The sequence below is a fragment of the Shewanella salipaludis genome, assembly GCF_012911865.1.
GTDB classification, from domain to species: Bacteria; Pseudomonadota; Gammaproteobacteria; order Enterobacterales; family Shewanellaceae; genus Shewanella; species Shewanella salipaludis.
The window spans coordinates 57,672-168,271 of sequence record NZ_JAAXYH010000009.1 but is presented as its reverse complement, the minus strand read 5'-3'; the positions used below and the strand labels follow the sequence as shown (position 1 = coordinate 168,271).

91 protein-coding genes, 1 rRNA gene and 1 other annotated feature (1 of these 93 only partly in view) are annotated in these 110,600 nt (G+C 57.3%); of the genes, 35 read left to right on the top strand and 57 right to left on the bottom strand.

Going from position 1 to position 110,600, the window contains the following annotated elements:
• From HC757_RS13315 to HC757_RS13300, 4 genes are all read right to left on the bottom strand, one after another.
• A 16S ribosomal RNA gene (locus HC757_RS13315) occupies positions 1 to 75 on the bottom strand; the annotation flags it as partial.
• A gap of 609 nt (positions 76 to 684) precedes the next feature.
• Positions 685 to 1,239 carry a D-glycero-beta-D-manno-heptose 1,7-bisphosphate 7-phosphatase gene (gmhB, locus tag HC757_RS13310; protein WP_169564861.1) on the bottom strand — a complete coding sequence of 185 codons (555 nt, stop codon included), beginning with the start codon at positions 1,237 to 1,239 and terminating at the stop codon, positions 685 to 687.
• A 116-nt stretch (positions 1,240 to 1,355) separates the two neighbouring features.
• On the bottom strand, positions 1,356 to 2,618 hold the full coding sequence (locus HC757_RS13305) for an NAD(P)/FAD-dependent oxidoreductase (protein WP_169564860.1): 1,263 nt from the start codon (positions 2,616 to 2,618) through the stop codon (positions 1,356 to 1,358).
• Positions 2,619 to 2,643: 25 nt separating this feature from the next.
• Positions 2,644 to 3,687, bottom strand: a complete 1,044-nt coding sequence (locus tag HC757_RS13300; protein WP_169564859.1) for a proline racemase family protein — start codon at positions 3,685 to 3,687, stop codon at positions 2,644 to 2,646.
• Between the two features lie 230 nt (positions 3,688 to 3,917).
• On the opposite strand from HC757_RS13300, the gene HC757_RS13295 reads away from it, so the two are divergent.
• The 5 genes from HC757_RS13295 to HC757_RS13275 all read left to right on the top strand — a co-directional run bounded on the left by HC757_RS13295 (position 3,918) and on the right by HC757_RS13275 (position 9,393).
• Positions 3,918 to 4,832, top strand: coding sequence for a dihydrodipicolinate synthase family protein (locus tag HC757_RS13295; RefSeq protein ID WP_169564858.1), 915 nt, complete (start codon positions 3,918 to 3,920; stop codon positions 4,830 to 4,832).
• A gap of 23 nt (positions 4,833 to 4,855) precedes the next feature.
• Positions 4,856 to 5,857, top strand: coding sequence for a 4-hydroxyproline epimerase (locus HC757_RS13290; RefSeq protein WP_169564857.1), 1,002 nt, complete (start codon positions 4,856 to 4,858; stop codon positions 5,855 to 5,857).
• 9 nt (positions 5,858 to 5,866) lie between these two features.
• Positions 5,867 to 7,465, top strand: coding sequence for an aldehyde dehydrogenase (NADP(+)) (locus HC757_RS13285; RefSeq protein WP_169564856.1), 1,599 nt, complete (start codon positions 5,867 to 5,869; stop codon positions 7,463 to 7,465).
• A 110-nt stretch (positions 7,466 to 7,575) separates the two neighbouring features.
• Complete coding sequence (locus HC757_RS13280) at positions 7,576 to 8,247, top strand: GntR family transcriptional regulator (protein ID WP_169564855.1); 672 nt, start codon at positions 7,576 to 7,578, stop codon at positions 8,245 to 8,247.
• Positions 8,248 to 8,325: 78 nt separating this feature from the next.
• The gene (locus HC757_RS13275; RefSeq protein WP_169564854.1) at positions 8,326 to 9,393 is read left to right on the top strand and encodes a ketoacyl-ACP synthase III; all 1,068 of its coding nucleotides are present in this window, start codon (positions 8,326 to 8,328) and stop codon (positions 9,391 to 9,393) included.
• Positions 9,394 to 9,479: 86 nt separating this feature from the next.
• Here HC757_RS13275 and HC757_RS13270 read toward each other — a convergent pair whose 3' ends face one another.
• Complete coding sequence (locus HC757_RS13270) at positions 9,480 to 9,935, bottom strand: GNAT family N-acetyltransferase (RefSeq protein ID WP_169564853.1); 456 nt, start codon at positions 9,933 to 9,935, stop codon at positions 9,480 to 9,482.
• Between the two features lie 98 nt (positions 9,936 to 10,033).
• Between HC757_RS13270 and HC757_RS13265 the strand changes: the two genes are divergently transcribed.
• Positions 10,034 to 10,354: a hypothetical protein gene (locus HC757_RS13265; protein ID WP_169564852.1), complete on the top strand. Its 321-nt coding sequence runs from the start codon at positions 10,034 to 10,036 to the stop codon at positions 10,352 to 10,354.
• 35 nt (positions 10,355 to 10,389) lie between these two features.
• Here HC757_RS13265 and HC757_RS13260 read toward each other — a convergent pair whose 3' ends face one another.
• The 12 genes from HC757_RS13260 to HC757_RS13205 all read right to left on the bottom strand — a co-directional run bounded on the left by HC757_RS13260 (position 10,390) and on the right by HC757_RS13205 (position 27,870).
• The gene (locus HC757_RS13260) at positions 10,390 to 12,270 is read right to left on the bottom strand and encodes an SLC13 family permease (protein WP_169564851.1); all 1,881 of its coding nucleotides are present in this window, start codon (positions 12,268 to 12,270) and stop codon (positions 10,390 to 10,392) included.
• Positions 12,271 to 12,521: 251 nt separating this feature from the next.
• Positions 12,522 to 13,217, bottom strand: coding sequence for an exonuclease domain-containing protein (locus HC757_RS13255; protein ID WP_169564873.1), 696 nt, complete (start codon positions 13,215 to 13,217; stop codon positions 12,522 to 12,524).
• 115 nt (positions 13,218 to 13,332) lie between these two features.
• On the bottom strand, positions 13,333 to 15,177 hold the full coding sequence (locus HC757_RS13250) for a DUF294 nucleotidyltransferase-like domain-containing protein (RefSeq protein ID WP_169564872.1): 1,845 nt from the start codon (positions 15,175 to 15,177) through the stop codon (positions 13,333 to 13,335).
• Between the two features lie 162 nt (positions 15,178 to 15,339).
• The gene (locus HC757_RS13245) at positions 15,340 to 17,058 is read right to left on the bottom strand and encodes a sodium:solute symporter family protein (RefSeq protein ID WP_169564850.1); all 1,719 of its coding nucleotides are present in this window, start codon (positions 17,056 to 17,058) and stop codon (positions 15,340 to 15,342) included.
• Between the two features lie 11 nt (positions 17,059 to 17,069).
• Positions 17,070 to 17,336, bottom strand: a complete 267-nt coding sequence (locus tag HC757_RS13240; protein WP_169564849.1) for a DUF4212 domain-containing protein — start codon at positions 17,334 to 17,336, stop codon at positions 17,070 to 17,072.
• Between the two features lie 365 nt (positions 17,337 to 17,701).
• Positions 17,702 to 18,313, bottom strand: coding sequence for a thiol:disulfide interchange protein DsbA/DsbL (locus HC757_RS13235; protein ID WP_244623527.1), 612 nt, complete (start codon positions 18,311 to 18,313; stop codon positions 17,702 to 17,704).
• A 59-nt stretch (positions 18,314 to 18,372) separates the two neighbouring features.
• On the bottom strand, positions 18,373 to 19,218 hold the full coding sequence (locus HC757_RS13230) for an SDR family oxidoreductase (RefSeq protein WP_169564847.1): 846 nt from the start codon (positions 19,216 to 19,218) through the stop codon (positions 18,373 to 18,375).
• An 86-nt stretch (positions 19,219 to 19,304) separates the two neighbouring features.
• Positions 19,305 to 20,507: a cyclic di-GMP phosphodiesterase gene (locus tag HC757_RS13225; RefSeq protein WP_425313968.1), complete on the bottom strand. Its 1,203-nt coding sequence runs from the start codon at positions 20,505 to 20,507 to the stop codon at positions 19,305 to 19,307.
• A 233-nt stretch (positions 20,508 to 20,740) separates the two neighbouring features.
• Positions 20,741 to 21,208, bottom strand: a complete 468-nt coding sequence (locus tag HC757_RS13220) for a DUF2919 domain-containing protein (RefSeq protein WP_169564846.1) — start codon at positions 21,206 to 21,208, stop codon at positions 20,741 to 20,743.
• A 146-nt stretch (positions 21,209 to 21,354) separates the two neighbouring features.
• Positions 21,355 to 23,361 carry an NAD-dependent DNA ligase LigA gene (gene ligA, locus HC757_RS13215; RefSeq protein ID WP_169564845.1) on the bottom strand — a complete coding sequence of 669 codons (2,007 nt, stop codon included), beginning with the start codon at positions 23,359 to 23,361 and terminating at the stop codon, positions 21,355 to 21,357.
• A gap of 113 nt (positions 23,362 to 23,474) precedes the next feature.
• A complete protein-coding gene (gene zipA / locus HC757_RS13210) occupies positions 23,475 to 24,422 on the bottom strand; it encodes a cell division protein ZipA (protein WP_169564844.1) in 948 nt (315 codons plus the stop codon).
• A 22-nt stretch (positions 24,423 to 24,444) separates the two neighbouring features.
• Positions 24,445 to 27,870 carry a chromosome segregation protein SMC gene (locus HC757_RS13205; RefSeq protein WP_169564843.1) on the bottom strand — a complete coding sequence of 1,142 codons (3,426 nt, stop codon included), beginning with the start codon at positions 27,868 to 27,870 and terminating at the stop codon, positions 24,445 to 24,447.
• A gap of 197 nt (positions 27,871 to 28,067) precedes the next feature.
• Between HC757_RS13205 and cysZ the strand changes: the two genes are divergently transcribed.
• On the top strand, positions 28,068 to 28,853 hold the full coding sequence (gene cysZ / locus HC757_RS13200; RefSeq protein ID WP_169564842.1) for a sulfate transporter CysZ: 786 nt from the start codon (positions 28,068 to 28,070) through the stop codon (positions 28,851 to 28,853).
• A 63-nt stretch (positions 28,854 to 28,916) separates the two neighbouring features.
• Here cysZ and HC757_RS13195 read toward each other — a convergent pair whose 3' ends face one another.
• Entirely contained in the window at positions 28,917 to 30,038 is a 1,122-nt protein-coding gene (locus tag HC757_RS13195) for a beta-ketoacyl-ACP synthase III (protein WP_169564841.1), read from the bottom strand.
• A 128-nt stretch (positions 30,039 to 30,166) separates the two neighbouring features.
• Positions 30,167 to 31,261 (bottom strand): RDD family protein, encoded by a 1,095-nt coding sequence (locus tag HC757_RS13190; protein WP_244623525.1) that lies wholly within the window; start codon positions 31,259 to 31,261, stop codon positions 30,167 to 30,169.
• A 237-nt stretch (positions 31,262 to 31,498) separates the two neighbouring features.
• Between HC757_RS13190 and cysK the strand changes: the two genes are divergently transcribed.
• Entirely contained in the window at positions 31,499 to 32,467 is a 969-nt protein-coding gene (gene cysK, locus HC757_RS13185) for a cysteine synthase A (RefSeq protein ID WP_169564840.1), read from the top strand.
• A 912-nt stretch (positions 32,468 to 33,379) separates the two neighbouring features.
• On the top strand, positions 33,380 to 36,277 hold the full coding sequence (locus HC757_RS13180) for a TonB-dependent receptor domain-containing protein (protein WP_169564839.1): 2,898 nt from the start codon (positions 33,380 to 33,382) through the stop codon (positions 36,275 to 36,277).
• Positions 36,278 to 36,619: 342 nt separating this feature from the next.
• Here HC757_RS13180 and yfbV read toward each other — a convergent pair whose 3' ends face one another.
• Complete coding sequence (yfbV, locus tag HC757_RS13175) at positions 36,620 to 37,063, bottom strand: terminus macrodomain insulation protein YfbV (protein WP_169564838.1); 444 nt, start codon at positions 37,061 to 37,063, stop codon at positions 36,620 to 36,622.
• Between the two features lie 191 nt (positions 37,064 to 37,254).
• Between yfbV and ackA the strand changes: the two genes are divergently transcribed.
• The 4 genes from ackA to HC757_RS13155 all read left to right on the top strand — a co-directional run bounded on the left by ackA (position 37,255) and on the right by HC757_RS13155 (position 42,275).
• Entirely contained in the window at positions 37,255 to 38,454 is a 1,200-nt protein-coding gene (ackA, locus tag HC757_RS13170) for an acetate kinase (RefSeq protein WP_169564837.1), read from the top strand.
• Between the two features lie 77 nt (positions 38,455 to 38,531).
• Positions 38,532 to 40,673: a phosphate acetyltransferase gene (pta, locus tag HC757_RS13165; RefSeq protein WP_169564836.1), complete on the top strand. Its 2,142-nt coding sequence runs from the start codon at positions 38,532 to 38,534 to the stop codon at positions 40,671 to 40,673.
• Between the two features lie 444 nt (positions 40,674 to 41,117).
• Positions 41,118 to 41,552, top strand: coding sequence for a nuclear transport factor 2 family protein (locus tag HC757_RS13160; RefSeq protein WP_169564835.1), 435 nt, complete (start codon positions 41,118 to 41,120; stop codon positions 41,550 to 41,552).
• 498 nt (positions 41,553 to 42,050) lie between these two features.
• Positions 42,051 to 42,275 (top strand): hypothetical protein, encoded by a 225-nt coding sequence (locus HC757_RS13155; RefSeq protein WP_169564870.1) that lies wholly within the window; start codon positions 42,051 to 42,053, stop codon positions 42,273 to 42,275.
• Positions 42,276 to 42,417: 142 nt separating this feature from the next.
• Here the strand turns inward: HC757_RS13155 and HC757_RS13150 are convergent, their stop codons facing one another.
• Together HC757_RS13150 and HC757_RS13145 are read right to left on the bottom strand one after the other, a co-directional pair.
• Positions 42,418 to 43,341: a class I SAM-dependent methyltransferase gene (locus tag HC757_RS13150; protein WP_169564869.1), complete on the bottom strand. Its 924-nt coding sequence runs from the start codon at positions 43,339 to 43,341 to the stop codon at positions 42,418 to 42,420.
• Between the two features lie 133 nt (positions 43,342 to 43,474).
• Positions 43,475 to 44,626, bottom strand: a complete 1,152-nt coding sequence (locus HC757_RS13145; protein ID WP_169564834.1) for an AI-2E family transporter — start codon at positions 44,624 to 44,626, stop codon at positions 43,475 to 43,477.
• A gap of 109 nt (positions 44,627 to 44,735) precedes the next feature.
• Here HC757_RS13145 and folX point away from each other — a divergent pair, with 109 nt between their 5' ends.
• Positions 44,736 to 45,098 (top strand): dihydroneopterin triphosphate 2'-epimerase, encoded by a 363-nt coding sequence (folX, locus tag HC757_RS13140; RefSeq protein ID WP_169564833.1) that lies wholly within the window; start codon positions 44,736 to 44,738, stop codon positions 45,096 to 45,098.
• Positions 45,099 to 45,166: 68 nt separating this feature from the next.
• The gene (locus HC757_RS13135) at positions 45,167 to 46,057 is read left to right on the top strand and encodes a TIGR01777 family oxidoreductase (protein WP_169564832.1); all 891 of its coding nucleotides are present in this window, start codon (positions 45,167 to 45,169) and stop codon (positions 46,055 to 46,057) included.
• A gap of 101 nt (positions 46,058 to 46,158) precedes the next feature.
• Here the strand turns inward: HC757_RS13135 and HC757_RS13130 are convergent, their stop codons facing one another.
• From HC757_RS13130 to HC757_RS13115, 4 genes are all read right to left on the bottom strand, one after another.
• Entirely contained in the window at positions 46,159 to 46,563 is a 405-nt protein-coding gene (locus HC757_RS13130; RefSeq protein ID WP_169564831.1) for a VOC family protein, read from the bottom strand.
• Between the two features lie 167 nt (positions 46,564 to 46,730).
• Positions 46,731 to 47,426, bottom strand: a complete 696-nt coding sequence (lepB, locus tag HC757_RS13125; RefSeq protein WP_425313967.1) for a signal peptidase I — start codon at positions 47,424 to 47,426, stop codon at positions 46,731 to 46,733.
• Between the two features lie 86 nt (positions 47,427 to 47,512).
• Entirely contained in the window at positions 47,513 to 49,963 is a 2,451-nt protein-coding gene (locus HC757_RS13120; protein WP_169564830.1) for an ABC transporter permease, read from the bottom strand.
• Positions 49,954 to 50,805: an ABC transporter ATP-binding protein gene (locus HC757_RS13115; RefSeq protein WP_244623520.1), complete on the bottom strand. Its 852-nt coding sequence runs from the start codon at positions 50,803 to 50,805 to the stop codon at positions 49,954 to 49,956. Before HC757_RS13115 ends, HC757_RS13120 begins: the two co-directional genes overlap by 10 nt.
• A gap of 55 nt (positions 50,806 to 50,860) precedes the next feature.
• Here HC757_RS13115 and HC757_RS13110 point away from each other — a divergent pair, with 55 nt between their 5' ends.
• The 4 genes from HC757_RS13110 to HC757_RS13095 all read left to right on the top strand — a co-directional run bounded on the left by HC757_RS13110 (position 50,861) and on the right by HC757_RS13095 (position 53,815).
• Positions 50,861 to 51,466, top strand: coding sequence for an arylesterase (locus tag HC757_RS13110; protein WP_169564829.1), 606 nt, complete (start codon positions 50,861 to 50,863; stop codon positions 51,464 to 51,466).
• 107 nt (positions 51,467 to 51,573) lie between these two features.
• Entirely contained in the window at positions 51,574 to 52,641 is a 1,068-nt protein-coding gene (locus tag HC757_RS13105) for a DUF3083 family protein (protein WP_169564828.1), read from the top strand.
• A gap of 288 nt (positions 52,642 to 52,929) precedes the next feature.
• Positions 52,930 to 53,391: a hypothetical protein gene (locus tag HC757_RS13100; protein ID WP_244623518.1), complete on the top strand. Its 462-nt coding sequence runs from the start codon at positions 52,930 to 52,932 to the stop codon at positions 53,389 to 53,391.
• 10 nt (positions 53,392 to 53,401) lie between these two features.
• Positions 53,402 to 53,815, top strand: a complete 414-nt coding sequence (locus HC757_RS13095) for a hypothetical protein (protein ID WP_169564827.1) — start codon at positions 53,402 to 53,404, stop codon at positions 53,813 to 53,815.
• A gap of 115 nt (positions 53,816 to 53,930) precedes the next feature.
• Here HC757_RS13095 and HC757_RS13090 read toward each other — a convergent pair whose 3' ends face one another.
• A complete protein-coding gene (locus HC757_RS13090; RefSeq protein ID WP_169564826.1) occupies positions 53,931 to 54,590 on the bottom strand; it encodes a hypothetical protein in 660 nt (219 codons plus the stop codon).
• A gap of 476 nt (positions 54,591 to 55,066) precedes the next feature.
• Between HC757_RS13090 and HC757_RS13085 the strand changes: the two genes are divergently transcribed.
• A complete protein-coding gene (locus tag HC757_RS13085; protein WP_169564825.1) occupies positions 55,067 to 55,462 on the top strand; it encodes a hypothetical protein in 396 nt (131 codons plus the stop codon).
• Between the two features lie 368 nt (positions 55,463 to 55,830).
• Here the strand turns inward: HC757_RS13085 and sohB are convergent, their stop codons facing one another.
• On the bottom strand, positions 55,831 to 56,847 hold the full coding sequence (gene sohB, locus HC757_RS13080) for a protease SohB (protein WP_169564824.1): 1,017 nt from the start codon (positions 56,845 to 56,847) through the stop codon (positions 55,831 to 55,833).
• Between the two features lie 116 nt (positions 56,848 to 56,963).
• Positions 56,964 to 59,480: a VolA/Pla-1 family phospholipase gene (locus HC757_RS13075; RefSeq protein WP_169564823.1), complete on the bottom strand. Its 2,517-nt coding sequence runs from the start codon at positions 59,478 to 59,480 to the stop codon at positions 56,964 to 56,966.
• 261 nt (positions 59,481 to 59,741) lie between these two features.
• Between HC757_RS13075 and HC757_RS13070 the strand changes: the two genes are divergently transcribed.
• Positions 59,742 to 60,479 carry a YciK family oxidoreductase gene (locus HC757_RS13070; RefSeq protein ID WP_169564822.1) on the top strand — a complete coding sequence of 246 codons (738 nt, stop codon included), beginning with the start codon at positions 59,742 to 59,744 and terminating at the stop codon, positions 60,477 to 60,479.
• 86 nt (positions 60,480 to 60,565) lie between these two features.
• On the opposite strand, the gene rluB is transcribed toward HC757_RS13070, so the two are convergent.
• From rluB to rnm, 5 genes are all read right to left on the bottom strand, one after another.
• Positions 60,566 to 61,438 (bottom strand): 23S rRNA pseudouridine(2605) synthase RluB, encoded by an 873-nt coding sequence (rluB, locus tag HC757_RS13065; RefSeq protein WP_169564821.1) that lies wholly within the window; start codon positions 61,436 to 61,438, stop codon positions 60,566 to 60,568.
• Entirely contained in the window at positions 61,431 to 62,027 is a 597-nt protein-coding gene (gene scpB / locus HC757_RS13060) for an SMC-Scp complex subunit ScpB (RefSeq protein ID WP_169564820.1), read from the bottom strand. The genes rluB and scpB overlap by 8 nt, the downstream gene beginning before the upstream one ends.
• Positions 62,028 to 62,030: 3 nt before the next feature.
• Positions 62,031 to 62,819, bottom strand: coding sequence for a segregation and condensation protein A (locus HC757_RS13055; protein WP_169564819.1), 789 nt, complete (start codon positions 62,817 to 62,819; stop codon positions 62,031 to 62,033).
• A gap of 156 nt (positions 62,820 to 62,975) precedes the next feature.
• A complete protein-coding gene (locus HC757_RS13050; RefSeq protein WP_169564818.1) occupies positions 62,976 to 63,596 on the bottom strand; it encodes an L-threonylcarbamoyladenylate synthase in 621 nt (206 codons plus the stop codon).
• Positions 63,593 to 64,453, bottom strand: a complete 861-nt coding sequence (rnm, locus tag HC757_RS13045; protein WP_169564817.1) for an RNase RNM — start codon at positions 64,451 to 64,453, stop codon at positions 63,593 to 63,595. The genes HC757_RS13050 and rnm overlap by 4 nt, the downstream gene beginning before the upstream one ends.
• A gap of 199 nt (positions 64,454 to 64,652) precedes the next feature.
• Positions 64,653 to 64,762, top strand: a sequence feature (Trp leader region).
• 113 nt (positions 64,763 to 64,875) lie between these two features.
• On the opposite strand from rnm, the gene HC757_RS13040 reads away from it, so the two are divergent.
• The 6 genes from HC757_RS13040 (at position 64,876) to trpA (ending at position 71,743) form a co-directional block, all read left to right on the top strand.
• Complete coding sequence (locus tag HC757_RS13040; protein WP_169564816.1) at positions 64,876 to 66,447, top strand: anthranilate synthase component 1; 1,572 nt, start codon at positions 64,876 to 64,878, stop codon at positions 66,445 to 66,447.
• On the top strand, positions 66,444 to 67,046 hold the full coding sequence (locus tag HC757_RS13035) for an aminodeoxychorismate/anthranilate synthase component II (RefSeq protein WP_169564815.1): 603 nt from the start codon (positions 66,444 to 66,446) through the stop codon (positions 67,044 to 67,046). Before HC757_RS13040 ends, HC757_RS13035 begins: the two co-directional genes overlap by 4 nt.
• Positions 67,043 to 68,152: an anthranilate phosphoribosyltransferase gene (gene trpD / locus HC757_RS13030; RefSeq protein WP_169564814.1), complete on the top strand. Its 1,110-nt coding sequence runs from the start codon at positions 67,043 to 67,045 to the stop codon at positions 68,150 to 68,152. Before HC757_RS13035 ends, trpD begins: the two co-directional genes overlap by 4 nt.
• 3 nt (positions 68,153 to 68,155) lie before the next feature.
• Positions 68,156 to 69,598, top strand: a complete 1,443-nt coding sequence (trpCF, locus tag HC757_RS13025) for a bifunctional indole-3-glycerol-phosphate synthase TrpC/phosphoribosylanthranilate isomerase TrpF (RefSeq protein ID WP_169564813.1) — start codon at positions 68,156 to 68,158, stop codon at positions 69,596 to 69,598.
• A 118-nt stretch (positions 69,599 to 69,716) separates the two neighbouring features.
• Positions 69,717 to 70,925, top strand: a complete 1,209-nt coding sequence (trpB, locus tag HC757_RS13020) for a tryptophan synthase subunit beta (protein WP_169564812.1) — start codon at positions 69,717 to 69,719, stop codon at positions 70,923 to 70,925.
• Positions 70,922 to 71,743, top strand: a complete 822-nt coding sequence (gene trpA / locus HC757_RS13015) for a tryptophan synthase subunit alpha (protein ID WP_169564811.1) — start codon at positions 70,922 to 70,924, stop codon at positions 71,741 to 71,743. Before trpB ends, trpA begins: the two co-directional genes overlap by 4 nt.
• A gap of 98 nt (positions 71,744 to 71,841) precedes the next feature.
• Here the strand turns inward: trpA and HC757_RS13010 are convergent, their stop codons facing one another.
• Genes HC757_RS13010 through HC757_RS12990 form a run of 5 tightly spaced genes read right to left on the bottom strand, consistent with a single transcriptional unit; the run spans position 71,842 to position 79,246 of the window.
• Positions 71,842 to 73,101 carry a type III PLP-dependent enzyme gene (locus tag HC757_RS13010; RefSeq protein WP_211164410.1) on the bottom strand — a complete coding sequence of 420 codons (1,260 nt, stop codon included), beginning with the start codon at positions 73,099 to 73,101 and terminating at the stop codon, positions 71,842 to 71,844.
• Positions 73,098 to 74,990 carry an IucA/IucC family protein gene (locus tag HC757_RS13005; protein WP_169564810.1) on the bottom strand — a complete coding sequence of 631 codons (1,893 nt, stop codon included), beginning with the start codon at positions 74,988 to 74,990 and terminating at the stop codon, positions 73,098 to 73,100. The genes HC757_RS13010 and HC757_RS13005 overlap by 4 nt, the downstream gene beginning before the upstream one ends.
• On the bottom strand, positions 74,971 to 76,167 hold the full coding sequence (locus tag HC757_RS13000) for an MFS transporter (protein WP_169564809.1): 1,197 nt from the start codon (positions 76,165 to 76,167) through the stop codon (positions 74,971 to 74,973). The genes HC757_RS13005 and HC757_RS13000 overlap by 20 nt, the downstream gene beginning before the upstream one ends.
• Entirely contained in the window at positions 76,158 to 78,065 is a 1,908-nt protein-coding gene (locus HC757_RS12995) for an IucA/IucC family protein (protein ID WP_169564808.1), read from the bottom strand. Before HC757_RS12995 ends, HC757_RS13000 begins: the two co-directional genes overlap by 10 nt.
• Positions 78,065 to 79,246 (bottom strand): ATP-grasp domain-containing protein, encoded by a 1,182-nt coding sequence (locus tag HC757_RS12990; RefSeq protein WP_169564807.1) that lies wholly within the window; start codon positions 79,244 to 79,246, stop codon positions 78,065 to 78,067. Before HC757_RS12990 ends, HC757_RS12995 begins: the two co-directional genes overlap by 1 nt.
• Positions 79,247 to 79,533: 287 nt before the next feature.
• On the opposite strand from HC757_RS12990, the gene HC757_RS12985 reads away from it, so the two are divergent.
• The 6 genes from HC757_RS12985 (at position 79,534) to HC757_RS12960 (ending at position 87,001) form a co-directional block, all read left to right on the top strand.
• A complete protein-coding gene (locus HC757_RS12985) occupies positions 79,534 to 80,304 on the top strand; it encodes an HpcH/HpaI aldolase family protein (protein ID WP_169564806.1) in 771 nt (256 codons plus the stop codon).
• Positions 80,305 to 80,319: 15 nt separating this feature from the next.
• Positions 80,320 to 82,440, top strand: coding sequence for a TonB-dependent receptor family protein (locus HC757_RS12980; RefSeq protein WP_169564805.1), 2,121 nt, complete (start codon positions 80,320 to 80,322; stop codon positions 82,438 to 82,440).
• 248 nt (positions 82,441 to 82,688) lie between these two features.
• On the top strand, positions 82,689 to 83,234 hold the full coding sequence (locus HC757_RS12975) for a septation protein A (RefSeq protein ID WP_169564804.1): 546 nt from the start codon (positions 82,689 to 82,691) through the stop codon (positions 83,232 to 83,234).
• A complete protein-coding gene (locus tag HC757_RS12970; RefSeq protein WP_169564803.1) occupies positions 83,234 to 83,533 on the top strand; it encodes a YciI family protein in 300 nt (99 codons plus the stop codon). The genes HC757_RS12975 and HC757_RS12970 overlap by 1 nt, the downstream gene beginning before the upstream one ends.
• Positions 83,533 to 84,339, top strand: a complete 807-nt coding sequence (gene xthA / locus HC757_RS12965; protein ID WP_169564802.1) for an exodeoxyribonuclease III — start codon at positions 83,533 to 83,535, stop codon at positions 84,337 to 84,339. The genes HC757_RS12970 and xthA overlap by 1 nt, the downstream gene beginning before the upstream one ends.
• A gap of 487 nt (positions 84,340 to 84,826) precedes the next feature.
• Positions 84,827 to 87,001, top strand: a complete 2,175-nt coding sequence (locus HC757_RS12960; protein WP_169564801.1) for a M4 family metallopeptidase — start codon at positions 84,827 to 84,829, stop codon at positions 86,999 to 87,001.
• A 74-nt stretch (positions 87,002 to 87,075) separates the two neighbouring features.
• Here HC757_RS12960 and HC757_RS12955 read toward each other — a convergent pair whose 3' ends face one another.
• The 3 genes from HC757_RS12955 to HC757_RS12945 all read right to left on the bottom strand — a co-directional run bounded on the left by HC757_RS12955 (position 87,076) and on the right by HC757_RS12945 (position 89,543).
• A complete protein-coding gene (locus HC757_RS12955; protein ID WP_169564800.1) occupies positions 87,076 to 88,524 on the bottom strand; it encodes a methyl-accepting chemotaxis protein in 1,449 nt (482 codons plus the stop codon).
• 76 nt (positions 88,525 to 88,600) lie between these two features.
• Positions 88,601 to 89,065 carry a DUF1097 domain-containing protein gene (locus HC757_RS12950; RefSeq protein ID WP_169564799.1) on the bottom strand — a complete coding sequence of 155 codons (465 nt, stop codon included), beginning with the start codon at positions 89,063 to 89,065 and terminating at the stop codon, positions 88,601 to 88,603.
• A 229-nt stretch (positions 89,066 to 89,294) separates the two neighbouring features.
• On the bottom strand, positions 89,295 to 89,543 hold the full coding sequence (locus HC757_RS12945) for a glycosyltransferase family protein (RefSeq protein ID WP_169564798.1): 249 nt from the start codon (positions 89,541 to 89,543) through the stop codon (positions 89,295 to 89,297).
• A 219-nt stretch (positions 89,544 to 89,762) separates the two neighbouring features.
• Here HC757_RS12945 and HC757_RS12940 point away from each other — a divergent pair, with 219 nt between their 5' ends.
• Positions 89,763 to 91,073, top strand: coding sequence for an alpha/beta fold hydrolase (locus tag HC757_RS12940; protein WP_169564797.1), 1,311 nt, complete (start codon positions 89,763 to 89,765; stop codon positions 91,071 to 91,073).
• A 28-nt stretch (positions 91,074 to 91,101) separates the two neighbouring features.
• Here the strand turns inward: HC757_RS12940 and HC757_RS12935 are convergent, their stop codons facing one another.
• The 11 genes from HC757_RS12935 to fabB form a co-directional block, all read right to left on the bottom strand.
• The gene (locus HC757_RS12935; protein ID WP_169564864.1) at positions 91,102 to 93,171 is read right to left on the bottom strand and encodes a DNA topoisomerase III; all 2,070 of its coding nucleotides are present in this window, start codon (positions 93,169 to 93,171) and stop codon (positions 91,102 to 91,104) included.
• Positions 93,172 to 93,381: 210 nt separating this feature from the next.
• Positions 93,382 to 93,630, bottom strand: coding sequence for a GlsB/YeaQ/YmgE family stress response membrane protein (locus tag HC757_RS12930; RefSeq protein ID WP_169564796.1), 249 nt, complete (start codon positions 93,628 to 93,630; stop codon positions 93,382 to 93,384).
• Between the two features lie 249 nt (positions 93,631 to 93,879).
• Positions 93,880 to 95,394 (bottom strand): amidophosphoribosyltransferase, encoded by a 1,515-nt coding sequence (gene purF / locus HC757_RS12925; RefSeq protein ID WP_169564795.1) that lies wholly within the window; start codon positions 95,392 to 95,394, stop codon positions 93,880 to 93,882.
• 158 nt (positions 95,395 to 95,552) lie between these two features.
• The gene (locus HC757_RS12920) at positions 95,553 to 96,041 is read right to left on the bottom strand and encodes a CvpA family protein (protein WP_169564794.1); all 489 of its coding nucleotides are present in this window, start codon (positions 96,039 to 96,041) and stop codon (positions 95,553 to 95,555) included.
• A 115-nt stretch (positions 96,042 to 96,156) separates the two neighbouring features.
• Positions 96,157 to 96,759 carry an SPOR domain-containing protein gene (locus tag HC757_RS12915; RefSeq protein WP_169564793.1) on the bottom strand — a complete coding sequence of 201 codons (603 nt, stop codon included), beginning with the start codon at positions 96,757 to 96,759 and terminating at the stop codon, positions 96,157 to 96,159.
• Positions 96,760 to 96,762: 3 nt separating this feature from the next.
• Complete coding sequence (gene folC / locus HC757_RS12910; RefSeq protein WP_169564792.1) at positions 96,763 to 98,034, bottom strand: bifunctional tetrahydrofolate synthase/dihydrofolate synthase; 1,272 nt, start codon at positions 98,032 to 98,034, stop codon at positions 96,763 to 96,765.
• Between the two features lie 105 nt (positions 98,035 to 98,139).
• A complete protein-coding gene (gene truA / locus HC757_RS12905; protein ID WP_169564791.1) occupies positions 98,140 to 98,925 on the bottom strand; it encodes a tRNA pseudouridine(38-40) synthase TruA in 786 nt (261 codons plus the stop codon).
• 210 nt (positions 98,926 to 99,135) lie between these two features.
• Positions 99,136 to 102,051 carry a FimV/HubP family polar landmark protein gene (locus tag HC757_RS12900; RefSeq protein ID WP_169564790.1) on the bottom strand — a complete coding sequence of 972 codons (2,916 nt, stop codon included), beginning with the start codon at positions 102,049 to 102,051 and terminating at the stop codon, positions 99,136 to 99,138.
• Between the two features lie 178 nt (positions 102,052 to 102,229).
• Complete coding sequence (locus HC757_RS12895) at positions 102,230 to 103,246, bottom strand: aspartate-semialdehyde dehydrogenase (protein WP_169564789.1); 1,017 nt, start codon at positions 103,244 to 103,246, stop codon at positions 102,230 to 102,232.
• A 14-nt stretch (positions 103,247 to 103,260) separates the two neighbouring features.
• Positions 103,261 to 104,391, bottom strand: a complete 1,131-nt coding sequence (locus tag HC757_RS12890) for a 4-phosphoerythronate dehydrogenase (RefSeq protein ID WP_169564788.1) — start codon at positions 104,389 to 104,391, stop codon at positions 103,261 to 103,263.
• A gap of 167 nt (positions 104,392 to 104,558) precedes the next feature.
• Entirely contained in the window at positions 104,559 to 105,770 is a 1,212-nt protein-coding gene (fabB, locus tag HC757_RS12885) for a beta-ketoacyl-ACP synthase I (RefSeq protein ID WP_169564787.1), read from the bottom strand.
• A 135-nt stretch (positions 105,771 to 105,905) separates the two neighbouring features.
• Here fabB and mnmC1 point away from each other — a divergent pair, with 135 nt between their 5' ends.
• Complete coding sequence (gene mnmC1, locus HC757_RS12880) at positions 105,906 to 108,038, top strand: FAD-dependent 5-carboxymethylaminomethyl-2-thiouridine(34) oxidoreductase MnmC1 (RefSeq protein ID WP_425313966.1); 2,133 nt, start codon at positions 105,906 to 105,908, stop codon at positions 108,036 to 108,038.
• 14 nt (positions 108,039 to 108,052) lie between these two features.
• On the opposite strand, the gene HC757_RS12875 is transcribed toward mnmC1, so the two are convergent.
• The 4 genes from HC757_RS12875 to HC757_RS12860 all read right to left on the bottom strand — a co-directional run.
• Positions 108,053 to 108,586: an RNA methyltransferase gene (locus HC757_RS12875; protein WP_211164409.1), complete on the bottom strand. Its 534-nt coding sequence runs from the start codon at positions 108,584 to 108,586 to the stop codon at positions 108,053 to 108,055.
• Between the two features lie 37 nt (positions 108,587 to 108,623).
• A complete protein-coding gene (locus tag HC757_RS12870) occupies positions 108,624 to 108,893 on the bottom strand; it encodes a YfcL family protein (protein WP_169564785.1) in 270 nt (89 codons plus the stop codon).
• Complete coding sequence (locus HC757_RS12865) at positions 108,887 to 110,047, bottom strand: ATP-NAD kinase family protein (RefSeq protein WP_169564784.1); 1,161 nt, start codon at positions 110,045 to 110,047, stop codon at positions 108,887 to 108,889. Before HC757_RS12865 ends, HC757_RS12870 begins: the two co-directional genes overlap by 7 nt.
• 65 nt (positions 110,048 to 110,112) lie before the next feature.
• A protein-coding gene (locus tag HC757_RS12860; protein ID WP_169564783.1) for an MFS transporter crosses the window boundary here: on the bottom strand, positions 110,113 to 110,600 show its final stretch. The gene runs 679 nt beyond the window's last position; the window shows 488 of its 1,167 coding nt (coding positions 680–1,167); its start codon lies beyond the right edge, outside the window — the gene reads right to left on this strand; its stop codon occupies positions 110,113 to 110,115.

The following is a 110,600-nucleotide window of genomic DNA, read 5'->3' as shown; positions in this document are numbered from 1 at the left end:
CCGCTGCCGCTCGACTTGCATGTGTTAGGCCTGCCGCCAGCGTTCAATCTGAGCCATGATCAAACTCTTCAATTAAAGTTTTTTGAACCACTCTTTGTTACAAGAGAAGTTCGGCTCAACGAATTCTACTGTTTTGATTCGCTTTGCTCACTAAGAAGCATTGCGTTTCAATACTTACATTACTGTATGTACATATTGCTATGAACACTCAACTGCCTAAGCAGCTTGAAAACATTGATTTAAATTTTGATTGCCTCGTGAGAGACAATTTCGATTAACTCAACACCTGTGAGTGTCCACACAGATTTGCTTGATAAATTGTTAAAGAGCATGGCTAGCGGCTTATTCAGCTTTTAACCTCGACCCCGTTGGGTCAGTGGATGCGCATTATAGGCAAGACAGACTTTACCGCAACCCCTAAAACACAGATTTTCGCAAAACCGAGTTCGGATGCGCATCTTTTAACCAAAAAGAGTGATTTGCAGCCGAATAGTCGCCGATGATCACTCAGTCCCGGTATTCAGCCTAACAAATCCCTCTATGCCTGATGTCCGGTCCGCACCAGGCAGTGCTGCTTAAGTTAGGCTCGGCTATTCTTCTTAGCGCAGACTCGGCTATCTTTCGAGCCTGCCCTTTAAGCTAGCCCTTTAAGCTAAGCTCAAGCCAGTCCTTTAAGCCAGCCCTTTAAGCCAGCCCTTTGAGATAGGCAGGCACATCGGTGATGCTGTCGAGCACCACAGTCGCTTCGGCGATGCCGGCTTCATCAACGACTTTGCCACTGCGTACCAGTATCCGCGTTTCTATGCCCGCGGCCTTGGCGGCCAGCATATCATCCCGCTTATCACCCACCATGACAGAGTCGCTTAAATCCAGCTTGAGGAACCCGGCGGCCGAGTTCAGCATACCGGGTTTAGGCTTACGGCAGTCACAGTCTAGTTTGTATTCGCCCAAGCCTTTTTCGGCATGGTGCGGGCAATAGTAGATACCATCGAGCTCCACGCCCTTGTCGGCAAAGTTCCAATCCATCCATTCGGTCAGGCTGTGGAATTGATCTTCGGTGTACATACCACGGGCGATACCCGACTGATTAGTCACCACCACAAGTTTATAACCCAAACTCTTGAGCGCCCTACAGGCATCGAACACACCTTCTATGTACTCGAAGTCGTCCACAGTATGGACATAACCCAGATCTTTGTTGATAACGCCATCTCTGTCTAAAAATACGGCTCGGCTCACTGTAATGCTCCCTAATCGCTATTGCCCGCCATTATCCCATTCCTCCGGGTAAATTGCACCGCGAACTTAAAGCCGGGTTTATCTGCATCCACAGGTCGTCAGCTGATGCCGTCAGCTCAATCAAATCTTTGCACCCTGTAAGGTGCCATATCTATCTCGGGCTGCTTACCCAGAATGACCTGCTCCAGCAGATTGGCGCTGATCGCCGCCCAAGTCAGTCCAAGATGCTGATGACCGAAGGAAAAGTACACCCTATCCACATTACTCTTGCCTATGACGGGCAGGCTATCGGGTAAGGAAGGACGAAAGCCCATCCAGCGCTCGCCATCGCTAACCCTGGCAGTCGCGAAGATCTGCGGCAGCAATACTCTGGCATGCTCGAACAGACAATCTGCTCTGGCGGGCGACATGGGCGCCTTCAGCCCGCCAAATTCTACCGTACCCGCGAGCCGGGTACCCTGTGTCATGGGGGTGATGATGAACTTGCGCTCGAAAGAGGCCACGGGCCGCGACAGACCACTGTGTTGCGGCATCATAAGATGATAGCCGCGTTCGGTTTCCAGTGGCACCTTATGACCTATTTGTCTGGCGAACGGCGTCGACCAGGCGCCGGCGGCGAGCAATAGATGTTCGGTCTGCCACATATTGCCCTCGGTCGTTCTCAGGCTCAAGCCGCCTTGGGTCTGGATCTGCGCCAGCTCGCCGATGACCAGCTCGCCTCCCAGGGAGACAAATTTGCGCGCCATCGCCTCACATAGCCCCTGAGGATCCGGGGTATGACCCACCAGGGTGAAATACAGGCCATGGCGGATGTCTCGACTCAATGTCGGCTCCAATGCCCGCACTGCGTCGCCGTCCAGCAAGCGCACGGCCACCCCGGCAGCGGCATAACGCCGATATTCCGCCTCCACCTCGGCCCTTGGGGTCGTTTCAAACACCAACAAGCTGCCATTGAGCACCAACAGGGATTCGCAATCGCAGAAGCTGACCAATTGCTGCATGGCGCCAATGGCCTTCTGGTTCAATGCCCTGATGGCCTGGGTGTTATGTGCCCGCCTGGCGGGCAACATGTTCAGCATGAAGTGCATGAACCAGGGCAAGGCCTTGAAGAAATATTGGGGCCGGATCCTGAAGGGCCCAAGAGGATCGAGCAGCATGCCGGGCAGTTTGAGCAATAAGGCGGGATCCGCCAGTGGAAATACCTGCTCAGTGCCGAAATGACCGGCATTGCCCTTGGAAGCGCCGGCAGCGACGCCTGTCTTATCCAGGATCCGCACCTTGAAACCAGCGCGCTGCAAGGCAAGCGCACTCGCCAGCCCCACTATGCCGGCCCCCACTATCGTCAGGGTCTGCGCCCCTGGTGTTGATTCAATACTCATACTCTGTCCTGACACTGAGCCGGCATTAGCGCGCCAGCATGAAACCCGTTTGAAACACATCCTGGGGATCGAGCAGAAATTGCTGTCGCCCTGTGATGAAGGCCCGGCCCGAGACGCGGGCGATCACCGCATCCTTGGTCTGATAGCCGACCTGCTCCACCCCTGTGACCGTCATTCTGCCATCCACTATGCTTTCTATGGTCAAGGCTTGGCCCAGCTGCGCCTCGTTTCTGGCCATCAACAGGGCGATACGACCGGCAACCCCTGTGCCTGTGGGGGATCTGTCGAGCTCACCGTCGGCAAAGATACACACATGGCGGGAGTGGGCCCCGGGATCTGTGACCTCTCTGGAGGTAAATATAGTGCCATAGAGGAAACCCAAGTCGGCTTCCAGGGGATGCGTCAGCGGGTGGACCGCCATCACAGCCTGCTTGATGCTTTGGCCAAGCGCTATCAGCCGGGCCTGATTGTCGGCCCGGCAGCTGATGCCATACCTGTCGGCATCCACGTAGGCATAATAGGCGCCGCCAAAGCCGATATCATAGGCTATGACTCCCAGTTCAGGCACCTTGACGCTGCAATCGAGCGCCTCGGCCCAGGAAGGCACATTCAAGAAACTGGCGTGGAGCGACCCGTCGTTCAGACGCTCGACGCTGGCCCTCACCAATCCCGCCGGCGTATCTATGCCTATGGATCTTGGCCCCTTTGCGAGTGTGATGACCCCAGTCTCGCAGGCGGCCTTGAGCAGCCCCAAAATGCCATGACCACACATGCTGCTGTAGCCTTGATTATGCATGAAGAGCACGCCGAAGTCCGCCTCGGGCGTCACCGCCTCGGTGATCAGGGCACCATACATGTCGGCATGGCCCCTGGGTTCATGCATCAGCAAGCTGCGATAACTATCCAAGTGCGCCGTCAAATACTGGCGCTTGGCGAGCATGGTGTCGCCGGGGATCTCTGGGTAACCCGAAGTGATGATCCTTAACGGCTCGCCTTCGGTGTGGACATCCAGGCAGGTAAATTGGCGATAGCGCGCCAACCCCTCTTCGCTGAGGTCGAACTGATGCATGGTCGATTCCTTCTGTTATCTTCATATTTGTGCCGCATGCTTGAGTCTGTAGCTTCATGCAACCGCGAGGCAAGATGCCGGCTCCTGGCTATGCCTGAGCCGGTATCTTGCCAGTTTTCACGCCTGGGAATATTTTTAAGCAATTATTGTATACAATATATCTTCATTATGGAAGAATCCACCCTATACCGAAAGCAATACCCCACTATGAGACATGAAGAGGTCCACAGATGAAAGTAAACTGGCAAGGTGTTTTTCCGGCAATTTCCACCCAATTCAATCAGGATGGCAGCATCGACTATGCGTCAAATGCCCGTATGTTGGAAGCCCTGATCGCCGATGGCATAGATGGCATCATAGCCCTGGGCACTATCGGCGAAAATGCCTCCCTGAGCCCGCAGGAGAAGCGCGACTTCATCCGTCACACCCTGGATACCGTCCGTGGCCGTATCCTGGTCATCTCGGGCTGCACCGAAAATACCGCAGACTTAGCGGCGGGCTATGCCAGGGATGTGGAGCAACTTGGGATCGATGGCCTGATGCTGTTGCCCGCCATGGTGTACCGGGGCACAGACAGAGAAGTCATAGCCCACTACCAGACGGTCGCCCGGGCAACCCGCCTGCCCATCATGATCTACAACAACCCAGTGAGCTACGGCGTCGATATCAACCTGGAGATGACCGGGATACTGGCCAACGAGCCCAACATAGTGGCCATCAAGGAGTCCACCACAGACACCCGCCGCCTGACAGAACTCCAGAGTCGTTTCGGCGAGCGCTTCGCCATCCTCTGCGGGGTCGACGATATCGCACTTGAGAGCTTGCTCTTAGGCGCCTGCGGCTGGATCTCAGGCCTGACCAATGTGTTCCCGCGCGAGTCTGTGACCCTGTTCAAGCTGGCCCGCGCCGGCCGCATCCAGGAGGCCAGAGAACTCTATCGCTGGTTCATGCCGCTGCTGCGCCTGGATACTATCCCGACCTTGGTGCAATGTATTAAGCTGGCGGAGCAACTGGTCGGCCGCGGCAGTGAAAATGTGCGCATGCCACGCCTGCCACTGATAGGCGAAGAGCGCGCCTATGTCGAGCGCCTCATTGCCGAGGCCCTGGCGACCCGGATAGATCTCGACAAGTACAACCTCAATTAACAGGCTGAAGGAGCAAGGCTGAGATGATCAAAGGCACTTTTTTTTGCGTCGATGCGCACACCTGCGGCAACCCAGTCCGCCTGGTCACCAGTGGCCATCCGGATCTTCAGGGTCGCAACATGAGCGAAAAACGCCAGGATTTCCTCGAACACCACGACTGGATCCGTCAGGCGCTGATGTTCGAGCCCAGGGGCCACGACATGATGTCGGGCGCCTTTCTCTATCCGCCCTGCTCGGATAACGCCGATGCGGCAGTGCTATTCATAGAAACCAGCGGCTGCCTGCCCATGTGTGGCCACGGCACCATAGGCACGGTCACAGCCGCCATAGAATCCGGGCTGCTGCAGCCCAGAGAACCGGGCAAGCTGACCCTGGATGTGCCGGCCGGGCAGATCCGCATCGACTACCAACAGACAGGCGCCAGGGTCGACTGGGTCAGGATCTACAATGTGCCCGCCTACCTGGCACACAGGGATGCCATCCTGGCAGTGCCGGGGCTGGGTGAGCTCAGGGTCGATGTGGCCTATGGCGGCAACTACTATGTGATAGTCGATCCCCAGGAAAACTTCCCCGGGCTGCGCCATTGGAGCGCGGCGGAGATCCTGCGCTGGAGTCCAATAGTGCGTCAGATTGCCAGGGAGCAGCTCAGCTGCGTTCACCCGGACGACGCCACAGTACAGGGGGTGTCTCACGTGCTCTGGACAGGTGACACCATCACCCCAGGCTCGGATGGCGCCAACGCCGTGTTCTACGGTGACAAGGCCATAGACAGATCGCCCTGCGGCACAGGCACCAGCGCCCGCCTGGCTCAGCTGCATGCCAGGGGACGACTGCAAGTCGGTGAGCAATACACCCATGAGAGCATCATAGGCAGTCAGTTTATCGGCCGGATAGAGTCGGTCACCCGGGTCGGTGAATTTGACGCCATCTGCCCCAGCATCCAGGGCTGGGCGCGGATCACGGGCCACAACAGCATCACTGTCGATGACAGCGATCCCTACGCCTTAGGTTTCCAGGTGATATAAGGAGGATTCATGCAACAACCCATTCAAGGACTCAAGCCAGAGCCGAATCAAGGGCAAGACACCCGCTTTAGCGGCCAGCACTTCATCCATGGTCAATGGTGCGGAGAAGCCAGCGGCTTTCAGCGTTTCGATCCCGTCGCCAACCAGCCGCTGCCCGAGTGGTTCGCCAATGCCGGCATGGCCGAGGTAGAGCTGGCCGCCAACGCCGCGGCAGGGGCCTTCGTGGCCTACCGACGCACCTCGCCGCGCCAGCGGGCCGAGTTTCTCGACGCCATAGCCGCCGAGATACAGGCAGACAGGGATGAGATAGTCCTCACAGCCCAGCAGGAAAGCGGCCTGCCGTCCGCCAGGCTGGAAGGCGAGCTGGCCCGCACCTGCAGTCAATTCAAACTGTTCGCCGGCCAATTGCGTCAGCCGCTGGAGACAGTGTATGTGGATCTCCCCCAGGCGGATCGTACCCCTTTGCCCAAACCCGATATCCGCCTGGGCAGCTTACCACTTGGCCCCGTCGCCGTCTTCGGTGCTTCCAATTTCCCGCTGGCCTTCTCGACTGCGGGCGGCGACACCGCCTCGGCGCTGGCCGCGGGTTGCCCCGTCATCATCAAGGGCCACCCTGCCCATCCGGGCACCAGCGAAAGGGTGAGTCTGGCGCTGGCACGCGCCATCGCCAGATGTGCCATGCCGGACGGAGTATTCAATCTGTTGCAGAGCGACAGGGCCGAGATTGCCGCGGCGCTGGTACGCCACGACGCCATCAAGGCCGTCGGCTTCACCGGCTCGCTGAGGGTCGGTCGCCTGCTGGCCGACATCTGTGCCGCGCGCCCCGAGCCCATCCCCTTCTACGGTGAGCTGGGGTCGACCAATCCACAATTCCTGTTGCCCGCCATCCTGGAAGCCCAGGCCGAGACCCTGGCCAACAGCCAAGTTCAGTCCATGATGATGGGCCATGGTCAATTCTGTACCAGCCCGGGATTGGTGATCCTGGCACCCGGCGAGGCCCAGCAAGGCTATCTCGCCACCTTGGCGCAACAACTGGCGAACCAGGACGCCGCCGCCATGTTGACCCCTGGCATAGCGGCCGGCTTCCAACGGGAATTCGCCGCCTTGTTGCAGCGTCCCGGCATAGAACTGCTGGCCCAGGGCAAGGCGGCAACGGCGAAACACCATACCCGCCCGGCGGCACTGCGCATTTCGGCAACGGCCTTCCTCGGCCGCCCGGAATTACAGCAGGAAGTCTTCGGCCCCTATGCCTTGGTGGTATGCTGCGCCAGTAAAGATGAGATGTATGCCATCGCCGAGGCTCTGGACGGCCAGCTCACCGCCACCCTGCATGGACTGGAAGCGGAACTGCTGGCCGAACCCGAGTTGGTCGACATCCTCAGCCACAGGGTCGGGCGGCTGATCTTCAATCAGATGCCTACCGGAGTCGAAGTCTGTCACGCCATGAACCACGGCGGCCCCTATCCTGCCAGCACAGATGTACGTTCGACCTCGGTCGGGGTCAGGGCCATGCAGCGTTTCCTGCGGCCTATCTGCTACCAGAATATGCCCGCGCCCCTCTGTCCCCCCGAGCTGACGAGCGACAAGTCCAACGTCGTTTCACGCTAGTTCACCCCTGGGTTAAATGAAGGGAACCCGGGGGTTTCCCTTTATTTATCGACTCGTTAACGGTAATCTTGGTCGGACAAGATAAAATCGCGACTAAATAGACGGAATCTATGAGTAGAACAACCCCTATCGTTCATAAGACTCGCACTCAGGTTGTGGTGGAAGTGCTGAGAGAAAGAATTCTTTCGGGCGAAATTGCAGCGGGTGAGCCACTACGTCAGAGTGCCTTGGCCGAACAACTCAATGTCAGCCGCATTCCGGTGCGTGAAGCCCTGTTGCAGCTGGAAGCCGAAGGTCTGGTCAAGTTTGAGGCCCACAAAGGTGCCACGGCAACCGTCCTCTCGGTCGAGCAAGTCACCGAATTATTCGAACTGCGGGCCATGATAGAGACAGATCTACTTGCCAAAGCCATCCCAAATCTGCAAGATGCAGACCTGCAACAGGCCGAGAAGGTACTGGAGCAGATGGAATCCGCCTTCAAGCAGGAAGATGCCGTTGCCAGTTGGAGCGATCTCAATACCCGTTTCCACACCTGTTTATATCGGGCCGCCAATCGACCTCATACGCTGGAGGTCGTACACGGACTGAACACCAATTGCGACAGATATATACGTCTGCAATTGTTGCTGGCGGGCGGGATCCCCCAGGCAGAGCAAGATCACAGGGATTTGCTTCGTCATTGTCGGAATAAAGACATAGAGAAAGCGACGACACTATTGCGTCAGCACATATTACATGCCGCCACGGCTATCCGCGAACTCGTCGCGCAGCAGGTGAACTAGATCTGGCAAACGCAGTCATGTTTAGCCACCACAGGCGCCCGAGCAGAGGCTCGCCTTTTTGATTTGAGAGAATAACAAATGCAGTACGCCACTATCACAGGTTGGGGAAAATGCGTCCCACCTGCGACGCTAACAAACCAAGATCTCAGCACCTTCATCGAAACCTCAGATGAATGGATCAAGTCACGCACAGGGATCAGCCAGCGTCACATCAGCCACGTCAACACTTCCGAGTTGGCCTCGCTCGCCGCCAAGCGCGCCCTGGCCGCTGCCGGCATAGATGGCAGCGAACTGGACATGATCATCCTGGCCACCGCCAGCCCTGATACCCTGATCCCCAACATAGCCTCGACGGTACAGGCCAACATAGGTGCCACCTGCGCCGCCTTCGACATCAATGCCGCCTGCAGTGGCTTCCTCTACGGTCTGGGGCTCGCCAGCTCGCAGATCAAGAGTGGCCAGAGTCGCAAGGTCTTGGTGATAGGTGCCGAACGTCTGTCTTTCTACCTCGACTGGTCACGCCGGGAAACCGCAGTGCTGTTCGGCGATGGTGCCGGTGCCGTCGTGGTCGAAGCCAGCGAAATTCAGGGTGGAGTGTTAGGTTACGAGCTGAGCAACGATCCCGAAGGCCGTGACATTCTCAAGGCCAACTTCGGCAGCGCGATGGACAGATTCAGCGCCGACTCACTGGACTTTTTCATCCAGTTCGAAGGTCAGGAAATTTTCAAGCGTGCCATCAATGGCATGAACAAGCTGAGCGTCAAGGTGCTGGACAAGTGTGGCATAGACAAGGATGCAGTGGATCTGGTGATCCCGCATCAGGCCAACGAGCGCATCATAGACACCTTAGTCAGCAAAATGAAGATCCCGAAAGAAAAGGCCTTCGTCAATATCGCTAACTATGGCAACACTTCGGCGGCCACCATTCCCATCGCCATCTGCGATGCGCTGGAAAAAGGCCTGATCAAACCGGGACAGACGATACTCTCCTGCGCCTTCGGTGCCGGCCTGACCTCGGCGGCCCTGCTGTTCAAATGGGGCGAGCGTGTCACCCCTATCGCCAGCTGCGATGCCGAGCTGCCTCCCTGCGAGCAGACGGGCATAGAGCTGGTTAAAGATGCGGTCAACTATTTCTGCAATAGATAGTTCTTGTTATCAGCGCTTGACCCGCCAACAAAAAAGCCACCTTCGGGTGGCTTTTTTGTTTATGGAAACAGCGACAAGAGCCGACATCAGAGCCTCAGCTCCATGGGAATGTCGCGGATCCCCGCCCTTTCTCTGACGCCGGCCAAGGGAACAAACCCCAGCCTGAGATAAACGTCCTTGGCATTGAGTGCCGAATTGACGGTGAACACGCCTTCATTGCCGGCCGCCAACGCCACCTCCCTGGCCAGCTCCCACAGACGCCTGGATAACCCCTGGCCCTGGTGCGAGTCTGCAACGAAGAGATGGTACAGATGGGCATTATCCCTGATGCCGACAAGCCCCACTATCGCTCCGGCTATGTCGGCGACATGATACCTGTAGCCCGCGGCCAAGTACCCCTCGAAGGCCTCGGGTGTCATGGCATTCAGGAGTAACTCTGCGCCTTCTGGCGTACAGTCTGGCGCTATATACTTGGTCACCAGCTCGGTCACCAACGCGCTGATCTGCCCTATGTCGGCTGACGTGGCCTGTCTCAACTCCATACCCTATCTCCTGTACTGCCGGCGATGCCATTGGTCATACCAACAGCCATGCGGTTGTAATAGCTATGTACTTGACTTGGCTATCAATTATAAATCCCATGATGCCATGCCCCGCCAAGATAAACAATCCGCCTTCGCTGCAGCTAAGCAACGAGAAACGCGGCAATGATGTCCGCCAATCCACGGTAGCCCGCTTCCCTGACTTTCCCTCATGCTCAACGGGCACTCGCCAGCACTGGTGTAAGATGCTGGCGCTGCTCAACGTCAGCGCTCACCTGATTTGGATCAGTGCCGGTGAGCTCATCACCAAGCTGGTCGCCAAGCGCAGCAATCAAAAGTTGCAGGCCTATGTCTATTTCCTCAGCCTGCTGACGGTAGCCGGCTGGCTGTGCATGGCTAACCCTTACTGGAACCAATAGCGGCTCCGGGCCGGACTCTGATGCATGGGATGGCATCACAGTGGCCAGACCCACAACAGCATGGGCACGCTGACGGCCACCACTATGATCTCCAACATGAGTCCCATGCGCCAATAGTCACCGAACCTGAAACCGCCGGGGCCGAGGATCAACGTGTTGTTCTGGTGGCCTATGGGCGTCAGGAAGGCACACGAGGCCCCGACGGCGATGGCCATCAGGAAGGCATCGGCACTGACACCGAGCTGCATCGCAGTGCTTATGCCTATGGGGCACATGACAGCCGCCGTGGCGGCGTTGTTCATCAGGTCCGACAGGAACATGGTCAACACCAGCAGCAACACCAAGCCGGCGATGGCGTGATCCTGAGCGACCTGCTGCAACAACAGCTGCGCTATCATGTCGGCCATCCCTGTCGTCTCCATGGCATCGGCAATCGGCAGCATGGCCGCCAGCAGCACCACCACGGGCCAATCGACCGAGGTGTAGATGGATCTCAGTGGCACTATGCCGAGGATGACGAAGGCGAGCGCACCGGCGGCGAAGGCGACGGCCGTGGGCAAGATGCCTAAGGCCGCCAGCAACACCGCCAGCGCCATGATCAGCGACGCCGGCAGCGCATGGCTCATCTGCGGCACCCGTATGTCGCGCTCCGCCAACGGCAGACAACCAAATTGGGAGGCGAAACCGCCGAGCGCCTCGGGCGTGCCTTGCACCAACAACACGTCGCCCGCCTGGATCTGGGTGGTACGCAGACGCCGGATGCTGCGTTGTCCCTGACGGGAGATGGCCAGCAGGTTGATGCCATAACGGCTGCGCAGATCTATGTTCGTCGCCGAGCGATTAACCAGGGCGGCGTTGGGCATCACCACCAGCTCCTGGAGCGCGACTTCGTCCTGCTTGGCTTTCGTCTCCTGGCCGTCCTCCAGCTCTTGCTCCTGCTCTTTCCTTGCCTTGGCCGCCTCGGCTTTGACTCCGGCGGGCGTTGCGGCCCCGGCCAGCTTCTCCGGCGCTTCCTTACCGGCCGCGGCCACCTCGGCTTCGAACTTGAGTCCCAGGCTGGAAAATGCCGCCGGCAGGGAGCCGGGCTCGACCTCGAGCACCAGGATATCGCCGGCGCGCAGCACCAGCCTGGGACTGGGGGCCGAGATGCGCACCTCGCGCCTCACCAGCGCTACTATCTGGGCATCCGCCTCATCGAGCAAGCGCTCGGCATCCTGCAGGCTCATCTTTTCCGCCTTGCTGCCCTCGACTATCCGCACCTCGCTCAGGTAAGTCCCGGTATCGAAACTGGCGCTGCCCGTTTGCTTACGCGTCGGCACCAGACGCCAGCCGAGCAGCCCGATGAAGAGCACGCCGGCGAAGGCGACGGTGAAGCCTACGGGGGAAAAGTCGAACATGGTGAAGCCATGCAGGCCTTCTGCCTGCCTGAAGCTGGAGACGATCAGATTGGGCGGGGTGCCTATCAGGGTCGTCATGCCCCCGAGCACGGAGCCGAAGGCCAGCGGCATCAACACCTTACCCGCCGGCAGTTGCAACTTGGCCGCCATCTGAATGGCGATCGGCATCAAGAGCGCCAGCGCCCCCACGTTATTCATGAAGGCCGACAGCAGGGCCGCCAACCCCAGCAGCAAGAGGATGCTCAGGGTCGGCCCCGCCTTGGTGGGCAACAGGCGTTTCGCCACCAGGTTCATGGCGCCGGATTGCTGCAGCCCATGACCCAGCACCAGCACACAGGCGACGGTGATCACCGCCGGGTGGGCGAAACCGCCGAAGGCGTCCTCCGCAGGCACCACCCCGGTAAAAATGCAGCTCAACAGCGCTGCCATGGCGACCACATCGTGGCGCCAGCGGCCCCAGAGAAACATGCCCATGGCGGCGATGAGCACTGAGATAAGGATTAATTGGGCAGCTGACATGGCAATCCATCCGTATCGAAGGCGTCGCCGGCACTGGGCGCCGGCATAACGGGCATCTGGCATTTCAAAGACGCTATTTCACTGAGGCAATGCATTAAAGACTATGCATTAAACCAATAGGCATTAAAGACAATGCATTAAACCAACAGGCATTAAATCAATGGGCACTAAATCAATAGTGCAGAGCCTCAGATCCAGTATTGCAGCATATTGGCATCGAAGGCGGCTTTTCTGCCTGCTCCAGGCTAGCCCTAGGATGAGAGTCGCAGCAGCTCGGCGACCGTCAGGCCGTCGCCCATGGCGCTGAGCTGTGCCAGCAGCAATTCGCCGCAGGCCAGGGCATCGCCGAGGGCATGATGACCGGCATAGCCTGGCAGGCCATAACGGCCGCGGCAAGCCCCGAGCCTGAGACTGCCCTGGGTCAGGTCCTGCGCTTGGCGCAGCAGGCGGCGCCGCTCCAGTCTCAGGGTATCGACCGCCGGCAGGGTGAGCCCCAAGCCATGGTCCAGCTGCATGCGCCGGCGGATAAAGCTCAGATCCAAAGGCGCATTATGGGCCACCAGCAAGCGTCCCCGGGTCTGGGTTAACAACCAGTCCATGGCCTGGCTCTGGGTCATGGCCTGCGCCAGTTCGCTATCGACTATACCATGGAGGGTGGCGCTATGGCCGACACCGGCATCGATGCGCACCAAGACTTGCCTGGCACCGGCGAGGACCAGTTCGCCGGCCTCTATCGGCACCAGGCCTATGCTGAGGAGTTGATCCCTGCGTGGGTCGAGTCCTGTCATCTCCAGATCCAGCGCCATCATGGGTGCCCGCGCCACCGCCATGCCGAGCAGGGGCTCCAGCGCCCTTAAGTAGGCCGCCAGCGGCGTCTGCCTGGCCCTGTTGGCGTTGAGGCGCAGCCAGGGCTTGAGCAGGCGCCCCGGCAGCAAGCGATGCACCATGGGCGACAGGAGCAAATCCGCCAAGCCTGTCATCTTCATCCTGTCATCTTCATCCTGTCATACATAAGGTCATATATAAGGTCATATATAAGGTCATACTCACTGCCGCAGCATGTTAAAAGCGCCGCAGGAAGGTCATGCGCAGACCGTCCTGCGCCTCATGCACCACCCTGAAGGCGTCCCTGAGCTGGTGCCGCACCAGGCTGGAGACATCCGCCGGCCTGAGGTAATTTGACATAGGTTGGCCTGCGGTGAATTGTGCCCCCTGATTGGCCAGGCGCCTATGGGCGATAAACTCCTGGGCATCGGCCAGATTGAGCGCATCCTGACGGTTGAGCTCACCCAGCGCCATGACGGCGCGGATCCGCTGGGCAGTGTTGGCTTCCTTGATACCGGCGGCCAGGGCATACACCCTGGCAATGTCGTTGATCAAGGCGTTGCCCCTATGTTTCAAGTCTATCCCTTTGATCTCGCGGCCATCCCGTTCCAGCACCCAAGTGCGGAAGAAGCCCAGCGGCGCCGAGGTCTGTAACGCATTGCCCGCCAGGGCGGCAAGAAACAGTGCATTCTTGCGGGTATCGGCCAACACCTTGTCCTGCAGGGCGGCAAACAGGCTGGCGGGGCCGAACACAGAGCGCATGTCGAAGAAGATACTGGCATGCAGCAGCGCCCTGGGTTCGGGTGTCGCCACCCACTGGGCGAACTGCTGCTGCCACCGGGTCAGCGACAGACACCAGTCGGGGTTTTGCGCCATGATGTTGCCTGGGCATAGGGGAAAGCCGCAGAGACTCAGGCCCTCGCATACCGCCCGGCTCAGAGCGGAAAAATAACCGAGTGCCTCGGCATCCGGCTCTTCGGCGAGCAGCAAGCCATTATCCTGATCCGAGCAGGCCGCCTGGTCCTGGCGCCCCTGGGAGCCAAATGCCAGCCAGCAATAGGCCATGGGCGGCTCTCCCAGCAGGGCTTGGTTGAGCAGCAGCAGGCGCCGGGTCAAGGCATCTGTGACCGAGGTCAGGATACGTCCGACTTCTTCGGCCCGGGTATCTGCGCCTATGAGGTTTTGCAGCAACAAGGGCAGCTGCTTACTCACCTGCACCAGGCCGGGGAGAGCCGTCTGGCGTTCTATCTCGCCGATCAGCAGCAGCGGCTGGCAGCCCTGGCGGCGCAGCAGATCCGTGCTGGTCACTATGCCCACGGGCCTGCCCTGCTCCAACAGCGGCAGATGATGAATGTTATGCTCGCTCATCAGCTGCATGGCCTCGAACACCGAGGCATTGGCCTGGAGGCTGACGGGCCTGGGTGTCATCACCCTGTGCACCGCGACCCCGCCATCGAGCCCGGCAGCCAGGACGCGATTGCGTAAGTCCCTGTCGGTCAATATGCCGCTCAGCGCCTGGCCGTCGGTCACCAGCAAGGAGGAGATCCTGTGTTGTTGCATCAGCTGCGCCGCCGCGGTCACGCTTGCCTGGCCGTCTATGCTCATGGGGGTGGCCGTCATCAAGGCACAGATGCGGCTGGTGGCGAGATCTTTGGCCCGATAACGCCCCTGGTTGCGCAGGCGCTGGGCGAACATGCGGTTGAAGAAGCGATCGAATTCGCGGCTCTGGCGTCGCAGCGCATCGAAGGTATCGGCATCCAGATGATATACCAGCCCATCTTCCAATATGGCCACCCGGTTGACTATCTCTTCGCCGCTGAGCATGGATGAGAAACCGAAACAATCGCCCTCCCCCAGGCGATCTATCAGCTCCCCCTCAGGGGTACGGACCTCGAAGGCGCCGCTGCGCACCAGGTGCAGCCTGGGGCGACGGGCGTCCATGGCCACATAGCCGGAGGCCTTGGCGTAATAGCCTATCACCAGGGAACGACAACAAAGCGCCAGTGCCTCACGGCTCAGGGCATCGAACGGCACCTGTCGCCCGAGAAACTCGAGCACGGGTTGCAGCTCGGTCGCATCCATCTTGCCTGTTTCCATCGCATTCTCCGTGTCTTGGCCTTAGCCGTTACTATAGCCCGGCGCCAACGGGCAAGACTATTCGACTAAAGCCACAAACAAGAAGGACGCCGCGGCGCCCTTCCTCATTTCAGCTCTTGCCGGCCAAGCCGTTTTCAGCCAGGCCCACTAGTGGCCACTGGCCTCACCCGACCCTCGGGGGAAGCGGATCGACTCGACCATATCCACCACATTCTGTGGCACGGCCCGGGTCACCTTGCTGACCATGAAGGCCACCGCAAAGTTAATCATCATGCCCAGCATGCCGATACCTTCAGGCGAGATCTCCAGGAACCAGTTGGCCGGATTGTTGTCGGCCGGGTTCACAAACTTGAAGTAGATGATGTAGGCCGCGGTAAACAGGAGACCCGTTACCATGCCGGCAATCGCGCCCTCTTTATTCATGGTGCGGGAGAAGATCCCCATGATGATCGCAGGGAACAGCGAGGCGGCCGCCAGTCCGAAGGCGATGGCCACCACGGCCGCCACGAAACCCGGAGGGTGAATACCGAAGTAACCGGCCAGGACTATGCCCAGCGCCGCCGCGATACGCGCAAACAGCAGCTCTTTCTTGTCGGAAATGTCCGGCATCAGGTTCTTCTTCAGCAGATCGTGCGATACGGAAGTAGAGATAACCAACAGCAAACCGGCGGAGGTCGACAGCGCCGCGGCCAGACCACCGGCAGCCACCAGGGCTATCACCCAGGCCGGCAGATTGGCTATTTCAGGGGTCGCCAGCACCATGATGTCGCGGTCGATCTTCATCTCGTTGTGCTCGCCCTTGGCATAATAGAGCTTGCCATCGGCGTTCTTGTCGTCCCAGGCAATGAGGCCCGTCTTCTCCCAGTTCTTGATCCACTCGGGTGCCGTCTCATAGGCTACCCCGGTAGACGCAGGACCATTGATAGTCTCTATCATGTTCACCCGGGAGAAGGCCGCCAGAGCCGGAATGGTGGTGTACATTATGGCGATAAACACCAGCGCCCAGCCGGCTGAGACCCTGGCATCTTTCACCTTAGGCACGGTAAAGAAGCGCACTATCACATGTGGCAGCCCGGCGGTACCAAACATCAGGGCGCCCGTGATGAAAAACACATCGATGGTGCTCTTGGCGCCTTGGGTATACTGGGAAAAACCCAGCTCGGCCGACAGGCCATCGAGTTTATCGAGCAGATACACCCCGGTGCTATTCCCCGCGGCATCGACCAATTCGGCGCCGAAGCCCAGTTGTGGAATGATGTGACCCGTCATCATCACCGAGATGAAGATGGCCGGCACCATGAAGGCGAAGATCAACACGCAGTATTGGGCCACCTGGGTATAGGTGATGCCCTTCATGCCCCCGAGCACCGCATAGAAGAACACCACGGCCATGCCGATATAGACACCTGTTTCGACGTCGACTTCCAGGAAGCGCGAGAACACCACACCCACACCCCGCATCTGACCCGCGATATAGGTGAAGCAGATGAAGATGGCGCAGATAACCGCCACGGTGCGCGCCGCCTGCGAGTAGTAACGATCGCCGATAAAATCCGGCACGGTAAACTTGCCGAATTTGCGCAGATACGGCGCCATACACAGGGCCAACAACACGTAGCCCCCAGTCCAGCCCATCAGATAAACAGAGCCGTCATAACCCACGAATGACACTATGCCGGCGAGGGAGATGAAGGATGCCGCCGACATCCAATCCGCCGCCGTCGCCATCCCGTTCATCACAGGATGCACGCCGCCACCGGCAACATAGAATTCCTTGGTCGACCCCGCCCTGGACCAAATCGCGATCCCTATATAGAGCGCAAAGGTAAAGCCGACGATTAAATAGGTTAATGTTTGAACATCCATCTCGTTACCCCTTAATCTTCATGAACATTATATTTTTTATCCAACGCATTCGCCTTGGCGACGTAGACAAAAATAAGTGCAACGAATACATACATGGCGCCCTGCTGCGCAAACCAGAAGCCCAGTTTGAAGCCCATGAAGTGGATTTGATTCAGTACATCGACCAACAGAATGCCGCAGCCGAAAGATACCGCCGCCCAGATGGCGAGCAGCCCCAAGACCAGGCGTAAATTTTCACGCCAATAGCCGGCGGCCTTTTCATTATTTTCGAAACCCATAGCGACTCCCCTTTAGTGTTTTATTGTTAAGTCTTGGTTAATCTAACAATCCCAAGGGTGACCACAATCGCGACCTTAGTCTAACGGGGAGACCCAATCGACGGGTAAAACACAATAAATAGCTATAAATCAATAAGCTGGTGTGAATTGAGAGAGGTGTGACTCACAGACTAGGGTCTCGACCTTAGACCAAGGTCGAAGCCCAAAACGGCGGGGATTCGGAAGCGGCAGCGTGGTTGGGTCATTTATGTTACATAAGATGCGCATTTGTCCAACGAAATAACGACTCCTGATCTTGCCTCATATCATGGGGAGCGCACGCCGGCACGCTTGGCCGGACGGGCGAATAAAATGACGCGACCGGCTTAGTCAGCCAGGGCCGCCACATAGCGTACCAGCTCGGCCAGCTCGCTGGGCGAGAAGGAGCTTGGGTTAAGCAGGTAATGACCGTTCACCAGCAGGGATGGCACGGCCTTGATTTCGGCCAGCTGCGCCTGAAAATCGTAATTGGACAGGGTGAATTGGTTGTCCACCGAATTGAAGGTGGCGTCGAACACCCCAGGGCTGACGCCCTGGGCGACAAAGAAGGCCTTGAGCTGCTCCGGGCGGGTGAAGGCATTGCCCAATTCATGGATCTGATTGAAGATCTTGGCATGCACCTGCTCGGTCAGCTTCAGCTTCTGGGCCACATAATAGGCCTGCTGGCTCAAGATCCAAGCCGGGCGCCCGGCCCCTATGGGAGTCCTGACGAAGTCGATATCCTTGGAAAGCAAGGCCACAGTCGCGGCGATCTGGGGATCCTTATGGTAACAATGCGGGCAATTGTAGGAGAAAAATTCCCTCAGCACGGGCGTCTTGGTCTCGGTAATGCCGCCGACTTTGACATAGTCCTGGCCTTCGACATAATTTTTCGCCTCTGCGGCCAGGTTCAATGCCAGGCCGAATATCAGGGCGGCGCCGACGTAGAGTGTCTTCAATGTCATTCCTTTCGCTCTCTCTTTAGGGGTGAGGTTTACTCGTCAGTTTCAGTGTATCGCTAGCGGCAGGCGTCCAACATGGCATAGGGATCCCCATGCAGGTACTCGAAGCCGAGCTCAGCACAGATCTTGTTGCCCCAGATCCGCTTGTCCGGCGCGCTGCCGGCATTAAACTCCGGCGGCTCCAGTTCCAGGCTCAGTGCCGCCTGGCGATAAAACTCGCCCTTGAGCGGATGCCCTGGTGCACAGAGGTTATAGACGGGGGCGATAGGCCCGCGGCTTTGCGTGCGCTGCAACAACAAAGACACGGCGCGGATGCCGTCCTCCAGATGCAGCAAGTTGACCGCCACATTGGCGCCGGGCAGATCTTTCTTGCCGGCGAGGAAGCGCCCAGGATGACGCTTGGGCCCCACCAGGCCGGCGAAGCGCAGCACGCAGGCGTTGGGCTCGGCGCCGAACAGGGCTTCGGCGGCCAGCAGTGTCTCGCTCTGAGGGCTATGGGCGCTGGCATCGGCCTCAGTCAGCTCCCTGGGCTCTACACCGGGCGCCTGGGCTGGATACACCCCGGTGCTGCTGATAAATATCAGCCGCCGATACTGGCGGTCGCCAATGAGGGCTTTCAGGCGGCGCAATCTGTTGAGGTATTCTTCGTGGCCTTGCTTGAGCCTTGGCGGCACATTGATCAGCAGAAAATCACTGTCGAATAACCCGGCCAGAGGCTCTGGATTGCCAGGCACTTGCGGGGCATCGAGATCCAGGGCGTATGCGGCTATGCCGGCGCGCGCCAGGCCAGGCAGATCCTGGGCACAACGCTTGGTGCCACTCACCTCATAGCCTTGGGCTATCAGGGCCTTGGCCAGAGGCAAACCAAACCAGCCACAGCCAACTATCGTAATACGTTTCATCTCTATTCCACTGAAAATGGCTCCACTGAAAATGGGGCCATTGAAAACTTATCTTGCCCAAGCATACGGAACAAACCCGTCTGAATTCAAGCAGGTGGGGCACAAAAATAGTAACTTATGCCCATATCCAGCTGCAAGCGGCCGGCAAGAGTGTCGGACACTGCCTCGCGTTTGAGGATCTGGGCTATTTGCACTTCCTCCTCGATGAGGAACCTCAGTGCCAGCTGGCCCGTACCCGGCTGGCAGGCGAGCACATGGGGCTGTTTCGCCTCCCCCGTGGTCATCACTACCTTGGCGATGCTGCCATCGGTCAGCGAGACCAGGGTGCCTGGAGGATAGATGCCCAGCACCTTCACCAGCGTCGACAACAGCTCAGGGCTATGCTTGGCGCCATGGTGTTTAAACAGGTAGCCGAGGGCGAGCTGGGGCGAGTCGACCTGTTCATTGCCGAACTGATGCTCATAATCGTTGGCCAGGCTGACTATCTGGGTCAAGAGCGGGATCTGTTTGCCCTTGAGCCCGTGCGGATAACCTGAGCCGTCCAGGTATTCATGGTGATGCAGGACTATGTGCAGCATCTCGGCGGGGAATAAACCTGAACGCTCCAGCATCTCATGGCCGAAGTTGGGGTGCATGCGCATGAACTTGGTCTCATGCTCGTTCAGCGCGCCCCGTTTGCGCCGTATCGCATCCGGCACCTTAAACTTGCCGATATCGTGAAACAGGCAGCCCAGGGCTATGTCCCTGAGTTCCCTGGGGGCCAATCCCAGGCTATGGCCCATCATCATGGCGATGACCGCGACCGAGACCCCATGCTGGGTGATGTTGACTTCGTTGGGAGCGACCTTGACCAGGGCCAGCTGCGGGGTATCGCTCCCATGCAGATGCGTCATGAGATCTTCCACCAGGGTGGCCGACAAGCGGTAGGCGCCTTCGGGATCACTGTTCAGCTTGCTGTAGAGACTGCGGGTATCGCTCACCCCCTGAAGAAATTGCTTCTGGCTGGCATGGATAGCCTTGCGGGTCTCGGCGACGGGATCCCGCACGGCTTCAGCCGCCGGCGGCTCGGGTTCACCCTGAGGCACCTGGATGGCGACATCCGCCGTCGGCTCCCCCTCGACCAGGTAGACATAGGGAATGTCCAGTCCCCTGATCAGGGCTATCTGTGCATCATCCTTGATCTTTATCTTGTTGAGCATGAAAGGATGCTCGCGCCAAGACAAAGGTAATTTCACCGTCAGTCCAACTTCCAGTTGTGACAGGGGTAAACGAATATATGCCACTCGGATAGCTCCTCCGGGTATGGGGCTGGCAGTAACTGGGATTGGGCTCGACTGTGGCGGCTGTGGCTATGCAGTAGCAATAGTGGCGCATTCGGCGCCGCGCCATAGGCCCGCACTAAAGTGATGCCCTGGCCAGGAGAATTGCAACACTTCTGTCACACTCGAATTGACGAATCTAACATAGCTTAGGCAAAAGCATAAGCCTTGATGGACATTTAGCGCGCCACAGGCCCAAGGGCCTAGGGCTGTGGCAGCCAGTCCCTGAGGTAATGATGCAGGTGGCGTGACTTGAGCAGGTATAAAACACACCAGAACAACAGCACGGCATCGAAGGCGAAGCGCCAGTTGAACAGCAGATCGCTATGCAGCAGCCGCTGCAGCAAGATGGCGCCATCGAGCAGCAGCAGGCCCCACAGGGGCCAGGCCAAGCGGCCAAACAACGGCCTTATCCAGGCGGGCGAGCGCTTGCGCTCGGCGATGACCACAAAATACAAGAGCACGGCTCCCGCCCCTGTCCCCAGGGCCCAGAGAAACTCGGCCTTCTGGGGATAGAAGAGCCGCACCAGGGCGCTGCGATCACTCATCTGGGTCAAAGAGGCGATGAAGACGCACCAGCCCCTGGCCAGAAACGCCAGTATGAGGTACAGAGCCAGGGGGGGCTTGATATGGCCTTTATCATCTAGCCAGGTGATGTGACTGAAATTCAAATTGGGTTCCGTTTGGACAGGCCTGAGCCCTTCTGTGGCTGCCAGGCGTGATAGCTATAACATGGAGGCGAATGCCCGGATTACAAGCACCAGGCATGACTCGGCCCCAAAAGATTGTCTCGCGGCCAGTCCCTAAGGCTAAAGGCTTAAGGATTCAACAACGCCAGCAAGGCATCTTCATCCAGGATCTTGATCCCCAACTCCTGAGCCTTGGCGAGCTTGGAACCTGCGGCCTCACCCGCCACCAGGCAATCCGTGTTCTTGGAAACACTGCCGGCCACCTTGGCCCCCAAGGCCTGCAGCTGAGCCTTGGCATCGTTGCGATTGAGTCGGGTCAGGGTGCCGGTCAGCACCCAGGTCTGGCCCTTGAGAATGAGCTTATCTTCCGCCGGCGCCTCGATCGCCGGCCAATGCACCCCGGCCGCGATGAGCTTATCGACCACTTCCAGGTTGTGGGGCTGAGCGAAGAAGTGCACCACATGCTGCGCCACTATCGCCCCAACGTCTTCGACTTCGATTAACTGCTCGACCTTGGCCTCCCTGATCTTCTCCAGACTGGCGAAATGCGCCGCCAGGTTGGCAGCCGTCGCCTCGCCCACCTCACGGATCCCCAGGGCATAGAGGAATTTTGCCAGTGTGGTGCTCTTGGCCGTCTCGATCGCCGCCACCAACTTGGTCGCCGACTTCATCCCCATGCGCTCCAGCATGGTCATCATGGAGGCCGTCAAGCCGAATAGGTCCGCCGGACTCTTGACCAGCTCCTTGTCTATCAGCTGTTCCACCACCTTGTCGCCCATGCCGTCTATGTCCAGCGCCTTGCGGGAGGCGAAGTGCTTGATGGCTTCCTTGCGCTGGGCCTCACAGAAGAGGCCGCCGCTGCAACGGGCAACGGCTTCGCCTTCGAGCCGCTCGACCAGACTATGGCACACGGGGCACTCGGTGGGGAATTCGATATCCCTGGCATCCGCCGGACGTTTTTCCGGCACTATGGCGACGATCTGCGGGATAACATCGCCGGCGCGGCGGATGATGACGGTATCGCCAATCTTGACCCCGAGACGGGCGATTTCATCGGCATTGTGCAGTGTGGCGTTGGAGACTGTCACCCCGCCGACGAACACAGGTTTGAGGCGCGCCACAGGCGTGACTGCGCCGGTGCGGCCGACCTGAAAGTCCACCCCTTCGAGCAGTGTCATCTCTTCTTGGGCGGGGAACTTATAGGCTATGGCCCAGCGCGGCGCCTTGGCGACAAACCCCAGCTGCTGCTGTTGGGCTATGCTGTTGACCTTGATGACCACCCCATCGATCTCGAACGCCAATGCGGCGCGGCGGGTCTGAATGTCGGCATAGTAGTCGAACACGGCGGCGGGACTGGCGCAGACGTTCACCTCGGCGCTGACGGGGAGTCCCCAGGCCTTGAGTTGTTGCAGTTGATCATAATGACTGGTCGCGGGCACGCCGGACTCGGGCTCGACGACCCCGAGGGCGTAGGCGTAAAACGCCAGCTCGCGGGCGGCGGTGATCTTGCTGTCCAACTGACGCAAACTGCCGGCGGCGGCATTGCGCGGATTGACGAACAGCTTGTCCCCCTTCAGCCGCGCCCTGTCATTGAGGGCCTCGAACGCCGCCTTGGGCATGAAGGCTTCACCGCGCACCTCCACCAGGGACGGCAGATCATCCCCCCTGAGCTTCAGAGGGATGGCGCGTATGGTGCGCACATTCTCTGTGATATCTTCACCTATGCTGCCATCGCCCCGGGTCGCGGCACGCTCCAGCAGCCCATCACGGTAGACTATGCTGACCGCCAGGCCATCGAGCTTAGGCTCGCAGCAGTACTCGACCTCGCCTACCCTGTCGCTGACCCGCTTATGAAAGCCGTTGAACTCGTCTTCGTCGAAGGCATTGTCCAGGCTGAGCATGGGCTTGAGGTGGGCTATCTGCTCGAACTTGGCCAGCGGCGCGCCGCCGACCCTCTGGGTCGGGGAGTCGACACGAACAAATTCGGGATGGGCACTCTCCAGCTGTTTCAGCCTCTGCATCAGCCGATCGTATTCGGCATCCGGGATGCTCGGCGCATCGTCGACGTAATAGCGTATGTTGTGTTCGTTGAGTGTCTGGGTAAGCTGGGCTATTTCTGTTTGAATCGCGTGCATGGGATGGTATCCAAATAACAAAAATGAGGCCGCTGCTGCGGCCTCACCAATACTGAATTCGATTAATAATGGCCGTACTCAAGGCCATGGACCTTGTACTGGCTCAAGCCGGGCTAGCCGGCTTGAGCACGGATCCGTCGCAGATAATCCTGCTTGCTGGCCTCATCCCACGGCTGACGCTGGGCGTCGAGCACCCGGGCATCGAGATCGTCGGCCAACTGGTGCGCCGAGTTGAGCATGATGGAGAAATTCATCAGCGCATCGCCATAACAAGGCATGGTCATGAACAAGACCACGCCTGGGGTGCTGAACTGTTCCATGTTGTCGGGGTCGAAAGTCCCAGGCTTCACCATGTTCGCCATGGAAAACAGTACCTTGCCTGTACCTGCGTTATCCACATGGCGGTGGAAGATATTCATCTCGCCAAACTTGAAATTCAGGGTCAACAGGCAGGGCAGCAACTCGGCGCCCTGCAGTTCTTCCCCTTCCTTGGCCATCAGGTGCAGTACCAGCACATCCTGGGGTTCCCCCAGCTCATCTTCCCCGACCTGGGCCGCCGCGTCGACGGCTGCTGTCTCCCTCACTTGTGCATCTGTGGGCTCGATAATAGCCGGCTCATCGAACAGCTGCGCCTGCAGGTTATCCTGGGCCAGACCCAATTCCATCTGACTCTGCGCCGCCGACTCGGACGCCTCTTCTAGATCACTGGCACCGGCCGTTGGATTGGCTGCCTGTCTGGGCTTGGCCGGCTTGGCTTGGGCCTTGGTGCCCGGGGTCGCCGACAAGGAAAAATCAGGGCTCTGCATGCCGGCACGCACCGCGAGATCCACATCCGCCTCCGGCTCCTGTTGCCCTGGCTTACGTACCCGCACCTGGCCTATGCCATCGGCGTCGAAGCCTTCCGCGTCTCTGCGTTCGGCCTGATCCTTATAAAAGCTCCCAATGGGGCTGTCTCTCAATGATTTAGGCTGTTGCCTTCTGATGGACCAAAATCCATGTACCAGTACCGCGATTATGGCTATCGCGCCCAACACAAATAAAACCAGTTGCAAATCTTCCATTGGTTACCCTGTATTTCTGAGATTATCCCGCGTCGGCCAAGGCCAGCGCTTCCTCTATATCCACAGCGACTATACGCGACACCCCGGGTTCGTGCATAGTCACGCCAATCAATTGATCGGCCATCTCCATAGTGATCTTGTTATGGCTGATGTAAATAAACTGCACACTCTGGGACATTTCCTGCAACAAGCGACAGAAACGCTCGACGTTGGCATCGTCCAGTGGTGCATCGACTTCATCCAACATACAAAAAGGCGCCGGATTGAGCCTGAAAATCGCAAAAACCAATGATAAAGCGGTTAACGCCTTTTCTCCACCGGAAAGAAGATGAATAGTGCTGTTCTTCTTTCCCGGTGGCTGCGCCATTATGGTCACCCCGGTTTCCAGCAAGTCGTCGTCGGTCAACGCCAGATAGGCATGGCCACCGCCGAAGACCTTGGGAAACAAACGCCCTAAATCCTGGTTCACAGAATCGAAGGTCAGCTTGAAACGGCTGCGGGTTTCCTTGTCTATCTTGCGTATCGCCTCTTCGAGGGTCGCCAAACCTTTGGTTAAATCTTCATCCTGGCTGTCGAGATACTGCTTGCGCTCACTCTGCTGCTCAAATTCCTCGATGGCCGCCAGGTTGATCGCCCCAAGACGCGCTATCTTGGCCCTGAGCTTGTCCAGACGCTGTTGCCAGCTGTCCGGGGTGGCCTCTGCCGGGATGTTGACCGCCACAGAGTCGAGTTGGATCTCGGCCTCCTGCAACAGCTGCAGCTGGCTCTGTGCCTGCCCCTTCAAGCCTTCATGACGTAACTTTAACGTGCTCAGGGTTTGAGTCAAGCCCTCTAAGCGACCAAGTTCTTGTTTTTGCTTTAAACCCGTACCATCGAGCCCTTCCTGTACCTGGGCTTGCCGCAGACGAATGGCCTGCAGTTGTTGCTGTTGGCTCTCTTGTCTGGCCAGTAACAGCGCCAAGCCCTCCTGCAACTGGGCGGCATTCTGCTCCCCCTGCTTGCTTTGCTGCGCCGTCAGCTGCCCCTCGAGCTGTCGCCGGCTCTGCAGCGCTTCCTCCACCCTCTGGCTCTGCTGCTGCACTTGCTCGGCGGTAACCGCCAGCTTCATGGTCAGGGTCTGCTTCTGGGCCGCCTGCGCCTGGCGCTGCCTCGTCAGTTCATCCAGCCTGGCCTTGAGATCCCGGCTCTGGCTACTGGCCGTCTGCGCCTGTGCCTGCAATTGATGTTGCAGCTCGAGCTGTGTGTCCAGCTGGCGGCTCAGGCTCGACTCCAGCTCACCCAGGGCCTCGAGCCCTGCTTGCTGCTGTTCTATCTCAGCCGCCGTCGCCGCCAACAGCCTGCCGAGCTCCTGTTGACGCCCGCCGCGCTCGGCCATCTGCTCGGCCAGGGCCGTGCGCTGCAGTTCCAGGGTGGTCTTTTCCAACTGGAGTCGATGCAGCCGCTGCTGGCCCTGCTGCAATGCCTGTTTATGCTGGGTCAGTGCTTCGCCCAGACGGCGCATATCCGCCTGCAAGCTCGCAGAACCGGCCTGGGCCTGGCTGATGTCACAGGTCAGCCGTTCCTGTTCCTTACTCAGCTGCACCAGTGACTGGGCCCCTTCCGTCTTGGTCAGCAGGAAGCCATGCCCCAACAGATAGCCATCGGCTGTGACTATCCGCTCGTGGGCAGCCAAAGTCGGCAACAGGCCCCGTGCCGCAGCCAGATCATGGGCCCAGTGCAAGTGCTTGAGCCAGGGGCTGAGATTGACAGCGGCGCCCAGATAGGCCTGGGCGCCCTCTGATTGGGCACCATAGGCCATGGACTCGAAGCCGGGGTCGTCGCCGCTGACCCCAAGTTCGCGGGTCAAGAGGCCATCGAGCACCAGCTCGGCGGCCTTTTCCCAGCCATTGGTGACTTCGAGCCGCTGCCACAGCTGAGGCCTGTCCGACTCGGTTGCGCCCGCTGCCAACCATTGGGCAATCAGCTCGAGTCTGGCCTGCATCGCCGCCAGGCCCTGACTCGCCGCCTCGGCGCCCTGGCGCATCTCCTCCAGCGCTTGCTCACCCTCCTGGCACGCCTCTTCAAGGGCGAGATTACGCTCGTACTGCCAGTCGAGTTCGGCATCCAGCTTCGCCAGCCCCTCATCGAGCAACGCCGGGTTATCCCCCTCGGCCCTGGCTTCGAGCGCCTGTAACTGCGCCCGCTGGGCGTCACTCTGGGTCTGTTTATGGGCCAGCACTTGTTCACAGTGGCCCAACTTGTTGCGGGTCAGCTCCAGCTCGAGCCTGGCAGCCGAGACCCGCTCATTGACCAGCCCCAACGCCTCGGCCTGGGCTTGCTGCTCCCCTTGCCGCTGCTCCCATTGGGCCTGCAATTCATCATGGGCTTCCTCGGCCAGCGCCTGTGCCGGTGCCAGCGCCGCCAGCTCGGCGGCAATGCCTTGGCTGTCGGCCTGGTATTGGGCCAACTTGGCTTCATGGGCGAGGAGCTGCTCCGCAAGCTGGCTCAGCTGCGCTTGCTGCTGGGCATCACGCTGCTGCTGGTTCTGGATCTGCTGCTCCAGGGTCGCCAGCGCCGTGCCCGTCTGATAGTAACTTTCGACCCCGGTTTGTTCCTGTTGCGACAACTCTGCCTGCAGCACTTGCTGCTCTGTCAGTTCCAGCTGTATGGCTTGAAGCAGCGCATGACCAGCCTCTATATCCAGCTCCAGGGTCTGAGTCTGTGCCTTGAGCCCCGCCATCTGGGTCTGCAGTTGCTGGTAACGCATCACCAGCAACTGCCCCTGGGTCTCACGCTCGGCCTGCTTCAGCTCGCGATATTGCCTGGCCGCCTGGGCCTGTTGCGACAACTTGGCCAACTGCTGGCCAAGCTCGACACGTATGTCACCCAGACGTTCGAGGTTTTCCCTTGTGTGACGAATGCGGTTCTCCGTCTCCCGCCGCCTTTCCTTGTAGCGGGAGATGCCGGCGGCCTCTTCGATGAAGACCCTCAGCTCCTGGGGTTTGGACTCGATCAGCCGAGAGATGGTGCCTTGTTCTATGATGGCGTAACTGCGGGGGCCAAGGCCCGTGCCCATGAAGAGATCGGTAATGTCTTTACGGCGACACTTCTGGCCATTGAGGAAATAGTTGGACTCGCCGTCCCGGCTGACCTGACGCTTGACCGAAATTTCCTGATAGGCGGCATATTGGCCCGTCAGGCGCCCCTGGGTATTTTCAAACACCAACTCGACCCCGGCAACCGACACGGGTCGCCGGCCACCCGAGCCGTTGAAGATCACATCCGTCATGGAGTCGCCACGCAGGTGTTTGGCCGAGCTTTCGCCCAGCACCCAGCGCACCGCGTCTATGACATTGGACTTGCCACAGCCGTTGGGGCCTATGATGGCGCTGAGGGCATTGATGAAGGGGATCTTGGTGCTATCGACGAACGACTTAAAGCCAGCAAGTTTTATTAGTTTTAATCTCATGGTGCCAGTCGGGTCGCCTCATGGTCCATGCCATGATATGTCAGAATTGAGCCGGTGCGGCTAGGGTGGCAACTTTAACAAAGCGGGCCGCATTTTGTAACGTTTTTTATTGGTTTAGCCGGGTTTTCCCCTTGTCATTCGCAGCCGGCTTGCTCACAATCGGGGCATGTTATGGATTATCCGAAGGATTTTTGCTTATGGCTTCCGCCTTATCGTCCCCAGCCTCGAGCGCCAGGAAAAGCGGCGTCAATTATTTTCTCTATGGTTTTAACCTGATCAAGCGCCCAGGGTTGCGCACCTTCGTCTTCATTCCGCTGATGATTAACCTGCTGCTATTCGCCGGCGTCATCTATGCCGTGCTCGGGCAGTTGGAAGTCTTTTTCGACTGGGTTAACGCTCAATTACCCGATTACCTGAGTTGGCTCAACTTCCTGCTGTGGCCCCTGGCCGTGGTCACCATGCTGGTGTTGCTGTCGTTCGTGTTCAGCTCAGTGATGAACTGGCTGGCGGCGCCCTTCAACGGCCTGCTGGCGGAAAAAGTCGAGCAATTGCTCACGGGCAAGCCTCTCAACACAGGCACGACTGTGGATCTGCTCAAAGATTTACCCAGGGTCCTGGGGCGGGAATGGCTCAAGCTCAAGTATTACCTGCCACGGGCGTTGCTGTTCCTGTTGATCTTCTGGATCCCCCTGGTCGGCCAGACCCTGGCGCCCGTGCTCTGGTTCCTGTTCAGCGCCTGGATGATGGCCATCCAATACTGTGACTACCCCTTCGACAACCACAAGGTGGCCTTCAAGGACATGAAGTTCGCCCTGGCCCAGACCAGGGGCACCAGCTTCAGTTTCGGCGCCGCCGTGACTGTGTTTTCCATGATCCCCATAGTCAATTTCATCGTCATGCCGGTCGCCATCTGCGGCGCCACCGCCATGTGGGTCGACAAGTATCGCGAGGTGTATCGTCACCCTGAGATAGCCCCGGATTAATCTGTTAACCCGACATAAAAACGCCTGCTGTCGCAGGCGTTTTTATTGGCTCCAGCTATCGGCTCAGCACTTCTGCAAGATCAGGCTGCCGATGGAATAACCGGCACCGAACGAGCATAGCAGTCCGAGATCGCCGGCGACGAAGCCATGCTTATACTTGTGGAAGGCGATGACTGAGCCGGCCGAAGCCGTGTTGGCATACTCGTCCAGCACTACCGGCGCCTGCAGCGGCGCCAAAGCATCGCCGAGCAACTTCTTCACCACGAACTGATTCATGTTGATATTGGCCTGGTGCAACCACAGCCGCTTGAAGTCCTGAGGCTCCAGGCCGGCATCGCCCAGTTGCCGTTCCAGATGCTGATAAATCAGCGGCAACAGCTCCTTGAATACCTTGCGTCCCTGCTGATGGAACAGCTTGTCGCCGTTATGGGCATTGGCGGGATCGCAGCGGTTGAGGAAGCCGAAGTTGCTGCGGATATTACCCGAGTAGTCGGTGAAACAGCGGCTGCCGAGGATGCGGAACGCCTGGGGCGAGCGCGTCAGTGCTTCCTGCTCCAACACCACAGCCGTGGCCACATCGCCGAAGATGAAGTGGCTGTCTCTGTCGCGGTAATTGACCTGGGCGGAGCAGATCTCCGGGTTTATCACCAACACCCGCGCCGCAGTGCCGCTCTCGATGGCGTTCATCGCCGATACCATGGCGAAGGTCGCCGAGGAACAGGCCACCAGCATGTCGTAGGCGAAACCCCGGGTGCCGAGCGCCTGTTGAATTTCTATCGCCACCGCAGGATAGGCCCTCTGGGTATAGGCACAGGCGACGATGACAAGATCTATCTGCCCGGCCTCGAGCTTGGCTTCATCCAATGCCATACGCGCCGCCGCCACACCCATCTCGGCCTGCATCGACAGGCTATCGGCGCTGCGCTCGGGGATCAGCGGCATCATGACTTCGGGATCCAGTATGCCCTCCTTGACCATCACATACCTGTGTTTGATCCCCGAGGCCTTCTCGATAAACTCACTGGAACTGTAGCTCAGGGGTGCCAGGTGCCCCTGGGCTATCAGGCCGGCATTTTCACTGTTGAAGATATCGACATACGCATTGTAACTGTCGACCAGCTCCGCATTGGCAATGCCATGGGGCGGGGTAAACAACCCACTGCCTGAGATGACCACCTTATTCATACTCGCTCCAAAATCCATACGCTGTTTGTCACATTGTCGTTTGTTACATTATCGTTTGTTACATTGTCGCCGCGACTCTCTGCCCATCACTCGATGCACTTTCCTAGATGCGCTTCACTAGATGTGCTTCACACAGGGTCCATCGCATCGGCCGTTATCGCCGCGGGGATCTTCTTGGGTTTGGTCAGGTCGATCACCACGGTAGCGGAAATCTTGTCCTGGATCGCCTGGCGGTTAGCGTCCCAGTATATCTGCAGGAACCCCAGCAGACCTGTGGCGAAACCGGCACCATAACCACCATAACGGCCGAAGGCGGCCCAGAGGCTGATCTTGCTGCCATCGAGTTGAATGACCCTGATACGCAATAGCTTCTTGCCCAGAGTCTGACCGTCGAACCAGGCGGTAAACACGGTAAAATAGAAGGCCGACCAACCGAAGCCCAATCCCAGATCGTTCAGTACGCCCTTGGCCCATTCGAGCAAGCTGTATTTCGGCTTGGCCTCCTTATCCCGTACGGGGCTTTTTGCCGCGGCCGGGTTAGGCACACTATCCCCAAGGTCGCTGTCGGTTTCGGCCGCCGCCTCTTGCACTGCATCTGCCGGGGTCCCCTTCCTGGCATCGAGTTCCAGCCCCACGCTCTTGGCCAATGACGTCAATTCCCCCTTTGGCAATGCCAGATCTGCAATCACATCGCGCAGTATCTGTTTCTGCTCCCTGGACGACAGGCCCGATGCCTTGAGTTGGCTATCCAATGATTTTACCTTATCCGAGGCACATTCGGCGGACTCGCAGCCGGCCAACGCCACTATCTGGGGAAGGAGTTTCAGGTTGGCCACTCCCGTCAGCGCCGAAGCCTTGGGCTCATGCTTAGCCGGTGGGGCATCTTTTTCGAACACGGCGGTGGTGAGGACCCAGAGCAGCCCCAGCAACATGACGACGTACATGCCCCACTTGAAAATCTTGCCCCATTGGTGGTTACGGCGCTGGATCAACAGCGTCAAGGCCACCAGCAGGATGAACATCCACCCCGCCTCATCGGCCATGACGGCAATCAAGAAACCGTCTATGGTCATCGCCAGAGCACGTTTCAAGGGGGTCGCTAACGGGGTATAGAGAATATTGTCTGCAATCTTAAAGGCATAGGGCGTTACCAGGGTCTTGGGATCTGTCGCTATATCGGGTGCCAGCTTCTTCATCTTGATAAGTTGTCCATTACGAATCATTGGGCTATGTTGCTAACAGGAAAAAACCGGAATTTTCCCGTCAACGGTTAGCTCAATTACGCCTAACTTCAGTGATTAATGCAAGCGTTAAGCCGTCTGGGGGGGTAGCGTCACGGGAGTTACGAATAATAACGGCACTTTTAATAACAAAATGGAATAATGAAGAACAAACAATCACTTCTAAAAGCCGCAATGCAGATTATGATTTAACTGAGAAACCATAGGAGCACGTAATCCATGAGTAAAATTTTCGAAGATAATTCATACACTATTGGCAATACCCCCCTGGTACGCCTCAATCGCGTCAGCCAGGGCAAGGTACTGGCGAAGATCGAGGCCCGCAATCCCAGTTTCAGCGTCAAGTGCCGTATCGGCTCCAATATGATATGGGATGCTGAGAAAAAAGGTTTACTCACTAAAGCGCAAGAGCTGATCGAGCCAACGTCAGGCAACACAGGCATAGCCTTGGCTTACGTCGCCGCCGCCCGTGGTTATAAGTTAACCCTCACCATGCCCAATACCATGAGTCTGGAACGCCGCAAGCTGCTCAAGGCACTGGGCGCCAACCTGGTGTTGACCGAAGGCGCCAAGGGCATGAAAGGTGCCATAGACAAGGCCGAAGAAATTCGCCAGTCGGCACCGGAAAAATACGTCCTGCTGCAGCAATTCAACAACCCGGCGAATCCGGAAATTCACGAGAAGACCACGGGGCCAGAGATCTGGAACGACACGGACGGTGAAGTCGATGTGTTTGTCGCCGGTGTCGGCACCGGCGGCACCATCACAGGTGTCAGCCGCTACATCAAGAATACCAAGGGCAAGGCCATTACCTCGGTCGCCGTCGAGCCGGCCGACTCCCCGGTTATCGCCCAGACCCTGGCGGGGCAAGCCATTCAACCCGGTCCCCACAAGATCCAGGGGATAGGTGCCGGCTTCATCCCGGGTAACCTGGATCTCGAAATGGTCGACAGAGTCGAAGCCGTCACCAACGACGAAGCGATCGAGATGTCGCTGCGCCTGATGAAAGAAGAAGGCATACTGGTCGGCATCTCTTCGGGTGCCGCAGTGGTAGCCGCCAATCGCATCGCCGCCCTGCCCGAGTTTGCCGACAAGACCATTGTGGTCGTCTTGCCATCGGCGGCCGAACGTTACCTCTCCTCCGCGCTCTTCCAAGGCGAGTTCGGTGAGCAGGAAAACGTGCAATAACCCGCTTGCATCGACCCACTTGGATAATATCACCCTGCTGCGGCAGGGTGATTGCAACGGCTCGGTTACAGCCTTTTCGGCCACTCTGAGCATGACCTTGCTGCCTCATTCAATGATTTGTCAATTGCCCAGCTTCAGTCCCCCCTCCGTCAGGCATTCTCCTGAGTTATTGAGTTAACAAATATTCCATGCGCCCTGCTCATCAAGCAAGCTACGCAGCCCTTCATAGTTATACAGGTTGGGCAAACATCAACAATGCTTCTTACCTTATTCATTCTTTTTAACAGCTCATAGCCCTCGAACTCAGATAGTAAGCGCAGCGCTAGCGGTTGAACGACAAAGGCGGCCAGCTGTTGATGGGGCTGCCATGAGTTCAAGGATAGCTTTCACTTTTTTCGGTACTTCACGATCTGAGTATCGGCCGAATTCCGGTTTAGTGGGCTCATTCATTATCCTGGGTGAATGCTATTGTTACATGAGCCTAAATTTAACGGCAGTTAACGCAAAGCGAAAAATAAATAGAATGCCGAACCGTAAAAACCTTTAATGAATAAATAGCACGAGTGACGGTAATCTCCGCGAGATTTTCAATGCTAACCAATACAAATTGTAAATATTAATTCTCCCAGATAGACACCAAAAAAATGAATCCAGCAACAAATGACACATAAATGCAACATGCATACTGCCATCCAACAGAGATAAACAGTTAAAATGTTTCAAATATGTTGCTAAATAATTTAAGCCCAATCTACAGACGGGCATGAAAAGCATAAAAGTGTTCATGACAGAACTATTGCAAAGACTATTTCCGCATGCTTATATCTGCGTCGCAGTTTTAATTATAATTGCGTTACAATTTTTCACATAATTAACTGCACAAAAAAAATACTATATTCCAGGGAGCATATCATGCAAGTAAACTCGATATTAACCAAGGCTATCCGCTTTGCGTTGGTAGGCAGCGCAGCAACAGCTGCAATGGGCATATCCGCCGTATACGCAGCAGAGCAAGGCGATGCCTTAGAGAAACAGGAAGTAGAAAGAATATCTGTCACAGGTTCGCGTATCATTCGTGAAGGTGCAATAGCACCAACACCGGTAACTGTTATCAGTGGTGAAGAACTTCTGTCAACGGGTGTAACAAATATAGGTGAAGCCTTAAACCAATTACCTGCATTGGGTAGCACCTACTCATTGGCAAACTCCGGACGTTTCATAGGCACTTCAGGTTTGAACCTGTTGGATTTGAGGAATATGGGCACAGCCAGGACACTGGTTCTGGTCAATGGGAAACGCCATGTTTCTAGCTCAGCCGGTACTTCATCAGTCGATGTAAACACTATACCAAGTGTCTGGATTGACAAGGTAGAAGTGATAACCGGTGGTGCCTCTGCAATATACGGTGCAGATGCCGTTACCGGGGTAGTAAACTTCATCCTAAAAAAAGATATCAATGGTCTGGAGGTCTCGGCAACTAAAGGATGGGCCGGAGACAGCCCTCATAGTAAAGACCGTTTCTCTCTGTCATACGGCACTGATTTCAATGAGGGTAAAGGCAATATAGCCTTGGCTGTCGAGTACAGCGCCCAAGATCAGTTAAAAGCATTTGATCGTGATCAGACATCCACCTCTTTCAGCAGTTTGAAAAACACCAACCGTCCCAAAGATGCCGACGGAAATTATATCGATTCAAATGATCCCAATGACCCGGACAAAATATATACTGCCAATGCAGGTCATTACAGCATTAGCAATGCAGGTACATTCAACTTAGATGGCTGGAAGACATTTAATCCCGATGGCTCGCTACGGGACGTCTATCGTGGCACCAATATTGATGGTATCTATTGTAGCGATTGTGACTTCACTAACCTCAATCAATTTGTTGAGCTTCAACCTGAATTCAAGCGTTACAACTTCAATTTAAAGACCAACTATCAATTCAACGATAATATGAATGCATACTTTGAAGCTAAGTATGTGAACAGTCAATCGACTGATGAGGGGCAGCCAGCCTTCTTCTTTGGAAGTCCAGACAACACAGTCAAGATTGACAATGCTTTCATCAATCCAGAGCTGGTCGCCTTGATGCAAGCTCACAAAGATAAGGATGGCAATCCGGCGCCATTGGACTCGATCAACATTCGTCGCTTCATGACAGATTTGGGTGTTCGAATTGAAGACGATACCCGTGAAACCCAACGCTATGTGTTGGGTCTTGAAGGCTTAATGGGTGAAGATTGGAATTACGATGTATATGCAGTGTATGGCCAAACTGATTTAGAAAGGGTCAACAAAAATAACTTAGTGAAAGCTAATTATAGACATGCTCTGGATTCAGTACGAGTCGATGGCGTGGCCGTGTGTCGAGACGAAGAAGCGAGAAAAGCGGGCTGTGTACCTGTTGATATTTTTGGATTCGGTCGCCCGAGCCAGGAAGCCATTGACTACATTAACACAGTCTCAACAGGCACTTCTGTCATCAAGCAGACAGTTCTCGGTGGTTCACTGACAAATTCGGCATTGTTTGAACTGCCGGCTGGTATTGTGGGCTTCTCCGCCGGTCTGGAATATCGCAAAGAACAAAGTGAAGTCTTCGAACCAGATAACGCAGAAGGCACATTTTTCAATGTTCTGGGAGAAGACAAGGGTGATTTCGATGTTAAAGAAGTCTTTGCCGAAATAAATTTACCTTTGTTGGCCGATCTGCCAATGATCCGCCAGCTCGACTTGGATTTAGCCGTTCGTTTCGCCGACTACAGCACAATAGGCAATGCCACTACCTGGAAAGCGGGTTTAAGCTGGGAAGTCAATGATGAACTGCGCGTTCGCTCGACCTATGCTGAAGCCATTCGAGCGCCTAATATCAGCGAATTGTACGGTGCCGAGAGTCAAGACTTCTTCAATGTCGATGACTCTTGCCGTACAAAATATTTGGATGAGTTAGAGCACCCTGAAGTACGTAAGGCCAATTGTGCCAGTTTAGGTATCCCAGCTGATTTCAACTCAGATTACGATTCCAAGACCCTTGAAGGCGTGAGCGGCGGCAACAGAGATCTTAAGGCCGAAGAATCGACAAGCTACACAGTAGGTATCGTTTATCAGCCAAGCTTCATTGAAGGCCTGTCTATATCGACCGACTACTGGAATATCACCATCGAGGATTCAATCAGTTCGGTGGATGCTCAAGACATCATCGATCGTTGTGTAGATTCACCTACAGGTATCGACAATGAGTATTGCCGTCTGATCACCCGTGACCCTGCGAGCCATGAGATTACGTCAATCAAGCAGTTCTCACTTAACATTGCTGCACTCGAAGCCGCAGGTATAGATTTCGATATAGGGTATAACTTTGAAGGCTTTGGCGGCGACTTCAAAACGAACCTGATCGCCACCCGTCTGTTAAAACGCAAGGACTTCTCATTCCAGGATGAGCCGGATACCTTCGAAGAGAACGCAGGCACCGCTGGATATGCCAAATGGCAAGCCAATTGGACACTGAATTATTCAATCGACAATTGGAGTGCAAATTGGCGTACTCGCTTCATAGAAGGTGTTAACCTCTACACCAGCAGGGAGTTGGAGCGCAATGCAAACCCAAGCAGCAATCTCGCCTACGGTGATTATTTCATCAGCGATATTGCTGTCGCATATGACTTCGATTCGGGTATCAGTCTGAAATTTGGTATCGATAACCTATTCGATCGTGACTTACCCTATGGCGCCAAGGGCACAAATGTCGAGTCTGCCGGATATGACAACATAGGCCGTTTCTTCCACACAACGGTTAGTTTCAAATTCTAACCCAACGTCATAATGTGACAGTTGTACGGGGAAATCGCAGAGGAAACACTTCAATGCAGCGATATAGCTGAAGTGTTGTAGCTGCGATAAGAGCCACATTGTTGCAAGGTTGTCTTGAAAAACACGGTATCCTCGGATGCCGTGTTTTTTATTTATCTGAAAGCCAAAAATACCAAGAGGACAAGTTATAAAAGGCCAGCCACCAGCGGTTCGCAGAGCATTCCCTCTGAACGACACTGTCCCGCCGAACCCTGATACTCTGGGCAATATCGGCACCATATCCAGCCTGATGGGCATAAGGGTTAGCATGAGCCAGGGCTCACCACGCCCTCATAGGCTAAATTACAACTCTTCCCAATAAGCGGCTTCCAGCCGTTCGAAGGCCAATTTCAAGACATGCGCCATGTCCAGATAGCAGGCCCGCCCGCCCAATGGCCGGCTCTCTATGCCCTGAGCGCTGAGTCTGCTGCTGAGCTTGTTGGTCCAATCGAACAGGGTCAGAGGTAAGGGATGACGGGCGCGCCACCCCAACCACAGCAGGCCTTGCAGCGGCAAGCTGATGAAGAATAAGGCCAGGGTCAGGGCCTGGGGTAAAAAATCCCAGCCAAAGAAGTAGAGCTGGCTCGCCAGGGTCAGGAGCGCCAACACAGGCATGCTGACCAAGGCGAGCCGGGTCGCCCGCACTACCCGGTATTCGGGAAAATAATGCCCCAGTTGTCTCACCATGGGCCAGACTTTCATATAGCGACGACCATCGCCAAGGGTTTTGAGGACTCGGATGCGCAACTAAGGCTCCTACGACAAGCTGACTATAAGGCTTACCTTAGCACAATTGCCGATATTGCCCCAAGCGAGGCGACTGTTGGACGCTAACTTGGGAACTGAGTTACAGAAATAGCACGGGATTGTGGCGGCCTGGGCGCCGGAAACGGTATCATCCCCATAAACGATTCATATTAAGCTAAAAGAGGTTAAACATGGCCAACAAATTGGTATTGGTACTCAACTGCGGCAGTTCATCGCTGAAATTTGCCGTCATAGAGGCCCAATCGGGTGAAGATTTCATCTCGGGTATGGCCGAATGTTTCGGGCTGGAAAATGCCAAGATAAAATGGAAACTGCAGGGGGTTAAGCAGGAGTCCAGGCTGGCACCTTTCAGCGCCCACCGCGAGGCGGTCGAATTCATCGTCAAGCAGATATTGTCACAGCAACCCGAATTGGCGGCCCAGATCCAGGCCATAGGCCACCGCATAGTGCATGGCGGCGAGAAGTTTACCCGCTCTGTCGTCATAGATGATGCGGTGATCAAAGGTATCGAAGATTGCGCCTCACTGGCGCCTCTGCATAATCCGGCCCACCTCATAGGGATCCGTGCCGCCCAAGCCTCCTTCCCCGACTTGCCCCAGGTGGCGGTATTCGATACCGCCTTCCACCAGAGCATGCCGGAGCATGCCTATATCTATGCCCTGCCGTACAAGTTGTATCGCGAACACGGCATTCGCCGTTACGGCATGCATGGCACCAGTCACCTGTTCGTCAGTCGCGAAGCGGCCAGGCTGCTGGGCAAACCTCTGGCACAGACCAATCTGATCTGTGCCCATCTGGGCAACGGCGCCTCAGTCACTGCGGTCAAAAATGGCAAGAGCGTGGACACCTCCATGGGGCTGACGCCACTGGAAGGCCTGGTGATGGGCACCCGCTGTGGCGATCTCGACCCTTCGATCATCTATCACCTGGTGCATCAACTGGGTTATACCCTGGATGAAGTCAACAGCCTGCTGAACAAGCAGAGCGGCCTGCTGGGCATTTCCGAGCTGACCAACGACTGCCGCGGCATAGAAGAAGCCATGGCCGAGGGCCATAAGGGCGCCACCTTGGCATTGGAGATCTTCTGCTATCGGCTGGCGAAGTATATCGCCGCCTATACAGTGCCACTGGGACGCTTGGATGCGGTGATCTTTACCGGCGGCATAGGTGAAAATTCGGACATCATCCGCGAAAAAGTACTGAACATGCTGGCTATTTTCAACTTCGAGGTAGATAGCGAGCGTAACCTCGCGGCCCGTTTCGGCAAGGCCGGCATCATCACCAAAGAGCAAGGGCCTGTCGCCATGGTGATCCCGACCAACGAGGAATGGGTCATCGCCGAGGATGCGATCAAGCTGGTTCAGGCTTGAGCCCCGGGGCCACATGGCCCAGGCAGATGCACAATTGCAGCCCTGCTGCCAAGTAATCACAGATATCAGAGGTTCATATGTCCCGCCATATCATGTTAATTCCCACCGGGGTCGGCGTTGGCCTCACCTCCCTGAGCCTGGGCATGGTCCGGGCGCTGGAGCGTCACGGGGTTAAGGTACAGTTCTTCAAGCCTATTTCTCAGCAACGCGCCACCGATACCGGCCCGGAGCGCTCGACCACCATCTTGCGCCAGTCGCAGACGGTCAACCCACTCGAACCCTTCAGCATGGCCCACGCCGAGGCGCTGATCCGCACGGATCAGACGGATGTGCTGATGGAGCAGATCATAGAACGTACCGCCGAATGTGCCGCCAACACAGAGATCCTGGTCGTCGAAGGCCTGGTGCCGACCCGACATCACCCGTTCGCCCGCGACATCAACTATGCCATCGCCAAGGCGATAGATGCAGACGTGATCTTTATCGCCACCCCGGGCAACGACAGCTCCACCGGTTTGATGAACCGCCTCGAAATTGCCTATAACTCCTGGGGCGGCAAGAAGAATAAACGCCTGATAGGCGCCATCATCAACAAGATAGGCGCACCGGTCGACGATGAAGGCCGCGCCCGCCCGGATCTGTCGGAAGTGTTCGATCACCAGGAGACCCAACGTCCGGATACCGCCGGCATGTTCCAGCTGCCGGGCAAGAGCCCCTTGAGGATCTTGGGTACTGTGCCCTACAACCTGGATCTGGTCTCGCCCCGGGCCTCGGATCTGGCCCAGCATCTCAACGCCCGCATCATCAACGCCGGCGAGATGGACACCCGCAGGCTGCGTAAGGTCACCTTCTGTGCCCGCAGTATTCCCAACATGGTCACCCATATCAAGACGGACTCGCTGCTGGTCACCTCGGGAGATCGCTCGGACGTGATAGTCTCAGCCTGTCTGGCGGCCATGAATGGGGTCAAGGTCGGGGCCCTGCTGCTGACCGGCAGCTATGAACCAGAGCCGGAGATCCTCAAGCTATGCGAACAGGCCTTCGAGACCGGCCTGCCTGTATTCCTCATAGACACCAATACCTGGCAGACCTCGCTCAATATCCAGAGATTCGATCACGAAGTGCCGGTCGATGATGCGGTGCGCATCGAACTGGTGCAGGAATACGTTGCCAGTCATATAGATCAGAGCTGGATTGAAGGGGTGACCAAACACTCACCCAGGGAACATAGGCTGTCACCGCCGGCATTCCGCTACAAGCTGACCGAGCTGGCCCGCGCCGCCCGCAAGACGGTCGTCTTGCCCGAAGGCAACGAGCCCCGTACCGTCAAGGCCGCCGCCATCTGTGCCGAACGCGGCATTGCCCGCTGCGTGCTCTTGGGCAACAGAGACGACATACTGAGGATCGCCGCCCAACAGGGCGTCACCCTGGGAGATGGGGTCGACATCATAGATCCCTTGGATGCCCGTGAGCGTTATGTCGAGCCCATGTTGGAGTTGAGACGTCATAAGGGCCTGACCGAAGTCGTCGCCCGTGAGCAGCTGGAAGACAATATGGTGCTGGGCACCATGATGCTGGCGCAAAACGAAGTCGACGGCATAGTGTCAGGGGCCGTCAATACCACCGCCAACACCATACGCCCGCCGTTGCAGTTGATCAAGACGGCGCCTGGCTCCAGCCTGGTATCGTCCATCTTCTTTATGCTGATGCCGGATCAGGTATTGGTCTACGGCGACTGCGCCATCAATCCGGATCCCGACGCCGAACAACTGGCAGATATCGCCATTCAATCGGCCGAATCTGCCATGGCCTTCGGCATAGAACCCAGGGTGGCGATGATCAGTTATTCGACCGGCACCTCGGGCACGGGCTCGGATGTGGATAAGGTGCGCGAGGCCACCCGCATCGCCAAGGAGAAACGCCCGGATCTGGTGATCGACGGCCCGCTGCAATATGACGCCGCCGTGATGCCCAATGTGGCGCGCTCCAAGGCCCCCGACAGCCCGGTCGCAGGTAAGGCCACGGTATTCGTATTCCCGGACCTCAATACGGGTAACACCACCTACAAGGCGGTGCAGCGCAGTGCCGAGTTGATCAGCATAGGCCCCATGCTGCAAGGCATGCGTAAACCCGTCAATGATCTGTCCCGCGGCGCCCTGGTGGACGATATCGTCTACACCATAGCCCTGACCGCCATCCAGGCATCGCAGAGCTCATAACCGCGAGTCGCACAGACGGACTGCAGCAGAACGAAAAAACACCGCCTTAAGCGGTGTTTTTTTAGCTCAAATGGCTCGAGTGCTCGGGTTGCGACTCACTAAGGCCGGCTAATCCAAACGACTGTCCAACCGGGTTGATTGCCATCGAAGATGAGGGACTGAAACGGGGAACGGATGTTTTCAGCAGCAGAAATGCTTGGGAGTTACTTTTTAACCACAGTTTTATCCGGCATAATATCAAGCACTTAAAGTGCAAGCCTTCAGTCGTCAACACAGTTTTCCACAGATTCTGTGGATAACCTTGAGCAGTCATCTCTCTGTATATGCCATGAATGAGACTGATGAGTCAATAGCCGAAACGTTAAATCGGACCATTAACGGCGGATCTTGTGTCTCGGGGCAGAAATCGCGATACTGGCCGGCAAACCCATGATTGACTGTCCTATGCAAAAACTCGCTTTTCTATGCCTGCTCTTCCTGTTCGGATGCGGTGACGCTGCCGAAGACGGCGCGTTAACCCATTCCCCGGAGAAAGTCACCCTGGGATTCTTCAAAGCCATCTATGTCGACAAAGATGTCAACGAGGCCAAGCAATACGTCAGCGAACCGCTGCAGGAACTCCTGGAACATTACTATATTGCCGCCTCGGTGCAACGACACATGCTGAACCTGTCGATGACGGACGTCGAAATGGAAATAGATGATGTGGATATCGACTTTTTCCGTAAGCTGTCCGACAAAGTGACCGTGGTCATCAAACTCAAGGGATTGAAAGCGGGGCAGTTTTGGATCGATGACAGAAGCTTGCGGCTGCATAAACGCGGCAAGAACTGGGTGATAGTCGAGATCTTGCCCGAAAAACGCCAGGTCAACGGTTAAGCCGGTTGGTATGAGGCAAAAAAATAGCGACCTGGGGTCGCTATTTTTTATCTGTCGCTATCAGCGGCTGTCTCAGGCCTCTTCATCGCACTCGGCAGGAACAGACAAGGAAACATCGTCTTTCACTTGATAGTAGGCACTCTCGTATTCCAGCACTTCCATAACAACTCCGCATAGATTCAGTAAGGTCTCAGAGGCATGTCTTGTATGAGCCGACATTTTGCCCGGTCAGGAAAAACAGCCTCTCCCCAGCAGTCTTTCCAACAACGGCATTATACCCAAGCCAGAACAGGAGTTACAGAAAACTTTCAGTTTTGTTGTCGATTCCAGCGAAAAAATGCTGAAATCGGCACCTTTCAGGGAAAACCCAAGAAAGACTTACAGAAATTGCGCCGCTTAGCAGCTTCAGGTATTTAGCCCATGCTGCTTACAAGCAAATAGTCTATTTCGGCGATGCCGCAGCTGCTATCTATTAATAGATGGCACTGGAGAGCGATGATGAATGCACTGATTGAATTTGAAGCAGGAAGATTCGTCGATCTATTCGAGCGTAACGACACCCTGGGCATACACATGTTCATGGAACACATGAACATTCCCCTCGATGTGCAGGACAGGCTCTACAACGAGATATCTTCACTGGTCAAAAAAGACCAGCGCAGCATAGCGCAAATCATAGAGACCTACGGCCAATCACTCCTTTCCGAACGCCTCGCCTACTAGCCTCACAGACCCAATTTCCCGGCCAGGATGACTGGCCGGGTTCGCTGTCGCTTGGCCGCGGGTTTACCTGGGGTTCGCCGACAGTTTACCGATAGCTCGCAGCCAAACTGCTGGTTTGCCGGGAGTCGACTGCGGAACATCATTACCCGCCGGTCGCAGCGGCAAGACGGTAACGCAATACCTTCAGGGCCTTTTCCGGATCTGCATCCTCGAACACGGCTGGATTATCGAGGCGCTCGATGAAGCTCAGCTGCGACGCGACCTCGGCCACTTGGCTGCGCAGGAATTGGCTGTCGAGTTCGGGGGCATTGAGACAGAGCAAGACTTCCCCATTGGCACTCAAGAGTTCCGGCAGGCGGCGCAACAGGCGCACATAGTCCTTGGTGGCGACGAAACTGCCCTTCTGATTGCTCGGTGGATCTGCGACTATGATGTCATAGGGACCCAGCTTGGTCAGTTTACCCCAGGATTTGAAGATGTCGTGTCCCAGGAAGCGGGCACCGGCATGAAAACCATTGAGCACATGGTTCTGTTTGCCTATGGCGAGCGCTCCCTTGCTCATATCCATGTTGACCACTTCATCCGCCCCACCGCGCAGGGCAGCCACGGAGAAGCCACAGGTATAGGCAAACAGGTTGAGCACTTTCTTGTGTTTAGCGTTGTCCTTGAGCCATTGCCTGCCGTTGCGCATGTCGAGAAACAGACCATGGTTCTGGCCCCGCAGCAGGTGTACCTGAAACTGCATGCCATTCTCGGACACCAGGTGCGGCTCAGGCACGGTGCCATGCAGCAACTGGGTATGGGTCTGGCCGCCGCTGCGGTACTGGTACACCAGGTTGAACGCCTCATCGCCCCCGAGTTGACTCCAGCGCTGCGCTATTGCCGCCACGCAAGACGCCAGCTCGCCGGCCTCCAATGGCATGAAACTGGTTAGCAACCACACGGGGGCGAACCAATCCAGACATAAGTGTTCACAGCCGGGAAAACGCCCGCCGCGGCCATGGAACAGCCTGACGGCCTCGTCGGTTAACTCGGCGGCGGCCACTTGCTGGATAAAACCTTGTATCGACTCACTACTCATTCATTACACTCATTGCAGGCCTAGATGCCTTGATTCGGTTGACACATAATTCAGCTGCCAAGGCGGCTGTTCGCCGGGCGCGCACGCAGCACCGGCATTATTTTCGCTGTTATCTCAGTCACTTGGACTTAACTTCAGCCTCAGGATCAGCCTCAGATTCAGATTCAGGCGAGGCCTCGGCTGCGGGCTCAAGCGTCACTGGCGACTCAGGGGCCTGCCCGGACTTGAGCAGTGACAGCTCGCTGAGATCGTCCGCCAGCATCACCGCCAGCCAGCCACCGCTCTTGCTCGATTCCAGCGCTATCTTGACTATCATGGTCAGCGGCACGGACAACAACATGCCGACCGAGCCCAACAGCCAGCCCCAGAAAATCAACGACAGGAACACCACCAGGGTCGACAGCCCCAACCCCCGGCCCATGAATCTGGGTTCGATCACATTGCCCATCACCATGTTGGAGCCCAGGTACAGGGCAGCCGTGGCCCCAGCTGCCGTTGGCCCCAGCTGGATGAAGGCCAGCAGTATCGCCGGGATCGCGGCTATGATGGAGCCTATGTTGGGTATGTAGTTAAACAGGAAGGCGATGACCGCCCACAGCAAGGCGTAATCCACGCCTATGATAGCCAGTCCAAGGCCCACTATGGCCCCGGTGCCCAGACTCACCAGGGTCTTGATCACCATGTATTGGTTGACCGAGCTCAAGAACTTATCTATCTGCTTGAGGCGCATGTCGGGATCGTCCAGCGCCAGATGCAGCTTCTTCGGCAGCGCCTGTGCTTCGAACAACATGAAGACTATGGTCAGTATGATGAGAAACAGGTTCGCCATCACATTGCCGACACCGGACAGCATGTTGGTGGTCATGGACAGGGCCATGCCGGGATCGAAGTACGCCAGCAGTTGCGCCTTGGAAACCTGTATGTTCAGGGATTGCAGCTTCTGGATAAGCCAGCCGAATTGCTCGATCAACTGATCCCGGTAATGGGGCAGCTGGGTGGAAAACTCGTTGACCGAGCGCCCCACCAGGGACGCCAACCACAGTCCCATCAGCACTATGAAGCCCATCAGCACTATGACGGCCAGCCACTTGGGGATCTTGCAGCGCATCATGAAGCCGATGGCCGGATTGCAGATCATGGCGATAAAGGCCGACAACACGAAGGGCACCACTATCGGACTGGCGGCTTTTATTCCTGCCAGGATCACCACCAAAAAGGCCATCACGGCAAAACTGCGGTAGGCCATAGAGGGCACATTGGCTCGAGTCATGAGTTAAAAATCCTTCTTGATCCTGGATAAAATTGTTAGGCTAAGTGCCAATAAAGACAACATTTTCAGGCAACACGCCTCAACCATGAACGGAATGATTATCGGTACTATGAAACCAGAAACCGCCATTATACGCATTAAAAACCTCAGGCTCCGTACTTTTATTGGCATCAAGGAAGACGAAATTCAGAACCGGCAAGACGTTGTAGTGAATATCGTTATTCACTACTGTGCCGAGAAAGCCCGCAACAGCGACAAGGTTGAAGATGCGCTGAACTACCGCACCATCACCAAGAGAGTCATAGGGCTCATCGAAAACAACCGCTTCTCCCTGTTGGAAAACCTCACCAACCAGGTACTGGCCATCGCCAGCGAGCATGCTTGGGTCGAATTTGCCAGTGTCGAGATAGACAAGCCCCATGCGCTGCGCTTCGCCGACTCGGTTTCCATGGAGCTGTGTTACAAAAAATAACCGCAATAAGCCGCCTTTCCCCCGACCGCATTTATACTCAATACAAGTTGGCAAGGGGACCAGGCAAGATGAGAATATTAATCACAGGGGCGACGGGCTTTATCGGCAGCCAGCTGGTTAGTCTGCTCGGCGAGACCCACTCCTTGGTGCTGGTGAGCCGCGACATACAGGCCGCCACCGCCAAGTTCGGTGAGCAGCACGGCTACCATCAGGGCCTGATCGGGCTCACAGAGCTCAACAACATAGACGCAGTGATCAACCTTGCCGGTGAGCCTATCGTCGGCAAACGTTGGTCCGAGGCACAGAAACAACGCATTTGCGACAGTCGCTGGGAAATGACGGCGTCCTTGGCCCAGTTGATCGCCCAGAGTGACACGCCGCCCAGGGTGCTGATCAATGCCTCGGCCGTGGGTTTCTACGGTCGCCACGGCAGCGAACACCTGGATGAAGCCGGCTCCTTCTACAATGAATTCAGTCACCAGGTATGCCAGCGCTGGGAGACCCTGGCACAAAAAGCCGGTTCGGATCGGACCCGGGTCTGTATCTTGCGTTTCGGCATAGTGCTGGGGCTGGGCGGCGCGCTGGCCAAGATGTTACCCGCCTTCAAGCTCGGCTTAGGCGGCCCCATAGGTCGGGGACAACAAGGCATGAGCTGGATCCACCAACAGGATCTCCTCAGATTGATTGAGTTCATGCTCAACACTGACACATGTCACGGCATCTACAATGCCACGGCCCCCCACCCTGTCAGCAATGCCGAGTTTGCCAAGACATTGGGACGGGTACTGAAGCGGCCGGCGCTGCTCCCCGTCCCTGCCTGGGCACTCAAACTGCTGATGGGCGAAATGGCTGAGCTGATCACAGAGGGGCAGTTTGTGATCCCCAAGCGCGCCCTCGCCGCAGGTTTCAGCTTCAACTACCCCTACCTGGAAGCCGCGCTCACGGATCTGCTGAGCTAGCAAATGCCATGGGCCATGGGAATTAGTGGGAATTACCTGAAAATGCCGGAACCCGAATCCAGTATCCGGCTCATGACTGAGATAGGGATCCCGGCTCGGGTTTATCCCTGCTGCTCCTGACTTTCCATATAAACCAATTCCCAAATGTGACCGTCGGGATCCTGGAAGCCATGGCCATACATGAAGCCATGATCCTGGGGCTGATTATAACTGCTGCCGCCTGAGGCCTGTGCCTTGGCCACCAGCTCATCGACCCTGGCACGGCTGTCGACACTCAAACAGACCAAGACTTCGGTCGCCTCCCTGGCATCACAGATGGGATTGGGGGTGAACTGAAGAAATTTCTCATGACTGAGCAACATCACACAGACATTGTCGGTCACCAGCATACAAGTGGCGCTGTCGTCGGTAAATTGCGGATTAAAACTGAAGCCCAACGCGGTAAAAAAGCGTATAGACAGGGGTAAATCTTTCACCGGCAAATTGATAAATACCTTGTCAATCATGTCTCACCTCACCTCACCTTGGTTAATTGTACTTCCTGTTACACAAACCATCTTAGATGTGCTGTGAATCGCAGAGCCGATCTCAGGGGCAGGCTGGAAATGAGCCCAGGAAACGGCTCCCTGAGTCACTAAAACACTGAAGCCACTGAAGCCAGCCACCAGCTTGGCTAGGGTTGCAACGACCGCATAAACCTGTCGGCGCGAGGCAGATAATAATCCTCATAGTCCAGTGACAGCAGCACCCTGTTGGCCCGGCCGAGGATTTCATCGCGCGGCACCAGACCTATCACCCTGGAATCGGCACTCTTGTCCCTGTTATCCCCCAAAGCCAGATAATAACCGGCCGGAATGCTGACAGGGCCAAAATTGGCTAACCCTGAGCTGCGCTGCATCAAGCGAATGGCGTGCGCCGCGCCGAGCAGAGACTCCCGTTTGTCGACATAGCTCGGCGACTCAGCTCCTGCGACAGTCGCGGCGGCTGAGGCTGAGACGGTGCCATCCAGCTCTCCATAGTCCAGCGCCATGCCATTGATCGTCAGGCGATTGTTGTTCATGGCGACGCTGTCGCCCGGCACGCCGACGACCCGCTTCACCAAACGCTTATCGGCCGCCTTGGAATCGAAGACCACGATATCGCCTCTGGCGGGATCTTCGAGTCTTGCCAGAGACACATGGGTGAAGGGCAGACGGAGATCATAGGCGAGCCTGTCCACCAGGATCCTGTCGCCCGGCACTATGGTCGGCAACATGGAGCCGGTCGGGACAGTATTCCAATCCGCCACTGCGCTGCGAAACACACACATGAGGCCAACAAAGAGCAGAAAGCCCTTGTTATCCCTGAGGCCGCGGCCAACCCTCTGCATCACCCCGGACATTATCCTTTGCTCCATATCTCACTCCTTAGCACCTATTTCAATAGATTTAGTTAATACACACATTACTGGTCTCACTATCCCTTGAGCAACTCACTGCAGGACAGGCTGAGCAACGCCCGACAGCGCCACACACCGAGCAGCGCCACCAACAAGCCGCCACAGACGGGGGCTATGCCCCACCAAGGCCAATGGGGGTAGACATTGAGCTCGAACACCTGGGTCTTGAGCAGGTACAGGGAAAACTCGGTCACCACCACGGCCAACAAGCCGGCGATGCTGCCAAGCAGCGCAAACTCTATGCCGGTGGCGCTGCGCAACAGCCAACCCGAGGCGCCGAAGGTGCGCAGCACCGCCAGCTCACGCTGCCGGGTCGCCATGCCCGCCTCGGTCTGGGCAAACAGCACCAGGGCACTGGCCAGCACCACCAGGGCCAGCACCAGGCTGAGCGCCAACGAGACCTGGGCGATGATCAGCCTGAGCTGCTCCACCATGGTGCCCACATCTATGATGGACAGGGTCGGAAACTGCTGGATGAGGTCGATAAGCACGGGGCGCTGTGCCTCTTCGAGCCGGAAGCTCGCCATCGAGGTATAGGCGAACTGGGCCAGGGCCTCATGGGTGAAGATCATGAAGAAATTCGGTTGCAGCGTCTCCCAGTGCACATTGCGTATGCTGCTGACGGTCACCACCAGTTCACGATTGTCTATGCTGTAGGTCAGCTTATCCCCCATGACTATGCCGAGACGCTCGGCGACCCCGGACTCGACCGACACATCGAAGGCGTTGCGGTTGAACTCACCTTGCAGCAATTCATTGTTGGGCGGCAGCTGCTCCCGCCAGGTTAGATTGAGCTCACGCCCTATTCCCAGCCGCCCCTGCTCACCCGCGTCCAGCTGTTCCCGGGAGAGCAGGTCCTCACCGTTGATCCGGCTCAGACGGCCGCGGATCACGGGATAAATATCGGTTGTCGCTATCTGCTTCTCCGCCATAAACGCCGCCAATGGCTGTTCATCGTCGGGGGCGATATTCACCAGGAAATAATTCGGGGCATTGGCGGGCAACTGCTTCTGCCACTCGTCGAGCAAGTCCTGCCGCAGCGACAGTATGGTCAACAAGAGTACCAGGGCGCTGCTGAAGCCCACCAGTTGCAACGCATTCTGCCGCGCCCTGCGGCGCAGGCCCGCCAGCGCCAGTTGCAAGGGGTTGGTGGTCTTCATGCCCACGCTATGACCCAGACGTATCATCCCGAAGCCCAACAGGCTCAGCAGCGCCGCCAGCAAGAGCACGCTCGCCACCACGGTCAGGGTCAGCGTCAGGCTGCCGGAATACAGATACCCCAAGAGCGCCATCGCCAGCAGGCTCAACAGCAGATGCAGCCACATGCCGACATTCACCCCTTCGAGGTTATGCTGCAACACCCGCAACGGCGGTATCGCCAGCAGGCGCAACAAGGGATAGGCGGAAAACATGAAGGCGCTGATGAGACCCGTGCCCAGGCCCAGCAACACGGGACGCAGCAGTGGCGGCGAATAGGCCGCTATGTCTTCGGGCAGGAAAGCTGTGATCCCCAGATCCAGCAAGTAACCGCCGAGCAGGCCCAACCCCAGGCCGGCCAGGGTCACCATGAGCAAGTGCATCCCGAACAAGCGGCGGATCTGTTTGGCCGAGGCACCGAAGGTCTTCAGCATGGCGACCACATCATAGTGACGCTGACAGTAGCGCTGGGCGGCGATACCTATGGCGGCACAGGCGAGGGCTATGCCCAGCAGGCTGGCTAGCAGCAAAAAACTTTCGGCGCGCTTGACGGCGGCGGCAATGGGTGACTCACCCGACTGCACATCGCGCCACTCCTGGCTGGTGGTGAGCCTGGGCTTGACCTCCTGTTCGAAGGCCTTGAGCTGCACCTCAGTGCCGACGAATTGATACAGATAGCTCACCCTGCTGCCTGGCTGTATTATGCCCGTCTTGGCGACATCTTCGATACGCATGAGGATCACCGGGGCCGAGGCGAAGGGATTGAAGCCGGCGTCTGGCAGACGACGGATCTCGGCGCCGAGGCGAAATTCGCTGTTGCCCAGCTCCAGCGTCTCAGGTTGGCCGAGCAGGCCCCCGAGACGGGTTTCAAACCAGATCTCCCCCGCCGCAGGCAGCGCCCGGGTCGGACCCGAGGCCAACTCTATCTGCCCCTTGAGCGGATAGCCGACCTGCACCGCCCGCACCGTCACCAACTGAAACTTATCCCCCGAATACACCATGGAGTTGAACTGCTGGTTGCTAACGGTTTTCAGTCCCAGGGCGTCGGCCCGCGCCAGCAGCTCGGGTGCCAATTTGGCCGGGGAATAGATGAGGCGATCGGCGGCGATAAACTGCGATGCCTGGCCCTGAATCGCCAACTGCAGCCGCTCGCTGACCCTGGCAAGGCCGCTGACAGACAATACCGCCAGGGTGATGGCCAGTATGATGAGCAGCAGCTGCCCCTGGCGTAACTCGCGCTTGAACAGACGCCAGGCCAGACTCAGTTCCATGTGCCCGACTCCCGTGTCGGCATGGCGCCGTCATCCGCGGCCGTGACGGCCTTGGGGCCTGCGCGCTCGGTCTCGCTGCAGTCTTGAGAACCGGCCTCGGGCGCTTGTGCATTCGAGTGCTCGGGCTCGGACAAGTGTCCCGACTCCATCAGCAGTTGCCGCTGGCAGCGCCTGGCCAGCTGCATGTCGTGGGTCACCAGCACCAGGGTGGTATCACTCTCCTGGTTGAGGGCAAACAACATGTCGGCAATTTTATGGCCGTTGGCGGCGTCCAGGTTGCCAGTGGGCTCATCGGCGAACAGCACCTTAGGTTCACAGATGAAGGCACGGGCGATGGCGACCCGCTGCTGCTCACCACCGGACAATTGTTTGGGCAGGTGGGTCAGCCTGTGGGACAAGCCGACCCGCTCCAGCATCTGTTGCGCCTTTTCCCTCGCCTGCCTGACCCCGGCGAGTTCGGCGGGCAACATCACATTCTCCAGCGCCGTCAGAGTATCGACCAGCATGAAAGACTGGAAGATGAAGCTCACCTTCTGCTTTCTCAGACTCGCCTTCTGTTCCTCGTTCAAGTCGGACAGTGCCACTCCGTCGAGCCAGATCTCACCCGAGCTGGGGGTATCCAAGGCGGCCAACAGCCCGAGCAGGGTCGACTTGCCCGAGCCGGAAGGCCCGAGTATCGCCACACTCTGTCCCGGCTTGACATGCAGGTTAATGCCGTCGAGGATAGTTAACTCACCTTCCTGAGTAATAACGGACTTTTTGAGGTTAACCACATTTATGGCACTCTCACGCGGCACGCTTTCGCTGGACTGGCTGTCACAAGACATACTTTCGCTAGACATAAAATCCTTCTTCATTGGAATGCTGGGGCGCACGCGACCCGTCCTCGCGCGCTCGATGCAGATATCGGCCTTGCTGGTATCCGGCATCTTGCTAACGGCGACGCCGGTATCGGCTGCCACTATATTAATACTGGGTGATAGCCTGAGTGCAAGCTATGGCATGCCGGAACATCAGGGTTGGGTGCAGCTGCTGAGAGATAAACTGCCAGAACATAAGATCATCAACGCCTCGGTCAGCGGCGAAACCAGTGCCGGCGCCCTGCGGCGATTGCCCGCCCTGCTTGACTCTGTCGCCCCCGAGCTGGTGTTGGTTGAGCTCGGAGCCAACGATGGCCTGCGGGGATTTTCACCGGCGCAGCTGAAAAAAAATCTTACAAAAATCATCACGCTCATCAAATCCACAGGAGCCAATGTGCTGCTGAGTGACATACTTATGCCTCCCAACTATGGCAAGCGCTACAGCCAAGCGTTCCGCCGGGTGTATCAGGAAATACAAACCGAACAGGCAATCACCCTGATGCCCTTCTTCATGCGGGAGATAGCGCCTAACCCAGACTTGATGCAAAAAGATGGCCTGCATCCCAATCAAGCCGCCCAGGAACAGATCAGCCTCTGGGTAAAACCTTGGATTGTCCGGGTACTGCCAGGGGTTCAGCAATAAGGGTCACAAAAATACTCACTAGCAGCCAGAAACTTGTTCTACAGCAATATTTATGTCAGCAAACGCGGCTAGGATGACCGCGGGTTAATTTTTAACAGGGAATCATCATGCCATATCATCATCAAAAGAGAATCTATATCCCCACCAACGCCAGAAGCAATCAGTACATACTGGCCGAAATCAGAGTCACGGACGAACTCTTGGGTGGATATGACGATGTTCAGGATGCCTATCGCCAATTGAGCCAAACCGTGTTCTCTCTGGCGGACAAACAGGAAATCCATAACATACAGATCATAGCCAACGATAAGTTGCCCGTGGTGCGGTTTCATACCGAGGCCTATAGTTTCGAGACTGCCGAGCAGATCCGCTTCTTCTACAATCCCGCCTACCATGAGGCACAAAACCTGTTTGCCACCGCGGGGCATAGGGCCCGCAAGCTGCGTCTGGTATTCCTCGCCACCGGCAGTGAGCTGCGCAGTAATTCGGCGACCTTTCACGCCAAGGTGCAGTACTTCATGGACAGCCTGCTGCCGCTGCTGCCCGCCACTGGCCTGGCGGTAAAAATCCGCGATCATCAGCATTTGTCCTACGACTTTTTCACCAAAGCCAAAGGCAACAAGGAAACTTACGGCTATAAGCTGCGGGCCATAGATAAAAGATATCAGGCCAGAGGCTGCCAACTGCCGCAGGAACACAGCGCCCTGAACTATGTGACCGTCAGCCTGCCCCTGAGCCGTAAGCTCAAACAGCGCATCTTGCCCGAGGGGATGACAGACTTCACGCCGCTGTACCAATATCTGGAGGACAAGTTCCTCAGCGCCGCGTCGACCAAGCAGCTCAGTCGCCTCGCCATGGTCGCCAACGGCCTGACACCCATAGTGCGCAACAGCAAGTTTGAGACCCTGGAAAGCACGGCCGAACTGCAGATGATAGGTTTCGATCCCAATGCCACAGAGCAGCAATTCAGCCGTCACTGGCAGGGGGACAAACTGGCCGAGGCGGCACATTTCGCCATAGTCGCAGGTCCCAAAGATTGCGACGACGGCGGCTACGGGCGCTTCATGAACCAGGTCGAAGAAGCGCTGCGCAGCTTCGCCAATGAGATCGACATGGATAAAGAACACGAAGATCTTATCCTGAGGTTCCATCAGCATATCAGTTACCGCAGGTAATGCTTCGACCCGATTGACTCCGACAGCCGCGAACGGACTGTCGGAGTCGATGTCATAGTGCCGCTGCACCCGAGGCTTGTGCCCATTATTTTGGCCTAAATCAACATGCTTATTTAATATCCAGCAAGCAGGACATTTTTATTCCAGTAAAACAACCAAAAAATTGATAACCTGGTGCTGTATGTCGTGCCCTATATCATGCCGGTATGTTTTCCGAGCCACTAATTAGTTACATCCCGCACTCATAGTGATAACATTCGATTCAAATTCATATTCAAGAGACTTGTTATGTTCAAAACCGGTTTATTGCTAAGCGTATGCACAGCGTTAGTCTTAGCCACTCCTGCGGCGGCTGCTCCAAGTCCACTCATTATCGATAAGAACGTTAGGCCAAAATCGTCCAACGGCCGTATCAATGCGGTACACAAAGAAATTCCAACCATGAGCGCTGATTTGAATAAAGTCCGTTATGGCATTTTAGAAGGCATGCTCGAAACGAAAGGCTTCTCCTGGGTTTACGATGGCGAGGGGGAGGGTTACATTCTGGCGCGGTTTGATTATCGCGGCGACACCAATGTCATGCGTATCGAATATAATGAAAATTATGTGCAGCTTAAATATCAGGATGCCTTAGGCGATTATGTGTGCGAAAAACTCATCGAAGGTATTTGTTACAAGAATGGTCGAGGTTACTACAACTACATCAAAAACCTGCGAAAAAGTATTGCACACAAGATTGAACGTTTATAAGGAAATGAAAATGAAACGGCTGTCACCAGGATTAATATTCGGCGCCTTGTTTACTGTTCAGGCCATGGCAACAGAGTTACACCCATATCAAGATCCTATCCCTCTCAACGGTTATGTGAGTGACATAGATGCCCTTCTGAGCAGATCGCTACAGCGTAATCAATGGACCTTCTCCAAAGATGAAGCCGGCCACTATTTTGCGAGTATTACCCATAAAAGCTACGAGATAACAAGTCAGATTGTGGCCGACAAGGACACGCTACAGGTTAAACTGCTGTCGGCAACCCGAGTCGAGTGCAGCGACAAACATTGCTCCGTCGATGAGGACAAAGTCGAAGGCTGGCTCACTAAATTACGCCGCAGCATAGCGTACGATCTCACCTTGGTGGTCAGAGATGCGGCGTTGAAAAAGAGTTTACAGTAAGCAAAGACAGGACTAACAGTTGCGGATATATTTTGCTGAGCCGTCTTAGACTCAACAAGACTTATCCGTGCCCATGCGCCGCTAAACCCTTGCACCTTGAACATTGTCCCATTCCTTAATCAACCTCACCGCGGCCTGGCGTTGAATTAATTTTGTGGTCAGTTTTTGACAGTAATCCCAGCTCGTTGCACGAATTCAGTACTATCAGGAAAAATATCGCAACTAAATCTATCCCCACGCTGAACTGGCCTGAGTTTTCACCGACGAAAAAACCGAACCCTGGACTTAACACAGAAAATTTAACGAAAACCCCATTTCCTATGCCAACAATGAAGCTGCCTAGCCCCGAGTATGAGAAAAAAAAGCTGCCGGTATTGATTGTCACTATTTGAAAGATTTGATTGATATAAGAAAGTTCAAATCCATAACGTTTGCACGTTAACAGCCTATATCCTGCAAGTCCGTTAAAAATAGCGAGAACACTGCAAATCATCACATTGACTATTGTTTGTGTGCCAAATGCCGAATAGATGCACACTATAGCAAACCCAAGTGAGGTTGCCAGTTGAAGCCAGCCGAGTATTTTCAATCTGTTCTCAATTGAAAAAATAAACTCTTCTTGTTTTTTTTCTGTCAGCGCCTCAACTTCTTCCTTACGATTGTCAAGTTCAATCAGCAACGCTTTATAATTCTCAGGATGAGCCTCTTTATCAATATTGGCACGCACATCAAACAACTCGTCCAACGTGTATTTGGAGTAATCAACCGTACTCATGGTCCTTCCTGTAAGCTCATATTTTAACAGTGCGTATGCACTTAGGTTCTATGCACAACAGATTACCACAAGCCACTGTTATGTAAAATTAATCTTCTGATCACCAAGGAGTCCATGGGGCACAGGCATTGATCGCATGGCAAAATTTTAACGCCGAAGAACGAGTACCGGAATGAAACGGATCTATGCGGTGGAGCAATGAAACGGCGTCGCCTGTGGCTCAATCAACTGACTTTGGGATGAAATCATGGCTATGCTTGCAGATAAATGTCAGTGGCATTAATTCTAATCTGGATGGTACCAAAAGTTTTAGCCGCCCCATAGGGTCCCAGCCCAGCCTTCAAAAGTTGGCGTCCTGCCGAAGAACCTCTTATACATTAGTCGTGGAGGTCTTCTTCACATGGGCGACTGTGCGGATGACATGCAGTGTCAAAAAATTCTGTACTTTCGCCGATAATCCAATGAGGCACAACATCATGAGTGGAAATGATTACATCATAGGCAAGGATATAGGGCGGTTGCAAAGCCAGGTAGCAGCCCTGCAATCAGACTGTCACTGCGGCTCCTCGAACCATACGAAGCGGCAGCTGTCCGAGCATGAGCAGGCACTACAGGCGAAACTTTGCGAAGTGAGTTCAGAAATTCGAGGCGAGTTCAATAGAGTCATAGAGAAATTCGGGCTTGGGCTACAGATAGCCGAATTCGGTCTCGTCGCAAACGGCAATACCATGTCAACTGAGTCTATCTGCGCCTGTTGTCCAGGTTTGGGGTCAGGTAATGCCAGCTATCGCTGTTGTTTTGTGCTGGGTTGCGATCCCTGCAACGTCAGTATCAGTCTTCCCGATCATGAGGAAGGCCCGGGCCCGGGTTAGCGGCCCCTGAGAGCAATAAGAAGGCCCGGCTCTCGCCAGGCCTTCTTATTGCTCGAACTTATTGCTATAGCTTAAACGTTTGTTCGCTCTTGGGCTCAACCCTCCATGGCTGAACTCACGCCAGCCTCTTACCAAGGAGTCCCACGCCCTGCGGCGGCTCCGGAGGAAAACGGGTGTGTTCTGTGACCAGGTTTATCGCCAGTAAATCTTGTTGTCTTATATGGTCAATCCAGTTTCTGATCGAACTCAAGAGTCGAGAATAAACGCCAGAGAAGGTCCACGGCAGATGATGGATTGCAAAGCCATTTGGCTGCAACACTCGGCCCGAGGGTAGTACCAGGCTCAGTCGAGTGTGTCATTGTCCCTGTCTACAGAGGCCGGTTCTTTTCCATCAGACGATTAAAGATAGCGTTGACCGACAGAGATACCCCATGGGCAAGCTTATCCGCCAGCTTCTTCTTCAGCTGATAACGCACCTTGATCACTGTGTGCGCTTTGGCTTGGGCCATGATCACATCGTCACTGGTGGCTATCTCATCTATCAGCCCAAGTTCTATCGCCTGCTTGCCGTACCAATGCTCGCCGGTGGCGACCTTGGCGAGATCCAGTGCGGGGCGATAGTGGCTGACAAACTTCTTGAACAACACATGGGTCTCTTCCAGCTCCTGCCGAAACTTCTCCCTGCCCTCATCCGTGTTCTCACCGAACAGGGTCAGGGTACGCTTGAAATCGCCCGCCGTATGTTGCTCATAATCTATCTCGTGCTTCTTCAGCAGACGGTTGAAGTTGGGTAGCTGGGCCACCACGCCGATGGAACCTACGATGGCGAAGGGCGCGGCATACACCTTGTTGGCGACACAGGCCATCATGTAACCGCCACTGGCGGCCACCTTGTCGATACAGACACTGAGGTGGATGTTGGCCTGACGCAAGCGGTCCAGCTGGCTGGAGGCCAGGCCGTAACCATGTACCATGCCGCCACCGCTCTCGACATTGGCTATGACCTCGTCTCCCGGCTCGGCTAGGGTGATGATGGCGCTGATCTCTTCCCTCAGTGAGGCGACTTCGCCGGCATCCAGACTGCCCTTGAAGTCGACCACGAAGACCCGCTTGCCGAGCTGCGTTTCTGCTTGCTTCTCTTTGGCTTTCAGCTCCGCCTTGCGCGCCTTCTCATAGGCCTTGAACTGCTTCTTGGGCAATAATTCCTGTTTCAGCGAGTGGGCCAGCTCCTGCAAATCATCCGAAACATGGGTCAGGCTCAGCTCGCCCTTGTCGCTCTTCTGTTTCATCGCCGCGGCCAGTACCCCGACCACCACGGCCAATATGGCCACCACCAGGGTGATGGCCTTGGCCAAAAATAATCCGTATTCGTATAAAAATTCCAATTCAAGCTCCATCAGAGATGTTAGCCATATACAGGCAGACGTTGGCCCTTATTCTAACAGCCTATTGCGCAATAAAAAAACCCGGCGAAAGCCGGGTCTTTGGGATTGATCTCAACTCAATTGGCGCAGGGGCTGATCACGCTCGTCTCGTTCTCATCCACTTGGGCCACCACTATCGTCGCTTGGCCCAATCCCGCAGAGGCGGCAAAACCTACCACCTGGGACTGCATCTCTGCGGTTGCGGCAGCGGCGAAACCATCCGTGACTTCTGGTACTTCGCTCGGACTGATGATAGAGCTGTGATGCCCCTTGGCGAAGCGCACGGCGCCGGAGCCGACACTGGTGCTATCGACACAACCCAGACCCAGGGCGGAGATCAGCGGCTCGGTACCCGACAGCGGGAAACCTGTGACCCTGTTGGGCAGGGTTTGGTCCGGCAGGTTAGCTGCGCCGTCACCGACCACTTCGATCAGATGCAGCGGCAGCTCGGTAGCGGCCAACCTGGCGCCCTGATTGACTGGATCTATCGAATCGACAGCCGTCTGCACCGCAAACGCAAACGTAGGCACAAACTCGGCATAAACCGTCTTCACCAGATCGGTATACTGTTGGCTTCCCGGCTCATAACCTTGGGTATTGGCCTTATCCACTTGTTCCAGGAAGGTTGGAGAGGCGCTGATGTTACTGAACAGCAGAGGACCGAAGCTTGCCGAGCCAACGAAAGTGCCCGCCAGGCCACCGCTCGGGGCCACCAAAGAAGCGGCATTGAGGGCATAGGCATTGGGCAAGGCAGCGCCGGTCATGGGGTTAACCAGACCTGTGCTGGCGTAGGTGGAGAAGCTGGTGCCGACAATGGCGCCCAGACTCAGGCCCTGGGCGCTGATCTTGGTGACGTCGAACACCTGTGGCTTCCCTGCCGCCGCCAGGCTTTGGGCCAGACCTGTCAGGGTCAGTCTCAGTTCCAGATGATCCAGGATCCCCTGACGGAAGTTATCCCGCACCGACAGGGAACTGCCTATGTTGATGAAAGACAAAATATTGCCGTTTGCGAAGGCCGCCGGCTTGCCGATGGAAGCGCCGAAGGCTGGATAGCTCGCAGTCACCTCATAGACACCGTCTTTGTCGGCATCGAAGGAGCGCTCACCATGCAGTGGCATGTCGATGGCGACGGTCGCAATCCCGGCCGCGGCATAGGCACCGGCATAGGCCAGCGACATTTCCTTGCCGCCACCCAGGCCATGCATGGCTATGTTGGTTGGCCAGCCTGAGGTCGGCGGCACGAATCCGCCCTTATCCTTGTAGAACTCGACCAGCTTGGCGGCGTTGGGCATGGAAATCAGCACGGGCACAGTTTCATGGGTCTGGATAGCCGGTATCGGGTTGAACTTGGTCAGGTGTTTGGCCTTGTCCGCAGGCGTACCGTCATCGAGCAACCAAGTCTTGCCCGCCAGCAGGCTGGGGTTAGCCAGGGCGGCGGTGGGATCGACGCCCTGGGTCTGGGCCTGGGAAATAAATTTCTCCTGGCTCAGGGTGCCGGCCTGCAACGCCAGCAAGACTGACACAGGGCTGTCGCCCTGAGCCTGCCAGCGGCCATTGATCAGTGGATGCCCTTCACCGTCCAGGCAACTGACAGAGGAGCAAGTACCATAGATGGGCATCTCAATGGTCGCGGTATAGACATCGGCCAGATCTGCCAGCGCATAGGCCATGCCTGCGTCCGGGGTGAGTCCCGCCGCCTGGGCCACGGTATAACCTGCTGGGGTAGGCTCCTGCACGAATTTGGGGGCATAGGGAGAACCCGGCTGCGCCATCAACAGCTTGCTGGTCTCGTAGACTTCGGCAACGGATTGGGTGGTAAACAGGGCCGAATAGCTGATGCTGTCAGGATCGACGCCGTGAGTCGCGGCCAAACCTTTCTCATAGCTGTTGACCAGGGTCTGCAGCATCAGCTGATCCGGGGTTTCCAGCGGCAGTGTCTCTATGTCCATCTTGAGCAGACCATAGCTGCTCGATGCCTCTATGGGGCGGCTGGCGGAATCTTCGATTAACTTGGTCGTCGCATAGATATAAGACTGGCCGGCCTTGAGTGGCTTGAGCGGCACTATGACCACCTTATTGCCCGAAGCTGTGGAGATGAAATCGACACCAAACTGCAGCTCTTCGCCGACCTTACAGGCGGACACTGAGGGCTTGGCCTTACATTCGGGATCTGACGACAGGGCGCCACCGACGGTCGCTTCGAATACCCGCACCGCACCGGCCTGAGCCACGGAGGCGGCGTTGAGGGTCAAGGGGTTGCCCTCGCTGTCATTGGCGAGTTCGACATCGATGGAAATCGGTGAAGTGGTGGACCAGCCATCGAGGGCACCCAGGGCTATCTTGGGATCTGTATAGTCACCATTGGCTTCACTCGGATCTCCCGCCTTGCTTGGGATATTCAAGGTGCCGTCTGTGGTGCCGCTGAATAACAAGTCGTTGGGTAAAGGAACCTCGCCTTCGGCGGGATCGAATACCATGTGGGAAGCGGGTATCAGAGGGGTCGCCTCTTCCCTGGCCTCGTTGAAACTGTCCTCACCACATCCTGTGAGTCCCAGCGCAGATGCTATAGCAACACCCAAAATGAGTCTTTTCATCTTTTTTCCCCAAATCTTGTTGTAATAATTTTGTTTTCCCTAAGAAATTAGTCACAATAGCCCGATATCTATGACTAATGAGGCTTATGTTAGCCTCTAACTGGCCCCAAGTTAACGTAAAAGTATTGAGTTAGCTACAATTTTGTCACACAAGAACGGCCCGAATAAGGCAATTATTTAGTCGTTTGTTTGAAACGGTCGTTTATTGGTTCGGCGACGCTAGAAATGGCGGGCATTACCGCCCAGAGGAAACATTGACTCATGTTGGAATATCAAGCTGCAAAAGAATTGCTCGCAGGCAAAACCATACTGGTTACCGGTGCCGGGGACGGCATAGGCCGCACGGCCGCCATCAACTACGCCAAACATGGTGCCACTGTGATCTTGCTGGGCAGAACGGTTAAAAAACTCGAAGCCGTCTATGATGAGATAGAGCAGGCAGGTTATCCGACGCCGGCGATAGTGCCGCTGGATCTCAAGGGTGCCACTGAGCAGAACTACCAGGACATGGCCGAGACCATAGCAGAGCAATTCGGTCACCTGGATGGCCTGCTGCATAACGCCAGTCAGCTGGGTGCCCTGGGGCCATTCGAGCACATAGATATCGCCTCGCTGGAAGAAGTGCTCAAGGTTAACCTGATTTCCCAGGTGATGCTGACCAAGGCGCTCCTGCCCGTGATGCGCAAGGCACCGAGCGCCTCGATCCTCTTCACCTCCAGCAGCGTGGGTCGTCGGGGCCGCGCTTACTGGGGCCCCTATGCCTTCTCAAAATTTGCCACCGAAGGCATGATGCAGGTGTTGGCCGATGAATGCGATGGCAGCCAGGTCAGGGTCAACAGCATCAATCCGGGCGCTACCCGCACCGGCATGCGCGGCAAGGCCTATCCGAGCGAAGATCCACAGACACTGAAGACCCCCCAGGAGCTGATGCCGACCTACCTCTACCTCATGGGCGACGACTCCCAAGGGGTTAATGGCCAGCAATTCGACGCCCAGTAATGACACTGCCGGCGGTTGCAAAACCGTCCGCACACAGAAAAGGCCGCTAAGCGGCCTTTTTTAATGCGGTTTTCACCCCTGCTGGATCAGCTGCGCTGACGGCTGGGCTTAGGCTTGGCGCCCGTGACCTTATGCTTGCGTACCGCACGGCGGATCTTGGCGCTGCGCACCTGGGCCCGGGCGACGCTGTGCTTGTCTGTGCCCAGCATGCTGCGGGTCTCAGGCTCGAGTCCCGCCAGTTGGCGCAGATAATTCACTTGTTCTATCGGCAATTCCACCCAACCACCGCGGGGCAGTGACTTGGGCAAGTCGATCATGCCGTAGCGAATACGGATCAAACGGCTCACCTGCACTTCCTGGGATTCCCACAGGCGACGCACTTCGCGGTTACGACCTTCACGCAATGACACATGCCACCACTGGTTCATGCCTTCGCCACCTGCTGGCTTGATGCTGTCGAACTGCGCCGGACCGTCTTCCAGGGTGATGCCGGTGCGCAGACGCTGCACCGCGGCCTCGGGCACTTCGCCGAAGGTACGCACTGCGTATTCACGCTCGACTTCGTTCGATGGGTGCATCAGGCGATTGGCCAGTTCACCGTCGGAGGTGAACAGCAACAGGCCCGACGTGTTGATATCCAGACGGCCGACGGCCACCCAGCGTGAATCCCGCACCTTTGGTAGGCGGTCGAACACGGTCGGACGCCCTTCGGGATCCTTACGGCTGCAAATCTCGCCTTCCGGCTTATGGTAGGCCAACACGCGACAAATCACCTCATCGGCGGATTTGAGCGAGATGGCACGGCCATCGATACGCACCTTGGCATCGGCTTCGACGCGATCGCCTAGGCCGGCAATTTCACCGTCAATACTAACTCGGCCTGCAGCAATCCATGCCTCCATCTCACGACGGGAGCCATGGCCTGCACGGGCCAAGACTTTCTGCAATTTTTCACTCATTAGTACTCTGCTCTTCTGCTGGTTCTGGCACGCTTTTCAGGTTTGAAAAGAGCGCCTGCAATGACTCAGGATCGGACAGCGACGGCAAGTCGGCTAACCTGTCTAAGCCAAAATATGCTAAAAACTCCGATGTAGTGGCATAGAGTGCCGGGCGTCCCGGTACTTCCTTATGCCCTACCACTTTAATCCAACCTCTATCGGTCAGACTCTTGATGATATGGCTGCTGATCGCCACACCACGCACTTGCTCTATATCACCCCGGGTCACGGGCTGACGGTAGGCTATCACCGCCAGGGTTTCCAGGGTGGCACGGGAATACTTGGGCGCCTTTTCCTGCCACAGGGGCTGCAGATAAGGACTCAAGACCTCCTGGGTCTGGAAGCGGTAACCACCGGCCACCTGCACCAGTTGCACGCCCCGCTCGGCGTAATCTTGCTGTAACTCGTCCAATGCCGCCTTGACTCTGTCTCTGGAAACACTGAATTGTGCCAGCACAGTGTCTTTCAATGCCTTAACAGACAAGGGTTTACCCAATACAAATAAGCTGGCCTCTATCAGCTGCTTCAATTGGATGGGATTAATCTGCATCGCTCAATAAGCCTTCACATAGATGTTCGAAAAGGGTTCACTCTGGTATAACTCGACCAGGAGTTCTTTGACCAGCTCCATCAGCGCCAGAAAACTCACCACCACTCCGGCGCGCCCCTCGCTGAGCTGGAACAGGGTTTCGAACGGCACGAAGGCCTCACTGTTGAGCATAGCCAGTATCTGGCTCATGCGCTCCCGGGTCGACAGGAGTTCGCGCTTAACCTGGTGGTGCTCGCTGGCATCTATGCGTTTGAGCACCTGACCGAAGGCCCTGGCCAACTCGAACAGAGACACATCCGGCGGCACCAGCATGGGCTTGATGCCGTCGGCGGGCACGGCCCTGGCCTGAAACACATCCCGCTCCAACCTGGGCAAGTCATCCAGACGTTGCGACGCCTCTTTGATCACCTCATAGGCCTTGAGCTGGCGGATCAGCTGGGCCCGGGGATCTTCTTCCACCTCATTCTCGGCCAGCATCTTGGGCAGCAGCAGGCGGGATTTGATCTCGGCCAGGGTGGCTGCCATCACCAGATAATCGGCGGCAAGCTCGACCCTGGCTTCGGAAAGCAGCTCTATGTATTCGAGATACTGGGCGGTGATCTGCCGTATAGGTAAATCCACCACATCCATTTTCTGTTTACGGATCAGGTATAAGAGCAAATCCAGCGGGCCTTCGAACGCCTCGAGGAACACCTCCAGCGCCTCCGGCGGAATGAAGAGGTCGGCCGGCATCTCTTTGACCGCCTGGCCCCGAATAACGGCTAAGGGTAGACTCTGTTGTATGCCCTGCATCCGTTAAACTTCCTCTCACCCAGAGCGACAAGCCAGGACGACAATAAGCCGTCATTCGGCGCCAAACGCGCGATTATACAGTAAAACCCTGCCGATTAAACCGCCAGCATCAAGATAAAGCGATCGTCATAGGTCATGCATGCCGTCAATGCAGGCTCAGAGGAAATGACTGGTATCGCCCGCGCCTTCACGGACTATGTCCATCGCCCCTTCGGACATGTCTATCACAGTGGTAGGCTTCTCCCCCAAGTAGCCGCCATGGATGATGGCGTCTACCTGATGCTCGAGCAGATCGCGGATATGTTCGGGATCCGACTCGGCAAACTCGGCACCCGGCATCACCAGGCTGGTGGACATCAGAGGTGCATCCAGGGCTTCGAGCAGCGCCAGGGCGATCAGGTTGTCCGGCACCCTTATGCCTATGGTGCGCTTCTTGTCGCACTGCAGCCGGCGCGGCACTTCCTTGGTCGCCTTGAAGATGAAGGTATAGGGCCCCGGGGTACAGCTCTTCAATAAACGATAGGCCTGGTTATCTACGCTGGCGTAGGTCGCCAATTCGGACAGGTCACGGCACATGAGGGAAAAATTATGATCCATGTCTATCTGCCGGATACGCGCCATCCGCGCCATGGCATCCTTGTCCCCTATGAGGCAGCCCAGGGCATAACCCGAATCTGTCGGATAGACGATCACCCCGCCCTTTTGCAACACAGCCACGGCCTGATTGAGCAGCCGCGCCTGGGGATTTTCTTCGTGTACGTAAAAAAACTGGCTCATGTTCGTTCCATCCAAGATTGTGATTGCCAGACCCAGTCTATGCCCTGAGGCTGAAATAAATTTTTGCCTAATTCTATCCAGTTGCTCGGGAAATGAAAATCACTGCCAATCGAGCCTAATAATTGATTTTGATGGCTTAATGCCACCAGATTGGCTCTGTCGTCCAAGGTCTGCTGTCCGAGCACCACTTCCATGGCATCGCCACCAGCCTCCTTGAACTCCCGCACCAGGCGCTTGAGCCACTTGCCCGAGAGCTTATAACCACTGGGGTGCGCCAACACGGCCAAACCGCCGGCATTGTGAATGACCTCGATGGCGTTGGCCATGTCGCCCCAATTGTTGGGCACATAGCCCGTCTTGCCGCGGGCCAGGTAGCGCTTGAACACGCTCGGCATATCCGTGGCATAGCCGTTATCGGCGAGCCAACGGGCATAATGACCGCGGCTGAGCGCCGCCTCGCCGGCGATGGCCTTGGCGCCAAGGTAGGCGCCTGCTATGCCGGCCTTGGCCAGACGCTCACCGATTTCCTGCGCCCGCAACTCCCGCAGTTCGCGCTGGTGTGCGAGAAAGGCCAGCAGGGCCGGGTCCTTGGCATCTATGTTAAGCGCCACTATGTGTATGTCGTAGCTGTTCCAACGGGTGGAGATCTCGACCCCATCTATGAGCTTGAGCGGCGCGGCTTGGGCGGCGTTGAAGCCATGGGCCTCGGCGAGCCCGGCCACAGTGTCATGATCTGTGATGGCGAGCATCTCAACGCCCTTTTCCAGTGCCCTGGCAACCAGTTCGGCCGGGGTCAATTGACCGTCGGATGCGGTCGTGTGGCTGTGAAGATCGGCCAAAATTGTTTCTGTCATCATCAGGCTATTGTACTTGAGTTTGTTACAAAAAGCGCAGCTATCTGGGGCAAAATACCCCAACCTGATTAAGATATAAAAAATATTCAATTGACAATGATGCCCGGCTAAGGTTTTCTATATAGCAATTAGCGACCGATTTTCAGATAGCGCTTTCAAACAAGAGACTTTTTCGATGACGCCCTTACAGACAGCTTTCAACATCATTTGGTGGTGGCACTTCCCAACTTAGCGGGTGGTGTGAAACGCTGTGCTCCTTGAAAAAGAGAACAGATTCAACGAAGAAGCCCGCAACCATGCGGGCTTTTTTGTTTATGGTGCCTTGTAAACAAGGAAATGTCCGCAGCGACAGGGCAAAACAGCCAGGAAGAGACCGAATATGAAGATTGCACTCGCCACCCAAGCGAAATATAAGGAACGCCAAGATGCCTGATGCCGGAATTGCCCAACCCAAGCTCGCTAAGGTCAGGGTCAGCAAGATGCCGCTGACCTACCATGCGGACCCCCTGCGCCTATATCAACAGCTGACCCAGGGTGCGCCTCACACCCTGTTACTGGAATCTGCCGAAGTAGACAGCAAAGATCACCTCAAGAGCCTGTTGATGACCCACGCGGCGCTCATGATCCGCTGCGACGGCTATCGCTTGCGCTTCACCGCCCTGACAGACAACGGCGCCAGCCTGCTCGAGCCCATAGCGCATTTCTTCAGCCGCTCCGCCCAGGCTGACACAGAGCATGACGGCAAGCTGCTGACCGTCACCCTGCATAAGGACACCCGGCTCCAGGACGAAGATGCCAGACTCAAGTCGGTATCGCCGCTCGATGGCCTGCGCATGTTGGTACAAAACCTGGACTGCGGCGCCCAGCCGGCCTTCGAGGACTTATTCCTCGGCGGCGTACTGGCCTATGATCTGATAGACACGGTCGAGCCGCTGCCGGCCGTGGCCAATGCCGACAACGACTGTCCGGATTACCTCTTCTACCTGGCCGAGACCTTGATCTTGGTGGACCACCAGACCCGGGAGGCGGAGATCGTCAGCCACGGCTTTCACCCCGCCGCCGATGCCATACTGGCCGAGCGCCTGGCGCGGCTGCAAAAAGACAGCCAGACACTGATGCCGGTGGCGCAACTGAAGCCGGTCACAGACGAAGTCAGAGTCAACATAGACGACGAGCGCTTCAAGCAGAAGGTCGATGAACTCAAGGAGCATATCATCGCCGGCGACATATTCCAGGTAGTGCCCTCACGCAGCTTCAGCCTGCCCTGCCCCAACAGCCTGGGCGCTTACCGGGCGCTGCGGCTCAGCAATCCCAGCCCCTACATGTTCTATTTTCAGGGACCCGACTTCACCCTCTTCGGCGCCTCGCCCGAGAGCGCCCTCAAGTACGAGGCCAAGAGCAACCAGGTGGAGGTCTATCCCATCGCCGGTACCCGCAAACGCGGCAAGACGGCGACGGGCGAGATAGACTTCGATCTCGACAGCCGCATCGAACTCGAGCTGCGACTGGACAAGAAGGAGCTGTCCGAGCACCTGATGCTGGTGGATCTGGCCCGCAACGACATAGCCCGCATAAGCAAAAGCGGCAGTCGCAGGGTGGCTGAGCTGCTCAAGGTCGACCGCTACTCCCATGTGATGCACCTGGTCAGCCGGGTCACGGGCCAGCTGCGTGACGATCTCGATGCCCTGCATGCCTATCAGGCCTGTATGAACATGGGCACCCTGGTCGGTGCCCCCAAGGTGCGTGCCTCGCAACTGGTACGCGAAGCCGAAAAGGCCAGACGCGGCAGCTATGGCGGCGCCGTGGGTTATCTCAATGGCCTGGGCGACATGGACACCTGCATCGTCATACGTTCGGCGTTCGTGAAAAATGACCTTGCCTTCATCCAGGCGGGCGCCGGGGTGGTGTTCGACTCGGATCCCCAGGCCGAAGCCGACGAGACCCGGCAGAAGGCCCAGGCGGTGATCTCCGCCATTCACATGGGAGGTGGCCTATGAAACTCTATCTATTGGATAATTTTGACTCTTTCACCTACAACCTGGTGGATCAATTCCGCAGCCTTGGCTGTGAGGTCGTCATCTATCGCAACGATGTCGACGCCGACTATATCGCCGACAAGCTGCTCCAGGAGGCGGGCAAGGTGGCACTGGTGCTCTCCCCCGGCCCAGGTGCGCCCCACGAGGCCGGCTCTATGATGGCGCTGCTCGCCCGCGTCGCCGGCAAGGTGCCCATGCTGGGCATTTGCCTGGGACATCAGGCCATGGTCGAGCATTATGGCGGCAAGGTCGAACGCGCCCCCTCTGTGGTCCATGGCAAGGCCAGCCCCACCTTACATGGGGGCACAGGCATCTTCGCCGGCTTGCCCTCGCCACTGCCCGTGGCCCGCTACCACAGCCTGGTCGCGACCCGGGTGCCCGACTGCCTGAAGATCATCGCCAGCACTGAGGACATGCCCATGGCCGTCTTGCACCCGCAGCACAGGGCCGTCGGCTTTCAATTTCATCCCGAGTCGATACTCACCACCCTGGGCAGTCGGCTATTGTTACAGACATTGGACTATCTAACCGCCGATGCCGATGCGGGGGAGGCGCTATGAATTCAGTTAAGAGCACGGCCAAGGGCATTGCTGCAACCCGGGTCGACTTACAGCCGCTGTTCGATGAACTCTACCTGGGCCATAGCCTCAGCCGGGAGCAGACCCGCGCCCTGTTCGATGCCCTGATCGCCGGCGAGCTGAGTGAAGTCGCCATGGCCGGGATGCTGGTGGCCCTCAAGCTGCGCGGCGAGACCATAGCCGAGATCTCCGGCGCCGCCGATGCGCTGCTGGCGGCGGCCAAGCCTTTCCCCAGGCCGGCATTTCCCGCCGGCACCGCCATAGTGGATATCGTCGGCACAGGCGGCGACGGCCATAACACGATCAACATCTCCACCACCGCCGCCTTCGTCGCCGCAGCCGCCGGCGCCAGGGTCGCCAAACACGGCAATCGCAGCGTCTCCAGCAAGTCGGGCTCGTCGGACCTGCTGGCACAATGCGGCATAGCACTGACCATGTCGCCCCGGACCGCCGGCGATTGCCTGGCCAGACTCGGGCTGTGTTTCCTGTTCGCCCCCCACTATCATGGCGGCGTCAAGCACGCAGTGCCGGTGCGCCAGGCCCTCAAGACCCGCACCCTGTTCAATCTGTTGGGGCCGCTGATCAACCCGGCGCGCCCGGACGCCATGTTGCTGGGGGTCTATGGCCCAGAGCTGGTACTGCCGATAGCCCAGGTGCTCGAGGCCCTCGGGGTCAAGCGCGCCCTGGTGGTCCATGGCAGCGGCCTGGATGAAGTGGCGCTGCATGGCGATACCCAGGTGGCCGAACTCGACAAGGGGCAAATTCGCCAGTATCGACTATCGCCGGCTGACCTGGGGGTACCTGCCGCCCAGCTGAGTGAACTGGAAGGCGGTGAGCCGAGCGAGAATGCCGTCATCACCCAGGCCATATTGCAGGGCAAGGGCAAGACGGCCCACAAGAATGCGGTTGCCATCAACGCGGGTTGTGCCTTATATATCGCTGGCGTCTGCGAGTCGGTACGCGCGGGCACGGCGCTGGCGCTGGCCACCATAGACAGCGGCAAGGCCTACGGGCTGTTGCTGCAACTGGCTCAGGCCAGCCAGGAAGACCTGCTGCAGCAAAACCTAGAGCCAAGAGCCGAGGGTTAAGGAATGAGTGAAGGAATGAATAACGCCATGAGTAACGTGTTGACCCGCATAGTCGCGACCAAGGCGGCGCATATTGAGCAGCTGAAACGCCGCTTCCCCGAGGCCGACCTGAGGCCACAGGTATCGGATCGCAGCCTGTTCGAGGCCCTGAAGGCCCCCGATGCCGGCTTCATCCTCGAATGCAAGAAGGCCAGCCCCTCCAAGGGGCTGATCCGTGACGAGTTCGATGTCGAGGCCATCGCCGACATCTATGGCCGCTATGCCGCCGGCATCTCTGTGCTGACGGATGAACAATTCTTCCAGGGCGACATGGACTATATTCCCAGGGTCAGAGCCAGGGTCAGCCAACCCATATTGTGTAAAGACTTCTTCGTCGACAGCTACCAAGTCAGGCTCGCGGCGCATCAGGGCGCCGATGCCATACTGCTGATGTTGTCCGTGTTGGACGATAGCCGCTACCGGCAGCTGGCAAGCGAAGCCGCCAAGTTTAGCCTCGATGTGCTGACCGAAGTCAGCAACGCCGAAGAACTCGAGCGGGCCATCGCCCTGGACGCCGCCATCATAGGCATCAACAACCGCAATCTGCGGGATTTGAGCACAGATCTGGCCACCACTGAAGCATTGGCGCCGCGTGTGCCCGCCGATCGTGTCATCATCAGCGAGTCAGGGATCTATGATAACAAGCAGGTGCGGCGCCTGAGTCCGCTGGTGAATGGCTTCCTGGTGGGCAGCTCCATCATGGCCCAGGCCGATATCGACCTCGGCTGCAGGCAACTTATCTATGGCCACAACAAGGTCTGCGGCCTGACCCGGCTCGAGGACATGCAGGCCGTGGCCCGGGCCGGCGCCGTCTACGGCGGCTTGATCTTTGCTCCCAAATCACCACGGGCGCTCACGCCGCAGCAGGCACTGGAGCTGGTCACCCGCCAAAGGGAAACGGATCCGCAGCTGAAATTTGTCGGGGTGTTCGTCGACCAGCCGCTGAGCGAGATAGTCGCCCTGGCCAAGCGCCTGCGGCTCCATGCGGTGCAGTTGCATGGCAGTGAAACCGAACCGGAAATCGCCGCCCTCAAAGCCGCCTTGGCCGAGGCTTGCGACGAGCGCCAAGGCGAAACCCAAGTGTGGAAGGCGATAGCTGTCACCTCGGATGCCCAGGCGCAGCCGGCTGTGCCCCAGGGGGCGGATAGGTACTTGTACGACAGTCGGGCGGCGGGACAGTTTGGCGGTACGGGCCAATGTTTCGACTGGCAGTCTTCACTGTTGCAGCATTCATGCGTCGACAAGGCACAGGCCATGCTGGCGGGCGGCTTAACCCCGGAGAATGCCGCGAAAGCCAACGCCCAAGGATTTTATGGTCTGGATTTCAATTCCGGACTGGAGACGGCGCCCGGGATCAAGTCGGCCGAGAAGATAGCCGCCGCCTTCGCGCAGCTGCGCCGCTACTGAAGAACAACGGGCTCATGCCTTGCATAGCCGCCCCATGCGGCCCAAGACATAGGCGACAGAGACACGGCCACCACAAGATGGCCATGGCTCAAGATGAATGTAAGATAAGGATACAGGTATGACCAAGCTTAAGCTCGACCCTTATTTCGGCGAATATGGCGGCATGTATGTACCGCAAATTCTGGTGCCGGCACTGCAACAACTGGAAACTGCCTTCGTCGAGGCTCAGCAGGATGACGCCTTCAAGGCCGAGTTCAACGACCTGCTGCAAAACTACGCCGGCAGGCCGACGGCGCTGACCCTGACCCGTAACCTCAGCCCCAATCCCATGGTGAAGATCTACCTCAAACGGGAAGACTTGCTCCACGGCGGCGCCCACAAGACCAACCAGGTATTGGGCCAGGCGCTGCTGGCCAAGCGCATGGGCAAGCAGGAAATCATCGCCGAGACGGGCGCGGGCCAGCACGGGGTCGCCACGGCACTGGCCTGTGCCCTGCTCGGGCTCAAGTGCAAGGTCTACATGGGCGCCAAGGACGTGGCCAGGCAATCCCCCAACGTATTCAGGATGCGCCTCATGGGTGCCGAAGTCATTCCCGTCACCTCGGGCTCAGCGACCCTCAAGGATGCCTGCAACGAGGCCATGCGCGACTGGTCCGGCAGCTACGACAAGGCCCATTATCTGCTCGGCACCGCCGCAGGTCCCCATCCCTTCCCCACCATAGTGAGGGAATTTCAGCGCATGATAGGCGCGGAAACCAAGCGGCAGATATTGGAACGTGAAGGCAGATTACCCGATGCCGTCATCGCCTGCGTCGGCGGCGGCTCCAACGCCATCGGCATGTTCGCCGACTTCATCGACGAGCCAAAGGTGGCACTGATAGGGGTGGAACCGGCCGGCAAGGGCATAGACACCCCCATGCATGGCGCACCGCTGAAACACGGCAAGACGGGGATCTTCTTCGGCATGAAGGCGCCGCTGATGCAGGACAGCGAAGGCCAGATCGAAGAGTCTTACTCCATCTCCGCCGGACTGGACTTCCCTTCGGTCGGACCGCAACACGCCCATTTGCATGCCACGGGCCGCGCCAGCTATGAGTCGGCCACGGACGAGGAAGCGCTGGACGCCTTCCAGTTGCTGGCCCGCTGCGAAGGCATCATTCCGGCACTGGAATCGGCCCATGCCATCGCCTACGCACTCAAGCTGGCACGCGCTGCCACCAAGGAAACCTTGCTGGTGGTCAACCTGTCGGGCCGGGGTGACAAGGACATCTTCACAGTTGCAGACATCTTAGACGCCAGAGCCCAGGACGAGGAAGCATCAAAATGAACAATATCAACGCCAATGACGGCCGTTACCAGGCTACCTTCGCCCGCCTCAAGGCCGAGGGCCGCGGCGCCTTCGTGCCCTTCGTCACCCTGGGCGATCCCGGGGCCGAGCTGTCGCTGAAGATCATAGACACCCTGGTGGAGAATGGCGCCGATGCGCTGGAACTGGGTTTCCCCTTCTCGGATCCCCTGGCCGACGGTCCCGTGATCCAGGGCGCCAATCTGCGCTCGCTGGCCGCGGGCACGACCCCTGGCAGCTGCTTCGAGATGCTGGGGCAAATTCGCGCCAAGTATCCTGAGTTGCCCATAGGCCTGTTGCTGTACGCCAACCTGGTCTTTGCCAACGGCATAACGGCCTTCTACGCCAGGGCCGCCGCCGCCGGGGTAGATTCGGTATTGATCGCCGACGTGCCGGTGGAAGAGTCGGCCCCCTTCGCCGAGGCGGCCAAGGCTCAGGGAATAGCGCCCATCTTCATCGCGCCGCCCAACGCCGACAGACACACGCTGCAACGGGTGAGTGAGAGCGGCGCAGGTTACACTTATCTGCTGTCCCGTGCCGGCGTCACAGGCACGGATTCCAAGGCGGGCACCCCGGTGGAAGAGATACTGGCACAGCTGCGCGAATTCAACGCCCCGCCGCCTTTGTTGGGCTTCGGCATCGCCGAACCGGCCCAGGTCAGCGCCGCCATCAAGGCGGGGGCGGCCGGTGCCATCTCGGGGTCTGCAGTGGTGAAGATCATTCAGAGCTACCTGCATGACGAGCCCAAGCTGCTGGCGACGCTGGCGGACTTCGGCCGCGCCATGAAAGCCGCCACCTGAGCCGCCGGCTTAGCAAGAGCCACCGGCGTAGACACACGTCCCCCCCCAAAAAAAAGAAAAAGGCCTGCATCCAGCAGGCCTTTTCTATGTCACCTCACTCAAGATTCGATGAAGTGCATTACAGGTGGCGCATGCATCAGGAAATGCTGATGCGAGATGTTCCAGGCATAGGCCCCAGCGTGGGTGAATACCAGATAATCCCCCAACTGCAGCGCTTCTATGTGTTGCCGGCGCGCCAGCACATCTTTTGGGGTACATAACTGGCCAACCAGGGTGGCCTGCTGCCGCACCAGCCTGGTGTCATCCCCCTCTGTCTCGGTCGACTGCCGTCGCCGCACCCCGGGCAGCACCATGAAGGGATGATCATGATTCTGGGCCGCCGGGGTCCGGAAATGGTGGGTACCGCCGTGAGCTATCACGAACCATTCACCATGGTTCTTCTTGATATCCAGCACTTCCATCACATAACAACCGGCGGCGGCGGTGACGAAGCGGCCGCACTCGAAACGGATTTTCACTCCGGTCAGCTGCGCCTCCTCTATGAGCCGCGCCAGCCCGGCGCAGAACGCCGGCCAATCGAATACCTGCTCTGGATTGGCATAATCTACCCCTATGCCACCACCGACATTCAGCAAGCCAAGATCCAAGCAATATTCGCGGCACCAGCGCTTGAAGGTGGCGAAGTACAGCGCGATCAGCGCCAGGTGCCGCTGCACATCCAACTGGTGGGACATCAAGTGGAAATGAAATCCCGCCAATGTCAGTTGCGGCGCCGCGGCTATGATGTCGATGGCGGCACCGAGATCTTCCGCGTCTATGCCGAAGGGCGTCGGCTTGCCGCCCATGGTCAGCCGAGTCTGGGCTATGCCTTCGAGCGAGATGTTCATCCGCAGCAGGATCCGGCAACTCGCCTGTTTCTGCGCGCAGAGGGCGGCGAGCCGCCTGAGCTCGGTCAAGCTCTCCACATGTATGGCCTCTATGCCGAGATCTATCGCCCTGGAAAGCTCGGAGATCAGCTTGCCCGGGCCGCCGAAGATCAACGGCATCTCGGGATGGCAGGCATGCAGCCAGTCGAGTTCCCCACCCGAGGCGGCCTCGAAGCCATGCACCACGGGTGCCAGTGTCGCCAGTATCCTGGCCTCGGGATTGGCCTTGGCGGCGTAATAAAACTCACAGTTGTCCGGCAGGGCCGCTACCAGGTGCCGGGCATGCGCCTCGAGTCCCTGGAGATCATAGATGTAGGCGCATACCTGGGTGTCCGGCGCCTGTCCGGCAAGGATAGTGTCTATGGCCTGGGCTATTCTGGCCCTATTGATGCCAACCTGGGCAGGCGAGGTTTGAGTGTTGGTTGGCATCATGCTGTCACCGGGCTTAGGGCCAGGGGATTGGCCAGTTGAGTGTAACCAGACAGACGATCCGCCTGCTTCAGCAAGCGTGTGGTCAGGTTATTTTTTGAAGGAATGTCATCGCCTCGCAGCACCCCCATGAGTTCAGGCTGCTCGCCCTGCAGCAGCTGCCACTGGGCTATGGCCTTGGCCAGGCGTTGCCAGAGACTTGCCTCCAGCGCATCATCGCCGCCGGCGAGGTGGAAGATGGCTTCGCTGACATTGTTGATTAAGGTGCAGTAGCCGATACGCTGCCACCCCTGCTCGCGGCTGTAGTACACTGAGGCCTTCGCCTTGGCCGACCAGCCACTCAAACGTTCTGCCGGCCAGTGTTCGGGAACTAACTTGGTGCCTTCCAGATCGCGGATCCACACGAAGGCAGGCAAGCCGGCATCGAAGCCTATGACAGTGTTTTGCAAGTGCGGCTCGAATGCGACGCCCAGCTTGAAGAAATAGTAAAACACCCCCGGCAGCAAGGCATCCAGATAGGCGTCGAACCAGGTTAGCGCCGTCTGGCCATAGCTCTGCTGTCGCTGCCGCGCCAGGCGCGCGACCGCTTGTCCGCATAGGCTTTGGCCCCTCATGTCCCAGGCAAACAGGGCGCCGGCCATCTGCGGCCGGTATTTCTCTTGCAACTCGGGTGCTATGCCGTCACGGTAGAGGATCCCGAAACATTCGGCCACCATGATGGCCGCGGCGTCTTCCTCGGCATTGGGGGCCAGGCCACAGAGATCCAGGGTGCTGGCCGCAGGCTCGGCCATCAGGGCAAACTTGGGACAATGGAAATAGGCATCCTCGGTGGCAGCCAGCAGGAGACGGCTCAGCGCCACCGCGCTTTCCAATTCGTACCAGGCGTTCTTGCGCACACAATTGGTCAGGCGCACGTGAATGGAGAACTTGAGGAACTGATTGATCTCCGGCAGATAAGTGGTTCGCACCGACGATGTCGGATAGACCTCGGCGCCCAGGTTGCCTATAGGGGTCATCCGCCCTGCGGCGATTGCCGCCTGCACCAGGGGCTGCGCCAATATGGTCTGCACTTCCCAGGGATGGCATGGATAGAGACAGCGGCCGCTCGGCGCCTGTGTCTGACTCGCCTGCTCCAGCAAGGTTAGCGGCAACACCTGGGTGCAGCGCAGCTGTTTGACCAAGCCGGCATCGACCTCGAACCAGTAGAGGGGAAAGTTGGCCTGGATCTCGGGCGAACAGGCGAGCATGTCATCGAACGCCACCCCATGACGGCTCTTGGGCGCCGGATGCATGGCGTGGCCCCACAGCAGACTCTGCTCGGAGGCGATGAGACTCGTCTGGGCACTCAGCTGCCCCGAGGGCGCGCCATCGGCGCCCTGGATTGCCTCATACGGATCGAGCCGCTGCACGAAGGCCTTGGTCACCTCCATGCTGTTGCCTATCTGCGCCAGCAGCTCGTGATTGAAATCCGTGTCTGTCACCCGCGCCAGATGCCCGAGCAGAAACTGCGCCAGCGCCAACGCCTCCATGGGCTGCCAGCAATGGCCCTTCCTCTTCAGATAAGGCTGGCCGATGAAACGGCAACGCCCCAACAGACTGACGCGATCGGCCACCAGCAGCAGGACGGCCCCCGACTCGGGAAAGCAGATCCGCACCTTACGCTCACCCGCCAGAATGCCATGACTCAGGGCCAGAGGTCGATCCGCCGACTCATAGTTTAAGCACACCTGGGCGTGAGGCTGGGCATATTCACGTATGTAGCAGTTGAGCAGGCAGCCGATGCCATTATCCTCGGCCAGTTGCCTATGCCATTGGTCGCGCATGCTGTTGCCGACTTCGGCAGCGGCGATGACACTCGCGGTAACATTAGCGCTATGGGACTGTGCAAGCATGATCTTGAACCTCCTTGAAAGAAAAAATCAATACGAATAAGCCGGCACCACAGCTCAATGCCGCCAGCAAGAAAGGCCATTGCAGGTTGCCCAGCTGGCTCACGCCACTGGCCGCGAGCCCTGCCATCACCCCGGCCCATTTACCCCAGGCATCGAAACGGCCAAAGCTCAGCCCCGCCGCCTTGTGGTTCAGGCTCTGGCTCACTAACAGATGCAAACCGCTGTAACTCAGGACTATCCCCAGGCCGAACAACAGTCGCAGCCAGAGCAGTCCCTCGCTGCCGGGCAGCAAAAATTGCCCTAAGCAGGAGATGCCCAGCAGCCCCAGCCCCAAGCGGCTCTGCAATTGGGGACTCAGGCTGAGCTTCTTGGTATGGAAGGCCAGCAAGAGGTAGACGAGGTGCGGCAGGCTGTAATAGAAGCCGCTGAGGGCATCGCTGCCGACACCCAACTGCTCGCTATAGGGCAAAAAGTAGGGAAAGGTCACCACCATGGCGAAGCAGAATAAAAACTGCAGCCAGAGCAGATGCGAGAACGCAGTCCCTGTCCCAATTTCAGTCCCTGTCTGCATCCGGGTTGGGGCGTCCGCTTTATCTGCCGCGGGCCCTGCGCCTGCCGTCGGCATGGCTTGGTCGCCATCACCAGGCAAAAAGCTGCAGATGAGCAAGGCCAGCAGCGGCAACAGCGCCAACGCCCGGTAGATCTGCAGGGGTTCACTCAGATGGGTAAACAACCCGAGAACGATGGGAGCACACACCAGGGCGAGCCGCGCCGAACATTGGGTCAGGTTCAGGCTATGCGCCAGCGCCTTGCCCCCATATAGGCGGCTCAGGTAGGCGTTAGACGCCGCCAGCGTGCCACCACTCACCCCTTGCACCATCAGGCCCAGGGCAAACAGCCAGACAGAGTCGGCAAAACCCGACAACAGGAAGCCCAACACAAGTCCAGCCTGTGCCCGTAGCAGCGAGGTCTTCTTGCCGAACCTGTCGGCAAAACGTCCCCACCAGGGTGCCGTCAGGGCGGTGCAGACGGTCGGTAACACGAACATGGCGCCAACGAGATAGCCTGAATCCGCCAGCCCCAGGCTCGTCAGCATTCGCGGCAGGAATAAAGGCATGCCCAGGGCGGTAAAGGCCGTCAGGAAATGACAGAAGAGTACGATTGCAATCACTGGCATGGGCTTGGCTCGCCTCCCGCAGCAACGCCGGCTTCGGGCCCGGCTGCCAACTCGGCGCCCGGCAGGGTCTCGAGCAGGAAGTTGGGCGCGCTCTGCCCATAGAACTTGTTGACATCGCTGGCCCCCGACCGCGTCTTGCTCAGCAAACTGCCGGAACTCAACAGGTATTTCAACGGCAAGTAACTCTGCTGCAACAGGTAGTTGCGGGCATACGCCGTGGCTATGCCCTGCGCATCCAGCGCGTCCAGTTCGGCGATGAGTTGCTCGCGCAGCCGGCGGTATAGATAGGCCCTGGTACCGAGTCCCTTGGCCGCCATGGCCTCTATGATGGCGGCAATATCCAATTGCAGCGTGATGGTGACGAACATCTGCGCCAACGCCTCGTCGCCCTCCACCAGGATACGCCTGTCGAGCAACCCGGCCAGTTGCGCTTGGGCCTGCGCCCTGGCCTCGGCGCCGTCTCCGCTGCCCTTAACGGCACATTCGACGGCGCTTTGAAGATAACGCTCGGGCAGAAGACGCGCCGAATCGTTGTCTTTCATCACCAGAGACAAGCCCGAGACCCTATAGGCCAATACCGCATTCTGCTGATTCGACTCCAACGCCATGCCGTACTTGAGCCACAACCTCAGGTGCACCCTCAGCAACAGGCTAAGGTAGTCATCAAACCAGGCCTGCCAGTCGCCCTGATAATAGACATCCGCCAGATGCGCCAGGTACAGGCGCCCATCCGGCATCTCGCTTGCCAATGCCGCCACGGGCACCAACTGCTGCCGCTGCATGGACTCGGGGTAGCGCCGCACTATGTAGGCAAATTCCTTATGCTCGCCCAGATGGCCGCCGTGGCGCTCATCCACATGCGCGAACAACTGGCCTATGACGGCGTCGGTCTGTGCAATCCGGGTCAGCGCCCGCTCGAACCAATGGCCGTCGTAGAGGGTACTGGGTTTGATCAGGCGAATGTTTTTCGCCCCCAGAGTGGCCATCAGCAGCGGCACCTTGATGTGGACTCCGGGAAAGTCCACCAGGGCCAAGGTGCGTACCGACAGTGTCGGCTGCACCGTCAAATAAGCAGAGGGCGCCCGAATGATGCCCTCCGGCAGGACCCCGAGACTCGCCAGGGTCAGAGGGTGCACGGGAAACAGGCAGTGGCTCAGGCTCAGCTCGGGTGCCAGTCCCACCTGACTCATGGTCGGCCAGCAGGCCGGCACGGCAGAAGTGAGTGACACCTGACGTTTGTCGACCGCCAGCCAATTGAGTTCGAAGCGGGGCGCAAACTCAGGGGCATAGCGCCGCAAGGCAGCGGCATCGAAACCAACCTTGGCGCGCGCCGTCGGATAGTAGGGGTGATCCAGATAGGCGGCGAGCTGATCGCTGAGCAGCAGCTGCCTATGCCAGTCGGCGGCCTGACTCACACCCGTGGCCCCTGTGCTCTGCTTCGCGCAGCCGAGCGATTGCCTCAGGAGTGGCGTCTGGCTCCTGTAGGCCTGCCGGCATAGCTCCCTGTGCTCGGCGGCGCAATCTGCCTCCAGAATATAGTCGCGAAACAGCCGCGCCTCCTCCTGCGTCAGGCCTGCCGCCAGGCACTCGAGCCAAGCAGTGTAACCCTGGCTGTAGCGCGCAGCGGCAGGCGGCTCGGGCTGCAGCAGCCAGCCGGTGCCGGCGGCCCGCCAATGCTGCAAATACTCGGTCGCCTCGAGGGGAATGAACAAGGTCTGTGTCCCCAAGTGGCTCACCTGCAGCCAGGCTTGCGGCGAGACGGACGACCCGGGCCAATGGCGAGCCAGGTCGGCGGGCAGCGTCGTCAACAGCCGGCCCCGACTCATCAATTCGCACACGTTCTCGCGCAGACAGGTGTCTATGATCCTCTGGCCTATATAAGATTGGGACTGTGTCATCAATTCAGCTCCCATTCCAATTTCTGCCCCAGGGCATCGGCACTGGCTTCCAGGCCCTGCAAATCCTCGCCTATCAGGGTCAGGACGCCAAGATAGTCCTTGTTCGAATGGCTCAGGCTCAGATGATCTCCCGCCTGTTTCAGCGGCAGGAAACGTACCGCGCCATGGGGGCTCTGCTGCACGAAGGCCTCCGGGCTCTGGCCGATATGACCCGATGCGAGCGCCGGAAAATAACGGACCAACGCCGCCGAGGTATGGGTTTCGAGTGCGGGCAATGCCGCTCCCGCGTGCAATGACAAGATGGTCTCGAACCAGTTGAAGGGCAGCAGCTCATCCAGGAGGAACTCACGGCCATCACCTATGCTGCGATAGTTGATCTCCACCAACACAGGCCCCTGCGCCGTGAGGATGAATTCGCTGTGGCAGACGCCGAAATTGATGCCGAACGCCTCTACCTGTGCCAGGGCTTGCTCTCTGAACCGGGTACAGATGGGCCCATTCCACTGGGCCTGGGTCTCGACAAAATGCGGTAACTCGGACAGGGTCACATCGAAACCGCCTATGGCCTGCAGTCGCTCGCCATCGCCCAGGGTTTCCAGGGTGAACAAGGGCCCCTGCAGATAGGCCTCCAGCAAGATGCAGGCATCGCCGCGACCGGCGCCGTATGCCAGCAAGGCAGCATGCGATTCACACAGAGTCACATCCATGCTCGCCACCCCTTCCCTGGGCTTGGCAACCACGGGGAAGGGTATCGCCTCGGGCAAGTCCTGTTCCGCTTGCCAGCAATGGCTCCACACATTGGGCAGCATCAACTCGGCTAGCCTGGCACGCATGGCCGCCTTGTTCTTCGCCTGGTAGCACAGTCGCCAGTCCTTGCCCGGGCAAGCAAAATATTGTGCTACCAGGGCGGTGCTCGTCTGCAAGTGATCGCTGTTGGAAAACACCAGCTGTGGCTCTATGCCCCGGGTTTGCAACATATCTATGATCGCCAGCGGATTGAAGACATCGGCTTCCAATATCTGATCCGGGGTAGAAGCGGCATAGGAAAAATACTGCCTATGCGCCAAGCCATGGTCCGTCACCAAAATAACCTCGTACCCCAATTTAACGGCAGCTGGCACAAACCCCTGGGTCACAGCCCTGTTCTCGACATGCGTGATCAACACCAATACAGGCTTCATCTTTACTTCCTTTTGAGCTAAATGAACGACGGCGCCATGACACGGCCAAGTTCGCCGTCGTCGGTCAATTTCGCCACAAGTTAAATAAGAATCGTTATCATTAAAAGCAAATTTACAATTCCATCGCCGAAAATATCGGAAGCCGGGAGAGACGACATCTGCGCAAGCATCCAGTCAACACATTGAAATCATGATTTATTAAAAGCGGTAAAAAGACTTGACCAAAATCATTAAATGAGAATAATTATCGATTCTATTTTTAACTGTATTTGGTGCGGGAGGAGCTGATGCTCGGAACTAACTCACTCAAAGCCAAGCTTGCCGGGGATGAAGTCGTCTTCGGCATGCTCAACTCTGTGCCCATCCCTGTGGTCGTCGAAATGCTGGCCTACGCGGGTTATGACTTTGTGCTGCTGGATACAGAGCATGTGCTGCACGGCGACGAGAACCTGGCCCACTGCATACGCGCCGCCGAGTGTGCCGGCATCACCCCCCTGGTCAGGGTGGCCGATGCCAATCCGGCGGTCATAGGCAGGCTGCTCGATGCCGGCGCCCAAGGCATAGTGGTCTCCCGTGTCACGGATGTCGACACGGCCAGACAGGCGATTGCCGCCAGCAAATACCCGCCTCTGGGCCATCGTGGCATCAGCGGCGGACGCAACACAGGCTTCGGTACCCTGCCACTGGCCGATTACATGGCGCTGGCAAACCGGGAAACCTTCGTCGGCCTGATGATCGAAGATCCCCAGGGATTGGCCGCCCTCGGCGACATGCTGCAGTTGGGGCACATAGACATGATTTTCGAAGGCGCACTGGATCTGAGCCTGGCCATGGGCCATGGCATCGACTTCGGCCATGCCCAGGTACAGCAGAGCCTGCAGGATATGGCCGAACACTGTGCCCGGGCACGTGTGCCCTTCTGCGCCATCCCGCGTCTGCCGGGCCAGAAGCCGAAATGGCAGCGCCAGGGGGTGAATGCCTTCCTGGTAGGAGAAGACAGAGGATTGATTTTCAAACAGTTTAAACAGCAACTCCAGAATTTAATACACGAAAAATAACTCCAAGGAAGTAACATGTTCATCTCGAATAAGCTCTTCAAATTGACGACCCTCTCCATGGCCGTTGCCGGCGGTATTTCAGCTACCGCGGCACATGCAGAGCAAAGCGCCAAGCCCGAAGTCATAGTGGTCAGAGGCAGTGTGCTGGGCAACTCGGAAGTGGCCGACTTGAAGACCTACACGGGTAATCGCAGCATCATCACCCATGAGCAGCTGGAGCGCACCGCGGTCCGCTCCATAGACACCGCCCTGCAGCAAGTGCCTGGGCTCAAAATCAAGGACGAAACCGGCACCGGCGTGTTGCCGAACGTCTCGGTACGAGGCCTGGACAGCAGTCGCAGCGGCTATGCCCAGTTCCTGCTCGACGGCGTGCCCATGACACTGGCCCCCTACGGTCATACAGGCCAGTCCCTGTTCCCCGCTACCCTCTTCATGATCGACAGGATCGACGTGGCCCGTGGCGGCGCCTCGGTGCAATACGGCCCCAACAACGTGGGTGGGGTGATCAACCTAGTCTCCAAGCCGATCTCAAGCGATTGGGAAACCCAATTCAACGAGCGCGTGACCTTCTCCGGCGGCAACAAGCTGTACGACACCAATCTCAGCACGGGGGGGGCGGTCAACGAGGATTTCTCCCTGCGCCTGGATGGCAACCTGACCCAGGGTGAGTCTTTTCGCGAGCACTCACAAACAGATATCAAAAACCTGATGCTGAAAACCGTCTGGAACCTGGACAACAACAATAGCCTGGATGCCAACCTGCAATACTATGATGCCTTTGCCGAACTGCCGGGTGCGCTGAATACCCAGGCTTACCTGGAAGACAGAGAACAGTCTCTCAGGCCCAACGATGAGTTCGAAGCAGATACCAAACGTATCAGCCTGAAATACAGCCATACCCTGGCACCCTCCACACTGGTCGATTACGGCGAAATTGAACTCATGGGCTTCGCCAATGAGAGTTCACGCAACTTCCAGTGGGATTTTTATAACAAGAATAAAGACACCGACGGCAACTTAGGCACAGACTGGAGCGACACCACGCAGACGGCAACGGACTTGCGCACTTCCCCGCGGGAGTTCAGCGTCTACGGCATAGAGCCCAAGGCCAGCATCTTCATCGACGGCAAGATAAGCCAACACATCATCGCCGGGGCGCGTTACGTCAACGAAGACATAGGCTACAAACTCAATCAGACGGATAAGCTCACGGGGGTGACCACCAGCCCCAGGGATTGGCACCTGGACACCAACGCCATGGCCTATTATGTCAGCAACAAGTTGGGCTTCATGGACGACAGACTGACCCTGACCCCTGGGCTGCGCTACGAAGACGTGCGCATGACCTTCACCAACCTGGGCCAGGACTACAGCCAGGATAACCATGTGACCCAATGGCTGCCGGGTATCACCCTGGGTTATGAGCTCACCCCAGACTGGTTCCTGTACGGCAACGCCCAGCGCTCGCTGCGCACCCCGCAGATAGCCCAGCTGTGGCCCAAAGATCAAACCCTGGAGTCGGAACTGTCATGGAACTATGAAGCCGGGGCCAGATTCACCCCGACCGTCAGAAGCAATATCAGCCTGGCGGCCTACCGCATCGATTTCGAGAATAAAGTCGAATACGACAAAAACATCAGCCTGTTCGTCAACATAGGCAAGACCCGCAATCAGGGTATAGAGCTGCAAGGCAAGTATTCGCCCATGTCATTGCCGGATCTCAGCCTCAGCGGTGCCTACAATTACCTGGATACCGAGCAGCTCGACGGCGCGTTTGCCGGCAAGCAACTGCCCTATGTGTCCAAGCACCAGGTATCGGTCAGCGCCCTGTACAGCATAGCGCGGGTGGATCTCGGGCTGATGGCCTACTACTACAGTAAATCCTTCGCTGACTTGGCCAACAGTGTGGCAGAGAATGCCTCGGGTACCGCAGGTGAAATCCCTGGCTATACGGTAGTCAACTTCAACATCAGCACCGAGCTGTTCAAGCGAGACCGGCATGGGCTGAAAGTCGGCCTGTCGGTCAACAATCTGTTCGACAATGAATACTACTTCAGGGGGCTGGATGTATCACCCGCGGGCCGGGTGGCGGCGCCCGGGCGCTCCCTCAGCCTGGACCTGGGCTACAGCTTCTAGTCCAGCTTCCAGCCCAGACTCTAACCAGGAGTCTAGTCCAGAATCGCAGCCGGGCTGAGCCAGCATCGGCTGCAAACCAAACAGCATAGGCGCCAGCCTATGCTGTTTCATTTCTGTCTACCCAGTCTCACACCAACCTCACGCCTGTCAGTTCGGCGGCTCGGCTTCGCCCTGGGCAAGCGCAGGCTTTGGCGCCTCAATCAGGGCATGTTACACTCGGGCAAATGTCTCTTTTACCTAAGTGATTTATGAAACAATTGCTCGACTTCCTGCCCTTGGTCATCTTCTTTGCCGTCTATAAAATGTTCGACATTTATGTCGCCAGCGGCGCCCTGATTGGTGCCACTGCATTGCAACTCCTGGCCACTTATCTCATCTACAAGAAACTCGAGAAGATGCACCTGATCACCTTCGCCATGGTCGCAGTGTTCGGCAGTTTGACCTTGGTCTTCCACGATGACACCTTCATCAAATGGAAAGTCACCCTAGTGTACGCCCTGTTTGCCATCGCCCTGGGGGTGAGTCAATTGCTGGGCAAACCCATCCTCAAAGGCATGCTGGGTCAGGAACTCAAGGTGGCCGACGCCATTTGGGCCAGGGTGACCTGGTATTGGGTCGGTTTCTTCATCAGCTGTGGCCTGGTCAACCTCTATGTTGCCTTCAGTCTGGCGCAGGAAACCTGGGTCAACTTCAAGGTCTTCGGTCTCACGGCATTGACCCTGCTCAATACAGTGATCACTGTGGTGTATTTATTCAGGCATACCTCGGAAGAACAACGTAAGGAACTCAAATAATGTGGTATATGATTTCGTCTCAGGATATTGAAAACAGCCTTGAAAAGCGTATGGGCGCACGTCCGGCGCATCTGGCACGCCTGCAGGAATTGGCCGATGAAGGCCGCTTGTTGCTGGCCGGGCCTCATCCCGTCATCGACTGCGAGAACCCGGGTGAAGCCGGTTTCAGCGGCTCCCTGGTGGTCGCCGAATTCGAGTCGCTCGAAGACGCCCAAGCCTGGGCCGATGCCGATCCTTATGTCGCCGCCGGTGTGTATCTGAGTGTGCTGGTTAAACCTTTCAAGCGAGTATTGCCCTGATGAAAATAGTCTCATTCAACATCAATGGCCTGCGGGCACGCCTACCCCAATTGCAAGCGCTGATCCATGCCCATCACCCAGACATCATAGGCCTGCAGGAAACCAAGGTGCATGACGAGTCCTTCCCGCTGGAAGAAGTCCAGGCCATGGGTTACAAGGTACATTACCATGGCGGCAAGGCCCACTATGGAGTCGCCATGCTCTCCAAGAACGAACCTATCGCACTGCAGAAGGGCTTTCCGACCGATGACGAAGATGCCCAGCGACGTATCATCATGGCCACCTTTGCCCAAGACAACGGCCGGCCGCTGACGGTGATCAACGGCTATTTCCCCCAGGGGGAGAATATCAGCCATGAGACCAAGTTCCCGGCAAAGCGTCAATTTTATCAGGACTTGATGCGCTACCTCGAAGCCCACCACAGCAACGAGGAAGACATTGCCATCATAGGCGATATCAACATCTCCCCCATAGATCTGGACATAGGCATAGGCGAAGCCAACGCCAAACGCTGGTTGAAGACAGGCAAATGCAGCTTCCAACCCGAGGAACGTGAGTGGCTCAAGACCTTGCAGGCCTGGGGCCTGATCGACACCTTCCGCCAGCTGCATCCTGACCGCAGCGAACGCTATTCCTGGTTCGATTATCGCAGCAAGGGCTTCGATGATAACCGCGGCCTGCGCATAGACGTGATCCTGGCGACCCCGTCGCTGGCGGCCCGTCTGGTCGAGGCCGAGGTGGATTATGAACTCAGGGGCCTGGAAAAGCCCTCGGATCATGCCCCTATCTGGAGCACCTTCAGCTAGCCTGATCCTCCACAGGACACCTGGTTGCTACTGGGTGTCCTGGCTGGCGTGCTTTACCCACCGACTTTACCCACTTTCTTTACCCATCAGCTGTACCCAGATTCGTTACTCCTGTTGTTCGCACATTTTTTTGGGTCATTCCTCCATGCCAGTCTCAATCCCGCCCCCATTCCCAAGCCATGGCAGCCGGATACTTTTTTTGAAACCGAACGTAAACAAATCATTACAAAGTGTAAACTTGCCACTCGGTTATAATTCACAGCTTCCCGATTATTAACAATAAGTTACTTTCAGCTCATTTTTTATACAATATTTCGTACCGAAAACTAAATAATTACTATTTACGATGGTTACATTTATTTACACAAGAGTCACATCATGCTAACAATTAACACGCTCTGCTCAGGATGGTGGATGTATCAATCAATTGGCAGTCGGGCTCAGAGCCAAACACTAAGTGATTAATGATTGAAATAAAAGGAATTTTATGAAAACTTTATTCAAGATTGCACCGCTGGCACTCGCCATCGGATTCACGGCTAACGTCAGCGCCGCCCAATGGCAAGATGTGGCTCGCCTCAGCAGTAACCCAAGCACGGCCTCGTCCGTGATGCAGCAATCCCTCTCCCAACAACTGAATCTGGGCAACGACCACAGGATGGAAGAAGTCCGCAGGGTCAAGACCCGCAGCGGCAAGGAAAAAGCCCGTTTCCGTCAAATGTACCAAGGCGTGCCCGTTTATGGCAGTAGCCTGGTCGCCGAAGCCAACAGCTTTGGCCTGATGCAGGCCAGCAGTGGTCAGGTGCTGACTCAGCTGGAGCAAGATCTGAGTTCAGTGGCCGCCAAACTGTCGGCCAAACAAGCACTGCAAAGACTCGCGGGTCACGGCATCAAGACCGACAAGCTGGAAAATGTCCAGAGCCAGCTGTATATCTACCTGGGTGACAACGACCAAGCCAGGCTGGTGTATCAGGTCTCTTACTTCGAAGCCGGCGAACAACCGCGTCGTCCCTTCGGGATCATAGATGCCAACACGGGAGAAATAGTCAAGCAATGGGACGGGTTGAATCACGCCCTGGTGGGCACAGGCCCCGGCGGCAACCAGAAGACGGGTCAGTACGAGTACGGCACCGACTTCGGTAATCTGGATGTGGCTCAGTCCGGCAGCACTTGTACCATGAACAACACCAATGTGAAGACGGTCAACCTGAACGGCGGCACTTCCGGCTCGACCGCGTTCAGCTACACTTGTCCGCGCAACACGGTCAAACAGATCAACGGCGCCTATGCCCCATTGAACGACGCCCACTTCTTCGGCGGTGTGGTGTTCAACATGTATGACCAATGGTATGGCACAGCGCCCCTGACTTTCCAGCTGACCATGAGGGTTCACTATTCCAGCAACTATGAAAACGCCTTCTGGGACGGTTCGGCCATGACCTTCGGTGACGGCCAGAACACCTTCTATCCTCTGGTAAGCCTGGATGTATCTGCCCATGAGGTCAGTCATGGTTTCACCGAGCAGAATTCAGGGCTGGAATACTCGGGTCAATCCGGCGGTATCAACGAGGCCTTCTCCGACATGGCGGGTGAAGCGGCCGAGTTCTTCATGCAGGGCCAGAATGACTGGCTGGTCGGTGCCCAGATTTTCAAAGGCAACGGCTCGCTGCGTTACTTCGCCGATCCTACCCTGGATGGCAGTTCCATAGGCCATGCCGACGATTATTACAGCGGCATAGACGTGCACCATTCCAGCGGGGTATTCAACAAGGCTTACTACCTGTTGGCTCATACCAGCGGCTGGGATACGCGCAAGGCGTTCGAGGTCATGTTGAGGGCGAACCAATTGTACTGGACCAGCACCAGCGACTTCGACAATGCCGCCTGTGGCGTCAAGAAAGCCGCGGATGATGCGGGCTACGCCAGCCAGGACGTAATAGATGCCTTCACTCAGGTTGGGGTCAATGCCAGCTGTGACGTGATCCCACCGGTAGGAGCGGTCGAGCTGCTAAATGGGGTTGCCGCGACCAATCTCAGCGGCGCTTCGGGATCTCAGGGCCAGTACTATATCGACGTACCTGCCAATGCCAGCAATCTGAATGTGCAGATGAGCGGCGGCAGCGGCGATGCGGATCTCTACCTGAAGGCCGGCAGCCAGGTCAGCAAGACCAACTATGATTGCCGTCCCTACAAGAATGGCAACAGCGAGTCTTGTGCCGTGGCCAGTCCTCAGGCGACCCGCTACTACATAATGCTGGATGGGTATTCGAGCTATGCGGGTGTGACTCTGGTTGCCAGCTACACGGACGGCACTGGCGGTGGCAGCAGCTTCGAAAACAATCAAAGCTACAGCATCCCCGACAACAATACCTCAGGCGTGGTCAGCCCGATAGACGTGACTCTGAGTGCCACTTCGGCTCAGGCAAGCGTCCATGTGAGCATCACTCATACCTATATCGGCGATCTCAAGGTCACGCTCATGAGCCCTACGGGTCAAAGCTATGTGCTGCATAACAACAGTGGTGGCAGCAGCGACAACATAGATCAGACCTATACCGTCAGCCTCAGCGGCGATGACGTTCAGGGTAACTGGCAACTCAAAGTGGTAGACAGTGCCAATCTTGACAGCGGCACTCTCAACAACTGGAGCATAAGCTTCTAGCACTCAAGTAGGCCGTGTGTCCCGTATGGGCACCCGGCCTGCTCTTCCTATCTCACGTTATACCCACACTTGGCTTATTGAGTGCGGTACTGCTTCAGTATGGTGTTCAGGTCCAGCGAGGCACTGTGCAGATTGTCCGCCAATTGCACCGAACGCAGCGCCGTTTGCTTGATGGTATCAGACTGCTGCCGAACCTCATTGAGCTGGGCACTCATATCCCGCGATGACACACTCTGCTGCTCTGCCGCCGCCGCGATCTGGCTGCTCATGTCAAACACGGCAGTGACCGAACGTGACATGGCTTCGACATCTTCCCCGACAGCCTCTATGGCGCTGCGCCCCTGCTCAGACTGGGTGACTATATCCTCGGTCAACCCCGACAGGGTCCGGGTTCCCGCCTGCAGACCTTCGATCATCGCCTTGATCTCGACCGTGGCTTTCTGGGTACGCCCGGCCAAGGTCCTGACCTCATCGGCCACCACGGCGAAACCCCGCCCCTGTTCTCCGGCCCTGGCGGCTTCGATGGCGGCATTCAGCGCCAACAGGTTGGTTTGTTCTGAAATGGCGTTGATCGTGGTGACGACAGCATCTATCTGGGTGGTATCTTTGGACAACTGCTCGACCGAGGTAAAGGCAGTGCCTATGGTGCCTGACAGCAGGCCTATGCTGGCCACAGTGTCACTGATCCGCCCTTGGCTGGCGGAGACTTGCGCCGCATTGTCTTTGGTCAGCAAGGAAGTATCACCGGCATTGCGTGACACTTCTTCGATGGCCGAGCTCATCTGTTCCATGGCGCCGGCAACCGAATCCAGGTACTGGTGCTGATAGCTTATCAACTCATCGCTGACCTTGGCCTGTTGACTGAATTCATCCGAGGCGCTCGCCAGTGTCTGAGCATTGCTCCTGATGGCCGACACCATGTCGCTCATGTTATCGGCACAGCTGTCTATCTCGCGGGCGATCAGGCTGAAGTCGTCGGTGCCGAAGAAGTTTAACCTCTGAGTCAGATCCCCCTCCGCCAGACGCTTGATGGCGACGTACATGTCCCACAAGCCCCCACCCAGGGAAGTCGAAATCCAATAACTCAGCTGGAATAGCGGCAACAAACCCGCCAGCGCCAGCCACAGCATGAGTTGGGCATTGCTGCTGGCATCACGCTCCCAGGCACTCACGTCCCGGGATAATTGCAAGTATTCACCGCCGACGGCGGCGCTGACTGTGAGCCTGTCACCCTGTCTGCTGTGTTCATCGCGGCCGCTCAGGCGGGCGTCATGGCTGAGGCCAAACTCCCTGAGTGCATCACCGCTCAGGCCCTGGGCACTGGCCACATCGGCCAGGGTATCCACGCCGGCCTGCAGCCTGGACTCGGACTGAGCATGGATCAAGGTCTGCGCCTGTTGCAAATTCGTCCAGGCGACAGCCGCGGTAATCACGGCAACCAGGCTGCAAAGCATCCAAAATTTGCCGTTGAGACTCAACTTAATCAACATGCCATCGATGGCGCGAAACTGGATTGCCTTCATTAGTGTCATCCTCAGTCAAAAATCCACCCAATGTGAAACACGGGGCGTTAATGGCTTATTCTGGCACACTTCATCCCTAAGCTTCCGCTGTTTTCGGCTTGAGGCTGATTAATTGTGCAGTTAATAGGCTCATGCAGTAGCCAAGTAGGCCACCGCAGATCAATGCGGGTAACGTGTTGGCGAGATCGCCGCCCATGGCGAAAGTCGCGCAACAGCCGATGAAGGCCCCAGGAATGAAGGCCAACCTGCTGTAGCTCGCCTGCAGGCACATTGCCGCTGTCGCTATGCCGGTTAGAAGGTAGCCGGCCAGAGGTGAGACGAAGAAACTGCCGCCGGCGATAATCAACCAGGCCCAGAACACTCCGGATAAATTGGTACACCAAGTCATGACGACGCCCTTGAAGCCGGCATGCCCCTGGGCGAAGAAGGTGCTGCAGCCCAGGAAACCTATCCAGCTCACCAGCTGAAATACATCGGCGATACCACACCAGAGTGCGGCAAGCACCCCGGCCGAAATTGCCACTTGGCAACGATTTTCCATACTCTCCCCCGCCCATGTCGGCGCCATTCGCATTATTGTTGGTTAAATTACATCTAAATGGCGATGGAGATCCGAATCCCATCGCAGTTTTTCGCATTAATGCCCGTTTATGGCCGGGCACGCAAGCATTTTTGTAGTAAAAAAACCAAAAAAAAGACACCCCAGGTGTCTTTCAATTCCGCTAATGCTTGATGGACTCCCGCTATATTCTTGGTTTCACAGGCTTAGTTTATGGCGTATTCGCCACCGCCAGACATGACTCGGCCCAGTTACGCCAGCCACGACTGGAGATCATGTCTATCGCCGCCTGGGGCAGAGGCATCAGGAGCCGCTCGCCGGATTTATGATGTTGCTCCAGCAGAGCCTTGGCACCGCGATCGCCATTCAGGGTCAACAGCTCGGCATTGGCGCCGAAGTGGCACCTGGGAGAGAAAATATCAAAACTCGTCCCAGTATCAATGGGCCATGCCGGCATCATAGGTCGCCATGTCGATGAGACATGTCCGTCCACTAAGCCCCTTAAGGTTCTAAGCTCTAAGGCGCTAAGCTCTAAGCCTCTGGGCCCGGCCCACAGGCATTCGCTGCATCGGAGGAAGGGCAACAGACTTGCGACATCTAGACATTTGTATACAATCAGCCCATATTCCCTGGCGCTTAATCTCAGCTAAGCCGAGCCGAAACCAACCAAGGCCACAAGATGCAATCCGAAACCACCCAAGCAACACAGCTGATCACCCTCGCCGGCGTGCTGGCGCGCAAGCATAACTTCAGCTTACCTCTTGACTATAGCCAAGCGGACGGCGAACAGATCCTGGTATTCGCCAGAGAACTCACGCTGCCGGAAAATGTCGCTAAGCAACTGCCTTATCTGGTGTTTTTCCAGGGTGGCCCAGGCTTCGGCGCCATGCGACCTGCGGCCAACGGCGGCTGGATAAAGCGCGCCCTCAAGGAGTACAAGGTGTTGCTGCTGGATCAACGCGGCACCGGCCTGTCGACGCCAATCAACTACCTCAGCCTGCAGCACCTGGATGCCGCCGGGCAGGCAGAGTACCTGAGCCACTTCCGCGCCGACAACATAGTCAGGGATGCCGAAGCGATCCGCGCCCAACTCAGCCCAGGCAGCCCCTGGAGCATTCTGGGACAGAGCTTCGGCGGCTTCTGCGTGCTGCGCTACCTGAGCGCCGCCCCCGAAGGCCTGCTCGAGGCCTATATCACAGGTGGCATTCCTTCCTTGAGCCGCAGTGCCGAGGAAGTGTATCGAGCGACCTACCTGCGAGTGCTGGCGAAGAATAGAGACTTCTTCGCGCGTTTTCCCGATGCCGGGGAGCTGATAGCCAAGTTGGTGACTTATCTGCAAGACAATGAAGTACTGCTGGCCACGGGTGAGCGTCTAACGGTGGAAATGCTGCAACTCTTGGGGATCAATATAGGCATGGAGCAAGGCGGCGAGTCTGTCTATTACCTGCTGGAGCAGGCGCTGATAGAGACCCAGAATGGCACCAGGCTCAACCCGCTGTTTGCGGCCCAATTCTCGGGCATGCTGGACTACAACACCAACCCCCTGTTCGCCCTGCTGCACGAGTCCATCTATTGCCAGCAAGCGGCCTCCGGCTGGGCGGCCCACAGGGTTCGGCAGCAGTACCCTGAGTTTAACTACCTGAGCGGTGAGCCTTTCCTGTTCACGGGTGAGATGATCTACCCCTGGATGTTCGAGCAGTTCAACAACTTGAAACCGCTACAAGCGGCCGCCGAGTTGCTGGCCGCCAAGGACGACTGGCCGGCACTCTATGATGCCGGGCAACTCAAACAGAACCGGGTGCCTGTGGCGGCGGCCATCTACAGCGAAGACATGTTTGTCGAGATGCGATACAGCCTGGAAACCGCGGCCCAGGTGGGAAATCTGAAGTACTGGCTCACCTCAGAGTATGAACACAACGGCATTCGCATGGACGGTGAGCAGATCCTCGACAGGCTCATCGCCCTCAACCGCGGCGCCAGGCTCAGATGAGGCTAATCTTGGACAAGAGCGGCTAACATCAGCCCCTGGACGCCCGCTTCGACGCGGGCGTTGCTGTCTTGCCGGCAGCTACACCGCCGGATTTAGCCGGGCCTCTGGCCTTGGCTCTGCCGGTCCCCCTGGCTTTCCCCTTGGAAAAGCCTCTGCCGGCCCCCTTCCCGGAAGCCTTCCCAAACCCTTTCCCAGAGCTCAGGCCTGCCAGCGCCGTCGGCAACTGTGCCCCGGCCTGGGCGATCAAGCCGGTCAGTGACTCGACCAGGGGCTGCATGAAGGCCTGATACCGGGTTTCTTTGCGGCTGATGGCGTTCAGGCTGCTCTCCCACAGCGCCGTCATGTCCGGGCGGGTCGCACTCTCGGGCAAACTGTTGATAAGACCCTTGCCCACCTCGGTCGCCAGAATCGACTTGCCCTGACGGCATAGGAAACCGCGTCTGAACAACAACTCTATGATGCCGGCACGGGTCGCCTCCGTGCCCAGGCCGTCCGTCTCCTTGAGAATGCTGCGGATCTTGGGATCCGTCACATAACGATTAATGCCCGTCATGGCCGAAAGCAGGGTCGCATCGGTAAAATGCTTGGGGGCCTGAGTCTGTTTCTCCAGCAACTCGCCACGCAGGCAATGCAGCGCCTGCCCAACGACCAGTGGCGGCAACTGGCCGCCGAAGTCATCTTCCTTGTCCATGGCTTCCTTATCCATGACCTCCTTATCCCGGTCTTCCTGTTGCTGGCGGGCGTACAGCTGCTTCCAGCCCAGATGGGTATCCCGCCGCGCCTTGGCGCAGAAACGCCCGCCTTCTATGCCGACTTCGACCCGGGTCTCGTCATATTGATAGGCAGGATAGAACTGCGCCAGATACTGACGGGCGATATGCAGGTATAACTGGCGCTCGGCCTGGGTCAAGGCGCTCAGGTTGGCGCGCTTCTCCGTGGGAATGATGGCGTGGTGAGCCTCGACCTTCTTGTCATCCCATGCCTTGGACTTGAGCCCGGGGTCCGGTGCCATCATCCCCTCGAGCAGTTCGCCGGCACCGCCACCTATGGCCTCGAGCACCCGTGGCGCCAAGGCATGCTGCTCCAGCGGCAAGTGCCGGCTGTCGGATCTGGGATAGGTTATCAGCTTGTGGCGCTCATACAGGCTCTGACAGGTATCCAGCACCGTCTGGGCACTCATGCCGAAGCGCTTGGCGGCATCTATCTGCAACGCCGACAGGCTGTAGGGCAAGGGCGGCGGCTGGCGGCGTTTTTTCGTCTCCCACTCCGTCACCAAGGCCGGCTTGTCGGTGATCCGCTGCACCACATTCTGCGCCAAGCCAAGGGACAGCACCCGCCCCTCTTCATCCATGTAAGGCAAGCAGGCCTCGCTCGGATGCCAACGGGCACTGAAGGTGGCGCCGGCTTCTGTGTTCAGATGCGCCAACACCTGATAGAAGGGCTTGGACTGAAAAGCGGCTATGTCCTCGTCGCGGCGCACCACCAGCCCCAGCAGCGGCGTCTGTACCCGGCCGACCGACAGCACCCCCTGGTAACCCACCTTCTTGCCCTGCAAGGTATAGGCCCGGGTCATATTCATGCCGTAGAGCCAATCGGCACGGCTGCGGGCCAGGGCCGACGTCGACAGCGGAATGAACTCACGGTTGGATCTCAGTTGCCCCAGGGCGCGCTTGACCGCCTGGGGGTTGAGATCGCTGATCAACAGCCTCTTGGTCTGGTGCAGCTTGTCGCCCGTGACCCCGAGATAGGCTATCACCTCGTCCACCAACAACTGACCCTCCCTGTCGGGATCGCCGGCGTTGACCAGGCTCGATGCCTGCTTGACCAGTTTCTTCAGCACATTGAGCTGACTGCGGGTGTTGGCCTTGGCTGTCAACTGCCACTTGGCCGGCACTATCGGCAGATGCTCGAATTTCCAGGACTTGAACTCAGGATCATAGGCGGCGGGCTCGGCCTGCTCCAGCAAATGACCTATACACCAGGAGACGCAATCGCCGTTCGCCGCCTGGATGAAGCCCTCGCCCTTCTTGTGGGGCTTGGGCAAGGCATCGGCAATGGCACGGCCAAGGCTGGGTTTTTCGGCGATATAGAGGATCATGGCAACAATATACTGGATATAATTACAGTGCAATTTAGCCTAAAGCGGCCCGGGCTGCAACTCTGCTGTCAACGGCCGCGGCAACAGCAGCTACCGGCTCGTATCCTGGCCGTATCTAACAGCCAGGTTCAGACAGCATGTTTGGCGGCCATATTGAGCAGACATGTCTAACAGATTTTGTGCCCGTGCCGCCAACAGGCGAGACAAAGGTTATTTTCTGACGCTGTTATAGACGAATAACACCAGCAGTGCGCCCAGGGTTGCCATCAGTATGCCACCCAGGGTGAGTCCGCCCATGCTGCCCAAGCCGAGCAAGGCGCTGACCCAGCCGCCGACTATCGCACCTACTATTCCAAGCAAGGTGGTCATGATAAATCCACCGCCATCCTTGCCCGGCATGATCCATTTGGCCAAAATGCCGGCGATGAGCCCTAACACTATCCATGAGATGATACCCATATCTGCCTCCGAATCTAATGGTGCCGGGAATGACACCCGCGAGTCACCCTTAAAGTATTCGCCCTCAACCTCATTAGTCAAATGCCATTCACCCTGGCTTGTTGGCCCTGCTCAGACTCCGTGAACCCAGGCTCCGAGAACCTAAGCCCAGGGCCCCGGGCAAGCCATATCTGCCATCAACACCCAACAAAAAAGCCAGCTGCATAGGCAGCTGGCTTTAGGGCTAGGACAGGTTTACCCGAGGGGCCATCATGGATGGCAGACGTTATGCAGCTCCAGGTTGGTGCCTATGTCCTTGTTACGGTTCGCCTTGGCATCGTCGTTGCGCAGCTGGGTCAGGTGATCCAGGTAGGCCTGATCTACATCGTTGGTGATGTAGTTACCGTCGAAGACAGAGGTTTCGAAGCGCTTGATGTCCGGGTTTTCCATCCGCACGGCTTCGATCAGGTCGCTCAGGTCCTGGAAGATCATCCCGTCGGCGCCGATCAACTTGGCGATTTCATCCACATCGCGCCCATGGGCGATCAACTCGTTCGAGGTCGGCATATCTATGCCATAGACATTCGGGAAACGTATCTCTGGGGCCGCCGAGGCGAAATACACCTTCTTGGCGCCGGCTTCGCGGGCCATTTCGATGATCTGCTCCGAGGTGGTGCCCCGTACTATGGAGTCATCCACCAGCAACACGTTCTTGCCCTTAAACTCGGTATTGATGGCGTTGAGCTTGCGGCGTACCGACTTCTTGCGTTCCTGTTGCCCAGGCATGATGAAGGTACGGCCTATGTAGCGGTTCTTGACGAACCCCTGACGGTAAGGCAAGTCCATGCAGCGGGCGATCTCCAGCGCAATATCGCAGGAGGTCTCGGGGATGGGGATCACTACGTCGATATCGTGATCGTACCATTCCTTCTTGATCTTCTCGCCGAGCTTGGCGCCCATGTTGACGCGACTGGCATACACAGAAATGTTATCTATGCTGGAATCCGGACGGGCAAAGTAGACGAACTCGAAGATACAAGGCGCATAGCTGGGAGCCACGGCACACTGGCGGGTATAGAGCTCGCCATCGAGCGACAGATAAACCGCTTCACCCGGGGCCACGTCACGCATGACTTCGAAGCCGACGGCGTCCAATGCCACACTCTCGGAGGCGACCATGTATTCGGTGCCAGTCGCAGTCTCATGTTTGCCCAGCACCAGAGGACGGATACCGAAAGGATCGCGAAACGCCACCAACCCCTGATTGATGATCATCGCCACCACGGCGTAGGCACCACGGGTCTGGGCATGTACCCGGGCAACGGCATCGAACACTTCATCGGCGCTCAACTGCTGGCTCGTGGTCTGCTGCAGTTCATCGGCCAACAGATTGAGCAGCACTTCAGAGTCAGAGGTGGTGTTCACATGGCGACGTTGCTGCACCAAACGGGCCGTCAATTCCAGGGTATTGGTCAGGTTGCCATTATGCGCCAGAGAAATACCGAAAGGCGAGTTGACATAGAAAGGTTGAGCTTCCGAGGCACTGGAGCTGCCAGCGGTAGGATAACGCACATGGCCTATGCCGGCGTTTCCCTGCAGGCGCTGCATATGCTTGGTTTCAAATACGTCTTTCACCAAGCCATTGGCTTTACGTAATCTGAAAGCATCACGATCAACAGTCACTATGCCTGCCGCATCCTGACCTCTGTGCTGCAGCACGGTCAATGCATCATAGATGGTCTGATTAACCGATGATTGGCCAACTATTCCGACGATACCACACATGGGTAAGCTTCCTCATTGTAAGATGTTCTATTACCCGTCTCACGCGAAACCCAGATAAGCCTGTATGACCCGGGTCCAATGTTATTGCGGCGACGCCATTGGTCCTGGGTTATAGCGGCTCTGGATCCCAAGCGTTTGGGGTAAATCTGTTGTCTTTCTTATATTTTGGGTACAAAGCTGGAGGTGTTTTCCAGGTAGTCGAAGAACCACTGGATCACAACGCCAAATTCGGGCACCAATACCGAGTCCTGCCACCATCTGGCGTTAGGCGCGCCGGTAAAGGCATCCATGAAAAACAAGAGGGCGCTGACGATCAAGGCGCCCCTGATGGCACCGAAACACAGGCCCAAGAGCCTGTCGGTGCCGGATAATCCGGTCTTGGCCACGAGTTGGCCGAGCAAGTAATTGACTAAGGCACCCAAGATCAGGGTAATAATAAAAAGAATAGCAATTGCGACGCCATTGCGGAGCATTTCATCCTGCATCTGGGTCAGATGAACGGCGAGATCTTGGTAGAATTGGCTGGCGACGAAAAAGGCAACGAACCAGACCACGAGCGACATGGCTTCTTTGGCAAAACCACGGACTAGACTGATAACAGTCGATAATCCGATGACGAGTATGATAGCGTAATCAATCCAAACCATTGAGATGGTGATCCGGCATAGGCGTTAAGACGGCGCGATTCTACCAGAGACTGACCCATTTCTCACCCCCACAGAGGTAAATAAATTGTGGTCAGTCCGGGGGCGAGGTTCGCGTTCAGGTTTCCTGTGGGTTATAGGGCACGACGCGTCCCTTGAGCTGAGTGAGCTTCTCGACGGCCTGCTGCACCTTTTTCACTTTCGCTTCAGAGACATCCGGACCGACAAATACTTTGGTCAAGGCGCCATCGACAGGTTTATGTGGCAAGGTGTAGGCTGTAAATCCGGCTTTACGTAATTGATTCACCAAGGCATTCACATTGGCGGCATTCTTGAAACTGCCGAGCTGCAGGGTCCAGCCGGCGGTGAGTGCTGTCTTGGCCTGGGTCTTGAGCTGAGCTTTGGGCTGGGTCTTGGCTTGAGTCTTGGGCTGTTGCTGCTCGGGCGGTTTTTCCCTGGCTGCCGCGGCAGGGCCGTCGGTCTGCGCCTCTGCCGGCATGGGGTCTGTCACCGCCTCATCCCCGGAGGCCGACACCACAGACAAGGCTTCGAACAGTGCATCATCCGAGGTCTGTTCGGCCAGGGTCGGACGCAATGGAATTTCCGAAAATTGCTCTTCCTGCTGCGCCTTCTTGCCATCGAGGATATCGGGTAAGAAGATTACCCCCAAGGCCACCAAGACGACGGTGCCCACAAGGCGATTATGAAACTGAGTCGACAAAAGCTACTTCCCGTCCAATAAAGATTTAAATCCTGCCACAGTGTAAAAGGAGCCAAACACAATTACCACATCATCTGCAGTAATTTGCGTGTTCAGTGCCTCCCAGGCGGCCGCCAGGTCGTCGAATTCATGGGCCTCACAGGCCGCAGGCAAGGCGCTATGCAACTGCTGCGCACTGGCACCGCGCTCGCCCGACAGGCTCACCAGATACCAGGCATCCACCAACTCCAGCAGCTCGGGCAGTACCCTGGCTATGTCTTTGTCCTTGAGCATGCCGCACAGGGCAAATAACCGCCCCCCGCCCTCGAGCGCGGCCTTGATGGGATACAAGCGCTTGGCCAGGTAGCGGGCCGCATGGGGATTATGGGCGACATCGAGCATGATCAGAGGTTGCTCGCTGACCCGCTCGAGGCGGCCCGCGAGTCTGGCAGTGGCTATGCCTTCGTGTATCACCGCCGGCGCCAGCTCCGGCCAGCCCATCTCGATCACCGCAATGGCCGTGGCCGCGTTGGGCAAGGGCAATGCAGGTAAGGGAATGTCCGTGAGGCGAAAGACGCGGCCATTGAAGTCCCAGCTGTGGCCATGGGGCTGATAGCTGAACTCACGTCCGACCCGATAGGGAATGGCCCCCAGGGCAATGGCGGTCTCATCGACACTGGCCGGCAGGTCCGGCTCGCCTATCACGGCCGGGCGCTGCCGGCGGAAGATCCCGGCCTTCTCCCGACCAACGGCCTCGCGGGTGTCGCCCAGAAACAACTGATGATCCAAGTCCACCGCAGTCACCACAGAGATATCCGCATCTATGATATTGGTGGCATCCAGGCGTCCACCCAGGCCCACCTCCAGGATCACCGCATCCAGATCCGCGGCCTTGAACAGATAGAGTCCGGCCAGGGTGGCATATTCGAAAAAGGTGAGTGAAGTATCGCCCCTATGCCGCTCTATGGCCTCGAATGCCTCGATAAGGTCACCGTCACTGGCATCTTCACCCTCGATGCGGATCCGCTCGTTGTATTTGAGCATGTGTGGCGAGCTGTAGACCCCGACCCTGAGCCCGGACAGCCTGAGGATCTGCTCCACCATGGCACAGGTGGTGCCTTTACCATTGGTCCCCGCCACGGTAACCACCTTGGCGCGCCCCAGATGAGTCAGGCCCATCAGGCTCGCCACCTTGAGGACCCGGGCCAGGCCCATGTCTATCTCGGTAGGGTGAAGCGCCAGCAGGTAATCCAGCCAGGTATCGAGTGAGGCATCTTGTTGCGGGGCGTGCGGCATACTATTCCACTTCCAGTTAACAGGCTTGAGACCTGGCTCTCAGGCTATACTGCCGGGCCATGTCAGATAAGATTCACACAAGCGAGCTCGGGCGTGAACGCCGGCTCAATCCAACATAAACAGGGGACCCAGTGCCAGTTTAGGCAACTGATATTGCTCTGGGTAGGTCACATCCACCAGATACAGGCCATTGGGCTTGGCCGTGGCCGCCGCCTGGTTCCTGTCCTTGAGCGCCAACAGATCCTGCAACCAATGCAGCGGCTGGTTTCCCAAGCCGACTTCGAGCAGGGAGCCGACAATATTGCGCACCATATGATGCAGGAAGGCATTGGCCTGAATGTCGACTATGACATACATGCCCTGGCGGGTCACATTGACCCTATGGACATTGCGGTACGGGGTGTTTGACTGACAGCCTATGGCGCGAAAACTGCTGAAATCCTGTTCACCCAAGAGGTACTGCGCCGCTTCATGCATCCTGGCCGCATCTATGTCGCCATGGTAATGACTCACCCCCTGGCGCAATATGCCGGGGCGCAGGTTATGGTTGTAAATCACATAGCGATAGCGTCTGGCGGTGGCCGAGAAGCGCGCATGGAAGCTATCGTCCACTTCCTTGGCCCAGCGTACGGCCACATTGTCGGGCAGGTTGGCATTGATGCCCAGGGTCCAGGCCCCTATGCCCCGCACCGCCTGGGTGTCGAAGTGCACTACCTGGCCGGTAGCATGCACGCCGGCATCCGTGCGACCGGCACACTGAACCGAAATAGGCTCGTTGGCGACGGTCGACAGTGCCCGCTCGAGTTGTGCCTGCACCGAATCGACCTCGGCCTGGCGCTGCCAACCATAGAAGCCATGACCGTCGTATTCGATACCTAATGCTACCCGCATTGCTTATTCCTCTCACCGCACTCTGCTAATTAAGCGGCGCATTTTATCACAGCCAAAGCGGCTAATTCACCTCCCGGACAGATATTTATCGACTCCGGCATGGGGCCTGCCGCGGTTTAGGTCCGCGCCTGAGCTCAATGTGAAGTCAGGCTAGCGGCAATAAAAAACGGCACTCGGGGTGCCGTTTAGCCAAGATGCGGATTTGGCCTCTTAAGCCAGGTTTTTCAACAGGCCGGCCGCCTCTTCCTGTTGCCTTGGGTTGCCGTCGAGCTGCACCTCACCGAGCAGGGCCTTGGCACTGTCTTTGTCTTCAATCTCGATATAGGCCCTGGCCAGATCCAACTTGGCATTGACGGCATTTTCTTCATCGTCGACATCTATCATGGGGGTGTTGCCCAGTAAGGCTTCGACTTCGCCCATTTCGACCGACACATCCTTATACAGATCTGTGTCCGACAGCTCGTCGTCCGACTCATTGAGCAACTTGTCGATATCTATGAAGCCATTCTCCTTCTGGAAACTCGCCAGGGAGTCCTCGCGCTGCTCATCGGATGTCCGGCTCTTCGCCGACTCTCTGGCATCCAGTGCCGCCAACGCCTCATCGACGGTTAGGCTTGACTCCCCCATGGAGGCGAAGCTGTCTTCCGGGGCCAATGCCTCGTCATAGTCCAAATCCGAGTCAAAATCTGAGCCCAGATCTGAGTTCAGCGCCGAGTTGCCGGCGAAGGCCGCCAGCAGATTATCGTCACTGATGTCTATCTCATCGCGCTGCGCCGCGGACGGCGTCGGCTCCAAAGCGGATTCCCACTCCAACACCTGGGCTTCCTTGGCCTTGTTGGCCTTGAGATCCTTGAAGAAACCACTCTCCTTGGCCTTGGCACTCACGGCTGGGCCAGCCGTATCCTTGACCTCATCCATCTGCGCGAAGGTGGCATTGAGCTCAGTCTCTATGTCGAAGTCGCTGTCCTCATCCGGCAGTTCCTGCTCCGGCACATCGAACTGGGCCAGCAGCGCCTTGAGATCCGCATCCTCCGCCGCCTGCAGCGCTTCGATAGGCTCATCCAGGGCGGCAAAGTCAGCGACGGCAACGTCTTCGACCAGCGACGCCTGCGTCTCGGGCTCGGTCCCGAATTCGGCCAACAAGGCGTCGAGATCTTCCTCCTCATCCAGGACCACATCTGTCGCCAGTTCGGCGGCGATGGCATCGCTCAGCTCGGATGACGTAAATTCCAATGGCTCGGGCGACTGGGGTTGCTGCCCGGTTTCTTGTTCTGCTGCCTCGGCTACAGGATCGGTTGCTACGGGCTCGGCTGTTGTAGACTCAACGGCTGCAGGAGCCAAGCCGGCCAACAAGGCGTCGAGATCCTCATCCTCGTCCAGGACCACATCTGTCTCCAGCTCGGCGGCAATGGCATCGCTCAGCTCGGATGACTCGAATTCCAACGGCTCGGGCGCCAGCGGTTTTTGCCCGGATGCCTCGGCTTCGGCCGCTGCAGGCGCTGTTGCAGGGGCTAGGCCGGCCAACAAGGCATCGAGATCTTCATCCCCCACCCCTTGACCAAGTTCGGCGTCGCCGAGCTGCACGTCAATGGCATTGAGGCTATCTTCTGTCTCGTCGAGTTCATCGAACAGGGCTCCAAGCTCCATGTCCAGATCATGTGCGGCTGCCGGTGCTGCACTTTTTATTTCGCTTTGGATCTCGCTTTCGGCCGCGCTCCCTGCTGCAGTGTCTGCCTGACGATTAGCGTCAGCCTCAACTTCAGCGACGGCTTGGTTATCTATGCCGGCATCCTCATCCAAACCGGCCAACAGGGCATCCAGATCGTCGGCATCATCCGGCTCGGCGGCATCCGCCTCTTCCTGCTCACCCATGGCTTCCGCCCAGAGATCATCGAGGGACTGGCCTTCGTCTTCGGCAAACAAGCCATTCTCGCCCGTGTCGATAAAGATGTCGGCGTCCATATCCGGCTCATCCAGGGGATCCAGCTTCATCTCGTGGGTCGAGTCGAAACTGCCCACTTCCAGCAGCGAATCGATAGGATCTTCATCGTCGGTATCCAGATGGACAGAGGCATCTTCTGCCCCTGTGGCTGTTATCGCCCCTGCGGCCGCGGCTGTGGCCGTCATGGCCACGGGCGCTCCCATCCCGGCCTCAACGACTGGACGTTCGCGGCGACGCCCCAACCACCAGAATACCAATCCCAGCAGCAACAAGGCGGGGATGATGGCCCCCAACGCCAACAACCAGGGGCTATCCATCAGGGTGCGCCAGGTATTGGCAGGGGCAGCCGGCTCGCTCGCAGCCGCATTTTGCTGTTTCAGGCCGTCGTTTTCCGTCTGCAACTGTGCATTCAACTGCTTGCTGGCCGTCAAGGCCTGCTCCAGCTCCGCAATGCGCTGTTCCAGGGTTGTAACCTGGCCCTGGAGGGTTTCTATGTCCGTGCCCCGCACCAGCATTTCGTCTTGCAGGCGTGCAAGCTCGTCGGTCAGGGAGAGGTTCTTGCTGTCGGCAGCCTCCAGGCGCGATACCAGCTCCTGATTGACTTCTGTGTTCGGTTTGCCCTTGCTGGCCACAGCTGGTGGTGCTATCTGCACCTTGGCTGGCCTGGCCTCGGGCTCATGCGTCGCCGTTGCGGCTGGCGTTTGAGTCGCGGCCGTGCTTTCCGCTTGTATGTCTTTTGTTATGTCTTTTGCTATGTCTTTTGATATGGCATCGACTCGAGTCGTTCGAGTGATAGCCTGGCCGTCGTCACGCTCGGCCCTTTGCTTGGCTGCTGCCTTGGGGAATGACGCCATCACTTCTTTCGAAGGGATGAGCAATATCATGCCGCGTTCCAGACTGTTGTAATTGTTGTTGCTGAAGGCGTGTGGATTGGCTTCATAGATGGCCGCCATCACCTGATACACGCTGACACTCTTATCCGGGCGCATCTTCTGGGCTATGCCCCAGAAGGTATCGGCCCCCGTCGTGGGTCCATATTGACGATTTGGCTGCCGCGTTTGGCCATCTGGTCCGGTAATTCTGAGGGGCTCGGCGGCATGGACGGAATAGCTGAGTGGAGAAGCAGAAAAAACCAACAAGGCAGCGGCCATCAGGCCAACACGGTATGAAGTGCAAAAAGTCATCAATTCTTCCCTTTCAAGCGCTATTAGGTTGTCAAGCGACAACAGGCTTTAGGCTATTGTATTTATTAGAATTACTATAAACCAGAAATCTCTGGCCTGCTACTGTTCACAATTGTAAAACAAAAAAAGCCTGCTGGCTGCAGGCTTTTAGACTAAATCCGTCGATAGGAGGACGAAATCAGTAATAATCGCGGACCAGGATCTCGGCGATTTGCACACTGTTCAAGGCGGCGCCCTTGCGGATATTGTCCGACACCACCCAGAGGTTAATCCCATGGGAATGGGATATGTCCTTGCGTACCCGCCCCACATAGACAGGATCTGTCCCTGCACCCTCGGTCACCGCCGTGGGGAACTCGTCATCGGATTCGAACAGCACGACGCCCGGGGCGTCACGCAACAGCGCCTTAACATCTTCGGCATCCACGGCTTGGCGCGTCTCTATGTGAACGGCTTCGGAGTGGCCGTAGAATACAGGGACCCGCACCGCAGTGGCGTTGACTGTGATCTCGTCATCACCGAAGATTTTCTGGGTCTCCCAGAGCATCTTCATTTCTTCCTTGGTGTAACCGTTATCCATGAACACATCGATCTGCGGCAAGGCGTTGAAGGCGATCTGCTTGGAATACACTTCGGCTTCGGTCGGTAAGCCCTGGAGCAATTTAGCACATTGCTTGGCCAACTCTTCGATGGCCTTCTTGCCCGTACCGGACACGGACTGGTAGGTGGCCACGTTGATCCGCGAAATGCCGAAGGCATCGTAGATGGGCTTGAGCGCGACCAACATCTGTATGGTCGAGCAATTCGGGTTGGCTATGATGTTACGGTTACGGAAATCGGCGATGGCATGGGGATTCACCTCGGGCACCACCAAGGGGATATCTATGTCGTAGCGGAAGTGAGAGGTGTTGTCTATGACCACACAACCTGCTTCGGCCGCTATCGGTGCCCATTTTTCCGACACGCTGCCGCCGGCCGAGAAGAAACCTATTTGCGCCTGTGACCAGTCGAAACTTTCCACGTCCAGAATTTCCACCTGTTTACCGTGGAAGCTGACGGTTTCACCGGCACTGCGGCTGCTCGCCAATGGGTATAAGTTGGCAACCGGGAAATTACGCTCTTCGAGGATCTCTATCATGGTTTGACCCACTGCGCCCGACGCACCTAACACGACAACGTTAAATTCTTGAGACATTGCTTCTGACATAGTTACCGACCGACTCCTGAAAATCCTAATTTGAACAACCAATCTACCTCAGATTGCCCCTGGTATACCAGCGTCAAGGCGCTAAATTCACGCCTATGGCGATGATTTTTTCTCATCTGATCGAAGCCCTGTTCATCGGCGAAGTGCTTGCGGAACAACTCATCGTCATCGCGCAGGTCATAGACCAGGCGCGCCAGCTGCAGCAAGCCGCGCTCATCCGGCATGGCCGTCAGGGCGAGACTGTCGACGGCGAAGCTGGGCAACAGCTTGCCCAGGGATTTATCGGCGGCAAGATTTAGCAATTGGCATAGGCGCTGATACAACATGAAAGTGCCGCGGGCCTTGCCTTCCAGGCTATAACCTGCGATATGCGGCGTGGCAAACTCCACCAAAGGCACCAATTCGGCCATGGGACGAGGCTCACCTTCCCACACGTCCAGGACCAACTTGAGATCTTGTCGCTGCTGCTTGACCCGGATAAGTGCGCGGTTATCTATGACCTCGCCGCGACAGCAGTTGAGCAGCCAAGCCCCGGGCTTCAGGCACTTCAGCCTGGCTTCATCGAACAGATAGTGGGTCTTATGCTCACCCGTCTTGATGATGGGAACATGCAGACTGATGACGTCTGCCTCGGTGAGCAGCTCATCCAAACCGATGAACTCACGCTCGTCCCCGCTCTGTGCCAACAGGGGATCGCACAATAAGACCCGCACCCCATAGGCCTTGAGGCAGTTGGCCACCGCGGTGCCGGTGTTGCCCGCCCCCACTATGCCGACCGTCTTGTGCTTGAGGGTTTCGCCGAAACGCTGCGCCAATTCCAGCATGGCGATGAAGGCGAACTCGCCGACGGCGATGGCATTACAGCCGGGGGCGTTGGCGAAGGGAATAGCCCGTGAGGCCAGATAATCGAGATCGATATGATCTGTGCCTATGGTGGCACTGCCAACAAACTTGAGGCGGCTGTTCTGCGCCAGCAAGGCGGCATCGACCCGGGTGACGGAACGCACCAGGAGTATGTCGGCATCTTTGACTTGCTCCGGGGTCAGGCTACGGCCATTGACCGCCACTATCTCGCCCAAGTCGGCGAACAAGGGCTCGACATAGGGCATATTTTCATCGACAAGGATCAGCATTTGACGTCCTGCAAACAGGGATGGGCGATTGATGCCGGGCATTCTAGCAAGCTTGCGAGTTAAAATCCTGCCGGTCGTTTGCCTCTGGCTCAAATACGGCCCCAAAAGCGCAATAAAAAAGGGAAGCTAAGCTTCCCTTCTCGGTTGGTCGATGCAACATCCATCTGTTATTTGTACTTACGCATCACCAGAGTCGCGTTGGTGCCACCGAAACCGAAGCTGTTGCTCATCACTGTGGTCAATTCGGTATCGCGATATTCCCTGACGATAGGCATGTCTTTGGCTGCCTCATCCAGGTTATCTATGTTGATGCTGGGGGCGATGAAGTTATTTTCCATCATCAGCAGGCTGTAGATGGCTTCATGTACCCCGGCGGCGCCCAAGGCATGCCCGGTCATGGACTTGGTCGAACCTATGGGTGGCACCTTGTCTTCGAAGACGGCACGCAGGGCTTCGAGTTCACGCACATCCCCGACGGGAGTCGAAGTGCCGTGGGTGTTGACATAATCTATGGGGGTGTCGACATCGGCCATGGCCATCTGCATGCAGCGCACTGCGCCTTCGCCCGATGGTGCAACCATGTCGTAACCGTCGGATGACGCGCCATACCCTATGATTTCGGCGTAGATTTTTGCGCCGCGAGCCAGGGCATGCTCCAATTCCTCGACCACTACGATACCGCCACCACCTGAGATCACGAAACCATCACGGTCGGCATCATAGGTACGGGACGCTTTCTCAGGGGTGTCGTTGTACTTGGTCGACAGGGCGCCCATGGCATCGAATCCCATGGTCAGGGTCCAATCCACTTCTTCGGCACCACCGGCAAATACCATGTCCTGCTTGCCCATCTGGATGAGTTCGACGGCATGGCCGATACAGTGCGCACTGGTGGCACAGGCAGAACTGATGGAATAGTTCATGCCTTTGATCTTGAATGGCGTGGCCAAACAGGCACTGGCGGTGCTCGACATGATACGAGGGACAATGTAAGGACCGACGCGCTTGACACCTTTGCTGCGCAGGGTATCGGCGGCTTGTACCTGATTGGATGAAGAAGCGCCGCCGGTGCCGGCGATCAGCCCGACTCTGGGGTTGGAGTATTGCTCTTCAACCAGGTTGGCATCGGCTATGGCTTCCTGCATCGCCAAATAGGCATAGGCTGCCGCATCGCCCATGAAACGCAACGCCTTGCGATCGATAAGCTCCGCTGGGTTTAACTTGATATTGCCCCATACCTGGCTGCGAAGCTGCATCTCCTCAAACTGATCTGAGTGAGTAATACCGCTGCGTCCGGCTTTGAGTGAATCTGTCACTTCTTGCTTGTTATTACCGATACTTGAAACAACGCCAATTCCGGTTATCACGACTCTTTTCATTTCTGCTTATCCATTTTGTACAAGTAGTACCTATTTTCACTGAGCCAATAATATCTGCTTTAGTGCAATTAAGTGGTCAGCTTTCCATAAAGGCAGGTAAAATAATGCCAATTATGCGACCGAGAGTAAAATGCTTTGACTGTTCCAGCCGATAAAGCCACCCATCATAAGCCCGAACATAACAAACCCGCCCATGTCTATCCAGCAACTTATCGCCGGGAACAGAGCGGCATGGGCATATTTTGGCGCCGGTTACTCGAGCAGTTGCCCAAGGCCGGCAAGGCGCAAAGCAAGATGCCAACACGGGTGTTAGCCCAATTGGGACTGGGTTCCGGGGACGAACTCCTGGGGCTGTGGCACGCGCAGCGCCAACTGAAGACAAACGCGCGTCTGCAGCTGGCGGTATTTGAATCCGAGGCCATAGACGCCACCTGGCTGCAACGGCACTGGGAAGATGCCGGCATCCTAGCCACGGAGCGCACGCCGGCCGCCGCTGGACAAGAGCCTCACCCCTGGTCGCCGCTGGCCGAGCAGTTCATCAGGGCCTGTCCCGCAAGGATTATAGGCTGCCAGAGATTAAGTTTTGATGACGGCCGCTTCATTGTCGATCTGCATTTCGGCCCCTTGCTCGCTTCCCTGTCCACGCTGGCGGTGCAAGATACCGGGCTCATACATGAGTGGTTTATCCATCCCCAATGCCTGGACTCAAACCGGCACGAGAAACTGTTGTGGCAGATGGCCAGGGTCAGCCGCGATGACGCCAGGCTATGGCATGCCGCCGGGCCGGCATCCTCTCCAGCCACAGGGCTGGCTGATTTGGCCGGCTTGGCCAGAAAAACCGGCTTCGCCCTGGTCGACATAGCCCAGGTGTCCCAGGCTCTGGCCCCCGACGCGCCTGAGCCAACACCAATGCCGGCAAGCGACCCAGGCCAGGATACCATCGCCCTGCAGGAGCGCCGGGCCCTCAGACATCAAACCCGAACGCACCAGGGCTTCTGCCCCCTGCCGACGGCCGGGCCATCCCATTCCCCCATAGCCATCATAGGGGGCGGGCTCGCCAGCGCCCACCTGGCGTTATCCCTGGCCGAACGCGGCCAACCGCTGACCCTATTCTGTCAGGATGCCGCCCTGGCCCAGGGCGCATCGGGCAACAAGCAAGGCGCCATCTACCCGCTGCTGACGCCGGAAAATGGCCCGCTGAGCCGTTTCTTCCAACAGGCCTTTCTCTTCAGCCGCCGCCGTTTGCAGCAGCTGCTGGATGCAGGTTATCCCATAGCCCATGATTTTTGCGGTGTGCTGCAAACCGGGCACGATGACCGCAGCCAGGCCAGGTTGGACAAGATAATCCAGGGCCAGGACTGGCCGGCGGAAATCGCCACAGCCGTCACAGCAACCGAGGCCAATGCCATAGCCAAAGTGAGCCTGGACAAGGCCGGCTTTTTTTATCCCTTGGGGGGCTGGGTCAGTCCGGCGCAATACACCCGGGCGGCGCTGGCACAGGCGGCGCGCCTGGCCCGGGTCGAACAAAGACTGAACACAGAGATCCAGCGGCTGGAATATAAGGATGCGGCCTGGTATCTGCACTCACACAGACACACCTTTGGCCCCTTCGCCCGGGTCATCCTGGCCGGCGGCGCTCAGCTGACCCGACTCGAACAGACAAAGTCATTACAGATCAGCGGTTTTCGCGGTCAGGTCAGCCATATTCCCGGCCGTCCCAAGCTGAGTAAGTTGGCGACCGTGCTCTGTGCCAACGGTTACCTGACGCCACTCGACGACAACTTCCACTGCATGGGTGCCAGCTATGTCAAAGATGCCCCCAACCTGGACTACAGCCCGGCGGAGCAATTGGAAAACCTGCATAAAATGCAGCACAGTTACGGCAACAAGCCTTGGGTAGAGGAAATGGATATCCGCGGCCATGCGGCCAGGGTTGGAGTGCGTATGGTCACCCGGGATCATTTCCCCATGATGGGCTGCGCACCGGATGTGGAGGCGATTCTCGCCGCCTACGGGCAACAAGAGCACACCAATGAGCGGCGCCATGACTCGCAACACCAATGGCAGACCAGGCCGGCGCCGATACATACGGGTCTCTATGTGCTGGGTGGGCTGGGCTCACGCGGCTTAAGCTCAGGGCCACTGGCGGCCGAATGCCTGGCGGCCCAGTTATGTGGTGAGATCCCGCCGCTGGATTACCCCAGCCTGGCGCTGCTCAATCCCAACCGCATGTGGATGCGCAAGTTGCTCAAGGGCAAGGCGCTCTAAGCGCCAATGGGCACTCATGCGCGTTGCGGCTTGACCCTGACTCTGTTGTTGTTGTCGCGGCTCTGGCGAATGAGGGCATCGCCGGCGATCATCTGACTGGACTTGGCCAACCTGTCGTATAAGAGCACGTTGACCGAGGCGGCCAGGTTCATGCAGCCGACCGTTGGCACATAGACCACGGCATCGGCCCTGTCTATCAGCTGCTGACCTATGGTGCCGTCCTCTGGGCCAAACACATAGAAGGCATTCTGCGGATGTTCGAACTCGGGTAACGGCGTCGCCCCTTCCACCAAGTCGACACAGATAAGCTTGGCATTGGCAGGCATGTGCTCCAACAGGCAGTTCACCCCCGTCAGTGGAATGCGCTTGGCCGCCGCCTTGGTGTCGACCTGATACTGCGCCTCTCCCGACTTGGCCGCCAACTCGTAGCGCCTGCCGGTATAAAACACTGAATCGACCCGATAACAGCCACTGGCACGCATGATGCCGTCGACGTTCACCGGGGTCTTGGGGTTGACCAGGCCTATGCTGACATGGGGTTTGTTCATTATCACAGGCCCGTATGAGTGAATATGGTCGCGATGTTCAAGCGGCGATACGTTGGCGCAGTTGGGCCCAGGCCTGCTCGACCAAGCCATAGTCAGCGTCATTGAGCTCCCGGTTGGCGAGCTCGAGGCAATCGATCATCTTGAGTTCAAGGGCTGCCAGATCGCTGCTCCCGTCGGTTTCCAGCTGTGCCAATACCACGGCCACATGGCCCTGCAGATAGCCGCAGGCAAACAGGGCGTCATCGTCCCCTTCGCCGACCACACTGGTGATCCATTGCTCCAAGGCGCTCTCGTATTTCTCTAACATTGGTTGCCACTCTCCACGCTGTTGTCACTGTCCACAAGATCCGGGTTGCCCACCTGATACATCACATAATCATGGTACCCGGTGACAATTTTATAGTAGCCGCCAAGCTCACTATCTAATTCAGGGTCGCCACTATCCACAATTAGCGGTCGTCCTTCAAGTGCTTTCAGCTTAGATTTTGTCGCCAGAATGATAATGTTGTCTCTGCCGATACGGCGGATAAGCGCCGGTGACAGCTGCTGATTGCCCCGCCCCAGGATATGCCCCTGCCCTCCTATGAGGGTGATGACCAACTTGGTGGCTTGATGTTCTGTAAGCTCAAGCAGGGCGTCCGCGGTTAAATCTGCGCCAATAAGCTGTTGATTCTGGATGACATCGACGCCGAGTAAGGTATTGTCTATGCCAAGTTCCTGCATCACGGCGGCGACCGTGCTGCCAGAGCCCATGATGTAATATTCATCATTCATCTGCTCTATCACGTCGGCGGCGATATCGGCGAGCACCATCTCATCGACTTCCTTGCCACCCATCTTCACCGCCTGCACATATCTGGGCTCGGCCGGTACCAGCATCTCGCCATAGCGTTTGGCCCTGACATTGCCTTGCCTGAAAGCCACTTCGTCGATATCCATCACGTCGGCCTGCATCAGGCTGACCAGCTCGCCGTCGAGCAACATCTTGACCACCAGGCCCGCCGCCTTGGGGGTGATGCCATAGACACCCGAGTGTATTTTCACGCCGGCCGGCACCCCAAGCACGGGCAAGTGCTCGTCCACCACGGCATACACGTCCCGAGCCGTGCCATCGCCACCGGCGAACAACAGGAGATCCAAGGGCTCGGCCGCCAAGGCCCGCACCAACGCCTGGGTATCGTCGGCCTGGGTATGCTCCGGACTTTGGTAGACCACGCGGACCTTGAATCCCAGCTCCCTGGCCACGGTTTCACCCATGTCCCCGGAGGCGGTCACGATTTCCAGTTCGGCACTATAATCCCTGACCATCTCCAGCGCCTGTGCCATCCGCAACGGCGCCTTGGGGCTGGCCCCCAGTGCCAAGGCATCCGCGGCTACGCCGTCACTGCCCTTGAGACCAACACTGCCGCCTAAACCGGCCAGGGGATTGATGAGCAACCCCAAACGAAAGCGTACCGTCATGATTTACCTCTTCACGTGAATATTCTTACTACGACAACATGGTCAGTGCCCAGCGGACATGATGATCACCTGGGCCTCTTATCCTGGCTATCGGGGATAGCCAGCACCGCCAGCATGGACGCAGCGGCACAAGCGGCGGCGAAGACCCAGCTCCAGACGGCGCCCGAGCCATCGCCCCAGATCAGGCCACAGAGCCAAGTGCCCAAGGCACCGCCGACACCGAAACTCAGGCTGGCATACAAGGCCTGGCCCTGACTGCGATGGCTCACCTCGAAGTGCCGATGCACAAACTGGATAGAGGCGGCATGGGTCAGGCCGAAGGTGAAGGCATGCAGCAGCTGACTCAGCCCCAGCCACAAGATGCTGTCGACGCCAAAGGCTACCAATAGCCAGCGCAGCGCAGTCAGGCCTATGCTGAGCACCAGCAAGGCCTTGACCCCATGGCGACTCAATAATCTGGGGGCAAACAGGAACATGACAATTTCGGCCACCACCCCGAGGGCGACGAACAGCCCGGCAATGGCCTCGGAATAGCCCGCCTGCTTAAGGTACA

Bases quoted from the DNA above. Each gene is read 5' to 3' on its own strand.
- HC757_RS13305 (WP_169564860.1), bottom strand. From the start codon at position 2,618: ATGAGTATTGAATCAACACCAGGGGCGCAGACCCTGACGATAGTGGGG.
- HC757_RS13300 (WP_169564859.1), bottom strand. From the start codon at position 3,687: ATGCATCAGTTCGACCTCAGCGAAGAGGGGTTGGCGCGCTATCGCCAA.
- HC757_RS13295 (WP_169564858.1), top strand. From the start codon at position 3,918: ATGAAAGTAAACTGGCAAGGTGTTTTTCCGGCAATTTCCACCCAATTC.
- HC757_RS13290 (WP_169564857.1), top strand. From the start codon at position 4,856: ATGATCAAAGGCACTTTTTTTTGCGTCGATGCGCACACCTGCGGCAAC.
- HC757_RS13285 (WP_169564856.1), top strand. From the start codon at position 5,867: ATGCAACAACCCATTCAAGGACTCAAGCCAGAGCCGAATCAAGGGCAA.
- HC757_RS13280 (WP_169564855.1), top strand. From the start codon at position 7,576: ATGAGTAGAACAACCCCTATCGTTCATAAGACTCGCACTCAGGTTGTG.
- HC757_RS13275 (WP_169564854.1), top strand. From the start codon at position 8,326: ATGCAGTACGCCACTATCACAGGTTGGGGAAAATGCGTCCCACCTGCG.
- HC757_RS13270 (WP_169564853.1), bottom strand. From the start codon at position 9,935: ATGGAGTTGAGACAGGCCACGTCAGCCGACATAGGGCAGATCAGCGCG.
- HC757_RS13265 (WP_169564852.1), top strand. From the start codon at position 10,034: ATGATGCCATGCCCCGCCAAGATAAACAATCCGCCTTCGCTGCAGCTA.
- HC757_RS13260 (WP_169564851.1), bottom strand. From the start codon at position 12,270: ATGTCAGCTGCCCAATTAATCCTTATCTCAGTGCTCATCGCCGCCATG.
- HC757_RS13255 (WP_169564873.1), bottom strand. From the start codon at position 13,217: ATGGTGCATCGCTTGCTGCCGGGGCGCCTGCTCAAGCCCTGGCTGCGC.
- HC757_RS13250 (WP_169564872.1), bottom strand. From the start codon at position 15,177: ATGGATGCGACCGAGCTGCAACCCGTGCTCGAGTTTCTCGGGCGACAG.
- HC757_RS13245 (WP_169564850.1), bottom strand. From the start codon at position 17,058: ATGGATGTTCAAACATTAACCTATTTAATCGTCGGCTTTACCTTTGCG.
- HC757_RS13240 (WP_169564849.1), bottom strand. From the start codon at position 17,336: ATGGGTTTCGAAAATAATGAAAAGGCCGCCGGCTATTGGCGTGAAAAT.
- HC757_RS13230 (WP_169564847.1), bottom strand. From the start codon at position 19,218: ATGAAACGTATTACGATAGTTGGCTGTGGCTGGTTTGGTTTGCCTCTG.
- ligA (WP_169564845.1), bottom strand. From the start codon at position 23,361: ATGCACGCGATTCAAACAGAAATAGCCCAGCTTACCCAGACACTCAAC.
- zipA (WP_169564844.1), bottom strand. From the start codon at position 24,422: ATGGAAGATTTGCAACTGGTTTTATTTGTGTTGGGCGCGATAGCCATA.
- HC757_RS13205 (WP_169564843.1), bottom strand. From the start codon at position 27,870: ATGAGATTAAAACTAATAAAACTTGCTGGCTTTAAGTCGTTCGTCGAT.
- cysZ (WP_169564842.1), top strand. From the start codon at position 28,068: ATGGCTTCCGCCTTATCGTCCCCAGCCTCGAGCGCCAGGAAAAGCGGC.
- HC757_RS13195 (WP_169564841.1), bottom strand. From the start codon at position 30,038: ATGAATAAGGTGGTCATCTCAGGCAGTGGGTTGTTTACCCCGCCCCAT.
- HC757_RS13190 (WP_244623525.1), bottom strand. From the start codon at position 31,261: ATGATTCGTAATGGACAACTTATCAAGATGAAGAAGCTGGCACCCGAT.
- cysK (WP_169564840.1), top strand. From the start codon at position 31,499: ATGAGTAAAATTTTCGAAGATAATTCATACACTATTGGCAATACCCCC.
- HC757_RS13180 (WP_169564839.1), top strand. From the start codon at position 33,380: ATGCAAGTAAACTCGATATTAACCAAGGCTATCCGCTTTGCGTTGGTA.
- ackA (WP_169564837.1), top strand. From the start codon at position 37,255: ATGGCCAACAAATTGGTATTGGTACTCAACTGCGGCAGTTCATCGCTG.
- pta (WP_169564836.1), top strand. From the start codon at position 38,532: ATGTCCCGCCATATCATGTTAATTCCCACCGGGGTCGGCGTTGGCCTC.
- HC757_RS13160 (WP_169564835.1), top strand. From the start codon at position 41,118: ATGCAAAAACTCGCTTTTCTATGCCTGCTCTTCCTGTTCGGATGCGGT.
- HC757_RS13155 (WP_169564870.1), top strand. From the start codon at position 42,051: ATGAATGCACTGATTGAATTTGAAGCAGGAAGATTCGTCGATCTATTC.
- HC757_RS13145 (WP_169564834.1), bottom strand. From the start codon at position 44,626: ATGACTCGAGCCAATGTGCCCTCTATGGCCTACCGCAGTTTTGCCGTG.
- folX (WP_169564833.1), top strand. From the start codon at position 44,736: ATGAAACCAGAAACCGCCATTATACGCATTAAAAACCTCAGGCTCCGT.
- HC757_RS13135 (WP_169564832.1), top strand. From the start codon at position 45,167: ATGAGAATATTAATCACAGGGGCGACGGGCTTTATCGGCAGCCAGCTG.
- HC757_RS13130 (WP_169564831.1), bottom strand. From the start codon at position 46,563: ATGATTGACAAGGTATTTATCAATTTGCCGGTGAAAGATTTACCCCTG.
- lepB (WP_425313967.1), bottom strand. From the start codon at position 47,426: ATGCAGAGGGTTGGCCGCGGCCTCAGGGATAACAAGGGCTTTCTGCTC.
- HC757_RS13120 (WP_169564830.1), bottom strand. From the start codon at position 49,963: ATGGAACTGAGTCTGGCCTGGCGTCTGTTCAAGCGCGAGTTACGCCAG.
- HC757_RS13115 (WP_244623520.1), bottom strand. From the start codon at position 50,805: ATGTCTAGCGAAAGTATGTCTTGTGACAGCCAGTCCAGCGAAAGCGTG.
- HC757_RS13110 (WP_169564829.1), top strand. From the start codon at position 50,861: ATGCAGATATCGGCCTTGCTGGTATCCGGCATCTTGCTAACGGCGACG.
- HC757_RS13105 (WP_169564828.1), top strand. From the start codon at position 51,574: ATGCCATATCATCATCAAAAGAGAATCTATATCCCCACCAACGCCAGA.
- HC757_RS13100 (WP_244623518.1), top strand. From the start codon at position 52,930: ATGTTCAAAACCGGTTTATTGCTAAGCGTATGCACAGCGTTAGTCTTA.
- HC757_RS13095 (WP_169564827.1), top strand. From the start codon at position 53,402: ATGAAACGGCTGTCACCAGGATTAATATTCGGCGCCTTGTTTACTGTT.
- HC757_RS13090 (WP_169564826.1), bottom strand. From the start codon at position 54,590: ATGAGTACGGTTGATTACTCCAAATACACGTTGGACGAGTTGTTTGAT.
- HC757_RS13085 (WP_169564825.1), top strand. From the start codon at position 55,067: ATGAGTGGAAATGATTACATCATAGGCAAGGATATAGGGCGGTTGCAA.
- HC757_RS13075 (WP_169564823.1), bottom strand. From the start codon at position 59,480: ATGAAAAGACTCATTTTGGGTGTTGCTATAGCATCTGCGCTGGGACTC.
- HC757_RS13070 (WP_169564822.1), top strand. From the start codon at position 59,742: ATGTTGGAATATCAAGCTGCAAAAGAATTGCTCGCAGGCAAAACCATA.
- rluB (WP_169564821.1), bottom strand. From the start codon at position 61,438: ATGAGTGAAAAATTGCAGAAAGTCTTGGCCCGTGCAGGCCATGGCTCC.
- scpB (WP_169564820.1), bottom strand. From the start codon at position 62,027: ATGCAGATTAATCCCATCCAATTGAAGCAGCTGATAGAGGCCAGCTTA.
- HC757_RS13055 (WP_169564819.1), bottom strand. From the start codon at position 62,819: ATGCAGGGCATACAACAGAGTCTACCCTTAGCCGTTATTCGGGGCCAG.
- HC757_RS13050 (WP_169564818.1), bottom strand. From the start codon at position 63,596: ATGAGCCAGTTTTTTTACGTACACGAAGAAAATCCCCAGGCGCGGCTG.
- rnm (WP_169564817.1), bottom strand. From the start codon at position 64,453: ATGATGACAGAAACAATTTTGGCCGATCTTCACAGCCACACGACCGCA.
- HC757_RS13040 (WP_169564816.1), top strand. From the start codon at position 64,876: ATGCCTGATGCCGGAATTGCCCAACCCAAGCTCGCTAAGGTCAGGGTC.
- HC757_RS13035 (WP_169564815.1), top strand. From the start codon at position 66,444: ATGAAACTCTATCTATTGGATAATTTTGACTCTTTCACCTACAACCTG.
- trpD (WP_169564814.1), top strand. From the start codon at position 67,043: ATGAATTCAGTTAAGAGCACGGCCAAGGGCATTGCTGCAACCCGGGTC.
- trpCF (WP_169564813.1), top strand. From the start codon at position 68,156: ATGAGTGAAGGAATGAATAACGCCATGAGTAACGTGTTGACCCGCATA.
- trpB (WP_169564812.1), top strand. From the start codon at position 69,717: ATGACCAAGCTTAAGCTCGACCCTTATTTCGGCGAATATGGCGGCATG.
- trpA (WP_169564811.1), top strand. From the start codon at position 70,922: ATGAACAATATCAACGCCAATGACGGCCGTTACCAGGCTACCTTCGCC.
- HC757_RS13010 (WP_211164410.1), bottom strand. From the start codon at position 73,101: ATGATGCCAACCAACACTCAAACCTCGCCTGCCCAGGTTGGCATCAAT.
- HC757_RS13005 (WP_169564810.1), bottom strand. From the start codon at position 74,990: ATGCTTGCACAGTCCCATAGCGCTAATGTTACCGCGAGTGTCATCGCC.
- HC757_RS13000 (WP_169564809.1), bottom strand. From the start codon at position 76,167: ATGCCAGTGATTGCAATCGTACTCTTCTGTCATTTCCTGACGGCCTTT.
- HC757_RS12995 (WP_169564808.1), bottom strand. From the start codon at position 78,065: ATGACACAGTCCCAATCTTATATAGGCCAGAGGATCATAGACACCTGT.
- HC757_RS12990 (WP_169564807.1), bottom strand. From the start codon at position 79,246: ATGAAGCCTGTATTGGTGTTGATCACGCATGTCGAGAACAGGGCTGTG.
- HC757_RS12985 (WP_169564806.1), top strand. From the start codon at position 79,534: ATGCTCGGAACTAACTCACTCAAAGCCAAGCTTGCCGGGGATGAAGTC.
- HC757_RS12980 (WP_169564805.1), top strand. From the start codon at position 80,320: ATGTTCATCTCGAATAAGCTCTTCAAATTGACGACCCTCTCCATGGCC.
- HC757_RS12975 (WP_169564804.1), top strand. From the start codon at position 82,689: ATGAAACAATTGCTCGACTTCCTGCCCTTGGTCATCTTCTTTGCCGTC.
- HC757_RS12970 (WP_169564803.1), top strand. From the start codon at position 83,234: ATGTGGTATATGATTTCGTCTCAGGATATTGAAAACAGCCTTGAAAAG.
- xthA (WP_169564802.1), top strand. From the start codon at position 83,533: ATGAAAATAGTCTCATTCAACATCAATGGCCTGCGGGCACGCCTACCC.
- HC757_RS12960 (WP_169564801.1), top strand. From the start codon at position 84,827: ATGAAAACTTTATTCAAGATTGCACCGCTGGCACTCGCCATCGGATTC.
- HC757_RS12955 (WP_169564800.1), bottom strand. From the start codon at position 88,524: ATGAAGGCAATCCAGTTTCGCGCCATCGATGGCATGTTGATTAAGTTG.
- HC757_RS12950 (WP_169564799.1), bottom strand. From the start codon at position 89,065: ATGGAAAATCGTTGCCAAGTGGCAATTTCGGCCGGGGTGCTTGCCGCA.
- HC757_RS12945 (WP_169564798.1), bottom strand. From the start codon at position 89,543: ATGATGCCGGCATGGCCCATTGATACTGGGACGAGTTTTGATATTTTC.
- HC757_RS12940 (WP_169564797.1), top strand. From the start codon at position 89,763: ATGCAATCCGAAACCACCCAAGCAACACAGCTGATCACCCTCGCCGGC.
- HC757_RS12935 (WP_169564864.1), bottom strand. From the start codon at position 93,171: ATGATCCTCTATATCGCCGAAAAACCCAGCCTTGGCCGTGCCATTGCC.
- HC757_RS12930 (WP_169564796.1), bottom strand. From the start codon at position 93,630: ATGGGTATCATCTCATGGATAGTGTTAGGGCTCATCGCCGGCATTTTG.
- purF (WP_169564795.1), bottom strand. From the start codon at position 95,394: ATGTGTGGTATCGTCGGAATAGTTGGCCAATCATCGGTTAATCAGACC.
- HC757_RS12920 (WP_169564794.1), bottom strand. From the start codon at position 96,041: ATGGTTTGGATTGATTACGCTATCATACTCGTCATCGGATTATCGACT.
- folC (WP_169564792.1), bottom strand. From the start codon at position 98,034: ATGCCGCACGCCCCGCAACAAGATGCCTCACTCGATACCTGGCTGGAT.
- truA (WP_169564791.1), bottom strand. From the start codon at position 98,925: ATGCGGGTAGCATTAGGTATCGAATACGACGGTCATGGCTTCTATGGT.
- HC757_RS12900 (WP_169564790.1), bottom strand. From the start codon at position 102,051: ATGACTTTTTGCACTTCATACCGTGTTGGCCTGATGGCCGCTGCCTTG.
- HC757_RS12895 (WP_169564789.1), bottom strand. From the start codon at position 103,246: ATGTCTCAAGAATTTAACGTTGTCGTGTTAGGTGCGTCGGGCGCAGTG.
- HC757_RS12890 (WP_169564788.1), bottom strand. From the start codon at position 104,391: ATGCTGATCCTTGTCGATGAAAATATGCCCTATGTCGAGCCCTTGTTC.
- fabB (WP_169564787.1), bottom strand. From the start codon at position 105,770: ATGAAAAGAGTCGTGATAACCGGAATTGGCGTTGTTTCAAGTATCGGT.
- HC757_RS12875 (WP_211164409.1), bottom strand. From the start codon at position 108,586: ATGAACAAACCCCATGTCAGCATAGGCCTGGTCAACCCCAAGACCCCG.
- HC757_RS12870 (WP_169564785.1), bottom strand. From the start codon at position 108,893: ATGTTAGAGAAATACGAGAGCGCCTTGGAGCAATGGATCACCAGTGTG.
- HC757_RS12865 (WP_169564784.1), bottom strand. From the start codon at position 110,047: ATGACGGTACGCTTTCGTTTGGGGTTGCTCATCAATCCCCTGGCCGGT.